Raw genomic sequence first — 115,343 nt, forward strand, 5'->3', positions numbered from 1 at the left:
ATTTTGTTCCCCAAAAGAAAGACAGATGCTTAATACAAACCGATTTCAACTATTTTATGAATTGTCCGTAGAGAAAGTTTCTTAATTCGAGAAAAAATGGTGTTCATAAAACTTCGCCTAACATAAAAAACACCAGCATTGTTAGTACAAAAAGTGCTGGTGTTTAGGTTAAAATATGATTCGTACGCATTGTATGGTCTATATAATTAATAGCATTAAATACCTAAATATAAACAAAATGATTTTATTTATCTTCATTATATTCTGAAGGTAGCATAATGGAACCTCATACTGTGTTATTTTTACTTGATGATGTTGCATAATAATTTAAAGCCTGGATTTCTTTTATAACGATTGCACCACAAATGTATGTAGACAAGCCGATTATTCTAGGCCAGGTGTGTTGATTAACCATTTTTATACATTCGAAGAGGCTGATTTCCGCTACGGGCTATTTTAACGTTCGATGGAGCAACATAATAAGTCATATGCCTCCTTCCAAAGAAGTGAATATTTTTGCATCAACAGATATTTAACCTTTGCTATATTTCAGCTGATACTTTTCCATTACTCGACTAAAGAACGAGGCTAGAATTTGCTGAAAAAGCATGCCAAACACGACGGGCATGACCGTTTTTGCTGGAAAGTATGTAGTCGCTATAACTACCCCTACCGCAATATTGCGCATGCCTCCTGTAAAAACGAACATCGTAATAATACTTATATCCTTCCAAAGAAAATGACCTAGCACTAAACATAGTGCATACCCTGATACCGCAAGTGCAAATACAACCAAAATAACACTAACTAGTTCCCAGTTAATATTTTTAATGTACGGGGCAATTGCACTACTATTAATCATTACAATGCTAAACAAGCTAAGCTTTGAAAAGGGGGCTAATTTCCTTCCTAATGTCACCGTAATTTTGCCTTTAGTAAACTCGTTCAACGCTACGCCTATAAGAGAAGGCACAACAATCATCCATAGTAAATCTACTATCAGACTAACCGTATCAATTTCGATTGTTTGCCCCACAACAATATGTAATAAAGCAGGAATAACAACAGGAGATATGAGTGTATCGATTAAAATGATCGCAAGACATAACGCAAGATGTCCCCTACAAATACTCACCCAAATAAAGCTCGTTACCCCTGTTGGCAAAGCGACCGCTAAGACAAAGCCAATTGTTAGTAAATGATCCTGAAAGATAACGGTTGATACAAAATAAGCCCAAATTGGCATTAGTACATGTAAAAATGCAATGACTATAAAGATAACTGTTGGGTATTTTTTTAAACTTTTTATCCCTTCAACATTCATACTTAAACTACCCGCAAACGTCATAAAGGCAAACAGCCACGGTACTAAAAATAAAAGCTGATGCCCTACATTCTCTAACAGCACACCTATCACTAAGCTAAGCGGTGTCAAAATAGGCATCCATTTTTGGAGGTATTTATTTAAACTATTCAACATTGTTTGCTCCCTCTTTCATAAAAGCATCACCTATCTTTAACAATTTTTGCAATCGCCCTTTCTAGTAAAACATACTAGAAAAATTTGCAGTTTTTAACCATATCCTGCAAACTATTAACATAACTAGCTAGAAAGGATGACTAGATTAATGAAAAAATTAGTGTCCACTTTATTGCTTTCCATACTTGTTATGGCAAGTGGGTACACGGTACAAGCTGCTGGCTTTAAAGATGTGCCAGCAGATCACTATGCCTATGAAGCCATCATGTGGGCTGAGGAATATGATATCGTTAATGGCTATGCTGATGGTACATTTAAGCCCAATGCAACCATTACAGAGCAGCAATTCGCAAAATTGCTTGCTAATTTTTTTGAGCTTGAATCACCGTATGATGAGTTAAAAAAACAGACCACTGCTGCAAACTGGTCTGATGAATATTACAACCGACTTGCAAGCTATGGTGTACCATTAAACGGATATTTTGATAACAATATTCGAGCAGCTACCGTGAAGCGTGGTGTTGTGGCACAGGCAATTTCACATTTAGTTAATGGTAAAAGTGGATTAGACCAATCCATTCAGTTCTTAATTGATTATTACATTTCTACAGGACAAAACCCACAGTATGAAAATCGCAATTTGCAAAAGTTTTTTGGCGTTACAAACAGTATGACACGTGCTCAAGTCGTTACGATGCTCCACCGTATGGATGAAAGAAATTTTTATGAAATTTCAGAGGATGCACAAGCAATTCATGAAAATACTAGCAATGCATCTTTAAATACACGAGCGAAAAATGGCCAAAATCAGCTAGATAAAACAATGCAGCTCACAACACCTACTAACAGTGTTTGGGAAGGTACCTATTCGTACTATTATAAATGGGGTAAAGGCGCCACTGATTTTAATCGCCGTGATGCCATCATTTCCAATGCAACAAGTAAAAGCTTTAATATTTTCATTACTGCCAATGATGGAACAGCAGCAGGGAGTGTCGATGGGACAGCAACGATTACTTCCAGCAATAAGGCAGTGATGAACAAATCTTCAAACGGCAATCGCTGTGTACTAGAATTTGAACGCCTTAATAATGCACTAAAAATTACCGAGGTTGATTGTAGTGCAGAGCATGATGAAGGAACCAATTTTTCTGGAACTTTAAAGAAACAATAAGTTTTACACGGGTCCGACTGAAAATCTCCAAACTTATAAAGGGGCATCAAGGTGTTTGAGTTATTGCACCGTTACGATACTTTTATAAGTCACCATAATCCCCTTCCTTAGGGAAAATGGCTAAAAAGTGCGAAATGGATTAAAATATTCATTCGCACTTTTTTATATTTCGTCAACTCTTGGTAGACTTCTATTACTGTAATCGTATCCTTAATAGTGATCAAGCTAGCTTTTTAGCGGTGCTGCCGATTTCAATGGCCAGCACCTTTTTTCTAGTCATTCGTCAGTTAGGCGATCTTAAAACTTCTTATACCACTCCATGGCAATCTCAATAAAATCAGCGAGATACGGAGATAGATGTTTATTTTTATGCCAAGCAATATCCGTAAAAATATCTGCTACATTCATTGATGTAGTCAGTTCTTTTAAACGATGGTTTTCTAACTCCTTCTCCACCACCATTTTCGGTAAGAATGAGATCCCTAAGCCTGCCATCACACATTGCTTAATGGCTTCAATACTAGCAAATTCAATCATTTGTAATGGATGGACACCTTCCTGTTGTAGCTCTATTTCCAATTGATTACGGTAGGAGCAACCACTTTCCGTTAAAAGCATCGTTTCTTTGGATAGTTCCTGTAAAGAAAATATATTTTCTCCCTCGTTCCCCTCTGTTAGTGCACTAATAAATACCAATTGCTCTTGAATAAGTCGCTCTCGATGTAACATAGGTGTCTCCTTATAAGCATCCGTAATAAATGCTATATCGAGATTGCCTGACTGTAATAATTCTTTGGCGATTTCTGTTGTGTGTACAGGCTTAAAAATAATTTTTACTTGGGGATGAGATTTTTGAAATTGTTGTAAAATAATTGGAAGACGATACACACATTGACTTTCCTGTGCACCTATTTTTAATACCGCTGGTGCCTGTTCGTTTAACACTGCTTTTTTCATTTCCATATCTAAATCGAGCATTTTTTGGGCATACTGTTGTAATCGCTTGCCCTCTTCTGTAAGAGTAATGCGTTTTCCAAGCCTCTCAAAAAGAATTACTCCTAGTTCTTCTTCAAGCGATTTAATTTGTGCTGTAATACTTGACTGTGCATAACCTAATAACTGTGCTGTTTGCGTAAAACTTAACATTTCTGAAGCTGTTAAAAACGTTTGTAACTGTTTTATATCCATATTCTCACCTCTAAATCGTTTTTTTCGATACATCCCATCGAAACATTCATCTTTATCGATAATAAAAACAAGTTTACACTAGTTATAACCTGAAAGATAGAGGAGGATTCCTATGAAAATCACCGCTTTTATCGGTAGCTCTAGAGCCGATAGTAATAGTGAACAATTAGCTGACTTTGTATTAGAAGGGATGAATCATAAAAAAATAGATCTAAAAAATTTAACGATTGAGCCCATTCATGATTTGCGTCATGATGACAAAGGTTTTCAGTTTGTAGATGATGATTATGATCAAATTATTCATGCATTTTTAACAAGTGATATCGTTATTTTTGCCACACCGATTTATTGGTACAGCATGTCAGGAATTATGAAAAACATGGTCGATCGACTAAGCCACGCTATTCGTGATGAGCGCTTTCCACAGCTAAAAGAAAAATTACAGACAACAGAAGCAATTGTTCTTGCTGTCGGTGGTGATGCCCCCTATATAAAGGGCCTACCAATGATTCAACAATTCCAATATATCTTTGACTTCTTAAAGATGCCGTTCTCCTCGTATATTATTGGAGAAGCAAACAAGCCTGGTGAAATCAGTCAAGATGAACAGGCATTAGCACAGGCATCCATATTAAATAAGCAGTTAAAAGCACGCATCAATATCAAATAAGAAAACGACCTGAAAGCGGTTATGCTTTTAGGTCGTTTTTCAATGTTAGACTTCTGCCTCTATCGGAATATGTTTGAATGTTGTCACATCAAATAACCATGTATCTTTAACTTTAAGGTAGGAATAACAGTTAAATTTCAAAACAGAAAAATTATCCATTTTAATGAAAACTAATATATCCTATTCAATAAACAATTTTTGCGTAAATTTATTTTAAATCAAGCTTTGAAAGCGGCTCAATTATAAAGTTATATCTCTAATATAGTTTGTCGTTCTCAACAGTTTCCATTGTCCCTATTTTTCCTCAAAAATTTTTTAAGATAGATAGCTAATAATGGTTGGCTATCTTTTTTCATTTTAATACTGACACAATTTGGACTATTTGGTATAGTTTATTCGATAGAAAACAAACTTCAAAGGAGGTATTTTAGCTATGTCAAAAGTATTTGAATTTAAATCAAATGGCAAATTTATAGTAACAGTAGATGACTATAATGTAAAAATTCAACCAAAAGGTTTTTCAAACTTTATTAACAAGGGCGGTTCAAAAGGTGAGAAATCAATACCTATTAAATCTATAACTGCAATCCAATTCAAAGAACCTGGACTTACTACTGGATATGTTCAATTTGCTTACTCAGGTTCTAGTGAAACAAAGGGCGGTACAATGGCAGCCGTTAAAGATGAAAATACAATTACATTTGTAAAAAAAGAATTGAAACAAGCACGTGAAATGGTAGACTTGATTGAATCTAAACGTCAAACTGAATCAACTCCTTCTAAAAATTCATCAGTTAGCGCTGCAGATGAGATTTTAAAGATGAAAGAACTATTAGATGCAGGTATCTTAACTCAAGACGAATTTGACACTAAGAAAAAGCAATTGTTAGGAATCTAAGTCACTTAAAATGTAATGAACCCGATAAGTTAGACTTTAACCAGAATGGATTTCTCCATTCTGGTTTTTCTTTTATGCGTCCAATCTTTCACAATAGCTGACTGGACTACATCCAAATTTCTCTTTATTCGCTTGAAATTGTAGTAGAAATATACTTTTCAGTCGCTTGTGTTATTTCTTCAAAACTAGTATTGATAATTACGAGATGCATTTCTTGTTTCAGTAGGCGAAGAAGTTTCCATTAAGCTAATTGTTTAAGCGGTTTCCTTTTCGAGACATGCATTGTAGCAGGATTTTCATGACCTAGTAGGTGTTGTAAATCTGCAAGTTCAATTCCAACATTCATTGCCAGTGTTGCGAATGGATGACGCATCACGTGTGATTATTGCGAAGGTATTACAAGCGAAATATGAGGCGCACTTCGTCTTAAAGGATGGACGAAAATTTTAAATGACAGATAACTAATTTGGTTGTCTGTCTTTTTCATATGTACTTTTAACAATTATTTCCCTACAATGGAAATACAGAGGAGGAATTTGATAAGAAAATTATTTTATGTTAGAGCCCTTTAGCATTTTCACTTGCTACATGCGGTTGGGAAAAAAATTTTTCCTAAAGAAGAGCCTGTAGCAAAAAAATAGCCCCTGAATTTTTAACATCAATCATGAGAACAGTAAGTTATAGTAACCATTGATACACAATGTTGTTAAAGGTTCAATTATACATAAATTAGTAAGGAGTATCTAATAAATGGATATACGGAAGAGTATGTTGTTTTTTATATCACCACTATTATTTTTAGTTTCTTGTAGTAGTGATGATCAAGCTGTTAAAAGTGATGAGAAAACGTATATATCACCAATTCAAGAAAAGGAAATATATGAAATTAAACAACCCGCAAAGGTTAATGTTTCAAGAGGATTAATACTGAGTAATATGAACAATTCGTTAAATATAAATGAAATTGAGAAAGGGTTAATGAATTTATCAGTAAATCACTTTTCTACAAAGAAGTTTTATATGCAAGAAGGTCAATATTTAGATAATAAGATTATTAGTCAATGGTTAGATCGAAAATCAAAAGAAGGTTTTGGTTTAAACCCGCCTATAAAAAAGAGTACTGGAGATGTTTTAGAGGATGAAAAAAATAATCCTAAGATATTATCTCATATATTAGAACAAAATTTTATTAACAAAGAAAATGGAGAAATAGAAGGAATGTCTTTAGCCATATCCTTAAATGAATTTTATGACATTAAAGTAGCTGATGATAAAGGTTTAATTTATACTGGTCAAGTTAAAGTAGATTCTAACGATGATAATGTTAACGATGTAGAAAAATATGGTAAGGAAATAACTGAGATAATAATAAAAGATATTAGAAATAATAAAAAAATACCCAATGTTCCTATTTATGTAACTTTGTATCAAGAATCAAATAAAAATGATATAATTCCAGGAATATTTTTAGCTGAAACATTTATTCCTGAAGGAGAGTATAAAATAGATGAATGGACTGATATAAATATAAAAAATTATACATTCCCTTCAGATTCATTATACAGTTTAGACAAAGATACTTATGAAAAATTATTAATTTTTAAAGAAGATATTCAAGAAGGTTTTAAACATTTAAATCCTAAAATAATTGGTAAAATTAGATATAAAGATGGGAAATTAATCGATTTAAAAATAGACGTTAATGCGCCTTTAATAAATGATAACGAATTGATTGCTCTTTTACAGTTGGTTGGCACTAGAATAAATACTATTTTATTTGATTATGTCCCTGTTACTGTTCGTATTATAGATCAAAAACAAGATGTTGGGATTGTCATATGGGATCCAACAGAAAAACAGATTTATGCAACTCCAATATAATTTCTCAAACTTCGCAGCGAGATAAACCAGCCCAAAACAGATGCTTGGATTTATCCTTCTTGACACTATTTTTAGGTATTTAAAAAGCACCTCATTCTTTGGTATAGTGAGATTGACTAGAAAACATTACTAAGCAGAAGAGGTGCTTCCATTATGATAGAACAGAATGACCAAAATAATCAACTACCAAAAAAAATTTATCACGTCTTTCGTGAATTTGAAACATATCGATCACAAAATTCAAAAACTCATCAAAAGTCAACTTCAGCAATGGATTACCAGCCTTCCTAGTTAAATCAAGGCTCATTTACCGATTTCATTGTGCGAAGTTTGAGTTAATAAATAATGTAGCCCAATGTATAGTTTCTAATATTATCGAAAAAACGACCATATCTTAATGGTCGTTTTTAAATTCGAGCTCTTTAGGTGGTTCCCCTTTTCTATTCATCAAGCGCATACGAATTGGCTCGATTTTTAGCGTAATCATTTCATCTTGATTACCAACAAAAATACTTGTGAAAAACTCAGCTAACCTATTTTTTAATCCTTCCTCTTGAATTTCTGTTAACTTCCCTTCAATTTCAACATACGAATCACCAAAGCCTCCATTTTCGTATCCATATAAAATATGTGTATACGGGTTTTTGCGAAGCTCTTCCATTTTTTCAGAATGTTTATTTGTCACGGTGTATAATACAAAGTCTTCATTTTGGAACGTCATGTATCTCGAATAAGGTTTTCCGTTCTCAACTGTTGCCATCGTTCCTATTTTTTCTCGATTTAATACTTCTAATATTTCATCGCGTACAGAGCTCATATTATTCCATCCTTTCTTTTATCATTATATTTTGTCCTTATTTAGCAAATCTAACCGCCATTTTTTGAAAAATACGAAATGTCAATCTTCAAGGAATATCCTCAATCTATTGTTATAATAACTTTTTAGACACACGAATTTTTAGAATGAGGGTTTTAATGATGAAGCAAGCTTTTTTCACAAGATGTCTATTCTTCCTTTCAGGCATTTTGGTTTTATCTTTCGGTATAACGTTAACTATTAAAGGGCAAATTTTTGGTGTTGGTTCGTGGGATGTTTTGCATATTGGACTAACTAAAACGTTCGGGTTAACGATTGGTACTTGGTCAATTTTAATTGGTCTAGCCATTTTAGCTGTTGATATGGTAGTAACGAAGAAGTTTCCACTGCCAGGCACATTTATAGATATGTTTTTAGCAGGTATTTTTATTGATATTTTCAACTATTTACTTCCGGATATAGATGGCTTTTGGATGCAACTACTAGCTTATGTATGTGGTTTAGTATTACTTGGTTGGGGCTGTGGTATGTATATGGTGGCGAATTTAGGCATTGGTCCTCGTGATTCATTAATGCTTCTTATGGTCCATAAGTTTGGCTGGAGTGTTACACGCGCTCGTACAACGATGGAAGTATCAGTAGCTATAGTTGGTTTTTTACTTGGCGGACCTATTGGGGTTGGAACAGCTCTAATGGCCTTTGGGCTTGGGCCAATTGTACAATTTGCTTTAACATACAACGAGAAATTATTTACAAAATGGACAGGCGTGAAGAGCGCTGTTATATAAAGTGAAAGTTTAATCACCAATGGGGCTTTTACAAGATAGTAACTGGCCAAAACCTAAAAAGCGCGAGAAATCAATTTAGAAACGTTGATTTTTCGCGTTTTTTGATGTTAAATTGAATGTTGCATGAAGATAGATGTCGATATTTTTCAAAAGTTGGTTGATAAACTAAAAAAGTTGGTTGATCAATCGATAAAGTTGGTCGATAAACAATCAAAAGTTCTCGACAAATCTCAAAACTGCAGCTCATTAAAGATTTCTGTCGCTGCCGTTGCGCCCCTCTCCAATTTCGCTGCAGAAAAATGAGATTTTGTCCCAGCTTCTTTTTTGCCTTTTATTCGAAACACCCTTTGCCTTAATGCGTTTTATTATCCCATGGCTATTTATTGCAACAAGTATTATTTATGCTATAACTTATATTCGCTTTCGCAAAGCAATTCAGGATCTCATTCAATAGTGAATGCTAAAAAGGAACCATTTTACAGATGTAAATTGGCTCCTTTTTTTACTTTTGCTCTAATGTGTGAGCAATCGAATCGTTTTTGTACGACTAATCGGTACAGCTGAATCGTGCTCGACGACAACAACTGTTGAAAATTTATTATAATAATGGTCATCGTGAGCCTTAGGAGATAAAATAATGAGCTTTCGTTGTAATTCGTTTACATACAAATCAAACACTTTTTCTTTACGTTCCTCATCCAATGCACTATCAAACTCATCTAGGACGATGAAGCTTGGTGAAGTATTTAAATTTTGTAGCAAGGCAAGTGCAAATAATAGTGAGCTTAATGACTCTTCTCCGCCTGACACACCTTTTCCAAGCTTACCATGTCTGGCCTTTGTGCCCACATCTTCTAAACGCCCACTATGTCCGATTTTTCGTGCTTTAATATACAACTTAAAAATTGTACGACCTTTTTTATCTTCAAAACGTTCATATTCAATTTTTCCTTCAAATTGGAATTCATCCATATATTTTGAAAATAAATTATTAATTTTAAGAACATTCATATTGATGGTCGTTTCAAGACGATTCTCATTTTCTAATGCTCGATTTCTGTGAATTTCTAAGTATTCCTGTGTTTGATCTACTGTCTCTTTTTTTAGGTTAAAATCATCTTTTACTGCAATATAATTACGCTCTGCCTCCGGATTCACCTTTTCTGCTCGTGCATTCTCAAAGTTGATACGGGCTGTGGTATTATCACTCTTTAACTTTGGAATAGTGCTATTTAATGATAGAGGTACTTCTTGCACTTCAGCAAAAATATCTGGAATAATTGTTGCCAGTTCCTCCAAACAAAGCTGTTCTTGCAAAATAGAGGCCTCCGCCACCTCAAATTCTTCTTGATATTTGAGAAGTAGTTTCTTCGTACCATATACATCATTTTCTGCATCTCTTAAATCACTCTTAAGTAACCTTATATCGCTTTCCTTCTGTCTACAAACATCATGAAGTTTGTAGCTCTCATCCTTTAATTGATTAAGTGTGCTATTCGACTCATCAATAATAGCATTCAATTCTATTAACTTTAATTTCGTTTCTGTAAGCTGTTCTTGAACTTTCTTTAAAGCTCCAAGCTGTTCATAAATGTCTAACTCGGTTTTTAGCTTTTCTAATTCAAATTGGTTGGCTATTTTTTTCTCTTGCTCGTTTTGTAGTGCTGTTGTTAGCTGGATTTCTTGTTTCTGAAGCGCTGTAAATTGTTCGTCTAGTTTTGTTTTGTACTGTACCTTATGATGCTTAAATTCAGCATCTACAACACTTGCTTCTGCCTTCTGTACATCCTTTATAATACTATTTAGCTTTTGCAAATTAATTTGGTCTTCTTTAAATTGTGTTGTCGCCGCTAATAGCTGTGATTCGAGCTGAGCTCTTAATTGGCGCATTGTGTGTAACTGCTCTGTCAGCATTTTATCATTTAAAATAACTGTATTTTTTTCTTGTGTACCTCGATAGCCGTGCTCGTCGACTAATAATTCACCTTGGATCTTTGGCGCTTGAATCTCAAAAAATTGCTGTGCCCACCATAATGCTTTTACGGCAAAATTCTGTTCTTTTTCCGATAATCCTTGTCGAATAACTAATTTTTGCACTGGTAAACTAGTTGTCAAACGTTCTGGTACAATTGAACGTAATGATACATGATATAAATCATTAAACGCTATTCTCTCTTTTGCATCGTAAAAAATGGTGTATTTAATTGAATTCAAACGATTTTCATGCTCTATTGTGGCACCTTCAGCTAACGTAACTAAATCTCGGAATGTATAAGCCGAGATGTCTCGTTGCTTGAATTGTTGTAAGCCCGCTAATTGACGAGCTGAATATATTTGATTGTTTTCACGTTGTGTAATTTCAATTGTTGTATTTTCAAGTTTCTGCTCTAAGGAAACTTTTTTCTTATAATAATCTTGAATTTGCTCTTCAAGATGTGTAATTTTTTGTTGTACTTGGTGGGCACTCGTATGCTCCGCAAGAAGTGCGATTGCTTCCTGTTCCTCTTTTTCTATTTTCTCTAGTTCCCATTTAAGGGTTAATCGATTTTCATTCAGCTCATCCTTTTGCATAACCAAATTTGTAAATTGCTGCTGTAATTGTTTATATTGCTGTTCAATTATAGCTATTTTTTTCTGTGCATCATTGAATTTTACTTTTGTTATATCTTCTGTAAAACGAAGCTGTTTACGCTGTTCTTCTGTCTGAATGAGTTGAACCTTTAATTCTTGCTCAGTCAAAATTAAGGTCTTTCGTTTCTTGGAAAACTGTTCAAGCAATGTTGATTTTGATCGCTTTTCCTCATCCATTTGCAGCTGCTTTTTATTCAGGTCTTGTAATAAAAGTTTTGCTTTTTCGATTTGTTTCTTTATTTGCCCAATTTTTCCTTCTGTATCTTGATGAATGTCTGTTTGCTTTTTTTGTTTTTCTACAAGTTCTAGCTTTTGATTATTGTATAATTGCATAAGTGACATGGTATTAAGGATATGCGCTTTTCCTGCTTCATATAAACGAGCCTTGTTATTTTTCAAACGATCAAATTCTTCTTTTGCTATTTTCAGATTAAATTCAGCTTGCTTAACAACAGTCTTTGCAGCTACAAGTTCTTGTTCTAGCTCTTTAACACCTTCAATTGCCGTTTCCCACGATTGCTGGATTTCAGTTATATTATGCATTTCACTAAATCGCCGAAAACGCTCTTCAGGCGCCATCACAGCAAATTGATTCACTTCTTGCTGATACCAAATTAAATAAAATAAATCTGAATCAATTTTATATTTAAACTGTAAATCTTCTTTATATGTTGTAAAATTACGTTGGTTCGCATCACCTGAACGATAAATATCGCTGACAGTCAATTCGTCCTCTGTTTCTCCAGTTAGGACATGATATTCCCGCTGTAATACGCCTCGATTTGCATCCTGCTCAATCATTAATCGAAATGACACAAAAGGTGCTGCGTCAATTCGTGATGGCCCTTCATTTTTAAAGGTCAGCTCCACCATCGCTCTCCATTTTTGATGGCTTGGTAAATTATTTGAACGCAAGCCCTCTAAATCGATTTTTGACGAATATAGTACCGCTCCCATACAAAATGATATCGTTGATTTTCCTGTACCATTTGGACCCGTGATTAGGATATGATCATTAGCTTGACCAAATAAAATGCGCGTTGGTTTATAGTCACGTATACCACTAAACTGCAGACGATAGGGAATCATAGTGCATCCTCCCGAATATACAGATTATAACGTTTGAAAAATTTCAATACTTCTTCTTTATTTAACTGAGTAGATTGTGCAAATTCTGCAGTTCTTCGTAAAAATGAATCTGAAAACATATGAACACCAATCGCTGTTAACGAGTAAGCTTTTTCATTTTTTGAAATTTCATTTTCTTCTACTGCACCGATTTTTTTCAGTTGGTCGATATTTTTCAGTAATTTAGCACTCGCATTTAACAGTTCATGGCCGAAATCTGTTAATATTTGCTGTAATAGTGTATATTCATGGTTTAGTACTTCCTGCTGATAAAACATATACAGTAAAATGGCAAGTGCCTCTTTGCTTAATGTCGACTTTGCATCCTTGGCGGAAACTCGCATCATAACGATCACGCGCGTTCTTTTTTCATCATAAATTACACGAAAGTAGCGATGCACCGCTGCATTTACACGTTCAATAAAAGAATAGAAAGCCTTGTCATCATTTTTTATGTTAAGTAGCTTTTCTAAATCCTTACGACGCAAACCGTAGTTGCTTCCTAGTACACTTGCAGAGGATGAAAATAATAGCTGCATGAATGCTAGCTCTTCCTCCGTCGATAAGTAGGCGCGTAAATTACTCATTGTCGCGAGTTGTGCGTTTATATCGTTGTAATGTAAATCGTCTGTCGTCATCTTCTACCCACTCCCATCGTTTATCGAATTGTTTTGTATCTGATACTTCTTTCATATTCACCTTTTGTTTACTCGTTAAAGCTGATACAGCTAAAAGGGAGCGAATTGAGTCTGCCCATTCAGCAGAGCTTGATTCAATCATCACTTCTTCTAGTTCACTTTCACCATGTACATCCAAGTAATGTTCGATTACATCTGTATTAATAACCGCCTTCGTCATTTGCCAAGCTGCATCATCAAACAATTGTTGAACTGATTCACCTTCAACAACTGTTTCTTCAAAGTCGATTTCCTCTTCAGCCTCAATTGGATCGTTCACTTTTGGCTCGTAGGTTTCTAAATAGTGAATAGTTTCATCAATATCTTGTCCACCTATTGGAGCTGCAAATTTAATAGGTAACCAAATACCGTCCAGTTCCTCATCCTTATACTGTGCCTGCTCCATAAAACTAAATAAATCATACGCATTTGGGATATTCGAATCGATTGGTGGGTTGTACATATTTACGATAAATGTGCGTACCTTTTCAGGTGAAATCGAATCGGAGAGAGGCGTATCCTGCATCGTGACAAAACGAATATATTTCGTAAGCATTCCTAGACTAAGAGCTGTTCCCTTTGATAAAACGGCTGTCCCACGTTGTACTAATTCACTCATCACTAAGCTCTCTTCTACCGTTTGGAACTGGCTAAGTCGCTCTTGCATTTTTATTTCAAGTTCCTGCATTAGCTGATGGATAATTTCAAGCTGTGGTAAAGCATTTCGATCCGCAAAAAATTCCAATTGACGAAGTTCCAGTTTTTGAATGGCATCTTCAACATTGTGAATCATAGATGCAATTTTATTGCCTCCTGAGATTCCATTATCATCATAGGCTGCACTGAGCTCCGCATCTCGTCGCGCTTGGAAAAGCGAACGCCCAATATCATCCTGTAAATAATAGGCTAATGAATCGTTCGCAAGACGAATAAGTGCATCCATCATCCGTTTACCACGGTCTAATAATTTTATTTGACGCGTTTGCTTAGTAAGCCAGCTATTACGCGCCAAAATGTAAATTAAGTGATCAAGTTGCTTGATGGTTGGTGGTGCATCATCGATATATGTATTACGATAACGATAATACAGCATTTCTGTATCCTCAATCACATCTGTTAAGCCTAAAGATTCTTCATATAAAAGCTGAATCGTATTTAGAAACCGCAAAATTTCAAGCGGTGACTCATAAATTTGCTGGCTCCCAAGCTCGTTTAAAACTCCCGCTAATGAGGCAATATCGCGCATTGATGTTTTAAGCTCAGCTGTGTTCGATTCAACATTAAAAATAGAGATTGGCGCTCGCTTTACTGTATCCATTTCATCCATTGTTCTATATCTCCTAATTGCTGCTCTTGTTCGTGTTCAGCTATTTCAAGTTCGCCAAGTAGCCACTTTTTATAGGCTTCGATATCAGAAAAAGTCTGATTATCCCTAGCAATGATTTTATATGGTGTATGAATCATTTGTACTGCATGCATAGCTATTATTAAGCCTGCAACATCAAAATCTGTCCAAACAATCACTGTTTGCGTGGTGACAAGCTGACGAATCAACGTTTTATGCGCAGACCTTATTTGACCATCTAAGCATAAAATAAAGGAATTAGTCTGCTGTAAAAAGCTCGTTTCCTTTGCCATTCGTGTAAGGATTGCTCTATTTTCGACAAGCCAAATAATGCTCGCATCTGTTTTATATGTATCCTTTAAAATGGCATCATCTGTTAATGCATGGATAACACCTTGTTGATAATGGCTAAATGTCCCCGTTAACTCACCAGAAAAAAAGACTGGTGTAATTTTCCCTAAACTAATTAATCCGCAATCGCTTGACTGTACAGAGAAGACTCGTTCTAGCTCCTCGATAAATTCTTTTTGCTCACGGTCGAAAACTTTTGAGCCTCCAATCTTATCAAAAAGCGTAGCACCTATTTCTTTAAAATCAAATAGTACTCCTTCATTTGCCAATTGGAAAAAGCCGATTGAAAAATGCAAAAAACGTAATCGCTTTTCAATCGACCAATGGGACAATAATTTTGTCGTATGTGCTAATTTTTCGATCGGCATTGCTACAAAATCATTTAATTGTTGGACAGCTTGTTGAAGTTCTTTTATAGGTTGTATGTCAGCACTTTTTTGCAACTGCAATGCATAATCTTCTAACCTTTGCGTCTGCTGCTCTTTCTGCGCATCAATATAGTACTTTAAACTTGGTCCAATTCGGTAATGAATTGCTTTTGCGGTATGCCCATCTTGTGCAAAAACAATCTCTTCTATAATCCACCCTTCCTTAATCCAACTTTGAATTGTAGAATAATCTTCTGTTAGCTTTCGCTTTGCATTTTTTGTGAATTTATAATTTAATAGCCCTTGTGGTGGCACTGTTTTTATTAGTTGACCAACCTTTAAAAACGATACAATTCGGTAAGTTCGTGCAGTTTGTTTTGCTACCGTATACTGCTTAATTGTATCTGAAATATATTTTGGAGGTACTTCAAGGTGTTCACCATTTTTGACAAAATACGAAGTCAAAAATTGTTCTATCATACTATCAGACCCTTTCTCTCTTCATTATACAAAACTAGAGTATTGAATGCAGTATACCTAGTTTACTTCACTAGCGTCGCATTAAAATAATTCAATGCATTTACAAAAACTGAATTTTCTGTAATATGATCTATGCATAAAAAAATCCTTTATAATGGTTGGGCGGTAGTAAACCATCCAAATCCAAAATAAAGGACATACGCAATGGATAAGTTTACACGAAAAACATCATTTGAACAATGGTTTTCACCTATTTCTTCTACACAAATGGAGGAATTAGTTGAAACTCATCAATTAAATTACTATACAAAGAAGCTTCACATCGCTTCATTTTTAAGATTATTACTGTTTGCGCAGCTGAATGAGACGGAAAGCCTACGTGCTATCAGTGACACGTTATTTTCAGACGACTTACAAAAAGCAACGAATTTAGCATCCATCAGCTTTTCACAGCTAGGACGTCGGTTAAACCAAGTGCCAACTGAGTTTTTTCAACAGATTTTTCTAAACTTAGTCGAACAAATTCATACAAAATCAAATTTTGATCAACGCAGAAATACAACGACACCACTGAAAATAATTGATTCTAGCACATTACCACTGAATCTAAATAATCATCGGTGGGCTGAATTCCGCAAAACAAAATCTGGTGTGAAGCTGCATTTACGCCTTGTTTACTTAGAAAACGGCTATTCTTACCCCGACAAAGCTGCACTGACAAATGCGAAAGAACATGATCGTGGCCAGCTAGAAGTCCTGGTCGATGACAAAGAATGCATGTACGTCTTTGACCGTGGTTACTTGGATTATGAGCGCTTCGATCGTATGACAGATGATGGATTCTTCTTTGTCTCACGTCTGCGTAAAAATGCGGTAATACGTGTGCGTGAGCCATTTGAGCTACCTACAGATTCTAAAGTGTTATCCGATGAAATGATTGTGATTGGCACGACGCAAAATCGTGCTGAAAATCTGTTCCGTCTTATTAAAGTATTGGATACGAAAGGTAATGAGTTACATCTCATTACCAATCGTTTTGATATAAGCGCTGACGAAATTGCGGAGCTGTATAAATCGCGCTGGGCAATTGAGTTATTTTTCAAATGGATGAAGCAGCACTTGAACATCAAGAAATTTTACGGGCAAAGCGAGCAAGCCGTGCATAACCAAGTGTACATCGCCATGATTGTCTACTGCTTAAATGTGATAGCTCAGCTGGATACGAGTAGTACACGAACGTATTTACAAATTAGTCGGTGGTTAAAAGCCGCCCCATGGAAACCCGCACATATTTGGATTCGAAAAATCGAAGGAAAAGCGATTCCATAAAGGTTTTCACACTTCTGTCGCCCTCGCCAAAGGATATAGTAAAAAAATGAATGTTTACTACCCTCTGCTTAAGTATCTTCGTTTTTATTCTAAAAAGATAAAAACAAAAAACAGAAAATTCAGTTAATTTTTTGCGACGGTAGTGAGTTTACTTATATAAATTAAGTCCAAAAAATTTGATAAACCTATCAAAAAAACTACATCATCCATTAGGCGAATCTGATGGATGATGTAGCTTTTTTCTTTTTAAGCTTCTTCTGTATTTTTTCCAGTAGCTTCGATGACTTCAGGGACTGCATCCACTGTATCTTCCTGAACATTTTCAGCAGCAGGTGGTGTGATCGTCACTAATGTATAGTCATCTTCCTGTAAAATTTCAAAGGAAAACTTTTGACGAATATCTCCTACATACAGTGATGTCCCGATTGCTACATCAGTGACATCAACCTCTATTGTTTCAGGAATTTTTGTTGGATTTACTTTTATTCGAACTTCACGATTAGGCTGTAAGAGAAATCCACCATCTGCAACTCCAATGGCATGACCGGTAACCGTTACTGGAATATCGACCTCTAGTTCCTCTGACATATTAATGGACTTGAAGTCTACATGCTTAACATTGCCCTTTAGTGCACAGCGTTGTACTTCTGTTAATACTGCGTTTATTCTTTGACCGTCAACATCTAATTGAAAGACACTTTTATTTCCGAATGCCGCTAATATTTTTGCAAATATTCTCGCATCAAGCGATATCGCTGTTGGCTCCATTTGATAACCATAAACAACTCCTGGAATTGCACCATTCTGTCTGAGTTGAGTTAATGATGATTGACGCCCTTTTTCGCGTTTCATTGCAGTTAAAACAGTACTCATCGTCATTTTCCCCTTTCATGGAAACTAGTCTCATAAAAGGTTTTGCCCGTTCTATAGATTTTTATACATTTTATCAATTTCTACAAGCAAAATGCGAAGCTTCCGAAATATTTCGGCGGCTGTCTCTTCATTTAAAAGGAAACTCCAGTAACATATTTTAGGAAAATAAAAAGCCGAGACGTATTTATGCTCGGCTAATTTTAAACTATTATAATCTTCCAGCAGCGCTCAATGACACCGCTAGCATTTTGGCAAACTCTCCGCGTGTAATATATTGATTTGGTGATAGATTTGCATTGTAGTCTAGAGCGCCAATTGCATACAATGTCTCCGTATGACGCAAAGTTTCCCCTTGAAGATAGTAAGTATCTTGGTAAGGTAAAGCGGCATATTCTTCTTGTACAAAATCAACAGCATCTAATGTTCGACCAAGCATTAAAATTGCCTGCTGGCGTGTTATTTTTCCATTTGAATCAAATATTTCTGGCGATTTCCCTTTAATAATCCCTAGAGAATGTAAGGCACCAACATATCCACCATACCAAGATTTTTTGGCATCAATGTCTTTGAATTGTGTTGTTTGTACTTGCTGAAAGCTGAATGCACGTGCTAGTAATGCACTAAACTGAGCGCGTGTTAAGGAATCATTAGTGCCAAAATGATCAGCTGTTCTTCCTTGAATAATCCCCCGCTGCGCTAAAGTACTAATATACGTACTGTATGCTGAATTACCTGTATCACGAAAATAATTTGGCTGTGGATTTACGAATTTTAAATCTGCATTATGATGAAGCGTTGCAACTACTCTGTCCCCTAAATCTCGATAAGCAACTGGCTCCATTACGCCTTTTTTAGCAACTTGTTTTAAAACTCCATCCTGACCATTTTTAAAAATTTCCACTTCAAGAGGCTGTCGGTTATCGACAATACTAGCTTTAACGCTAAATATATCTCCTTTTTCAGATGCATTAATTGTAGCACCATATGCAGAGTAAACCGTCATATTCGGTGTTTTCATATGTACATAATTCGTTGGCTCTTGATAGGCATATGCTTGTATGGGGGTAGCGAGTGATAAACCTAACATTCCTATTAACACTACCTTTGAAAATTTCCCCTTCATATTGCTCCTCCTTCTTTTCATCTAAAACTATCATACTAGATTTCGCTATGTAAAAATATAGTATTATTTGCACATACTCGAACACTTTAGTTCTACAAAAAACTACACTTTCAATTGTTCAGACTTACGAACAAATGAAAGTGCAGCTCAAACATGCACCTACAGAATTGTTATTTTATTATCTAATAATACATGTAACTCATGAAGCTTTTTAATTTCAAAATGCGGTTGAATATCGCTTGTATTTTCAATACTACGTATATTAAACCAGCATGTATCTATTCCGGCCTGTAATCCGCCTTTAACATCTGAAGTTAAAGAATCCCCAATAATTAGAGTTTTATCTTTATTTATATCATCGATACGTTCAAAAACATAATCGAAGAAAGCTGGCATTGGTTTTTGATAGCCTGTTTGTTCCGAGATAAAAATGCCTTTGAAAAATTGTGCTAAATTTGCATCCTCTAGTCGTTTATTTTGGGTAATTGTTTTCCCATTTGAAACAACATATAAATTATAGTTATCTGCAAGCTGTTCGATTACTTCGTAAGCACCGTCTACATAATGATGGGCCTCTTTCAAATATTTTTGAAAGATTGCTTCAAAGTACTCCCCATCTACATCTATGCCGAATTCCTTTAAAGCAATAGAAAATCTAGTGTTATGTAGTGTATTTTTAGACACCTCTCCACGTTCAAAAGCACGCCACATCGATTCATTAATCTCTTTATAACGAGCAATCATCGCTGGGGTTGCTGCAATATTTTCCTGCTTAAATAAACGATCAAGTGCTGCGTTTTCAGCTAAGTCAAAATCTAATAATGTGTCATCCACGTCAAATAATAATGTTTCATATTTAGTCATGTCATTTCCTACTTTCTTTGGTGCATTGTTACCATCTTGTTACTTCTATCATAACTCTTTTTTTAAAAAATAACAGTAAATGTACCCATCCACCTCTTTTTTAAGAAATGTCTTTTCGAAGAAAGTCGTTAAAAATATTCCTTAATTGCGTAAAAAATATGATCATCTTACCTAAAAATAGCCCTTTCGACAATTTCGTATTTGAAATTTTTAGCGAATATGAGACAATAGAATGCTAGAAAGGAAGATGTACGAATTATGACGACCCTACAAAAAATTACGCCTGTCTTTGATCCATGGGAAGCGTACTTAGATGTTGAACAACATGGGCATATGACCTTATCTAATATTGAATTCACAACGACAAATCTTTGTAATATGCGCTGTGCACACTGCGCAGTGGGTTATACATTGCAAACTAAAGACCCTGAAGCATTACCAATCGACTTGTTAACGAAGCGTTTGGATGAAATTCCACACCTTAAAACGATCTCAATTACTGGTGGAGAACCGATGATGTCTAAGAAATCCGTTCAAAACTATGTATTGCCTTTATTGAAATATGCACATGAACGAGGCGTGCGAACACAAATCAACTCTAACCTAACTATAGAGCCGGAACGTTATTTACTGATTGCACCGTATTTAGATGTGCTACACATTTCACATAATTGGGGCACGGTTGATGAATTTGTGGAAACTGGCTTTGCGATGATGGAGCGAAAGCCAACGTATGAGCAGCGTGCTGCTTTATTCCAACGCATGATTGATAACTCAAAAATGCTAGCAGAACACGGTGTAATGGTATCGGCAGAAACGATGTTAAACAAAAAAACTTTACCATACTTAGAACATATCCATAACCAAATCATTAACGAAATGAAATGTGCACGCCATGAAGTGCATCCGATGTACCCTTCAGACTTCGCAAGTTCCCTTACGTCTTTATCACTTGAGGAAACTCGTGAAGCTATTCATCATCTACTTGATGTTCGAGATGAAAACACTTGGATGCTGTTTGGCACGCTTCCTTTCTATCCATGTAGCTTGAATGCAGAAGATCAAAAGCTTTTAAAACGATTAAGAGAAGCAAAAAACGTTACGATGCGTAATGATCCAGATGGGCGATCTCGCTTGAATATCAATATCTTTACAGGTGATGTCATTGTGACAGACTTTGGCGATACACCAGCACTTGGAAATATCGTGAACGATGAACTACCTGCCATTTTTGATAAATGGATGGCAACAGATTTAGCAAAATCACTAAACTGTCATTGTCCAGCTGTAAAATGCTTAGGTCCAAACGTTCTTGTTAAAAATATGTATTATAAAGATGCACAGTTTGTTAGTGGCTCTGCTACTGTGTAAAAATGAAAAATGTCCAATGCAATAATCTATATGCATTGGACATTTTTCATACTATATTATTGTTAAATAATTATTTCGGTTGCATTGAAAATTAAAAAGCATCATGTAGCTTCAAATTTTATAAAAAAGTGAATAAATACAAGATTTATCCATATTTTATATGTGTTTATCTTGAGGTAAATCTAAACTTTTTATTTTTTCAATTTCTTCTCTCGATAAGCCTAATAAATCCATTATTTCTTCAACCGTTTGATGACGTTTCAGCAATTTTTTCACTATCTCTATTTGCTCTTGTTTACGCCCTTGCTCTATTCCTTGCTCTATTCCTTGCTCTAGTCCTTCTTTTATTCCCTCTGTTTTTCCTTGTTCCCTTCCCTTATTGATTCCATCAATGTAGCGAGCTTCTTCATCTAGGATATACTTTAAACGAGATTGATAAGCAAGAATTGTTTCAGGGGATTGACTGATTTCTTCCCATGTATCAAATGCTGCACGTAAGTTTTCATCCTCCATCGCTAACTCCTCCAATTCACGATATATCTCTGCATATACTTTCTTATTACGACCATCGACCATACCAAGTAATAACAACCATCGAATTAATATATCATCGAGAGCATTCAACTTTTCTTCACACCAAAGCGAAATAAACTTGTTTATCTCTATAAAGTGAATTTCCATCACATCTTCTTCTGGCGTTAGTCTTGATAATGTTGTGTCTTCATGTAGATAATAAGTACTATGATATGCTTTTTTATCTTTAAACATCGTAAAATAAAAACCTTTTCCATCTATGCTATATGTTTTAAGCGGTGTAAACCTTTTATAATAATCATACATAAAAATAGTATTGGCGATGGCTACATCTAATCTCGTCCATTTCTTAACATAAAAAACTACCTAACGTCCGAGCATCAGGTAGCATCAATTTTATGAAAAAAACGATAGATAAGAAATTTACTTTCACCATATTTATACTTACTAATTTTCTTTTAATGGTTTTAAATGCTTATTCTAGAGGTAAATTTAGACTTTTTATTCTCTCAATTTCTTCTCTCGATAAGCCTAATAAATCCATTATTTCTTCAACCGTTTCATGTCGTTTCAACAATTTTTTCACTAATTCTATTTGCTCTTGTTTACGCCCTTGTTCTAGTCCTTGCTCTAATCCTTGTTCTAGTCCTTGCTCTAGTCCTTCTTTCATTCCCTCTGCTTTCCCTTGCTCTCTTCCCTTGTTTATTCCATCAATATAACGGGCTTCTTCATCTAGGATATACTTTAAGCGAGATTGATAAGCAAGAATTGTTTCAGGGGATTGACTAATTTCTTCCCATGTATCAAATGCTGCGCGTAAGTTTTCATCCTCCATCGCTAACTCCTCCAATTCACGATATATCTCTGCATATACTTTCTTATTACGACCATCGACCATACCAAGTAATAACAACCATCGAATTAATAGGTCCTCAAGAGCATTCAACTTTCCTTCATACCAAAGCGAAATAAACTTGTTTATCTCTATAAAGTGAATTTCCATCACATCTTCTTCTGGCATTAGTCTTGATAATGTTGTGTCTTCATATAGATGAAAAGTATTGTGATAATTTTTGTTGTCTTTAAACATTGTGAAATTGCAAATATTGATTGTGATTGTTGGGCGTAACTCACTATAGCCCATCCCTCTAACTAGTTGCGACTCATACATTTTTGCCCAATAATATAGCGTTCTCTTTGTCATATCATGCTGATTAGATAGTTGAATTTCCACATTGATGAAGTCACCATTTTGTGTTTTCACAAGAATATCTAGTCGGGATTGTTTATCGTCCTGATATTCACCGCCCAATTCATGCGGAATAAATGTTACTTCTTTAATAGTATTTCGTCCAGTAAGCTTTAAAACCGCATTCAAAAAGACAATTGTAATTTTCTTATTCTTCTCACTACCGAACAATTGCTTGAAAGCAAAATCAACCTTCAAATCAAAAAACTTTTCTAACGGAATTCTTCGTATTGCTTTTCGATTCATCAGGTATCACCCCTTTTTTATTACTATCATTATAGCATGGGCTTACTATTAAACCTCTATAAAACATCAAAAACAAATTATGTTACTCACAAAACCTTATTATGTGTAAAGAACTATTAATCTCAGAGCCATCGAAGAAGAAAATATAGTTTCATACAAAAAAGGAGCCATGTTCGTTTTACTGTAAACATAGCTCTTTTTTCGTTATTTTCCATAACACTCCTTATATTTCTGCTACTACCAAAGGAACGGATTGTAGTATCCTTATCTATTACTGCCGCCAAACTTATGATTCTATATTTTGAAATGTAAGGTTTAATATATATACCTACATTTGTAACTACATTATAATAATTCCTTTGCAAGTAGCTTATAGGAATTCATGCGACTTTTTAGTGCATATTGATTGCAGTTTAGCATCACTTCATCAAATCCATACTGCTCTTGCTCTGCTACTAAAAATGCAGCGATTTCCTTAGGAGTTCCGACAAGATTGGCTTTACGATTTTCGGCAATTGTCATTTTATCCAACTCCGTAAGTGGATAATCCTGTGCTTCTTCCGGTGACATCACTTGAATGATTTGTCCCTTCATAAGCTGAAGACGAGTAATATCAATAGGCCTAGCCAAATATTCCGCTTCCTCTAATGTATCTGCAACTGTCGCCGCGTAAGTAACGATAATTTCCGATCTTTCCATATAATAGGAAGGAGTAAAGTAAGTTCGATACGTATCAAATATATCCTTTGACATATTTCCAGTGAAAAACTGCGCATATGAGTAACCCACACCTAATCGTCCCGCCTGCATAGCACTTTGACCACTGGATCCAAGCAACCAAGCCTCGGGTAATTGAATATTTACTGGTGCCGCTATCACTTGATCATAGACGTGCTCACCGGTTTTTTGGTTATTCATCAGTTTTAAAATGATTTCAAGCTTATCATATTGCTCTGTAAATCGTTCTCTTCTACCTTCTGCTAATGCATAAATAGAGGCATGGTCGCCACCAGGGGCTCTGCCAACACCAAAATCTATACGGTTCGGTGCTAAGCCACTTAATGTTTTAAAAACCTCTGCCAGCTTGTATGGTGAATAATGCATCATCATCACGCCACCGGTACCAATGCGAAGACGCTTTGTTTTCGCTGCTAAAAAAGCTGCTGTAACCTCAGGGGATGAACTTGCCAGCGAATGACTATTATGATGCTCTGCCAGCCACATACGATGATAGCCAAGTTCTTCACCTAATAGCGCTATTTGTTCTGTCCGCTGAAAAGATTCCTCAGCAGTATGACCTTTTAGTACAGGCATTTGATCTAAAATACTTAATCTCATCAAACACACCCCTTTATCTCTATGACCTCCTCTTCACTCTAATATAGTAAGGCTTTTTTACAAAGCAAAAGACCTTACTCATAGGCAAGCTGCTTCAAATGCCATGTTTCATAAACCATGCCAATAAGCAATCGATTTTGTTCCGCACTCAATACTACATCATTAAATTTCGTTGCATAAACAGTAAATTGCTGAGTTTGTTCATCTACTACAAACTGTAAAATTGCATGCCCCTTTTCACCATGAAATGCAATATCACCTGATAATTCGACAACATGCTCGCCTGTTTTAGCCTTATAATATCGCCAATATGGTTCAAAAAATGCATAATTAAATGCATTTCGAACAGATACATCTGAAAAATTTTCCAAATATCCTTCTTTTACTATATCGATATACTCATGATCTGTTATATCTTTTTTAGCATTATAAACATACCCGACAAGCAACCCCATAAACACAACACAAATAAATACTCTTATATGATTTCCTAAACTCAAATGTCATCACGTCCCCTTCACGTAAAAAACACCTTTTCATACATAATACATTAAAAACATCACTTGAAATAGAATATTTTTGTTTTTTGTAGAAACCAAAGAGATTGAAAAGAGTTTTTAATACTACACTATCTAAAAAATTTATAGAGAAATACTATTAAAGCTATTTACAGCCATTTTTCATTTCGCTAATATCAAATTATTATTATAGAAAAGAGATGACCTACTGTGCCTTTCGATTTAGATGTAAACATTTTTCTCATTCTTATCTTTTTTGGTTTTCTAGCCGCATTTATCGATTCTGTTGTAGGTGGCGGCGGGCTTATTTCATTACCAGCACTCATGTTTGTTGGTCTACCACCATCTACGGCCGTGGCTACCAATAAATTAGCGGGTACAATGGGGTCACTAACAAGCACTTTGACTTTTTATCGCTCTGGAAAATTGGATATTAAATCCGTTTATAAATTGTTCCCGTTTGCTTTTATAGGTTCAATGATTGGTGCATGGATTGTCCATCTGATGGATCCTAGCGTTCTAAAACCACTAATGCTTGTCATGCTAGCCGCCGTAGCTATTTACACTATTTTCAAAAAAGACTGGGGTAGCATTTCTACTCATAAAAAATTGACACCTAAACGTTACGCAATTTTTGTGGCGACCATTACCTTAATTGGGTTCTATGATGGCTTTTTAGGTCCAGGGGCAGGCTCATTTCTACTGTTTACTTTTTTAATAGTTGGCTTTGACTTTTTAAAATCAGCAGGCAATGCCAAATTTTTAAATTTCGCAAGTAATATCGCCGCCCTTCTTATGTTTATATACTTAGGGCAAATAAATTATGCCTATGGTTTACCGATGGGACTTGCACAAATTGCTGGAGCAATTGTTGGTTCTAAATTTGCCATTAAACGTGGTAGCGGGTATGTACGCAAATTATTTATCGTAGTGACAATTCTATTACTCTTGAAAAATACATATGATTATTTTTCATAATTAATTCGTTCTATCTATACAGTGAAACTTGAATCAGTGGAGGGTTCTTCATCCCTCACTGATTATTCGTCTTCACCAATTGGAATGATACGGGCGGGAGTTTTACTGCCCGTTTTTGCGGGATACAACTTATCTAATACTTGAGGTAAGTTTTTTATTGTTATCAACTTTTTCTCCCCTTTGGCACGTCTAGTAGTTGTATACAAATTGAAAATGTTAAAAAGGAGCTTCTTTGGACATGAAAAAACGAAATGCATTTCAACATGAAGAAATATTTGTCCAGTTTATTCGCGAACAGAAAGAACGTTTTTATTTGCTCGCGTATAACTATACGAAAAATGAACAGGACGCACTTGATGTTGTACAAGATAGTATTCAAAAAGCAATGCTTTCACTTGATCGACTAGAAAATGTCGAGTATATGAAAAGCTGGTTTTATAAAATCGTCGTACGTACAGCTATTGATTTTTTACGTAAGCATAAACGCTTACAGGTGACAGACGATGATACATTGCAATATTTAACACCTGCACAAGAGGATGTCTACGAAAACGTTGATTTAGAGCATGCGTTAGAGGAGTTACCTCAAATGTATCGTGAAGTTGTCATTTTACACTATTTTGAAGATTTAAAGCTCGCTGATGTAGCTAATATCCTTAACATTAAGCTAAGTACAGCAAAGTCTCGCCTTTATAAAGCGTTAAAACTCTTAAAAATCCAAATGCAAGATGTGAAGGGAGAAACAGCACATGGATGAAAAATTACAACAATTAGAAAAACAATATAATGAAATACCTATTCCAAAAGAACTTGATTTTGTCGTTGAAAAAGCACTTAAGCAAGGCAAAAAGAAGAGAAAAAACCGAGCACCACAATGGTTACTTGGATCTGCAGCAGCTGCAATGCTTTTTACAGTTAGTTTAAATGTCAGTCCCGCAATGGCACGAACACTTTCAGAAATTCCTGTAGTTGGTAGCATCGTAAAAGTATTAACATGGACTGAATATGAAGTAAAAGAAGAAACTTATGATGCTGACATTAAAGTACCTGCTATTGAAAACTTAGAAAATAAAGATCTTGCAAATACTTTAAATGAAAAATACCGTTCAGAAGGTAAGGCTCTATATGATGCTTTTGTTTCAGACGTTCAATATGTAAAGGGACAAGGAGGTGGACATGTAGGGATAGATAGCGGTTATGAAATCAAAACAGATAATGACCAGATCTTATCGATTGGCCGTTATACCGTCAATACAGTTGGATCGTCTTCTACAACTATGCAATACGATACAATTGATAAAAAAGAAGAAATATTAATTACATTGCCGATGCTATTTAAAGATGATAATTATATTAAATCTATCAGTGAAAACATTAAGGAACAAATGCGTGAACAAGTTGCATCCGACCCGGATAAAGTGTTCTGGGTAAAAGGAGGAGGCATTCCTGACGAAGAACTTTTTGACGACTTTAAAGCTATTAAAGCTGACCAGCAGTTCTACATTTCCGATAAAGGCAAGCTTGTTATTTCTTTCGATAAATACGAAGTAGCACCAGGAGCAATGGGCCTATTGGAATTCGAAATCCCAACTGACGTCCTAAAAAATGATCTTGTAAGTTCTAAATATATTCATTAATCATTTTGCTAAAAATATAGTACCAAAACACGAGGTATTTGACGATAAATTGTCAAATACCTTGCTTTTTTATGTATCAATCACTCTTTAAATTCGCCTTTTAAGAGGAGACTGCCATGCTTATAATCCTCTCACTTTTTGTCTAAGCTAAAATGTATCAATTAACGTTAGAGGGTTTTCATATGAAAGGCTTAGGATCAATTAGTATTTTACACGTTGTCTTCTTATCCATGACTGTCATTGGCTTAAAAAATCACGTGACAATTATTCCCCCGCTACTTGATGCTGCTGGAAGGGATGGATGGATATCTGTACTAATGGCCGCAGCTATACTATTCTTTTGGCTATTTGTTTTAGTTTATATTCAAAAAAAGACAAATCAGGAACCTATCAGGGACTGGTTAGATGGAAAAATTGGAAAAATCGGCTCCACAATCATCATTTATAGTATAGCAATATTTTTACTCATCCTCTCTGCTTTTACGATGGTTGAAACATTGCAATGGGTGAACACAACATTTTTACCTCAAACTCCAGTCATAATACTATTAATCATTTATACAGTTCTTTGTCTTTTACTCGTTACAACAAGTTTACAAACCATTGCTATTTTAAATGTCTTTGTATTATTCGGTGTAGTAGTCTTTGGATTTTTTGTCGCATTTACAAATTTACAAGTAAAAGAATACGGGTTATTACGTCCGTTTTTCGAGCATGGATTCAATCCTATTATGAAAGGGATGATTTATCCGGCTTCAGGATATATTGAACTATTTATGCTTTTATTTTTACAACATCAATTTAAAGAGCGTATTCGTTGGTATCAATTTGGCATCATGCTTTTCATTTTAATGGGGCTGACTTTAGGACCGCTTATCGGTGCAATTACAGAATTTGGTCCAACCGAAGCTGCAAAGCAAAGATATCCGGCTTACGAGGAATGGGGTCTAGTATCGATTGGTCGCTATATTGAGCATCTTGACTTTTTCTCTATTTACCAATGGCTTACTGGAACATTTATACGAGTTGGCTTCCTTTTATATATTACAGCGGATTTATTGAAAATGACTGGGGACCCGAAACGAATATGGAAAATGCTGGCTCCCCCTTTCTTTCTACTTTGTCTACCGTTAATTATTTTAAATGAAAACATACTTTTCAAGGTGAAAGGGAACTATATATTAACAGTTACTTTTATTTTCTTTTTTCTATTATCAATTTTTTTCGTACTAGTAGCTTTCTTTTCAAATAAGTCTTCAAAAAAGGGGAAGCCTGACAAACAAGAAATGGAAAGTGGTGAATCATAATGCCTCAGCAGGAGAAGGCTATAGATCTAAACACCTTAAAAAAACTATTTCAAAAATCAGCAGATATTCAATTTCAGGAATATACATTTAATCAACAAAAGGTTCAATTCATAACCTGTGATGCGATGATAGACCAACACCTGCTCAACGAAGTCATTATTCGGCGTATCCAATTTCTTTATGATCATTTAGCTGATACATCCTTTGAAGAAAATGTTACCAATCAACTTCATATTCCGACTCTTCAAAAAGTCAAAGATAAAGAAGAAGCCATTACCTTTGTATATACTGGTTTTTTATTGCTTTATTTTGAAGAAGAAGGACTTTTATATGCTAGTAATATTGCTAAAAAGCCTAACCGAAATCCAGAAGAAACGAGAATGGAGGTTCTCGTTAAGGGTCCAAGGGATAATTTTATTGAAGATATTCGCATCAACATTGCACTGTTGCGCAAACGTTTACCTACGAATTCATTTTGTGTAGAAAAAGTGGAAGTAGGAAAACGTTCAAAAACAACCGTGGCCATTCTTTATTTTGATGATATTGTCGATATGGATATTTTACACGGAATAAAAAAGCAACTGGCATCTGTAGATACAGATATTGTCTTTAGTGGAGATATATTAATGGAGCGAATTAATAAAAACTCCAAACTGTTCCCAAAATTCGATTATACAGGGCGGCCTGATTATGCTATTCAGGCTCTAATTAGAGGTCGTTTTCTCATTCTCGTCGATGGTGTAGCATATGCCGTCGTCACACCTGTAAATTTATTTTTATTACTAAAATCTGCAGAAGATAATGAATATCCTGTTATTTTCAGTTCTATCGAACGACTTTTGAGGATTTTGGGGATTTTAATTGGTTTACTGTTGCCTGCATTTTGGCTCTCTTTAACGACTTATCACCAAAATCAACTGCCATTTCAGCTTTTAGCAACAGTTGTACAAGCCAAAACAGGTCTACCCCTCCCCTCCTCTCTCGAAATGCTACTAATGCTATTAATGTTTGAATTGTTTCGTGAAGCCGGTTTACGTCTGCCTTCCGTTATTGGAGGTACGATAAGCGTTGTTGGTGGTTTAATTATTGGTGATGCAGCCATTCGCGCAGGTGTGACAAGTCCAGAAATGATTGTAGTTATTGCTATCTCTACCATTGCATCATTTACTCTCGTTAACCAATCTCTTGTCACAACTATCAGTATTTTGCGTATTGCTTTCATTCTTGCCAGTGCATTTTTGGGTTTATTTGGATTTTTTATATCCCTTTACCTCACACTTCTTTATTTATGTAATATCCGAATCTATGGTTACTCTTACATGAATCTTGCAACAGATTTAAATTGGTCAACTATAAAAAAATCGCTCTTCCGCTTATCAGCAAAAAGCTACACTGAGCGTAATAAAGCACTTGCACCTCAAGATTCCACTCGTACCTCTAAAACAGTGAGAAGCAATGAAGGAAAAAACAGACAATAAGAAATATCCCCTCAAATGAGCGTTTCAATTTGAGAGGATATTTCAATTTAAGTGATGCCATTTTTAGTTCAATTCAACATATTTCTCCACGGATGGTTCTTCTTGTCCTTTACGAAACTGAATATGATGGAGCTTAGCGAAAATTCCATTTTGTGCAACAAGTTCATCATAAGTACCATCTTCTTCAATTCCATTTGGTGTGACGACTAAGACTCGATCAGCATTGCGGATGGTTGCCAGCCGATGGGCAATAACTAAAGTTGTTCGATTTTCAGCAAGCTCTGTTAATGACTGTTGAATAATCATCTCTGTTTCTGTATCCAAAGCAGATGTTGCTTCGTCTAAAATTAAAATAGGTGGATTTTTTAAAAACATTCGAGCAATGGCAATTCGTTGCTTTTGTCCACCGGAAAGCTTTAAGCCACGCTCCCCGATTTGTGTCTCGTAACCATTGGGAAGCTCTGCTATAAATGCCTCTAAATGTGCCTTTTTAGCCGCCTCACGAATTTCTTCGTCACTAGCACCTAATTTCCCATAGGCAATATTTTCTCGAATAGTACCTGTAAATAAAAAGACATCCTGCTGTACAATACCAATTTGAGAACGTAAAGAAGACTGTGTCATATTTCGTACATCAATCCCATCAATCGTAATGGCCCCACTACTTACTTCATAGAACCTCGGAATTAAAGAACAAATCGTTGTTTTACCCGCTCCGGATTGTCCAACAAATGCAATCGTTTGTCCAGCATGTACGTCAAAGGAAATATCCGTTAACACAGTTTGTGATGTATCATAATTGAAATGAACATTGTTAAATGAAATATCTCCATAAAGATGTGTAACAGACTTTGCTCCTTCACGATCTTGAATTTCTGGTTCCTGTTCTATTAACTCACGGAAGCGTTTAAAGCCAGCCATCCCCTTTGGATAAAGCTCTAGCAATGCACTAATTTTATCGATTGGTTTAATGAGGACATTTGTATACAAAACAAAGCTTACTAGCTCACCATAAGATAATTTTCCATTAAAGCTCAGCCATGCCCCAACAACAAGCACTACTAACGTTAACAAACGTGTCATCATATAAATACTAGAGTGTGTTCCTGCCATAATTTTATAAGCATACAATTTGGCAGAGCGGAAAAAGCCGTTTTGCTCCTTAAAGCGTTCAATTTCAAAAGCTTCATTTGTAAAGGATTTGACGACGCGTACACCAGATACACTATCCTCTACACGGCCATTCACATCAGCGATTTTCCCATACATTGTTTTCCATGCATTGTTCATTTTGATATTACTAAATGTAACAAGCCATGTTAAAAACGGCACCATAATTGTGGCAATTAATGCTAGTGTTGGATTAACATTAAACATAATAGTAAAGGCCCCAACAAACGTCATAATCGCGATAAATAAATCCTCAGGCCCATGATGTGCAAACTCCCCGATATCAAATAAATCATTCGTAATACGGCTCATAATATGACCTGTTTTCGTATTATCAAAAAACCGGAATGATTGACGCTGAACATGGGTAAATAACTCCTGTCGCATATCTGTCTCGATATTAATACCTAGTTTATGTCCTAAGTAGTTGACGATAAAGTTAAGGACTGTACTAAGTACATAAACAAGTAATAATAACACACTTACTTTGACAATCATGCCCCAGTCACCTGTAGGTAATAGTTCGTCTATAAACCACTGAACAGCTAGAGGAAATGCGAGTTCTAGAATTGCCACAATAATTGCGCTCGAAAAATCGATCACAAATAATCGCTTATGTGGTTTGTAATATGAAAAAAACTTTCTATACATGTATGTCTCCTCTCTATGCTGCTAAACATTTCAACTTATCTCCAATAGTACCACTTGTTCAAATTATTCGGTAAAGTATTTTTTCACCATAACTTCACATTTTTATTTGCAATAAATTAGAAACATGATATAATCCATGTATAAAGAATTGAATAGCTTTTGACAATTATGTCAAGGGGGAGTAGCTAGCAGATGTAAACAAAGCATCTGATTTCACATTCGTCATTACATGGTCCTGTACCATCGGGTGTGAAGGCATATCTTAAATTATAAGATATTTTCTGTGTAATAAACAGTTAATTGCTTAGCAAGACCTTTGCCTATTTTTTAGGCAGGGGTCTTTTTCTTTGCCTAAAAATGCAAACAATACGTTAAAAGCAGTACATTCATTTCTGTTCTAACTACTAAGGAGGAAACAAATTTGGAGGCAATTTTATTAGAATACGCATGGGTACTCATCGTATTAATCGTACTAGAAGGTTTATTAGCCGCTGATAACGCAGTCGTTATGGCCGTTATGGTTAAACATTTACCAAAGGAACAACAGCAAAAAGCTCTATTATATGGTTTAGTGGGAGCATTTATTTTCCGCTTCGCTGCACTATTCCTTATTACAACGCTCGTTAATTTCTGGCAAATTCAAGCAATTGGTGCTGCCTACTTATTATTCATGTCTGGTAAGCATATTTATGATTCACGGAAGGCTGCACAAAACCCCGAAGAAACCCAAGAGCCTAAAAAACAATCTGGCTTCTGGATGACTGTTATGAAAGTTGAACTTGCCGACATCGCCTTTGCGGTAGATTCAATTTTAGCAGCTGTCGCAATTGCAGTAACACTACCACATATCGGAAATTTTGATATCGGCGGTATTAATGCGGGTCAATTCGCCGTGATGTTCCTAGGTGGGATTATCGGTGTGATCATGATGCGTTTTGCGGCTCGTTGGTTCGTGTCAGTTCTTGAAAGATTCCCATCACTAGAAACAGCTGCCTTCCTAATCGTAGGCTGGGTTGGTGTAAAGCTGGCTGTTCTAGCATTAGCACACGAAAAACTAGGTATAATTCCACATGATTTCCCACACTCAACAACGTGGACAGTTATTTTCTGGACTGTATTAATTGGTATTGCCCTTGGTGGATATTTAGTTGGAGTGAAAAACCAAAAGAAAGATGCACAATGATTAGTAGAAAAATCGCCTAGACATACCATCTTGGCGATTTTTTTTGGTTCCATACTATTTCTCAGAGCATCCAAACCATTTAAAGATGGAGGAAAATGCCCCAAACTCCTGCCGAAATACTGGCTAGTCCAGATCCTCAATGGTTTGTATCACAATTCGAAGAAGCTTGGCAGTCAATCGTCAGAAAGGAAGGGGGCATTTTGTGAAAACTTCACATTGTCCCTTACACTTACATTTAATAAAGAACCAACTTTTGGCTCATCACCAAAAGTTGTGGATGACATTTTTAAAAATATATGCACTGTATATTGGTTGGTTGGAGTGAAAGCTGGGCAACTCCTAGGAGATTAGCGTCACAGATTAGACCCTGGAGCAAGCAACGCGAGTAAAGCGGCTCATTCGGACGCCCCCTGGAAGCTTTGCTCTGTGCGAAAGCGTAGCGACAGCAACAACAATTGTTTTATCTGTGCGAAAGCGTAGCGACAGCAACAATTGTTTTATCTGTGCGAAAGCGTAGCGACAGCAACAATTGTTTTATCTGTGCGAAAGCGTAGCGACAGCAACAATTGTTTTATCTGTGCGAAAGCGAAGCGGCAGCAACAATTGTTTTATCTGTGCGAAAGCGAAGCGGCAGCAACAATTGTTTTATCTGTGCGAAAGCGAAGCGGCAGCAACAATTGTTTTATCTGTGCGAAAGCGAAGCGGCAGCAACAATTGTTTTATCTGTGCGAAAGCGAAGCGGCAGCAACAACAATTGTTTTATCTGTGCGAAAGCGAAGCGGCAGCAACAACAATTGTTTTATCTGTGCGAAAGCGAGCGGCAGCAACAACAATTGTTTTATCTGTGCGAAAGCGAAGCGGCAGCAACAACAATTGTTTTATCTGTGCGAAAGCGAAGGCAGCAACAACAATTGTTTTATCTGTGCGAAAGCGAAGCGGCAGCAACAACAATTGTTTTATCTGTGCGAAAGCGAAGCGGCAACAACAACGTGTTTTTATCTGTGCGAGCGAAGCGGCAGCAACAACAATTGTTTTATCTGTGCGAAAGCGAAGCGGCAGCAACAACAATTGTTTTATCTGTGCGAAAGCGAAGCGGCAGCAACAACAATTGTTTTATCTGTGCGAAAGCGAAGCGGCAGCAACAACAATTGTTTTATCTGTGCGAAAGCGAAGCGGCAGCAACAAAGCGCCCAGTCGGAACGGAAATCAACCACACGTTATGGTGATGAACCCAAATTTTTAAAAGTACGAAACTTTTTAGAAATTGATTCGTATAGTTAATATTATTAAAAAAAGAAAGGATTCTTTATTATGACTTATGCAAACCGCAATCATAACTTGAACAAAATTTTGAAACACTTCGCCTTTATGTGGGTGCTGACAGTAGTCGGTATGTACATTGCTACATTATTACCTCCTGCTATTATCATGCCGCTATCCATTATTACAATTGTGCTTCTTATCATCGCCTGCTTTGTGCGAAGTCTGAAACTCGCTAATTCCATTATGTATACGATCCCCTTTTTAATGGGAATTTTACTATTTTGGACAACACAATTTTTCATTGCAGAGCTAGGACAACAGCTTGTGTTAATTGTTTTCGTAGCGACCGTAGCCATCTTCATTGTGCTAGCACTGATTGGTATGATGATGAATAAAGACATTTCCAATTGGGGAAGCTATTTATTCACTGTATTAATCGTCGTACTCGTATTTTCGCTAATATTTATGTTTATCCCTGTTAGCAATATGGTAGGTTTGATTATAGCTGGAATTACCGTGCTATTATTTAGCCTGTATACTGTGTATGATTTTAATCAAATTAAACATAATCACGTTTCAGATGCTGAAGTCGTTGGTATGGCCTTAAATCTTTACTTAGATTTTATTAATTTATTTACTAATCTGCTAGAAGTAATTTGGCGATTAAAAAATGAGTTTGAATAAAATGAAACTTTAATCAGTGGGGGTTTCTTCATCCCCCACTGATTTTTAGTCTTTACCAATCGGGCTTTTTCGGGCAGTTATTCACCCACCTCCCATCTTCACTTTCGGTACAGATAAATTTTTTCTAATTGAGAACTAATATCATTTGTATTACGGTCTATCTTCGTTGTATACTAAAAGACATCATCAGGTATTTACTACTAAGGGAGGAAAACTTTTATGTTATCTGAAAAACTACACACAGCACTAAACGAACAAATGAATTTTGAATTTTACTCAGCACATGCCTATATGGCGATGGCGGCATATTGCACAGATCAAGATTACGATGGCTTTGCCAACTTCTTTTTAGTACAAGCTGAAGAAGAACGCTTCCATGCCATGAAATTTTATAATTTCCTAAGTGATATGGGCTACCGCGCAACAATCCATGGCTATGATAGCCCAGAAAATCATTTTGATTCGATTTTAAATGCCTTTAAATCTGCTCTTTCACATGAAAAAGAAGTGACTCGCCGCATTTATAATTTATCCGATATCGCTTTAGATGAACGCGAGCACGCAACAATGGCTTTCTTAAAATGGTTCATAGACGAGCAAGTAGAAGAAGAATCAACGTTTGACACATTAATCCGTAAATTTGAACGCATCGAAAATGACTCCAACGCAATCTTTATGCTTGACGCTGAGTTAGCGAGTCGTACATTTACACCTGATGCTGAAGCATAGAATTAACTAGCTGATATTAAAGAAAAAAGAGAAATCGATGCTGTTCGATTTCTCTTTTTTCTTTGTTTGATCTTTAATGAGCTACAGTTTTGAGATTTATCGAGAACTTTTGATTGTTTATCGACTAACTTTTTCGATTTATCGACCAACTTTATAGATTTATCACCCAACTTTCGAAAAATATCGACATCTCCCCCTTTTCATCCAATAGACGTATATCATCAAATCCTAAAATACGCATTTCATTATTTGGGTCAAGCGCAATTGTAATACCTGTACGAAGTGGTGAAATGGAAACGGACTTGACGATGATATGCTGTTCTTCAAAACTCATTTCTTCATTCAATTCATAGGTTTTCGTTTTCGCTATTGGCTTTTTAAGTGAAAATGGGATTGTAAGCTCTGTTTGTTTTTCATCTGCAAATTGTAAATATAATTTAAATTCGGCATTGTCGTAATTAATAGGACTCTTAAATGTAGCCTCAAATTTTCCTTCAATCAAAAATGTTTCCTTTTTGTCAAACCAGCTGTAACTCATTCCAGGAAGTAATACCTTACCATTGAGAAATAGGAATGAGTTTAGATTCTTTTGTAGCAAAACAATATACGGATATCTTAATATCAAAAATCCTTGAAAGCTTAAATAAAGAAAAAAAACCTAATAATATGGTCGCTCTTAGGAGCGGCCATTTATTTTGAAATAAGGAGGAATATTCAATATATAACAAAAGCACTTTATACATTTATGTACAAATTTTACTGTTTTTTCGCTACAATAGTATCAATAACCACTTGTGTATGTGAATGGTAATTTTGCTCGTTTCAATTGTATGTAAAGTACAATGAGAGAATTTGATGGCTTAATAGTACTCGAAAAATACACGATTGGCTGAACTTTAAAATAGGTCTTGCTTTGGTGAATGAGCGTAAGAAGAAGTTTCTGAATTAATGGTTATTTAAGGCTATTCCCTCTCTAACCTTTTGGACGTGTAGTTTTGTAAAAAAGATTGGTTGTTTATAAAAAAGATAGATAATTTGAAATGAAAGGAACTTAAATAAAAATTCAAAGGAGACGATTATAGGGGGGCTTTGATGTCAAAAGACAAAAAATATATACAAAAAAAGGTGCAGGGTAAATATAGGAGAGTAAAAAAACAAAACAGCGTTAATAAAGATTTCGATAAAAAAGAGTTTATTATTCTAGCTATAATAGTTTTGATAATTTACTTTTTGAATGCTTTTATCCCAGAATTTTAGAAAAGTGTATTTTCCGAGCAGGGAAGATTATTATCCAAAAATAATTATTGAAAAAAAGAGTAGTGCAAGTACGAACTACTCTTTAGTTTTTAATTTTTAATCATAAAAGGCCATAACTATTAATGATATCTGTCATTTCAAAACGTTCGTGATTCGATACAGTGTCACCGATTTCTATGTCCTCCTGTAAATCTAGACACATACGTTTTTCCCGCATATCATGACAAATATTGAGTAAAATTCGGACAAGCCACGTACCAAAATAAGCTGATTCTTTTACGGTATGTATCTTTTTTAAGCTTCGATAAGTAGCTTCTTGCACCGCCTCAACGGCATCATGCTCATTTTTTAAATAGGCGAATGCCATACGGTACATTGTCTCTTCATATTGACTAAGTAGCTGTAAAAATGCTCGTTCATCTCCAGCCATCGCACGCCTTATTAACGATTGTTCATCCATCAGATTCACTCCCTTCTATTTATTAGACAGTCGAGCTGACATTTTCGTTCGATTTATTTTCATTTTAAAAATACGATGTTCTTCCCTATTAGTATTCAAAAAGAAAACATATCCAAAAAAATCATGGATATGTTTCATCAGAAGTTATTTATTCATTTCCTTCAGAGTTTACTTTCGTCGCTCATATGGCTTAGCTGCTTCGCTAGCTTTAAAATTATAGACGGGTGTAATCACTTTTAATATCTCAGCAGTTTCCTCGATAACAGATGTAATTTCTGACATCGGCTTATATGCCATCGGAGCTTCATCCAATGTTTCTTCATTTACGGATGTTGTCCAAATACCTTGCATCGTTTCTTTAAAATCTTCCATGTTTAATGCTTCTTTTGCAGCACGTCGAGAGTACATACGCCCTGCTCCATGTGGTGCAGAGTAATTCCAATCTGCATTCCCTTTCCCCATACAAATAAGGGAGCCATCTCGCATATTCATAGGAATTACGAGCTTTTCTCCTTTATTTGCTCGAACAGCTCCTTTTCTTAACGTCATCGTATCCGTATCAATATAGTTATGGATCGTATCAAACGTTTCGTTAAAGTGCCAGTTCATATGCTTAGCAATCGTTTCGGCAATTGTCCAGCGATTCATCCGAGCATATTGCTGAGCAATTTTCATATCCTGAATATAATCATGAAAATACTCGCCCTCTAAATAGGCCAAATCTTTTGGTACAATAGGATTTTGTTCTTTATAAGCTTTAATCATCGCTTGAATTTCTTTTTCTCGCCCCTGATTTTTCAGTTCGGCTATTTTTTCTTTTAAATCTTCTCGCTGCAATGTTTCATAGGCTCTTTTTTGATGCCAATTCGCTACCTTAGCTCCGACATAACGCGAGCCAGTATGGATAAGTAAATAATGTGTACCTGCTTCGTCTTTTGCAAGCTCAATAAAATGATTGCCTCCCCCAAGTGTACCAAGCGATAAATTCGTGTAGTCATCCTTTAAACCGCTCGCTACAAACTGTCTCCCGTCGAATTCAACAAAATGTCGTGCAGGCGATACTTCCTCATGGATATTCTGCCCGCTTGGTATATGTGCTCGAATTGTAGCATCAAGTTTAGAAAAATCTATATCCGTCTCTTTTAACTCAGCTACAAATACACCGCAACCTACATCAATACCTACAAGGTTGGGCACTACACGATTCTGAAGCTGAATCGTTGTGCCAATAACACAGCCCTTTCCTGCATGATAATCTGGCATAATCCGTACTTTTGTTCCTGCCATAAAAGCCTGATTTGCCAATTCTTTAATTTGATCGATAGCTGATTGTAATGCTGTATTAGAATAGATTTTTGCTTCGGTAAAACGTCCGTTAATCTGAATCATTTTAATCCCTCCTTCTATCTATACGAAAAAATCCTATATTACGTTTCAATTATTTGGCATTTAATCCCAATCGATGGAAAAGTACAGTTACAAAAAAATGTCCTAAAAGTTTAAATTACTTTTAGGACATTTTTTTTTAGTCTATTCTGCATATTGAATTTCTAATTTTTTTGGAATTTCTGGTATATCGTTTGATTTTACATCTGCTTCAGCTAGAGCTAACGTATGTAATGGATATTTTTGCTGAGCATCAAAAGGAATCGCTGTACTTTCCATTTTATTGTTCATCTGACTACGTGCAAGCAAACCATTATTTGATAAGTCAATGCTCAAAATACTGTTTATTGTTTCTTTGAGCATTTCAATATCTTTTGCTTTAAGAGGCATTTGCTCGTCCATTAAAAATGGTTGAATCTTTTCTTTAATAAAGCCCTGTGCCTCAATCAAACAAGAAAATTCATTTAATTTATTAGCGTATAATTGTAATTGACGCTTTTCTTTTGAACGTTGTTGATTAAGCTCTTGCACTTTTTGCTCAATACGTGCCAAACGTTTTTTCGATAAATCCATAAGATGACTTTGTACTGATTGAATGGACTGAAGCATCAATGTCTCCGCTTCCTGCACTTTTTCCAAATGTTCAATACACAGTACTTGCTGCCCATTTAACTTGTTGACACGATCCTTGAAAAATTCGTTTTGTGTATCTTGACCAAAAATTGCTTTCATTAGCCCTTTACCATGAATTTTTTTATGTTGTGCGTCCAATCGTTCATATTCACGTATATATTCTCTATGCATATTACGATATTCACGTAACATTTGCTGATAGCTGATTGCATTTTCTGTAAAACTTTCTACTACTTCATCTTGTAAATAGTCATTTTGCGAAATTGTTTGCAATAATTGATACAGCGTTTGAACTTTTGTAAATACATTGGCCACCACTTCATACTCTTGCTCATATTCAGTTACAATAGCTAAATCCCTTTGATAGCGCGAAAACTCATATTGTGTGTCGACAGCATACTTTTCAATATTCTCAACAGCAGATTGGAAAGGATCTCTTTGTGGAATAACGGTTAGTTCGAAGCGGAATCGTTCAAGCCATTGTAAGAAGCGAATTAAAATGGCATACGTTTTCTTATCACTATTTTCTGCAACTCGCTGAATCTCCATAATTAAATGGTCGTACTGGCTTTTTTGCCAAAGCTCATCACTGTTAGTCTGTTTAGCCTCAAGCGCTTCTATTGCAGAGATAGCAACAAAATTACTGATTAAATGGCCAAATCGTTCTCTCTCTGTATTGATAAACGTCTCCGTATTTTCATTAGAATCAATACCATTGATGACACAAAGAGGTTCAACACCTTTATTTTTTAACGTTTCCATCAATAATATTTCTGGATAAATAGCCATTGAACCTGAGCGTAATACCCAAAAGATTTCGTCAACCCGGTTCATTAAAGATTCTGGGAAATAGGCCATTTCTCCTCCCCCTGCCTCCAATGAAACAGAATCAATAATTGTCACTGATTTTAATAAATCATTTTTCAAATATACTTCAAGGTAATCTAAATGTTCGCGTAGTATTTGAGATGCAAAAGTATCACCAGTTGTCAATAATTCTAGTTTACTCATATCGAATATCGCTACAACGCCATCTAAAAAATACGCCTTTATTTCTTCAGTTTCACCGTATCGCAAAAATGTATTTACACCTGTTGGATGTTGATCACTAACAGGCAATACTTGACGCCCTAGCAATCCATTCACAAGTGTTGTTTTTCCAACACGCTCTTTCCCAACAATAAGAATCATCGTTTCATTGTTAGCATCTTGAATGATACGGTTTAAGTGTTTAGCTGTATCTTTCACATATGTATTTTGTCCAATAATGCCATGCAATTGTCGTAAATGATCAACAAGCTGTGGCAAAATATTATTCGCTGAGGCTGTATACTCGATTGGTACATTATCTATAGTTGTCATCCCCAAAACCTCTTTTCGTATGTATATATATTCATTATAAATGAAACTATCCCCTCTCTAATACATAGTACTTAGAATTAACGATAAAAAAGGACAATTTACTTACTTTCAGTTGTCACAAATAGGAAATCATTCTTATACTATAAAACCTACAATCACAGATATTAATTCCCACTCAGACTAAAAGAAATATTATATATAAATAGTTATTATAAAAATTGATAGGAGAGTTAGGTTTCCAGCACCTTCTCTCCTACTCTATCTTATTAAAGTGACTTTTTTACTATTAGCACACCGTCATTATACTTTACTCTTCTCCAGCCATACGTGCGTAAACCGCTCCAAGTGTTGGCATGCCACTTTGTGCACCTAATTTCTCTACAGATAAAGAAGCTGCAATATTAGCGAAATACACAGCCTGATCCAAAGACTGTCCTTCTACTAATGCATAAGCAAGTGCACCGTTAAACGTATCGCCTGCACCTGTTGTATCTACTGCTCTTGTCATATAACCTGGAACATGAATAGGATACTCACCATCAAAATAGCGTGCTCCATCACTACCTAACGTAATAATCATTTTATTAGGATATTTTTCTAATACTTGATCAAAATTATCTCCAAAAATTTCTGTACACTCTGTTTCATTTGGTGTGATATAGGTGATATCCTCCATCCATTGCACATCAAAATTTGCCGCTGGTGCTGGATTTAATAAAACAGGTACATTGGCTTCTTTACACAGTTTAATTGCATAAGCAGTCGTTTCCTTTGGAATTTCTAACTGCATTATCACCATCTGACTTTTTTGAATGATTTCTTTCGCTGCCTCTATATGCGCAGGCATTAATTCATAATTAGCTCCTGGCACTACAATGATACGGTTATCGTTATTGTAGATTAGAATATTAGCAATCCCAGTAGGAACTGATGTGCTTGTAATCGCTTCTGTTTGGATGTGCTCTTGCTGCAAACCTTTACGTAATGACTCACCAAAACTATCTGATCCTACACAGCCAATCATTGTAACTTCACTTCCAAGGCGTGCAGCAGCAACTGCCTGATTCGCCCCTTTTCCACCTGGGATTGTTTGAAATTCTTTACCAAGAATTGTTTCACCCTGCTTTGGAAAAGCCTCCATTTGCACAACTAAATCCATATTTAAGCTACCTATAACTGTAATCATCTTTTGACCTGCCTTCCTTCTTATTTTTCCATTCTAACTGAGAAAACAGTAGAAAGACAGGATCATTTACATTTGATTATTACGTTTGAAGTATTAGCATCTCACCTGATTTTCGCTACGGGCTACAATCAGTTGAAAATAGGTATATATTAGCAAAACGGCAACAAAAAAATCCTTTTATCGCTCAATAATAAACCTATTTTTTCCTAATCAACACGCCTGAAAGTATAGTTAATTATTTTCAATATGCCTATTTTCGATTTATAGTTTTCCTAATAAGCCCTTCCTTGACTCCAATTCAATTTTTCTATCACAATCTTCACAAGAAAATTTCCCTTGCATATTTTGTTTATACAGTCTATATTTCTTTGACCCTTCAACAACTTCAAATGTATTCTTACAAAAAATACAACTAAGCGAATAACTAATCATAATGTTTCCTCCTTTAAATCTATGTGGATTTTTTTGGAATATAGCACAAAACATAATGAAACCGAACATAAAATACTTGTAATACCTAAAATAATGGCAGTCATTTGAAGCGTATATAATTCTGCAAACAGACCTAATAAAAACGTAAAGGTAATTTGTAAAATACTTTGAAAAATATTCGAAATACTGCCGAATCTCCCCATCATTTCAGGCGGTACATTTTGCTGATAAAATGTTTCATAGCCTGTATTACTAAACGCCATAAAAAAGCCTAGAAAAACAAAACTTACACATGCCAATATACTTGATGTCGAAGCATAAAAGGCTGTATAAAATAGCATTGTCAAGAACAAGCCAAAAGCCATATATGAACGAGTGGACCATTTTTTTGCAAAGCTTGCAGCAACCATTCCACCTAAAATTGCTCCTGCTCCTGCAACACTCACAAAAGCTCCATATATGCTATCGGATAAAGCTAAATCTTGTTTTATAAATGTTGCTTCTTGGGAGTCAAGCGCAAAAGCAATCATTAACGCACTTTGGAACAATAAATAAATCGTAATAAATAATGGATTTTGTCGGATGAAAGCCACTACAGTTACATAATCACTTTTTAATATTTGCCAAGTAATACGTTGCCTCGAAGTTTCCTGCACATCATCGACATTAGGTAATAAATAAATGATTATTGCACATACAAAAAATGTAAAGCTGTTGAACCATATTGTAACTGTTGTATTAAAAAGCATAATGAGGAGACCCGCTAGTGCTGGACCTACTAAAAACGAACCTGAATTGAACGTACCAAGTATTGCGTTGAATCGTTGTCTATCTTCTGAGGGAATAAATTTTGTAATATAATATGTACTACTAGGTCCAAAGAAACTACTTGCTATATTCGCTAAAAATAACAATGCATAAATTAGCCAAATAGATTCCATAAACGGCATACAAAAAACGATAACACCTCGTATCATATCAGTTGTAATCATCAACTTGCGTTTATTCATACGATCAATAAAAGAGCCTGCTACCAAGTTGGTTAAAACTCTGGCGATAGGACCGACAATAAAGATCCCAGCCATCGCTGCAGGTGATTGTGTTAAATGCCATACAAATAAATTAAGTGCAACGAGGTAAATCCAGTTTCCTAAATTGGAAAAACCTAAGCCTCCAATTAACAAACTGTATTTACGAATGATAGTCATGATGGTTCCCCTCCTTATTTTTCACTTTTGATAAAAATTTCCAATAAATGTTTAATTAAACTAGCACATCACCAAAACATGCGGTTGATTTTCCGTTCCAACTGGGCGCTTTCCCAGTGAAGTCCGATGAGCCACTTTGCTGCGTCCCAAGGCTCCTCTATGACGCTAATCCCCAAGGAATCGCCCTGTCTCCACTCAACTTATATACATGACATACGTTTTATCAAATGTTATCTCTACCTTTTAGTGATGAGACAATAAACTGGATAACATTCCATTTATTTACCATAACTCCATTTACATATTATCAAAATATTGCTTCAATTCGTAATGCTTTTTTTTACAAATAAACAACAAATTAAAATAACTAATGCTGTATTTTTATTATGTAAAGTTATAAGGACTAGTCATTTACTTATCAATGAGTTTTTTTCATTACCTGACAGTTCTGAGGTTAGTTCTTTCTGCTACCTGATCACTTTTTACTCTAACCCGAGCAGTTCTTTCTGCTACCTGATCACCTTCCACTCTAACCCGAGCAGTTCTTTCTGCTACCCGATCATTTTCCACTCTAACCCGAGCAGTTCTTTCTGCTACCCTATCATTTTCCACTCTAACCCGAGCAGTTTTTCCTTCTACCTGAGCATTTTCACTCCAACCCGAGCAATCCCTTCTTTAAGCAAGAAAAAAACTGAAGACAACTAGTATGTCTTCAGTCTAAAGGTAATCGCTTCATCTATTAATAGGCGATACGTTTTGCTTCGTACGCAGCGATTTGTTCCTCATATTTAAATGTTAGGGCAATTTCATCCCAACCATTTAGTAATGTTTCTTTATAATAAGGATCGATGCTAAAATGATACACTTTCCCGTCTTCACCTGTTACCGTTTGTGCTTCAAGACTAACTTCCAACGGGTATGGTTTTGCTAAGCCTTTAGCTAAAATTTCATCACACTCTGCTTCAGTTAGTTTGATTGGTAAAATGCCATTTTTGAAACAGTTATTATGGAAAATATCTGCAAAAGATGGCGCAATCACTACATTGAAGCCATAATCTAAAATTGCCCACGGTGCGTGTTCACGAGAAGAACCACAGCCGAAGTTATCTTGTGCTACTAAAATTTTGGAGTTTTTAAATTCAGGTTTGTTTAATACAAAATCCTTAATTTCATTGCCCTCTGCATCGAAGCGCCAATGATAGAATAAAAACTGACCAAAACCTGTACGCTCAATACGTTTTAAAAACTCTTTCGAAATAATTTGGTCTGTATCGACATTTTTACGATCAAGTGGTGTTATCACACTATTTACGATATTAATTGGTTCCATTTTCAATCATCCCTTCCGTGTAATGAAGATAAAAAATTACACAGTTTCCTTTACGAATTCACGAACATCTACAAAGTGACCAGCAATTGCTGCTGCCGCTGCCATTGGCGGTGATACTAAGTGTGTACGAGATCCAGCTCCTTGGCGTCCTTCAAAGTTACGGTTTGATGTTGATGCACAGCGTTCACCAGCCGGTACTACATCATCATTCATCGCCAGACACATTGAGCAACCTGTCTCACGCCATTCAAAGCCAGCATCTGTAAAGATTTTATCTAATCCTTCTGCTTCTGCTTGTATTTTCGTCGAATATGAGCCTGGTACAACGATAGCTGTTACATTTCCATGCACCTTACGTCCTTTGATGATATTTGCTGCTGCACGTAAATCACTGATGCGTGAATTTGTACATGAACCGATAAATACGTGTTGGATATCGATTGAAGTTAATGGTTGACCTTCTTCTAAGCCCATGTAGGCAAGTGCTTTACGAAGAGCGGCTTTATCTGACTCATCCTCATAATCTGCCTGTGTTGGAACATTACTTGAAACACCTGAACCCATGGACGGATTCGTTCCCCAAGTGATGATTGGCTCAATTTCTTCTGCTTGAATGATTCGAACTGTATCATATGTTGCATCTTCATCGGACACTAAACTTAACCAATAATCTGCTGCTTCCTCAAACTTTTCTCCTTGTGGTGCATGTTTACGTCCACGGATATAGTCAACAGTCGTTTGGTCAGGAGATATTAGCCCTGCCTTCGCACCAGCCTCGATCGACATGTTACAAATTGTCATCCGTTCTTCCATAGAAAGCTTGTGGATAGCCTCTCCAGTGAATTCCACAATATGTCCTGTGCCGACACTGATACCGAATTTAGAAATAATCGCTAAAATAATATCTTTTGCAGCTACACCTACAGGAAGCTCACCTTCTACACGAATTTCCATTGTTTTTGGCTTGTTTTGCCATAGCGTTTGTGTTGACATTACATGTTCTACCTCAGATGTACCAATACCGAAGGCAATCGCTCCGAACGCACCATGTGTAGATGTATGGGAGTCACCACAGACAATCGTTTTACCAGGCTGAGTTAATCCTAACTCAGGTCCAATTACGTGAACAATCCCTTGGTCCGGATGCCCCATTCCTGCAAGCTCAACGCCAAATTCTTCAGCATTTTTAGCTAACGTCTCAATTTGGTTACGTGCAATTGGATCATGAATCGTCGGTAGATTTTTTGTAGGCACGTTATGATCCATTGTCGCAAAGCTTAAATCTGGACGACGTACTTGACGTCCGTTCAAACGTAGACCTTCAAAAGCTTGCGGAGAAGTTACTTCATGAATTAAATGGAGATCAATATATAACAGGTCCGGTTTGCCCTCTTCCTGATAAACAACGTGTTTATCCCAAATCTTTTCAATTATATTTTTACCCATTATCTTCACTCATTTCTTAAATGTATGTTGTCATAATGCTTTCTGAAACAAAGCTTGTATCAATCTCGTTAATTACTTTATCTGTCCATTCATTCGTCGATAGTATTCGACCGCCATCACGTGCAAGATCTGCTGTGAAATAACCATCATCAAAAACTGCACCTACAGCACGTTCAATTTCAGCAGCCTCTTCTTTTAAGCCAAATGAATATTGTAGCATCATGGCAACTGAAAGAATTGTTGCAGCTGGATTTGCTACACCTTGACCAGCAATTTCCGGTGCTGAGCCATGTACTGGTTCATATAGACCAAAATTATCTCCGCGAATGGATGCAGATGGTAGTACACCTAAAGAGCCTGTAATAACAGATGCTTCATCACTTAAAATATCTCCAAACATATTTTCAGTAACTACCACATCATAATGACTAGGATTTGTAATTAATTTCATAGCAACAGAATCTACTAAATTGTGCTCCACATACACATCTGGATAATCTTTTTTCTTCGCTTCTACAACTTCACGCCATAAGCGACTTGTTTCAAGTACATTTGCCTTATCAACAGAGCATAATTTACCTCCACGTAAACGTGCTAATTCAAAGGCATTTTCAACGATACGCTCAACTTCTGCAGTTGAGTAAACAGTTGTATCAATCGCGCCATTCTCAGTACGCATACGTGGTTCCCCGAAGTATACGCCGCCTGTTAGTTCACGTACAATCATTAAATCGACGTTTTCGGCTACTTCACGCTTTAATGGTGAAGCATCTAGTAAACTCGGGAACGCCTTTACTGGACGTAGATTTGCGAATAAGTCAAAGTGCTTGCGAATACGTAATAACCCTTTTTCTGGACGTAATTCTGGTGGGTTACGATCCCATTTCGGACCACCAACGGCTCCTAGTAAAATAGCGTCACTATTTTCGCACATCTCAATCGTTTCATCTGGTAGTGGATTATTGTGTTGGTCGATGGCAGCGCCTCCGATTGTTGCATAGCCTAAATGGAATTTATGGTTAAATCGCTTTCCAATCACCTGTAATACACGTACAGCAGAAGCAACAACCTCTGGCCCAATTCCGTCACCAGGAAGTACTGTAATTTTTTTCTCCATCGTCAAAACACCTTTCTTTTTATAGCGTTGAAATACGCCATTTTAGTAAGACTCTCACCTATAGTAATAGGTGAGGGTCATCAATTACGACCACGCGTAATTGGCATAATTCATTTGGATGTGAATGAAGCTCTTACAATTCACTACCACTAAAAACTGTGACACTCACGAGAAGCTTGATGATCGATTAGCTTACAGGCTGTGCACGAAGGCTTACTTGAATTAAATGACGGTTTATAGCATTTAAATAAGCCTTTGCCGATGCTTCTAAAACATCCTGTGATGAGTTGCGTCCAGTTGTCGATACATCATCATAGCGGATATTAATCACGGCTTCACCGAGTGCATCTCGCCCTTTACCGACAGACGTAACTCGGTAATCAATCACATGAATATCTCCTTGTACAAGTTGCTCAAGCGTATTGAAAATAGCTTCCACCGAGCCTGAACCTGTTGCAACAACTGTTTTCTCTAGACCTTCTGGTGTTAAAACAATCGCTGTTGCTGTTGGTATATTTTCTGTACCATATTGCACCTGTACCATCTTCAGTTCGAAGAGTGGCACATCTTCTACTTGAATTTGTTGTTCTGTAAGAAGAGTTAGTAAATCTTCTTCTGTAATTTCTTTTTTACGATCAGCCAATTTTTTAAATTCAGTGAATGCTTTATTGATTTTTTCATCCGAAAGATTAAAGCCCATTGTTTCTGCTCGATCACGGAATGCTGCGCGACCTGAGTGTTTGCCAAGAACGAGCGGTACTTCACCTTCACCGATAAGAGCAGGTGAAATAATCTCATACGTTTCTGGATTTTTTAACACACCGTCTTGGTGAATACCTGATTCGTGTGCAAATGCGTTTTTACCAACAATAGCTTTATTCGGCTGAATAACTACATTCGTCAATTTACTGACTAATTGAGATGTACGTTTAATTTCTTGTAAATGAATTCCTGTCTCTACACGGTAAATATCTTGGCGAATATGAAGTGCAACTGCAATTTCTTCAAGCGCAACATTTCCAGCGCGCTCGCCAATACCGTTAATCGTACCCTCTACTTGCGAGGCACCATTTTCAATGGCTGCAATCGTATTAGCAGTTGCCATACCTAGGTCATCGTGGCAATGTGCAGAGAATTTTACCTTTTCAGCACCTTTTACGTTTTCAAGCAGGAATTTAAATAATGCACCATATTCTTGTGGTGATGCATATCCTACTGTGTCAGGTACATTTATGGTTGTCGCACCAGCCGCAACAATTTCATTCATAATACGCACTAAAAATTCTCGGTCTGAACGGAATGCATCTTCTGCTGACCATTGCACAAGCGGAAAGAATTTTTTCGCATATTTTACAGCTTCAATCGCTTGTTCTACCACTTGATCGGGTGTTTTTTTTAGCTTGTATTCCATATGAATTGGGGAAGTTGCTAAGAAAATATGAATATGTGGCTGCTCCGCTACTTTAATCGCTTCCCAAGTTGTGTCGATATCCTTTTGTACACAGCGAGCTAAACCTGTAACGATGGAGTTTTTCACTGTACCTGCAATGCGATTGACCGCATCAAAGTCGCCAGGTGACGAAGCAGGAAAACCTGCTTCAATAATTGTCACTCCTAGGCGCTCCAGTTGCTTGGCGATTTCAATTTTCTCTGCTGTGTTTAAGTTAATACCAGCAGATTGTTCGCCGTCGCGAAGTGTTGTGTCGAAAATATCAATTTTTCGCACTTGTAGCCACTTCTCTCACAACTTTTTCTTTACCTTCGTTGATGAATGGCATCATAGCACGTAATTTAGCACCAACTTCTTCGATTTGGTGATTTGCACCAGCTTCTTTGAATTTTGTATATTCTGGACGACCATTTTCGTTTTCTTGAATCCAACGGCGAGCGAATGTACCATCTTGGATATCTGTTAAAACATCTTTCATACGAGCTTTTACAGAGTCGTCGATAATACGTGGTCCTGCAACATAGTCACCCCACTCAGCTGTATCTGATACTGAGTAACGCATTGTTGCCATACCACCTTCAAACATTAGATCAACGATTAATTTTAATTCGTGAAGTGTTTCAAAGTATGCTAACTCTGGTTGGTACCCTGCTTCTACTAATGTTTCGAAACCAGCTCTAACTAATTGTGTAGCACCACCACAAAGTACTGCTTGCTCACCGAATAAATCAGTCTCAGTTTCTTCTTTGAATGTCGTTTCAAGTAATCCACCACGAGCTGCACCGATTCCTTTACCGTAAGCAAGAGCTATATCTTTCGCTTGACCAGTTGCATCTTGGTGAATTGCGAATAAGCCTGGTACACCAGCACCTTCTTGGAACTGACGACGAACTAAGTGTCCTGGACCTTTCGGCGCAACTAAGAATACGTCAACATCTGCTGGTGGTGTAATTTGACCGAAGTGAATGTTGAAGCCGTGTGCAAACATAAGTGCTTTACCTGCTTCAAGATGTGGAGCGATTTCAGCTTCATATACAGCTTTTTGACGCTCATCAGGAAGTAAAATTTGGATCACATCTGCTTCTTGTGCTGCTTCAGCAACAGTTTTTACATCTAATCCATCAGCTTTGGCTGCATCGAAAGATCCGCCTGGACGAACTCCTACTACTACATCGAATCCTGATTCTTTAAGGTTTAATGCATGTGCGTGACCTTGTGAGCCATAACCGATGATTGCGATTTTTTTTCCTTTTAATACTTCCTCGTTGATGTTTTGATCATAGTACATTGTAGCCATTGTTTGTTTCCTCCTAAATTTGGGTTTATTTTTTTACTTCGGATGCGAATAACCCGACTAAGGGTCATAAATCCAAAGCTTTCAATTTTATATGCAAACTATTTTAAAATAGAGAGCTGCGTATTTGAGATTTTTTGTGTTTCACGGACAGATGCAGTAGCCCCTGTACGCGTTAATTCTTTAATACCATAAGGTCGAATTAGTTCAATAAAGGCATCAATCTTCTCTGGATGTCCTACTACTTGATATGTGACAACGTTTTTCGCTGTATCAATAATTTGTGGACGGAATGGTTCGATAATTGAATTCATTTCCAGTCGTAAGTTTGGTGGTGAAATTACTTTCACAAGTGCTAACTCGCGTAATACGATCGATTTATCTGTAATGTCATTGACCTTTAGCACATCAATTTGCTTTGATAATTGCTTCACTAGCTGTTCAATTTTACGCTCATCCTCTACGTTTACAACAAAAGTCATTTTCGAAAAGTTTGGCTGTTCAGTATGACCAACTGTGATTGATTCAATATTGAATTGACGCTTCATAAGTAAACCTGTTACACGGTTTAACACACCGCTCTGGTTAATCACTGTTACTGTAATTACTCGTTTCAATTCTTTTTCACCCCAATCATTTCATGTAAGCCTTTGCCTGGTGCTACCATTGGGTACACACATTCAAGCTGTTTAACGCGACAATCGATTAACACTGGCTCATCAGAAAGTAGTGCCTCACGGAAAATACATTCCGCTTCGTCGATTGTGTCAATTCGATAGCCTTTAATGCCATATGCATCGGCTAATTTAACAAAATCTGGTTGGATCGGCATAAGTGAAGATGAATAACGCTCTTCATAAAATGTTTCTTGCCATTGGCGTACCATTCCTAAACAGCTGTTATTTAAAATCACGATTTTTACCGGTAAGTTGAATTCTTGTAGGATAGAAAGCTCTTGTGCAGTCATTTGGAATCCTGCATCTCCTACAATAGCTACAACTTTTTTGTCTGGCTTCGCAAACTGGGCGCCAATTGCAGCTGGGAAGCCGAAGCCCATCGTACCAAGTCCACCAGACGTTACCCAACCATGATCATTGTTTAAGCGATAATATTGCGCAGCCCACATTTGATGCTGACCAACATCTGTAGTAACAACTGCGTCACCTTCTGTAATTTTATGCACAAGCTCCAATGCTTCTTGCGGTAAAATTACTTTGTCCCCAGGCACCTTGTTGTACCATAATGGATATTCGTTTGCATGATTATTTAAGAATGCTAGCCATTCTGTTGTCTCTGGACCTTTGAAGTCTTTTTTCAATAACGCTTTTAATGCTTCTTTGGCATCTGCAACAATTGGAATATCAGTCGGGACATTTTTCCCAATTTCCGCTGGATCAATATCAATGTGTACGATCGTTGCATTCGGAGCAAATGTTGCTAAATCACCAGTTAAACGGTCATCAAAACGAGCACCAATATTCAATAATAAATCTGCTTTTGTAATAGCTGTATTCGCAGTTACAGTTCCATGCATACCAGCCATACCGAGGAATAATTCATGTTCTCCATGGATTGAACCAAGCCCTAATAAAGTGTTCGTTACAGGGATACGATATTTCTCAGCGAATGCAGTTAGTTCTTCTTTGGCATCTGCAAAGAGTACACCAGCTCCAGCTAAAATTAATGGACTTTTGGCCAATGAAATTGCCTGAATGGCCTTTTGAATTTGTAAATAGTTCGGTTTGTATGTTGGCTGATAACCTGGTAAATAAATTTCTTCAGGTGCTTGTGGTGGGTTCTCTATATCAAATAACATTTGAGAAACGTTTTTCGGGAAATCTACTACAACAGGGCCCTTTCGACCAGTGCTTGCAATATGGAAAGCCTCTTTAACGATGCGCGGGATATCATTGACATCCTGCACCTGATAATTGTGCTTTGTGATTGGTGTTGTAATGCCCATAATGTCCGCTTCTTGGAAAGCATCTGTACCAATTACAGACGTTGCAACTTGACCAGTGAAAACAACTAATGGAATGGAATCAATCATCGCATCAGCAATACCTGTTACTAGGTTTGTTGCCCCTGGACCACTCGTTGCAATGACAACACCAGGTTTATTGGAAACACGTGCATAACCTTCCGCTGCATGGATTGCACCTTGTTCATGTCTAGTTAATATATGACGAATCGGATTTTTATACATTGCATCGTAGATTGGTAGTACCGCTCCACCAGGGTAACCAAAAACAATTTCAACACCTTGTTCATGCAATGCTTGCACTAATACGTCAGCACCATCTTTCGCTTGATAGGTTTGTTCAGCTTTTGCTGTTGTTGTTAATTCTTCTTTTTCATTGATAGAAACATTCGCACTCATCAAATATGCCTCCTTCTTATCATTCAATTTCACATTAGTAATGCGCATCAGTGAAGTGATATAAGCTGGATGTCTCCTTATAAAGAGACTCCTGCTAACATTGTCAAAAAAATAAAAAGCCTTTTTCTCCACACGCAAAGAACTACCTTACGTAGGGATGAAAAAGACTTTCCATGGTACCACCCTTTTTTATAGCAAATAATTGCTACCTCGTGAATAAATGTAAGCATTTATGCACCAATGCGAGAAAATCCGCATCCAATAAGGTGTCATAAATCATTTATTCATTAATAACGAGCACTTTCGATTATGCCCGGAGCTATCTAATGGCGAATGCGCGTTTAATAGCTCGCTCCGAGGGGATGTCGGATCTAGTTGTATCGCCGGCTTCCAGCACGACCGGCTCTCTGGTAGATACAAGGCTCTAGAACCTTTTACCTCATCAACGCTTTAACTTATTAAATTTTCATGACGCCACCTGTAGAGGCGCTTGTTACTAATTTTGAATATCTTGCCAACCATCCGCGTTTAATTTTCGGTTCAAATACCGGTAGTTTTGCACGACGTTCAGCTAATACTTCATCTGAAACTTCTAAATTGATCGTACGATTTGGTAGATCAATTGTGATCATGTCACCGTTCTCTACTAAAGCGATTGGACCGCCTTCTGCTGCCTCTGGTGAAATATGTCCGATTGAAATACCGCGAGATGCACCTGAGAAACGTCCATCTGTAATTAACGCAACCTTTGTACCAAGACCACGACCTTGAATCGCAGACGTTGGTGCAAGCATTTCAGGCATCCCTGGGCCACCTTTTGGTCCTTCGTAACGAATGACGACTACATGACCCTCTTTAACTGTCCCATTATCAATGTTTTCCTGTGCAGCTTCTTGTGATTCAAAGACGATTGCTTCGCCCTTGAATACTTTAATAGAAGGGTCTACAGCACCTACTTTAATAACAGAGCCATCTGGAGCGATATTGCCAAATAACACCGATAAACCACCAACTGGGCTATAAGGATTGTCTTTCGTACGAATAACTTGATCATTTGTAATATGATAATCCTTTACAAGCTCACCCATTGTCACTCCTGCAACAGTTGGACGATCTGGATGAATAGCACCTGGAATAGATGTCAATTCATTAATAATGGCACTAACGCCACCTGCTTTATTAATATCATCCATTGAAATATCTGAAGCAGGCATAATTTTCGCTAGATATGGAACACGCTCTGCAACTTTATTAATATCTTCAATGTTATAATCGATTTCAGCTTCATTGGCGATTGCTAATGTATGGAGGACTGTGTTTGTCGAACCACCCATCGCCATATCAAGTGCAAATGCATCATCTATTGCTTCTTTTGTAATAATGTCACGAGGCTTAATATCCTCTTTAATCATACGGACTAATTGTTTAGCAGCTTCTTTAATAAGCTTATGGCGCTCTTCAGAAGTAGCTACGATTGTTCCATTACCAGGTAAAGCTACTCCTAGCATTTCCATTAAGCAGTTCATAGAGTTTGCAGTAAACATTCCTGAACATGAACCACATGTTGGGCATGCATTATTTTCAATATCTAACAGCTCTTCAGATGACATTTTGCCTGATTTAAGAGCCCCTACACCTTCAAAAACTGAAGTTAATGAAAGCTGCTTACCAGTAGCAGAAGTACCTGCCTCCATTGGACCACCAGATACGAAAATTGATGGTACGTTCGTACGAACTGCTGCCATTAACATCCCCGGTGTAATTTTGTCACAGTTAGGAATATAGAATACGCCATCAAACCAGTGTGCATTTATAACTGTTTCAGCAGAGTCTGCGATAATTTCACGGCTTGGTAACGAGTAACGCATACCAATGTGCCCCATTGCAATACCATCATCTACACCGATTGTGTTAAATTCGAATGGAATACCACCCGCTTCAATAATGGCCTCTTTGACAACATCAGCAAATGTACGTAAATGAACGTGACCTGGAATAATGTCGATATATGAATTACAAACCCCGATAAATGGCTTGCCTAGATCTTTTGCTTTTACTTTGCCAGTTGCATATAAAAGACTTCGATGTGGCGCACGATCTACGCCTACTTTAATCATGTCACTTCTCATTTTAAACGCCCCTCATTTATTGCTATGTTCGTTGCTTTATACAAAATGTTCTGTCTATTTCATTTTTGTGTATATGTTAATTGCCTTGAAGACAACTAACTACTGTAACGAACGTGTTAAATTGTTGTTATCATAGTACGAAAAAAAGGTCTCGTCAACACTATTTTTTGAATTGTTTAAACAATTTAAATAATCTAGCAAATTTTGAAATCGTTTTCATGCTGATTAAGCATCACTTTTATCTCGTTTTGATAAATATTTTGACATTTCGTTCAAATTTAAATTTTTTTAATAATCTTTCAAAAAATGTTTCAAATCCTTTAAAGGAGATTGAATAGCTATATAATGAAATAACGCTTACAATGTGAATAATTTTCTTAAGTAGCCTGTAAAAAACACATGATCAGGATCATATTGATGACGAATCGCTAAAAATTTTTCGATATCTGGATATAGCTCATACACATAGTTAGCCGTTAAATGATTTTGTTTGCCCCAATGTGGTCGTCCTTTATATTTTTTCATCATCGTATGAACCCATTCAAAATAAGGCTCTTCCGGCATCCCTTTATACATGTGAAAGGCAATAAATGCTGATTCTTGTCCTTGGGTAGGACTTAAATAACCTGCTTCTCCTGCCGTTGTCCGACATTCTAACGGAAAATGTACATTAAAAATTCCTTTTTTAAAGGTTTCGTGTATCTCTTCCATACACGCCTCAAATTGCGCTAATGGAATAGCATATTCACTTTCTTGGAACTTTACACTACGTGGAGACGGATAAATTTCATAACTGATCCCCGTTTTCTCCCCTTCAACAACATTGGCTGCTGCTAATTTACTCATCGCACCACTTAACGAAGGCCTCCATTTACAAAGCTCTGAAATAGCATAAAAAGCACCATTCTCTACTATTTGAAGTTTCAAGGCTTCCATTCTCTTACTCCAATCACTCTGATAAACAGGTGCTACAGCATTCATGCGCTTCACTTGAATGGTTTCGCTACCAGGAAAATAAAACCACTCAACATGTCGATGCTGTCGAATATCTTCAGCAAATATCGCCAGCCCATTTTCTAAAGTATCTCTTGTGCCCACATAATGTAAGCTGTACAGCGGTATCACCTTGATTGTTACTTGCACAAGCACTCCAAGCAAGCCGAGTGAAACATGTAAAGCTTCCGATAAATCATCCATTCCTCTAATATGCTCTCTATACGTACCTGTACCATCTACAAAACCCCATTTTGTTACAGTTGAAGATAACGAACCAAGTGTTACACCTGTTCCATGGGTACCTGTTGACACCGCTCCAGCAATCGTTTGCTCCTGAATATCTCCCATATTCATAAGGGCAAAGCCATACTTTGCAAGTAATGGTCCTATTTCATATAAATACGTGCCAGCCGAAAATGTCGCTTCTTGCCTATCTTCATTCATAGCTATTAGCCCACGCATATTATGTAAAGAGAGTGCTATATGCTCAGGCATTGCAACAGCGCTAAAGGAGTGAGCCGCACCTGTTACACGAATCGTTTTTCCTAATTCACGTGCATGCTTCACGATATTTGTAACCTCTTCAATAGATTGAGGTAAGTACATCTCAGACGGATAAGAGATTACATTACCAGCCCAGTTCGTCCACTTCTCCCCATTACCCCACTTATCTATAGAAAACATTGTCCATTCCCCCTATAGGTTGTATAAGTTCCTATAAACTTGTCCCCTCTAATTCCATGTAACACTTGGAATCTTTCGCACAACTCACCAGCCTTAGCATGTCGAAAATATAGCGTGTCTCCCACATTGACTTTTTTACGCCTTACCTGAATCGGTGTCTGAACTTCTCCTGCTCCTTCTAAATTAAAATACGAAAAAAAGGTTGGTTCATAGAATACCGGTAATCGATCAGCACCGATTGCTCCTGACGCTGTATAACCTCCACCATGACAAACAACAATATTTTTTTCTGGTTTTCTTGTTACCCTTAAAGCAAATCCAGCTGCCTTTTCAAGCTGTAAATGCGTAAATTGGTCAAACAAAGCTGGTGCATAAAACGCAGAGCCAACCGTAATTTCTGTTACCTCTTTCTGTTGTGCGGTGTAGGCCATACTTCCTGAGCCTCCACCATTTACAAAACGCAGAGTTGGAAAATACGCTTTTATATGAGCAATAGCCAATCTACGAAACTGGGTAACTTGCTTTTTGGCTTGCAATTGCATTACGTCTATAATTCTCCCTTTAACAGCATTTGCTGGACGATTACCGACTCCTGCAATTTGAGCTTCGTAGCCCATAGCTCCAACTACTTCAATAAATGATTGATTTTTAATATATTCAAGAAATGGTGTGAGTGACTCGAGTGAATGAAGTGAAGAGCGTTTTGTACCAAAATAAAGAACTTTAAAATCATTGGAAACATTAATATCAATGCATACCCTCACAAGAACGCCTAGCTCTTGCCCTAGCTCAGCCAAAAATTTTATATGTTCCTGCTTATCCACCATAAAAGTGACCGTTTTCCCCGCCTTTACAAAATGTAATAACTGTCGAACAGTAGCTTCTTCCATCACTGGGTACCCTAGTAGCAAATCATCAAAATGCTGTTGAAGTAAAAAAATTGTTTCTGCCGCTGTAAACGTCATAAATCCAGTCACATTTGGGAGGTTTTTTTGTAAATAACGTAACATTTCCACAGAACGAACTGATTTCGTCGCAATACGAATATTTTTCTCTCCACAAGAGTTGTGTACAGTTGTAATATTGTTATCCAGTGCATCAAAGTCCAACCAAGCAAATGGTCGCTCTAGTTCACGGAACGCTCGATCAAATCTAGTTGTCATTCTATCACCCCTCTATTTGTACTATATGTCCTCTATGCAAATTCCCTCAAGACAATCGAGTAGGAGGGAGTGATTAACTCCCGACCTCTCCAACCACCGTACGTACGGATCCGTATACGGCGGTTCAATTAAGATGAATAACGCAAGATTTCATAACGAGCTTGCAGACTTTTGAGCCCTTGGTTACTCCAATAAGAGTTATCAAGGGTTCTGTGTAATATTGGACTTTTCGAGATACGCCAGTAACTCTTGCGAGTATTGCCCCATTCGTAAGCCTTCCAGTCTGGAACTCCTAAACGAATGAGGTTGCACACTTTCGTACGAGGCTTTTTCCAATTCTTCCATAAACACATGCGAAGTCTTCTTCTAATCCATCCATCCAGTGATTCAAATATTGATTTCGTATCCGCTAATGCAAAGTAGCCACACCACCCAATTAAATATTGATTCAATTGTTGAATTCGGTACTCCATTGGAAATGGCTTCTTTCTAGCTGTTAATTCCCGAATTTTGTTCTTCATTCGCTTTATGCTCTCTTTCGCAATTCGAACTTGTGGTTCTTTGCGGGAGGTAAAGCTAAATCCTAGGAATTTACGTTGCCAAGGACGAGCCACTGCGGATTTCTTCTCATTTATTTTCAATCGTAGCGTCTTCTCAATAAAGGTTTTGATACTTGCCATCACTCGTTCTCCTGCTCGTTTTGTTTTCACATAAATATTGCAGTCATCGGCGTAACGGACAAATTTATGACCACGTTTCTCTAATTCTTTGTCTAATTCATCCAGCACAATATTTGAGAGAAGTGGACTCAGTGGGCCCCCTTGGGGTGTTCCTTCATCTGTATCATAAACGACACCATTTATCATGACACCCGATTGTAAGTATCTACGAATCAGCTTGAGTAGAGGTTTATCAGAAATTTTCTTCGCTAATGTACTCATTAGACGGTCATGGTTTACTTTGTCGAAGAATTTCTCTAAGTCCATATCTACTACCCAGCGGTATCCTTCTTTTATATGACCTTTGGCTTCTCGGATTGCATCGTGAGCACTTCGTTTTGGTCGAAATCCGTAACTATGATTCGAGAAGTTCGGGTCATATAGGTTGGATAGCACTTGGGCAATCGCCTGTTGAATGAGTCGGTCTGTCACGGTTGGGATTCCTAATAGTCGCACACCGCCGTCAGGTTTCGGGATTTCGATTCTGCGAACTGGTTGTGGTTGGTAGGTTCCCTCAAGAATTTGCTTCTTAATCGTTAGCCAGTTTTCGACTACATGCTGTCGTAGGAATTTTACGGGCATTTTGTCTACTCCATGACTCCCTTTGTTTCGTTCCACCCGTTTGAGTGCGAGAAGCAGATTCTCCCGTGATAATATTTGATTCATTAGCATCTCGTTCGACTCCTCCGTGAATAGCTTGTCTTCTTATAACAGTTTCTACTGCACCCGCTCAATGTCCCTCATGGGATTCACCATTACCTCCATTAAGTCGGTCCTTCTGGATTTTCTGTGTTTACCATAGAAAACTGCATGCCAAGGGCTATTCTCTCCGAATTGTTCGGTCCTTCCCATTCATTCTAGAAGTGAATGGTACTATGACCTCTGCTGACTTCTGATGGTTCAGCTACCTATCGCTAAGTAGGTTACAAAGTGTACTTTGCGTTTCCATCAGACCTCCCCGGGTAAGCGCATGCACTTTCACACCATCTATCCGCCTCATTTACTCGATATGACCTTCGACAGAAAGGACTTTGTGTTGTTATGCACACTCATCCAATCATACCTAGCCTTATATGAGATTCGTGTTCCTCGGACCGGTGTTTTGCCTCCAGCTTCCTTCAGATTCCGCGTCGCCACGGACACCCTTGCTCTTGGCTAACCTCTACTTCTGTCTTCGGGGTTCGGGACTTGCACCCTATAGTTCATACGCATGCCGGGCGCACATAAAAAACAACCGTGGACACAATAACATTTGCCTTCACGGTTGTTTTAGAATTGGACTAGCATTTAACTCACCTTTCTATTTTATTTGAGAGATTAAGAGGCGAATAAAAATTCCGCCGCAAAGTTTAACATTACTAGAAGATGTAAGCCTGCAATAAGAAATCCTTGTCGATTTAAACGTTTCATAGCTGTCATATTCATATTGAACACTCTCCTTTTTTCACATTATACTCTCAGAAAAACCAATTTTCAAACTATTCTTAATATTAAATTTGAATCATTTTTCTGACAAACAGGCCCAAATATGGCATGATAAAAGCGAAATTATACCTATAAAGAGAGTGGAAACGTTGAAAAAGGCTCTATTAGTTGTAGATTATATGTATGATTTTGGAGCTACTGATGGAAAACTAAAATGGTGAGCCCGGTCAAGCATTATTAGATCAATTTCGCCTTGGCGTATTTGCGTCCGGAGGCTTTATCTTCATTCAATTGATATTTGGATATACACAAAAGCAACTGCATTCAACTCAAACCTCTAGAAATTGGAGACTCTGCTCGAATGAAATTTAAAAAATCTCATCCTTAATTTGAATATTTATTGCTAAGAACGAATTTGTTTTTTTTCGAATGACCTGCATGAGGAAGAGGATCCATTTCATCCTGAATCAAAGTTATTTCCACCTCATAAAGTTCGCGGCACTAAAGGACGCTGTTTTTGGTGAAATTTATAACAACAAAAAAGTTTTTTGGCTCGATAAAACTCGATATAGTGTATTTACTGAGAAAGAGGTATCAAAGAAATTCATTTAGTGGCGTTTGTACTGATTTTATATTTTACATACTGAAGTTGATGCCTATAATTTGAGCATTTCAACGGTTGTTTATGCAGATGGTGTTTCAAGTTTTGATGATGCAGGTCATGAATGGGCATGACGTCATTTTGAGCATACGTTAGGCGCAACAGTTGTTAAGTCATAAAAACCATTTCGCAAAATTGTAATGATTACCAAAGAAGCTAGACGCGTTTAATCTGTTCCTTTCAGGGCATAACTAAGCAATCGCCATTATATCTTAAGTTTAAGGAGATGAAAAAAATGATTAGCTTCATTTGGTATTTAATCATTGGCGGGCTTTTAGGTTGGTTAGCAGGCGTCATTTTAGGTAAAGATGTACCTGGCGGCGTCATCGGAAATATTGTTGCAGGGATTGTCGGTTCTTGGATTGGTAGTATGGTTCTTGGTAACTGGGGTTGGCGAGTTAGTAATTTTTACGTATTCCCAGCATTAATTGGTGCTATCGTGCTGATTTTCATTGTAAGCTTTATTTTAAAAAGTATGCACAAAGCAACCTAAATATGTAATAAAGAGCCATCTTTTTTGATGGCTCTTTATTTATTTTTGAAAATAATTGTAGCTCTTCGACAAAACGAAAGGTGATTCTGGAGCGTTCGATGAGCCGCTGATCCCCAAGGATTTTACGGGAGGCATGTCAAATCTAATTAATAGTGATACAACAATAAACTTTTCTGATGTAGAATTTTTTTTGTTCCAGCCTCTTTATTTTTCCGTATTTAAAAGGACGACTTCTTTCAGTTCATCATGATAATCATTATATAAATTGAAATAATATAACACCTTTTCAACATATTCATCACTGTGATTGTACTGAAAAACAGCTCCCTTCACATCACCATTTGCTGCACCATTTTTCGATAAATAATTCGCTGCACTAAATATAGCGTCCTCAATATCATAAGGATCTGCCAGACCATCTCCGTTAGCATCTACACCAAATCCACCATATTTTTTTATTGATACTGGATTCATTAATTCAGCCTTCGGTATATCCCCTTTTCCTAATCCTGAGCAGGAAGGATGTTGCCAACCTACAAATGTACAAGGCATAAATTGCAGATGTCCTTCTGCCCCGGCTGGTGATACAAGTGATTTCATTGAGGAGAAGCGTGTTTCAACTCGATGATGGGCGGCAAGTAATGTCCAAGGTACACCGTATTTCTCTTCTGCCGCTACATAAACAGGAATATATTGCTCAGGAATTTCCATATCGAAATTTTGTTGAATTTCTTCTATTGCCTTTTCTTGCTCTAGTTTTTCAAATATCGGTAATGTTTGTAGCTCCTTCCATGCAAAAAAAGCGAATACATAAACAATTATCGCTATTGGTATTAATAATGCTATCATGCCCAATTGGGCGGAAGGCGATAGCATCGGTTTTTTCTTCTTTTTTTTCGCCATATGTCACACCTAATCTTGTATTCTATTTCTATATTACCAAAATTTTCGTTTTATGTCGTAGCCTTTTTAGTATATGATTACCAATATTTTAATAGTTGAAATGAAAGGGAAAAATATAGTAAAATATAATTCGATTATTTTATAAGGATAAAAATAGGAGGAATTTATTTTGTGGAAAGACTTTAAAGAGTTTGCTATGAAAGGCAATATTGTCGATCTAGCAGTGGCAGTAGTAATTGGTGGTGCTTTCGGTAAAATTGTTACCTCCTTAGTTGAAAATATCATTATGCCATTAGTTGGTGTTTTAACTGGTGGTATTGATTTGACAGAGAGCTTTGTATATGGCTCAGGTACTGCTCAAGTAAAATTAGGTGTATTTTTACAGTCAATCATTGACTTTTTAATTATTGCCTTTGCAATTTTCATGGCATTAAGAATTATGACAAAGCTAACTCGTAAAAAAGAAGAAGCTGTTGTGGAAGAGCCGGCACCAAAATTAGATGCTAAAGAAGAGCTTCTAAAAGAAATTCGAGATTTATTAAAAAAAGAGCAAGCTTAAACTATACTGAAAAGAATCTGTCTAATTTCCCTTGGATAAACCGAGGAAATAGGCAGATTCTTTTTGTTTAATAGATTTATTTCTTTAAGGACGCAAATTCCATGGTTCAAACACACCCACATGTTTTTCTGGTATTTCTTGTTGTATTGCATCGATAATTCCTTGTGCAATTTCATTATTTGTTAGCCATCTTGAGGAGTTGTTGCTTTCTATAATAAATCCAAGTTTTACCTCTCGATAAATTATACTACAAGGTAAATAACTTTTTGTACGGTCATTATTTATGTAAGAGCTACTCCCTTTTATATGGTATAAAATCACATTTTTTGTGTTAGGAATTGCTTGGAAAAGTGACTCCCAAATTCTTTTATCAGAACCATGAATCCAAGCAATAATACAATCAAATGATCCATTAGTTTGCTGAGACTCTATTAATGCTAATTTAAAGCTATTGTAATTCGTATAATCAACTCTTAAAGGTGACAATTTCGAATCATTTTTAACATCATTTATCAAACTTTGCATTTTCTTTTGTTGTCTCCCAATAACGGTTACATGATTACCTTGCTGTAGAAGCCATAAAGAAACATCCTTTAGCATTCCTGTTCCTCCAATTACAAGCCAATTCCTCATTTAACTCTCCTCCTTTTTACATATCCTACTATTCCTAGGTGATTTCCCACAAATAATATCACCAATTTTCTGAAATCATCTTGTTCTTCTTTAGTATACATGTTAAATTGATAACAATTATTTAGAATATGGGAAATGTGGTCTAGTATTTCAGGATATTTTGCCTGCCCGATATTATAATGAAGAAAAGAGTGACGACATGACAAACAACAGAAGTATTGAAACAAAACTTGTACAACTGGGGAATTTAAGTGATCCGAGAACAGGCGCTGTTAGCCCACCAATTCATTTATCGACAGCTTACAAACACACTGGTATTGGTGAATCCACTGGTTTTGATTATGCACGTACCAAAAATCCAACTCGTGCCCTATTAGAAGCGGGAATTGCTGATTTAGAGGGTGGAGATATGGGCTTTGCCTGTAGCTCTGGCATGGCAGCCATTCAACTAGTTCTATCGTTGTTTAAGCCTGGTGATGAATTAGTTGTACCTGATGATTTATATGGAGGTACATATCGACTTTTTAATTTCTTCGAAGAGACATACAATATTAAGCCTGTTTACTCTAAATTTGAATCAGTTGAGCAGGTAGAAGCATTAATCAATGACAATACGCGTGCTCTTTTCATTGAAACGCCAACGAATCCGCTTATGCAGGAATTTGATTTGCAAGTGTATGCTGAATTAGCTCACAAGCACGGTGCGTGGTTAATTGTTGATAATACGTTCTATACACCATATTTCCAACGCCCCATCGAATTAGGTGCTGACATTGTCATTCATTCTGCTACTAAATATATAGGCGGACATAATGATGTGTTAGCTGGTTTAGTTGTCGCAAAAGGTGCTGAATTAGCAGAACGTATTGGCTTTATTCATAATGGTAGCGGGATGGTATTAGGTGCGATGGATTCCTGGTTGCTTATTCGTGGCTTAAAAACGATGCATCTTCGATTAAAGCAGCACGATGCGAACGGTAAAGCAATTGCTGCCTATTTAGAAGAAGAAGAACTTGTGACAGACGTGCTATACACAGGAAAAGGTGGCATGCTTTCATTCCGCTTGAAAAAGGCTGACTGGATTGACCCATTCCTTCGTAACTTGAAGTTAATTACCTTTGCTGAAAGCCTTGGTGGTGTTGAAAGCTTTATTACGTATCCTGCTACTCAAACACATGCAGATATGCCTTATGAAGAACGTATTGAACGTGGTGTTTGTGACCGATTATTGCGCTTCTCTGTTGGCGTTGAAGAGGCTGAAGATTTAATTGCGGATTTAAAACAAGTATTCGATATCCTTAGAAAAGAGGCTTAAAGATGAAGCAACATATTGAAACAAGCCTAATTCACGCAGGAGTTCGTGACGGCTATGAAAATAAAAAAGGTGCAGTCAATGTGCCTATGTATTTATCATCTACTTTCCATCAAGAGAGTATCGATGAATTTGGTGAATATGACTATGCTCGTTCTGGTAACCCTACACGTGATGCACTAGAAAAAGCAGTCGCAGAGCTTGAAAGCGGAGTACGTGCCCATGCATTTTCTTCTGGAATTGCAGCTGTATCTGCAGCATTAATGCTATTATCTCAGGGTGATCATATGGTCATTACGGAGGATGTTTATGGAGGAACATACCGCTTCGTCTCCAAAGTTTTACCACGCTTCGGTATTTCCCATACTTTCGTTGATTTCACAGATTTAGAGGCGGTTGAAGCAGCCATTACACCAGCTACAAAACTGCTCTATATGGAAACACCGTCAAATCCGACACTTGGCATCACAGATATTCGCGGAATTGTTGCTCTAGCCAAACAGCATCATTGCTTAACATTTTTAGACAATACTTTTATGACACCTTTACACCAACGTCCACTTGAGCTAGGTGTCGATGTTGTTATTCATTCTGCTACAAAATTTTTATCTGGGCACTCTGATATTATTGCAGGATTGACAGTAACTGCTGACGAAAAGCTTGGTCAGGATTTATACTTTATCCAAAATTCATTCGGCAATATATTAGGTGTGCAGGACTCCTTTACACTATTGCAAAATATTAAAACAACAGATGTGCGTTATGGTCGTTCTGCTGAGTCGGCACAAAAGATTGCGGAGTTTTTAGCTGCAAATCCACTTGTTGAGCAAGTATACTACCCAGGGCTTGCCTCACATCCTGGCTATGAGATTCATCATAATCAGTGCACGAGTGCAGGCGCAGTTCTTTCTTTCCGCCTACCAAGCTATAAAGAGGCAAAAGCACTTGTAGAAGCGATGAAAATTCCAGTTTTCGCTGTCTCTCTTGGTGGCGTTGAATCGATCTTATCCTACCCTGCTAAAATGAGTCATGCAGCAATGGAGCCTGAAGAGCGTGAAAAACGTGGAATTACGGATGGACTATTACGTTTTTCAGTTGGTCTTGAGCATGTTGACGATCTAATTGCAGATTTTGCTCAAGCATTAGAGGTTGCCGCAAAAGCTTAGAAAAATTGACAAAACAACCGCGTCTCTTATATTGAGAGACGCGGTTTTGTTCAATTAAATACAGCTTTTAAATAGATAACAATCAATTCTTCACACGAGCCAATACTCGATACAAATAATCTCCATGTCCTTGAGCTAATGTCACTTCATGCTCGTCTGAAATCCAGTAAAATGAAAACACAAAACCTGACTCGTTTTCACCTGTAGGACAATGCTGCCATGTATCTCGTTTTTCCTTCGTAGTTAAATGATAAAAATAACGTTTTTGTAGAACCCCTGAATGGTGATTAAAATAATCTTGGGCAATTAACCCGTTAACTGTTAAATCGAATAAACCTGTCTCTTCAAACATCTCTCGGGTTACAGCCTCTTGCGGTGTTTCCCCTGCTTCTACCGTGCCTTTAGGAATTTGAATTCCTACTCCTTCTGTATTTTGCTCAAATACTAGCACTTGTAACTGCCCCTCATGCTCCCTCGTAATATAGCCAAACGCTTTTTCAACAACTTGCATGAAGTCATCCCCCTTCGAGTTATTTAATGTTACAATAAATAGAAAAATTGGAATTGCAGGTAAAAAGTGTTGACATTAATTATACGACAGATGCAAGAGAATGACATCATTTTTGTACAAGAAATTGCCAAGAAAAGCTGGCACAAAACATACGAGGGAATCATTCCACGTAACATCCAAGATCGATTTTTACAAGCTGCTTATAGTTACGATCGATTGAAACTACGTCTAGATAGTAGTCCATTTTTAGTTGCTATATTTGAAGAGTCGGTAGTAGGCTTTGCAAATTTTTCTAATGTGGTTAATGGTGTGGCTGAACTATTCGCAATCTATTTACTACCTGAAACACAGGGCAAAGGTATTGGTACAGCACTCTTACAAGAGGGTATCAACATGTTTCCAGATTTAACGTCAGTTATCGTTTGTGTAGAGAAAGAAAATACAATTGGTATGAATTTTTATCAAGCAAAAGGCTTTTTGAAAATAGAGGAATTTGATGACGTTTTCGATGGGCATATATTAAAAACAGTTAAACTCGGCTTAACAATAGAATAACGGAGCTACAATCTACTCCGTTACTCTTGATGATTTAATTTATGTAATCTATGCAAGATTGATATGCTCGGATTGGATGACTAATGCTGTTAACCCTGTATGACTCCCAGATTCATGCGCCTCTCCTGTTTGCCAAAGTACACCGTCTCCAGTTTTTATACTTACTTTCTCTTTATCTTTACCACAAATCCATCCCTCACCCTGAATAACAATAAATAACTGTGGGACTGGCGCCTCGTGCATTCCAACAACACCACCTGGCTCTATATAGATGAAGCCAATATTAGTAGGTTCCACCGTTTTCATGATTTTCGTATAAAAAGAATTCATTGATTGATAATTATTAATTTGATTGGCCAACTCTTGTGTGAATTTATATATTTTCATGTAATTTGTATGCTCCTTTCTATTAAAACTCACAATTATTATTAGTGAGACTCATCACCATAACGTGTGGTTGATTTTCTGGAGTCGCCCAGTCGGAACGAAGATCAACTAATTTACAGGGCATATATGTCATCCACAATTTTTGGTGATGAGCTATTTACGAATCATTTTATACATTAGAACATCATCTATATAGTCATTGTCATGTAGCTTATTTTCAAAGCTTACGATTCTACAACAGATGCTCGACATCATCATAGGTTAGTCGGAATATTTTTGTATCAGGTGTAATACTCATAAAATACTCTTGTACGTTTTCTAATCCGAATTGCTGTTCAAGAGTTGACCATTCAGCAGGTGTTAGGAAAACAAAGCCTAATGTATCTGAACCTCTTGATTCCATCCACATGCGTATTTCATAATCAGGCTGTAAAATCTCGTTTAAGGCAATGATAGTTGGATCACAACTATCATCAGCATCCATCACTACAAGGGATTTTTTATCACCATAGATGATATAAAATTCAACACCTCTCTCATTGTCTACAACATACTCATACGTCAGCTTCCCTGTGTTTAAGCGTTTCTCGCTATAATGGACAATATCAGCATTGTCTTCACGCCAGTCAATCCAAAAAACATGTTCCGCTAATTTTTCATCATCAGTATTCGTTAAATAGTCTTGAATAAATGTACTATCTCGCATTCCATCACCCTCCTCCGTTAAAAGCACTGTAAAACAACCCATGCTTTATCAAATTGTTTATTTTTACAATCTTCCTCACGAATCCAGAAGTACAATCTGCCACTATCGCCCCACATAAACCCTAGATCATCTTCGGAATCAATTTGGAGTAATAATCGCCAATCAGTTGCTCCTGCCTCTAATTCCTTTCGTAATGGATCGCTATAACCTGTTGAGTCGCCACAATATAAGCCATTTGTTACCAGTTGACATTCCAAATACATGTCACCCTGAATCGCATCTGGATAACCGTCTATGCGATGAGTAGCCCTAGAATCATCTATCTCCATCCACTCGTATTCAAAATCACTATAGCTATCAGCCTCCTCTTCGCTTAAAATTTCTTGTAAATACATCGAGTATGGCGAGTCCCATGATGGAAGTGTCCATTCATTTTCAAATTGTAGCGCCGCGCTGTCGATGTTACCATGCTCGTGTAATGATGCGGGAATTTCCATTCTATTCAGGCTACTAGTCTCTTGAGAGAAATAGAAAACTTTAAAGCCATCATGATCTTTCGGGTCGTATCCCCAAGGTTGCTCGACAGCATCATAGAAAAAGGATAGCACACCTTCCGAAGGTAATAAGCTGTTTGTATCATTAGGCTTGATTTCTATTAGATTTAGTTGGCAAAGAAAATACAACGGTCTATTGTCGTTTGTATGTGGCCATGAGAAATCAGATGGTACATCCGGACAGCCACCCATTTTTGAGCTGCCAATCTGAATTTTTTCTTCAGGTAATTGGTTTACCATCATTCGAATGGATTCCTTTGCGAAAGGTAATAATTCCTCCGCTTTATGCGCTAAGCCAAATTCCTTTAATCCCTTTTTTAGTTTTTCTACGTTACTCATTTCGTTTCCCCTCCTAAAATCTCGTATTTTTTTCATATATATTCATTTTACCAAAACAAAAATAAAAACCCTATAATTTAACAATACACAAAAGAAAAACCCAGAATACGTTCTGGGCTTGATGACACTTACTTTTCTAGCATGATTAAAACTGTCGGGCTCTTGCTTCACTTCTCAAGAGACGGTTATGGAGTGTGATCTCCGTTTCACCGTTAACTTGAGATTTTGAGTGCTTAATCCTTGACCAGTTGCGGTGGATTTTTTGAGATTTTGGGTCTAAATGTTCAAACCTACTCATTCGCGCCATCCTCCTCATCAATATAGATTTCATAAGTGAAACCTTTTTTAGTATGACCTAGCAAGTAAAAATTATTCTCTTCCCCACACTTCTTGTAACGTGCTCCTAAATAATGCATCTAATTTTTGTGTAGGATCATCCACTTTGACATTTAAATTTTTACAGTAAGTCTCAATATGCTTTAATTCTTTATCTAAATACTCATTAATACTTTCAATACGCGGCTCCATATTTAGCTCTTCTCCAGCTATTTTTCTCTTTAAAAGTTGCTCAATGTCCGTTTTTAAAGGGCCGTCAGAGATTATTTCATTTAATAATTCTTGAAAATCAATTGGTGGTACCGTTTGTTTTTTTTCAATCCACTTACATGCCAATACCGGTCTTAGTACATAGAAATATTTTTTTATTTTAACTTCTGAACTTTGCAAATATTCCCGATAGTTGTTTTTAGCCATATTTAAATAATGGTATAAGCTTGCGTTTGGATAAAATACTTCTTTTTCCAATAATCGTACATTGTCAATAAATGAATATTGCTGCTCATAAACAATATTGCTTCGTAACCATTCTAAAAGCGGTGGATTACTTTTGCGAAAAAGCCTTAATGCTTTTGTTATTTCCCACCCACTAATATCTAATAAATCATTGATAGGCACTTCAATGACATCTCTCTTAGCACCTATTCCTTGTGGATCGATAGCAAGGTACCACTGTGGTTGATGAATATATATGAAACGAACATCATAATCACTGTCTTTAGAAGGAAATCCCCAAGCTCTACTACCTGATTCTACTGCATATAAAATTTTTATTTGATACTCTTTTTCAATTTCTTTTAATTTATTTAGTATAATTTCTTTCATTTAATACACCACTTTCCAAATTCCACTATTTAGATGAGATTTTTAAAACAGTTCGTATCAACATTTTAAAACCTTCAAAGCACCTACAACTATAATAAACCACCCGTATATCACCTGCAAATAGACAATAATTGGTATTCTTTTATTCATTAAAAATACCACAACCGAGTGATTGTGGCAGTGAGAATTTTAATAATTCATCGCGTTTATTGCAATAAAATTTGAAGAATTGTAATACATACAGCCGCAACTATGGGCACTATTTTTAAAGAGGTGTAGCCGATTGAAGATGTACATATTGGCTCTAACGGATCCTTCGTTGGTGAAGCTAAATATTGAAGAAAACGTTGCCAGCGACTTTTCTTGTATGTCATTAGCTGCTTAGGAATCTCCACTTTATCGCGATCTAAGCTGTCTTTTAACCATGGTTCCTTTTGAAATTCATCCTTAAGCATCGAAATCCTCCTTTAGCTCTTCCTTTAAAGTCCTTATCGCATTATGTAGCCTTGATTTAACTGTGCCAAGTGGAATGGACAAAATTTGTGCAATTTCCTCCTGTGGCAAATCATGATAGTAAACGAGCAAAATAACAGCTCGTTGCTTTTCGGGTAATTGAAGTATCGCTTCTTGTATCGTTAATTTCTCGTCAGCAGACATTCGATGACTGGTCGTCGGTACTAAAAACGGAAAGAGCGTGCGCCATTTTTTGCGCCGATTTAATTTATTAATCATTAAGCGATAAGCAATTTGAAATAAAAATGCTTTCACCGTTCCCTTTTGCTGATCAAAATCTTCTTTTATATATTGTAAACGCTCAAAGGTATCTTGCACAATATCAATGCTTAGCTGATCTTCCCGAGTATAACGAAACAAAAAGCAGTACAATGGCTCATACAAACGACTATAGAGCTGTTCAAAGCCCTCGACTTCGCCGTTTTTATAGGCCTCCATCCACTCCTCATTGCTCATCATCTAGCTCATCCCCCCAATGAGCCTTAATGGACTTTAATGTTATGGACACACGTGAAACTAAGTATCCAACTATTACAATGACCCATGCTGACGATTGATTTGCAAAAAACTGCATATATGGATTTTCGATTGTTTGAGAGGAAGTCAAAAGTATGAAAACTGCCTGCACACAAAGTATTGTATAAATGGCTAAAACGAGCGTTAACGTATCAAATACATTCCAACGTAAATAAATTGTTGTTTTTTTATAATTAATTTTTCCATTTTCGCGTACAACATATTTTTTATCCATCGGGATTGTAATTCCCAAAATAATAATACTCCAAATACCAACTACAATAAAAGATACGATAAATCCAATTCCCATAAAATCACCTACTTACTGGTATATATTTTTTTAGCGATGGCTGCTAACACCAAGCTAAGAATTGTTAAAATCATAAAATACTGATATTGTGGAAGCCAAGTTTCGCCTATTAAATTTAAAGACACTTGCAAGCTATCAAATAAATATAGCATCGGGTTCCAGATTAAGAAAATAAAATAATCCTGGGGGTTTTTTTTCGCTAATGTTAAAAACATCGTTGACATTTGTATTGAAAACATAAATATCAACATAATCGGTTGCAACATACTTGTGGCCACTCTTTCATTTTTAAATAGACCAGCCAATATAAAACTCAATGGATATAATGCCAATAACACAAAGTTACTCATTAAAATAATTAGCAAAAATGAAGATAATGAAATATCAATAATAAAAGAGTAGCCAACGAGTAGTAACACTAAGAATAGATTTAATAAAGTAAAAACACCGATTCCCATTCCTATAAAGTAAGTGTGTGGCTTAATGCCTGTACGCTGCACCCATTGGAGGGTTTTATTGGCTTTCATATCTGTTAAATAGATTGTAGCATTGGAAAAACAAAAGAAGAAGATTAACATTATTATAGAAATCGGTAAAAACTGACCTTTAATCAAAAAATTAAATGATTCATCAGTCATCGCGCTTTTAGCAAAAAATGATATACCCAAAAAGATATAAGCTGGTAACAAATTTCCAAAAGCCATCCCTAGACTACGAATATTTTCTAACATATACATGCGTGCAATTTGCTTTATCATCCTGCTCTTCCTCCTAAAATTTGGCCTGTCACTTCATAGTAGAGACCTTCGATTCCTGGCAACTTCGCCTCTGCGTATTTTCTATAAAGTTCATCCTGTGTGCTATTTTCAATGAGTTTTCCGTCTTTTAAAATCACTACATAATCAAATAACGATTCTAATCCTGCTACCTCATGGCTAATAATAATAATCATTTTGTTACGTTGACGAATTTCATGCTGTAAGTAAAACATCAATTGCTTTTTCTTCGTTAAATCTAAATCAGCAAACGGCTCATCTAAAATGATAATTGGTTTATTTAATAAAAAAGAAAGGAAAATCGATACTGCTTTTCGCTGACCGCCTGACGCATTTTTCAACAAGATGTGGTCATAAGTTGGTAACCCTAATATTTCATAAAGCTCTCCCAAATCAACCTGATTGTTGGTCAATGTAGAAAAAAGTGCCATCACTTCACGAATTTTAAGATGTTGATAACTCGAAAAAAATTGGTATTGCAACGCTACTTGCTCATGCACATGTAGCGACGAATCATTGAATAAAATGGAACCTCCATCAGGTTTTTCATCTCCAGCTATGCATTTTGATAACGTAGATTTCCCTGCTCCATTCTGACCCAACAATAAATAGCAATAACCCATTTTAAATGTGGCAGACACACCATCCAAAACGTTCACACCATTATAATTTTTCACAAGATCCTTCACAATAAGCTCCAAAACAAACCCTCCCTGTTTTATATGTTCACTGACTATACAAACGGGGATTGTAAAAGGTTCATTTTATTTTAAAAAAAATGAAATTAAATTATATGTTTCTATAAAATGATTTTTTATGTAAAATAAATAATAATTGGTAATTTAGGAAATGCAGAAATTTATCATCATAACGTGAAGTCATTTTCTGGGTATACATGGCAAACGTTTTAACAAATGTTCGATTAGAATTCACCCATTAATATCCTATTGACTATGGTATTTCGCAACGAACAAAACTAAAATTGGACCTATAATATTTTTATAGCACGAATAATAGAAAACTATTTTAAAGGGAGTTACATAAGTGAGCGATTTTAAAGAACTTAAGTATTTTTTGGGGCCACATTTTGGTCCAGGGATTGGCTGGGAGCTAATCGAGCACGCTGTTATTGATCATAGAAAACTAAGTAGAGAAGAACGTTCCAAATTTAAAGAAGAACTTCTTCATATAAAACAACTGTTAGAACAAAATCAGTACGATAAAATACAACAGATTATTGACAAGAATGATTTAGAAAATACAAAGCTTTATGATATAAAAAAAATACAAAGATTTATTGATGAAATCTTACCTATTATTGAGAAATATGAATATAAGGAAGATATCCCCTATGTACCTTTTAAAGCGTTAAACTATTTATTTGATACCGTTATTATCCCAACTAAAACATTGTTATCTTTTGACTTTATTGTTATAGATATAAAAAGAGAAGGCGATACATTTATTCATCATATTTTGCAGGATTTACAATATGTAAAAAAAGTCTTTATGGAGAAAGATGAAATTAAAATTCAAAAGTTACTCCAACTTGCAAGAGAAAGAGAAGTTTATATTTTAGACTCCCAATATCGAGATGAATTTATCCAAGTCGTAACGAACGAATTAAGTTAATGAACAAGAAAGTCCTTTGATTAGCTTGCCTTACATCATAAAAGACCTCTCATCAGAAAGGTCTTTTCTTGTTTAGGATTTAATTATTTTCCAAAATTCTGTTCCATAGCTTTTGTTACAAAATTCAACAGGTATTTGCGTTTTCGCAAAGTTGTCGCCTACGCCTATTTTATTAACTTGATTTTGTAACGGCGAGCCAAATGAAAACTCCAGTTGCAAATCAGTAAGGTTAAATAAAATTGAATGCACTGTTCCAAAGCCTTCTTTGTAATTATGAACGGCTAACCCTTTAGGAAACTCTGTTAAAAGTAGTTCTTGGATTTCATCTATAGATCTTTTTCCGTTTTCCTTACATTTTTTCTCTAAAATATCGTATCTTAGCTGAGAATGCTCGAGCTTGCCTGGCTCCTTCTCCTGTATTGTCGGAAACAGTCCATGGTTAGTTGCAATAAGATAATCTAATTCTGCACGCTTTATTTCTCTTACACCGTCGTATGTTCCAATCAAAGCTGCGTCGCCACTTGCATCAGCTATTAGTAAATTCATATTCGTTCCGATCGGCATATTGTTAACCGTATAAATAGCTTCTTCAACATTTTTACAATTTTCTAATAGAGTTCTGACGATAACCATAAACTGTAAGCCAGGTACTACTGGTGGTCTCATGCCAGGATAATTACCAATGGGCATACCACACGATGCAAATGCAACGCATAGCCCCTTGTCATTTAAACCTTCGCTCCGACCGAATGTGGAAACAGAAAATCCTGTATGAGTATATTTCCCTTCTACATTTGTTGTACATAAGCGCATATCTGAAATATTAGGTGATAGATCATAATTTCTTAAAACATATGTTTTACCATCAGCCATTTTCCCTGGTAAAATAGCCCCTAAACTACACCCTCCAGGAATTAACCACGCATTTTGATAAAAATTTAGTTGTTCAGGCGCATAACCAAAGCCTTCTGCAAATCCTTCCAATTCTTTATTTAAACCTGGGCAATACTGCTCTATTTGTGCTTTCATTTCAAAATAAGTGTTGTTCGAAATTAGTTTTTCCGTAAAGAATAACGATTTTGCAAAAGGGTTATTTTGAAACTCTCCCGCTTGTTGTTGTCCTATCTCGTATGAACTACCTTGAAGAAATGCAAACTGTCCTGTATTTGTTTTCATCGATATACCCCATTCTATATTTAAGTAGCAAGACATTTCTTATCTTGCTAAATACAGAATAAAGTCTCCATCTACTGGAGAGTTTAGCTAGTTTCTTATTTTCACAAATATTTTTGTCAAAAAATCATTTGGATGTAGCCCAATATTTGGTTTAATATTAATTGGATTTACTACTTCAGTTGGGATTAAGCCCTTTATATACTGCTCCATAAATGTCCCTTCTGCCTGAAGAGCTTGCTCAGTCAGCCATTCCTGCAAGCGACTATAACCATAATGTAGCTCTGAATACGGTCCCTTTACATTGATACAAGCATAGATGCCTTCTGGTATTACTTTAATATGCTCTGCAAGTTGAGTTGCTTTTAACGGCAACAGTAGTTCAACATCCGCTATATTTTGCTTCCTGTGCTGTTGATGAAAAATTGCAGTTAGCTCCCCTTCTATCTCTAATTGATACGCATATATTCGTTCAAATAATTTTTGAACTAGCCTATCCATGTCCATTACATTAATCTTTTCACGGATGGCAAGCACCTGAATTTTTGGTCGTTCTTCTATGTAACAACTTGATAATATTGGCTTTGGATTAAACATTTCAGTGTTCCTAATAGAATTTTTTACATGGACAATATTTTGAATTTGTTCAGCAATTATTTCTTGTTGATGCTCTAATTCCAGAACTTTTTTATGTAATCTTAGCTCTAAATCTTGCCAATCATTTTTTCCTTTCATAATCTGTTCAATCTCTTTTAATGAAAAATGACAATTTTTTAGTACCTGAATCGTATTCAGTTCTTTCATTTTATCGTAATCAAAATAACGATAGCCGGTCACTTCATCTATAAAAGATGGTTCGAGTAATCCTATATCACTATAGTAACGAATAGTTTTTACAGGAACATTACACAGGTTCGAAAATTTCCCAATGCTATACATAAAAACACCTTCTTTTTAAATAGTTACATGTGCTATGTCATTCATTTTAAATGAATTAAAATAAACCTCTCCTTGCTTAGTTATTGTACGATAAAGTAGTGGTAAATGTTTCACTATAATGAACTTATTAACATGGTATGCGTTTTAACAAATATCATCGACAACTTGCTCAAAAAACAAAAGAGTATGCTCATCATTTTTTGATTTGAGCATACTTCTTTTGGTTATATACTAATTTGTTTCGTACGGGTATTTGCCCTGCTTCCGCGGGTAAACTTATCCATAATATGATAGATTAGTTGAAGACTATCAGAATGGATGGCGCAGAGGGTGGAAAAATGGAAATTTATATCAAATTTTTCCAATGCGAAAACTTGGTTTTCAACAAGTAAAATTGCAAAGAAGCTTAGAATTGCAAGAGGAATTACATATTCCAATTTGATAAGATTGTATAAACCATAAATCCACCTACTATTAAGTTCCCAATAATTATAAATGGTAAGTTTCCTTGTAATTTAGTATTTTTCTTTTTCCCTACTCCACCTAACGCAGTAATCCCTATAAATAAAGACAATGCAGGATATATAAAGATAAAATACTTACTGCCGTTTAAATTGGGACCGGCTATGTTGAAGGTAATAGGAATCTCATCCGATATATTTTGTACACCAATAATTGAAAACGCCAAAAACAAGGCACAAAATATCCAAGGAATTATACGTACTGACTTTTTAGATGTATTCATGATAATCTCCATTCTCTCCCGTGTCCGCTTCACGATACAAACAGTAATGAAAGCGAGTGAGCGGAACACTCTATTTTTCGATTTTTCAATTAATTTAAGTCTTTATTTAGCTTACTTTTTTCAATAATATTTAATAATTTCATCTTCACACTACTCTTCCCAAATTAAATAGGCTCACCATTTATTGTTTTTGCATATAACATGCTAGTTACGATGCCCAAGCATAAAATAATAATAACATCATATATACCTACTATCGAACCTGACCATAGTACTCTTGGAACTGCTGCAATGAATACCAGAATCACTGCACCGAAAAACCCCAATACACTTGATATACTCCGCTTTACTACTTGGAGTTCTGATTGCCAACTATAATTGACAAATCTTAAATTAATAGCGACTCCGTATATTGCTGAAAATACTGCAAATGCACATGGAAGAAGTACTAATGTCATGGAATGAAATAATGTTGCTTCAAACACTCTTCCGATTATTATTCCGTTTATTATCGTAAGAGGTATTGTAAGCGTAAGATTAACAAGTATCTTACTCTTTACAACCAATTCTTTCGACAATGGAAAAGTTTTGATTATCCAAATATTTTTACCTTCAAGTGAAAAAGACACGCTACTTGTATTTGATAGGCATACCATCAATGACATTATATACGGTGTTACACCATACAGAGTCTCTACTGTATTAATAGTATTTATCGGCATATTTTCCATCACTTTTGTGATTGAAATCATTAAAGAAATCGTAAAAATAACCACCATGATCATTCCGAATGTTGTGTTTATTAAGTACGTTGTGGACGAAAATAGTCGTTTGATTTCTTTCACATATAATGCTTTTAATTTACTTGATCTTTTTAATGTGTTTATTTCATATTTTTTGTTACTACTCATTGATCGAATTTTAGTATTTAGTCCTTTGTATACATACGAGAGACCTATAATGAAAATCACTGTTAACACTATTGAAACTGCTATATATATAAGAAAATCTCCCACTTTTCCTGTTACCAGTATTTTATTAAACAAATAAAACATTGGATACACTTTGTTAGCCTGATTCAATATATTTGTTAAGATCAATTTCATATCGCTTGGGTCTAATTTATAACTACTCAATGTTGGTGCTAATACTAAAAATAAAATAATACACATATAGCTAAATGAAGAAACCGCACGAGAATATTTTGCTCTCGATGAAACTTCTAAAACTACTATACTAACAATTGATGCTATAATTGATGGCACTAATGCAACTGTAAGTATTCCAATCAGTATCTTTATCCAAAAAACGCCGCTTACTGTTCCTGTAAAGAAATATACTGCTCCCATTAGAAGCATGATTATTAAAGATACTACCGTATTCAAGAAATATATATATAAGAATCTACTTACTACTATTATCGATGTTTTAATAGGAAGTGACATTAATGTGTCATAATCCCTTTTTCCAAAAAACTCATCACTAGCACTAAAAAATGCTATAAACAATGATATTAGAGTACTCACTAAAAATGAATATGCAAGTATGTGTTCTCTCATATTATATTCATTCAGCAAATATCCAAGACTTGTAATATACGCTAGCCCGAAAGCAGACGCAATAAATATACCAACAATAGCCATTTTATCACCAAAGTTGGCTTTACCTTTTAGGGTATTAAGTCTCACTAGTGAAATAATCCTAATTTTCAGAAGAATCGATAAGTGTTTCATCTTTTAACTCCTTCATAAAGAACTCTTCCAATGTTTGATTTTGTATTATTTCATCCATCGTACCACTATAAACTAGCTTTCCACGATTAATCATAGCCACCTTATTACAAAGCTTTTCTGCAACATCTAAGACATGTGTTGAAAAAAATATTGCATTCCCTTTAGCAGTCATTTTCTTCATTATCTCTTTTAAAACAACTACTGCTTTTGGATCAAGACCTACAAATGGCTCGTCCAGAATCAAAAGCTTTGGTTCATGAATAATAGCTCCAGTTATTGCTAACTTTTGCTTCATTCCGTGAGAATAAGAGGATATTAGATTCCCTAGACTTTCTGTTATTCCAAACATTCCAGAATATTCTTTTATTCTCTTTACTCGAACATCTTCCGGAACTCCGAAAATATCTGCTACAAAATTTAAATACTGGATTCCTGTTAAATGTTCATATAATTCGGGACTATCAGGAATATAAGTAAATTTCGATTTGCATTCAAGAGGCTCTTTCTTAATAGAATGCCCATCAATGTATATGTCGCCTTCCTCAAAATCTAGGATTCCTACTACTGATTTGATCGTTGTACTTTTCCCTGCTCCATTATGACCTATAAATCCAAAAACATCGCCATTTTCAACACATAAACTAATGTTATCGACAGCTTTTTTTTCACCTTTATACACTTTTGAAAAATTTTTAATATCTAGGATTCCCATTCTTTCATCTCCTTATCTTATTATTACCGATCGATTACCTACACCCTCGCTAATGACCTTCGTAAAAGCTCTCATGGAAATCATCACAAGTGAATGAAAAGAAAGTGGATATCATCAAATGTTTGAAGTTTAAATCCACTTTCTGTATACATCCCTTATCCCTTCATATCTTTTATTGGTGCCTCTTTATCTTGTATACCGGTAATCGGGCATAGTATTATAGCCCGCTAATAAAAATGCATCTTTTCCTTGAGATAGAACTATCGTAAAGATTAGAAATGGACTCATAATGATAAAACAATGGCATTCACCATAGCTAGTCTCTATTTTCATTCATAATAAATTGCTGGATGGCTGGTAGCAGTTCTTTATGGAGTGGTAATGATGGGTCTGAGTACGTCGCAAAATTTTTCGCACGATCTGCTGGAGCATTTTTTAACACATGATTCATTCCGTCCATATATACAAGCTCGGCATCTGGTTTACCTTTCTTTAACGCTTCCGCATCAGTTGCTGTTACTTGTAGGTCATTCGTTCCTTGTACAAGTAGAACACGACTATTCACTTTTGCAAGCTCACTTGCTGGATTATACTTTAACCATGAAATCATATATGGTTGAACAGATGGACGGAATAATCCTTGTAAATCTTGAGAAACGTTCTTTACTAGCTCGCCTTTTTTCAAGGATGCAAGAGCATCTGTTGATTCCTTTAGAAGCTCTGGTGATAACTGACCTTTTAATTGCTCTAGCAGAACTTCATCTATTGATCTTCCAGTGCCTGCTATGGAAACAAAGGACTCCACATTTGTTTTTTGTGCTGCTAATAAACCGATTAGTGAGCCTTCGCTATGTCCAATAATATGAACGCTTGAATAAGCTTTATCAGCTAAAAGGGTATTAATCACTTGAACTGCGTCATCTACATACTGGTCAATTGTCATATCCTCTTCCTTTGTTGAAAGTGATTTATTGTCCCCAATTCCACGCTTATCGTATCGAACAGATGCTATACCTTCATTCGCTAAGCCTTCTGCTAGCATTTTCAAGCTATTATTTTTCCCAGCTAAAGCCGAATTACCGTCCTTATCAGTTGGGCCAGAGCCAGCTAATATAAGTACAACAGGAGATGGCTTTTTGTCAGCCTTTTGAAGTGCCACTGTTAAATCACCATTTTGTACGGGAATCTTTAAAGTTTCATACGTAACTGGTTGCTCTTTATATGGTTTTAAGACAAGTGGGAATTTTCCACCATTTTGTTGAAACGTTGCTTCAATTTGTCCGTCTTTTAATGTTCCATTGATAGCAACAGCCGAGCCATTTAAATTGATAGAAACGGTTACTTGATCGCCGTTATATTTAATGTTATTAAATGGATAATTGGATAAGCCTTGTGCTGGTACTGATAATGTTCCACTATCCTTTTGCAAATCCACAATAATTGGAAGTGCTCCGTTTGGGATCTCGATATTACCTTCCCATTTTCCTACTAGCTGTTCATTCATTTTATTGTCCCCCTTAGTCTCTTTTCCTTTTGCATTTTCTTCCTTCTGAGTGCATGCTGCTAATAAAAAGAGTGCGCAACATAAAATTAATAGTTTTTTCATACAATCTCCCTCTCTATTTAAAGATGGTCAATAATATTGGTAAAAATATGACGAATAAAATGACATAGCTCCATTTGTTTGCCAGATTCATGGTCCAACCAACACCGAATTTTTTTTGCACTAATAAGGAAGGGTCATTTTTATTAATGTATAAAACACCCCATTTCCAGTATCGATCATCAGCAGCTGCTGTTTCGTTTGTATGTAAATCGTCAAAGCGTTCATTACTTTTACTTAACTTCCAAATTAAGAGGGTAAGCCCGCCTAAAGAGACTACAATAAAACCGATAAAAAGCGGGAAAAAGTAAGGAATTGTTTGATCTTTTAATATCACTGTCGTGTAATGTAAAACTACAAAAAGAATGGTTAAACTATAATTAATTGCAGCGAAGTACCAGCTACCATATTTACGCTGTGTAAGCTCCCTATTGGCCGAAGCTTCTTTCGCCTGCGCGCTCAATTGTATTTTGGCACTTTTCATACCAAAACTCATGATAAATAAGCTAATTTGTGTCCCTAGTAAAATAAGTGGCATTATTATTACTGAGATCCATGTTTTTTCAGTCCAACCGTCAACCTCACCTGCTGCATTCCAATGGGTAGCAAAAACATCTGGGATGGCACTGTAATTCATATAAGTAAAGGTTATCAATGCTAATGTGACAATGATTGGTAATAAGAAAAATGTAGGTGAGAGTACTTCATCTTTATCACGTATAGATAGATCCGTCACATAAACAGTTTTAACATGCGCTTCCCAGTTTTCTTGTTTTTTTAGTTTTTTTATTTTTATATGATAAGACATATAAAGCCCAGCTGATACGAGAAGCATAACAAATAGCAAGATAAAAGATAATAAAACAAATTTCTCTTCTTGAATGGACAGAAATAATAGTGAAATTTGACCTAACAGAAAGGTAGCTGCTATACTCCCTACCAACATGCTGTAATGCTTTTTAAATGTTCGTAATTGCTGATGTTGCACATAGGGCTCTGGAATTGAAACACCAAACACTATTGATTTTCTAGTCAAATGTGGTGTTATTGTTTCCAATACTCCTACGAAGATAAAAATGCCTAATACAAAAAGCATAATTCCCCTACTTCCATTGTTTTAAAATTCGATGAAACAAACTCGTCATCTGATCTTTTTCAAGACCACGTGCAAATGCTTCAGCCATAATTGGCTTTAATGCATTTTCTACTTTTTCCACTTCTGTCTCTTCCAGTTCTCGTTTTTGCCCACCGATAATAATTGCTTTCGCTTTCGGCTTTAATTCGATTAACCCTTTTTCTTCAAGTTCATGATAACTTTTACTGACTGTACTGACATTAATCCCTAAATCTGCAGCCATAGAACGAACTGACGGTAATGTATCACCATTTTTCAACTCTCCCTTAGCAATTAACTCCACCAATTGATTCGTTAATTGTTTATAAAGCTGTAGTTCACTGCTTGGATCTAAATGAATATTCATTTTACCCCTCCAATCTGTATCGCTTATAAACAAACAGAAATCTGTCATACTTAGAATAATACAGATTTATATTTATTGTCAATTTTTTTACAATCTACTCAACATAAAAAGGACCCAGAATAATTCTGGATCCCACAAACACTTATTACTTCTATTTGATTTTATTTGTAATGGATTTTGCTTCATCTTAAGCTACAGCAAAACAGAATATCCTCTGCCTCACCAATGCTTTAAGTTATTAGAAGCTCACCTAATACAACTGTGGCGGACTTTCCTGAGATTCTTGGTCTTTGGGTATTTGACTACTCATTCTACATCCTCCTAATCATATTAGATTAATAAGTGTTTCCGCATATAATATGAGTCGTTTAACAAGTATTTATTCATGCTTTTATTATTTGTTTTGATTTGCAATATCTTCTTGTTCTTTAAAGACCTGTTGCGCAATGGTTAAAGCATTTTGCACACGCGGAAAACCAATGTATGGCACTAATTGTAATAATGCTTCCACAATTTCTGTCTGTGTTAAGCCTGCATGTAAACCACGTTTAATATGTGTTTTAGTTTGAGGAGCAGCACCTTGAGTTACTACTGCTGTAATAACAACAAGTGCACGGCTTTTTGCATCTAGCCCTGGTCGTGAATAAACATCACCATAGGCAAATTCAATAATCATTTTGCGTAAATCTGGTGCCACATCAGCCAGTGCGTCCGACTCAATCATTCGTGCTGCTTCATCCTCTGTGACATATTGTTTAATTGTTTCTAACCCCTTTGTAAAACGATCATTCATTTGTAAATCCCCCCCATTGTTTTTTTACACAAAAACCCCAATTCCGCGTCTCCAGAATTGGGGATTGTCCTTCACATATGTAAGGTTCTCTATTCCGTCTCACCCTCTGGCTCTGACGAAAAAGGATAAAGGTTTTCATAGTGCCTCACTGGACAGCTTTAATGAATATCTATGCAAAGTCACGAGGACATGCACGCTAAAGTAATTGTTAAGAAAGACAAGCACTCGCTTTTTCGATTTGGATTTTCACTTGATCAAATCCTGTGCCACCTAAAGAGTGACGACGACGAACTGCTGCTTCAGGTGCTAATACGTCGTAAATATCCCCTTCGATAAGCTCACTTTCTTTTTTCATGTCTTCAAGCGGTAAATCTAATAAATAGATGCCCTTTTGAATACATGTGAATACAAGTTTTCCTGTCACTTCATGTGCTTCACGGAAAGGCATACCTTTTGTTGCAAGATAATCTGCAAGCTCCGTAGCATTTGAGAAGTCAGAGTGTACTGCCTGGTGCAAACGCTCTGTATTGACAGTCATCGTGCGAATCATACCTTCAAAGATTTTTAGGGAACCAAGAATAGTATGGACTGTATCGAACATACCTTCTTTATCTTCCTGCATATCTTTGTTGTATGTTAACGGTGTTCCTTTTAAAACCGTTAATAAGCCCATTAAATTACCGTATACACGTCCTGTTTTTCCACGAATTAACTCGGCCATATCAGGGTTTTTCTTTTGTGGCATAATGGAGGAACCTGTTGAGAAGGCATCATCCAATTCGATAAATTTGAATTCATCTGTTGACCACAAAATAATTTCCTCTGCAAAACGAGATAAATGTGCCATTAATAATGATGAATTGCTTAAAAATTCAACGATAAAATCACGGTCACTTACCGCATCCATTGAATTAGCATAAACATCGCTGAAGCCTAGAAGCTCCGCTGATTTTAATCGGTCGATTGGGAAAGTTGTACCCGCCATAGCTCCTGCACCTAAAGGCAGAATATCAATACGCTTCATTGATTCCGTAAAGCGCTGTTTATCACGCTCTAACATCCAGAAATAGGCCATTAAGTGATGAGCAAACGAGATTGGCTGTGCACGTTGTAAATGTGTATAGCCTGGAGCAATTGTTTCCGCATGCTCTTCTGCCTTTTCAAGCAATGTTTTTTGGAATGTTTCAATTAAATCAATTGCTTCCTTCACACGCTTCTTTAAGAAAATATGCATATCCGTTGCCACTTGGTCATTTCGGCTACGACCTGTGTGTAGTTTACCACCAACAGGGCCAATTAAATCAATAAGCATTTTTTCCAAGTTTAAATGAATATCTTCATTGGCAACTGTAAATTCAAGCTCACCTGCAATTGCCTTTTCTTGTAATTGTGCAAGACCACTAAGAATAGCCTCTACGTCAGCTGCTGGTAAAATACCAGTTGCGCCAAGCATCGTAACATGCGCTACGCTACCTTCTAGATCTTCTAGAACAAGCTGTTGGTCAAAGCCAATCGATGCGCCGAACTCGTCCACCCATGCTTCTGCTGATTTTTGGAAACGTCCGCCCCAAAGTTTTGTCATAACAGCTCACCTTTTCCGTCATATTTTTTCAATTATCCAACAAATGTTTTATATTTGCTGAAAGAAGTTAAAAGGTGCAGCACAGCGCAATGCTACACTACACCTTACATGTCAAAATTATTTTTTATTTACTGAAGAATTCACCACTGTTGGCAGACCCCATAATTCGATGAAACCTACTGCTGAAGCATGATTGAATTGGTCTTCTTTTGAATATGTTGCTAATTTTTCATTGTATAGTGAATTTGGAGATTTACGTCCTTCCACAATTGCATGACCTTTATAAAGCTTCACGCGTACAGTTCCATTCACAAACTTTTGTGATTCAGCAAGGAATGCCTCTAGAGCATCACGTAATGGAGAGAACCATAAACCATCATAAATTAATTCAGATAGCTTTTTCTCAATGACTGGCTTGAAATGCGCTAACTCTTTTACAAGCGTTAAGTCTTCAAGCTCTTTATGCGCCGTTAATAGCACTTTTGCTCCTGGGATTTCATATACTTCACGAGATTTAATGCCGACTAAACGATTTTCAACGTGGTCGATACGGCCAACACCGTGTGCACCAGCTACTGCATTTAGTTCTTGGATTAAATCAGCAAGCTTCATTTCTTTTCCGTTTAAAGAAATTGGCTTACCAGCAACGAATTCAATTTCTACATATTCCGCTTCATTTGGAGCATTTTCCACAGAAACTGTTAAACCGTAAGCTTCTTCTGGTGGAGATACCCATGGATCTTCCATTATGCCCGCTTCATTTGCACGGCCCCATAAGTTTTGGTCGATTGAGAATGGAGAATCTAACGTTGCAGGAATCGGTACATTATGTTTCATTGCATATTCGATTTCCTCATCACGGCTCCAGCCCCACTCACGCACAGGTGCTAATACTTCTAAGTCCGGATTTAACGCTTTAATAGAAACTTCGAAACGAACTTGGTCATTCCCTTTCCCTGTACAACCATGAGCTACTGCGTCCGCACCTACTTGGTTTGCAATTTCTACTAATTTTTTAGAGATTAATGGACGAGAAAGTGCCGATACTAGCGGGTATTTTTGTTCATACCAAGTATGGGCCTGTAATGAAATTAATGCATATTCTTCTGCGAATTCATCCTTCGCATCTACCATATATGATTCAATTGCTCCTACTTGAAGAGCTTTGTTTTTTACGAATTCAAGATCCTTACCTTCACCTACGTCAAGACAAACTGCAATAACGTCCCAACCTTGTTCTTTTAACCATGGAATTGCTACCGAAGTATCAAGTCCGCCTGAGTATGCTAATACTACTTTTTTATTCGCCATAAAAAATGCGCCTCCAATTTGCTCTATAGGATATGTATTTTTATACATCCACTTAAAAGTTTATACACGAATAGTATCATGTTATAAAAATAAAAACAAGTGTATTTTTATAAATTTATAGACTTTTATGTTTATTGTAAAAAGTGTGTCATTCCAATACTTTAAGAGCTTGTACAAACTATGAATATTTTTACTCGGAAAAACGATTTTTTACTCGCTACATGAATGTATATAATATAAATTTCAGGAAAGTAAACGGTTCTTCGGCAAAACGAGGTATGGGTTTCCGTTTCGGATGTGCGCTTTCTTTGGGGCGTCAGGGCAACAAATGTTTTCTGTGCGAAAACGTAGCGGTAACTTAGCGGCAGCGGCAGGTTGTTTTTTGCGCGAAAGCGTAGCGGCAGCAGCAGGTTGTTTTTTGCGCGAAAGCGTAGCGGCAGCAGCAGGTTGTTTTTTGCGCGAAAGCGTAGCGGCAGCAGCAGGTTGTTTTTTTGCGCGAAAGCGTAGCGGCAGCAGCAGGTTGTTTTTTTGCGCGAAAGCGTAGCGGCAGCAGCAGGTTGTTTTTTGCGCGAAAGCGTAGCGGCAGCAGCAGGTTGTTTTTGCGCGAAAGCGTAGCGGCAGCAGCAGGTTGTTTTTTTGCGCGAAAGCGTAGCGGCAGCAGCAGGTTGTTTTTTTGCGCGAAAGCGTAGCGGCAGCAGCAGGTTGTTTTTTTGCGCGAAAGCGTAGCGGCAGCAGCAGGTTGTTTTTTTGCGCGAAAGCGTAGCGGCAGCAGCAGGTTGTTTTTTGCGCGAAAGCGTAGCGGCAGCAGCAGGTTGTTTTTGCGCGAAAGCGTAGCGGCAGCAGCAGGTTGTTTTTTGCGCGAAAGCGTAGCGGCAGCAGGTTGTTTTTTTGCGCGAGCGTAGCGGCAGCAGGTTGTTTTTGCGCGAAAGCGTAGCGGCAGCAGCAGGTTGTTTTTGCGCGAAAGCGTAGCGGCAGCAGCAGGTTGTTTTTTTGCGCGAATGGACACCCCTGCACTCTAGCTAGTGGTTCGCCTATCCTAACGCCCACAGTGAACTTTCATCACCTAGTTGACGGACTTGCTCGGCATACAAAAAGAGTTGTCTCAGCGCAAGAGACAACTCTTTTCTTAATATCGAAAAACAAAAGATTAAGGTAATCTTTGTGAACTGTTTTAGTGTCGAGCCCCAAAACAGAATCAAGCTAAAGCTCCTTTCGCTTTTATAGGAATACTTTGAAGATTTATCGAAACAAAATCGCTCTTTTATCGAAACTATTTGAGCTTTTATCGAAACAAAATCTCATTTTATCGAAACTTTTTGGGCTTTTATCGAAAAACAAGCTCTTTCTATCAAAGAAATCAATCACACGTTTTGGTGTAGAGCCATAAAAAAACTGTAGACACACTCCATTCTTACTTAAGTATGTTTACAGTTTAATTAAAATTATTTTATTGAGTTTTTCGTTACTTCTTATTGAAAAATGACTTACCTAAAAATTCAACAGTTGCAGGAGCTATTGCATATAGCTTGCTTGATAACCCCATGATTCTTGGTAAATTTACCTCTCGCACAGGGCGTTCAATCGTTTTTACAGTAGCCTGTGCCACTTCTTCAGCTGTTAATAAAAATCTTCCTAAAGAAGCTCGATAGCTACTGTCATCACTTGCCTTATCTAAAAATGGTGTATCGATTGGACCTGGATGTATTGCTGTGACTTTCACATTATACGGAGCCAGTTCCATGCGAAGCCCATTCGTAAAGCCAACAATCGCATGCTTTGTAGCTGCATAAACACTGGCCTTCGGTGTCGCTACCTTTCCTGCCTGTGAGCCAATGAAGATTAACTGACCTTGCTGGCGTTGCATCATAGGCGCTGCTAGACGCTTTGATAAATACATCGGCACACTAACATTTAGCTCAACCATTTGTGAAATAGCCTCATCTGACAATTCAGGTGCAATGCCAAATTTACCCACCCCGGCTGATAGAATTGCTACATCGAGAATTGGTAGCTGTTCACATACTGCATCTATTGTAGCTACATTTGTTAAATCCGCTTGGATAACGTTTGCTCCTAAGCGTTCTAATGCTTTCAACGCTACTGTATTGCGTCCTGTTGCATATACCGTATGACCTTGTGCTACTAATAATTCAGTAATTTTCAATCCTACACCACTTGTTGCACCTGTAACGAAGATAGTCTTTTTATTCATATCCATGTTTAAACCTACTTCCTTTGAAATAAATAGATACCTTCTTCTGTTTTCGTCGATGTAATATAATTATTTGCTTCTAAGTAATCTATGTGGCCGAGCGTTTTGGACAGCGTCAGACCAAATTGACGCTGAAAAATTGCTGGATATAAGCGTTTCGTTACTTGTACTACAGTTAATGGATCGTCCTCAAATAATTCGCAAACCTTCAGAGATTGCTGATGCTGGTGTTCGAGTCGTTTATCAATTATATGAGGAATATCCTCTAACTCTGCACCATGTCCTGTATACATCGTTTTTACTGGTAATCGACGCAAAATTTCAAGTGATTCATTATATTGTAGTAACGATTTAGTCCGTCCTAAAGAACGATCCAACGGTGGTTCAATTAATGGGTTTGGCGTTATTTTTTCAAGCAATAAATCGCCACCGATTACATGATGAGATTTTTCATCCCAGAAGATAAGGTGGCTTTGTGCGTGACCTAATGTTTCAATAGCCTTTAATCCAGGATGTCCTGGCACTTCATCACCATCATAAAGAATTTGTGTTAGTGGTCGTTCACCTACAAGCTCTATTTCACTACGTACATGTGCACTTGGTTGAATATATTGTTGAGGAACACCGTGTTCAAACAAGCACTCACTATAAAATTCCTCGTGATAGCGTAAAAAATCCTCATCATGGCGAAGCACCTTATCGTTATAGGCATGCCCTAAAATTTCTGCATGCGGAAAGGCATCCACCCAACCTGCATGATCTGGATGATGATGGGTTAATACAACTTGTTCAATATCTCTCATGTCATAGCCCGCTGCCCGTATACCCCATTTTAGTGCATCATAGGCATCCATTGTTTTTGGTCCAACATCAAATATTGTCAATGCATCGCCTTTCACAACAAATGCATTTACATCTCCTACTTGATAGGGTGTTGGTATTTCTATTTTATATATAGACAAAAGCTGTCTCCCCCTTTAGTGCAACTAGTGAATAATGATTCATTCTATTTTACAAGTTTTTCTTCCTTTCGTCACCCTCCTGTTGACAGGTTGACGTATTATCAATATAATTTTGAATAATCAAATTATATTGTGCGTTGATGAAGCCAAGTACGTATTTGGTGAAGGTGTATTAGAGAGTGTTACATTTGCTGAAAGTAACATCACCCGCTCCCATTACCGAACCTACTTCTGAGCAGTTATGAAAACATAACCGTTTCCCTTGCGATAAAAGGGCTGTGAGTTGTGCCAATTGGCAAACAAAGGTGGTACCGCGGAAACATTAGCGTTTTCGTCCTTCTATATAAGGACGAAAACGCTTTTTTATCTTCATTCAGCAATGTTTTCTGTAGCGAAAGCGAAGCGTCAGCTACAAATGTTTTCTGTAGCGAAAGCAACGCGGCAGCTACAATTACGCCAAGGCGAAATTGATTTTGAACTGGAGGTTTTATTCATGAAAAAAATACTATTTATTGGTGCAGGCTCTATGGCAGAGGCATTGATTCAGGGCTGGATTAAGCAAAAGGTATTTACAGCACAAGAAATTTACGTCACCAATCGCTCAGACAAAGAACGTTTACATTTTTTACACGACACATATGGTGTGAATTGCAATTTTAGTCATGATATTTATCAACAGGCTGATTTAATCATTTTAGCAATGAAACCTAAGGATGCCGTAGCAGCGATGCATATGTTAAAGCCCAAAATTACAGAGCAATCAGCCGTTCTTTCTATTTTAGCCGGGATTGCTATTACTACTATTACAGAACATTTAGGTACTCGTCCAGTCGCACGTGTTATGCCTAACACTTCTGCTACTATTGGGATGTCTGCAAGTGGGATTGCATTTAATGACAAAGTAACAGCAGCACAGCGCTCAATTTTCTTACAGCTTTTAGAGGCGGTTGGTTCAGTCATTGAAGTGGATGAGGATCAACTACATGCAGTAACGGCCCTTTCAGGTAGTGGTCCAGCTTATATTTATTATTTAATGGAGGCCTTTGAACGAGTCGGTACAAAGGTGGGGCTCCCAAAGGATACTGTACGACTATTAATGACACAAACACTTGCTGGCACTGCTGAAATGTTAAAGCAATCTGTTGACGAGCCTGATGTCTTGCGCCGAAAAGTAACAAGTCCAGGTGGCACAACGGAAGCTGGAATTAAGGCTCTTGAACAATATCATTTTAGTGAGGCCATTGAAGCATGTATTAAAGAAGCTGAAGCTCGATCACGTTCACTTGCAAATAGTAAGTAATGAGTGCAAAATAAAGTATATTACTGGGAATTAGGGGGCTTTATTTTGACTAAATTATTCGAACCTTATCAATTACAAACTATCTCATTAAAAAATCGTATTGTTATGGCACCGATGTGTATGTACTCGGCACAGGATGATGGCCTTGTTACACCATTTCACCAAGTACATTATGCAACACGAGCGGCTGGTCAAGTTGGTTTAATCATTGTCGAAGCTACTGGTGTCGTACCAGAGGGGCGTATATCTAGTAACGATCTTGGTATTTGGGATGACGCTCACATCGAAGGTTTAAGTCAATTAGTTCAAGGCATGAAGGCATACGGAGCCAAAACAGGTATACAACTTGCACACGCTGGCCGTAAAGCAACTGTAGAGGGAGAAATATTTGCACCCTCAGCCATTGCATTTAGCGATGCTTATAAAACACCAACTGAGATGACATTAGAAGACATTGAATATGTTATAGAAGCATTTAAGCTAGCAGCTGTTCGTGCATCTAAAGCAGGCTTTGATGTACTTGAAATACATGGCGCACATGGCTATTTAATTAGTGAATTTTTATCACCTGCAACGAATAAACGCAATGACCAATACGGTGGCTCACAGGAAAATCGTTATCGCTTATTACGTCAAGTTATCGATGCTATTCGCAGTGTTTGGGAAGGTCCTTTACTTGTGCGTGTTTCCGCTGAAGACTATGCAGAAGATGGTACAACAATGGATGACTTTATCATCTTCAGTCGCTGGATGAAATCACAGGGTGTCGATTTTGTGGATGTTTCTACAGGTGGTGTCGTGCAAGCACATATTAATGTTTTTCCAGGCTACCAAGTGCCTCATGCTGAAGCGATTAAGCACGGTGCTGATATCCCAACTGGTGCAGTCGGCCTTATTACGACAGCCATTCAAGCAGAGGAAATTTTACAAAATAATCGTGCTGACTTAATTTTCTTAGCACGCGTTCTCCTTCGCGAGCCCTATTGGCCACTACATGCTGCTAAGGAATTAGGAAAAGAAGTTCAACCTCCAGTGCAATACGTACGAGGTTGGTAAAAATAACGGTATAGTGACTATTCACTATAATGTAAAAAAACAGCTTGTTGATTTATGTTAACAAGCTGTTTTTATTCAATAAAGAGGATTTTGTGTAATTTCTTCATCAATTGCCTTCACTAACGTCTCTGCATCATCTGCAGTGACGACTTCTCCATTGACGATAGCGAAGATCCCTTGCTCACAAATTTCACAATGCGATGTACAGCCGGATTCTTCAATTTCAATATCAGATCTTTCAATTAATACATCATAGGCATCTGCTGCACCCAGGGATAAGTTTGTAATACAAAACTCCACTCTATTTTTCAATTGCTGTGGCTCTTTCTTTTTCTTAAAAAGAGAAAATACCATCTTTTGATTTCCCCTACTCTCTCAAACAACTATCAATTAAAATGAAATATATTCCATCCTAAACAAATTTTATACGTTTGATTTATTTAGTTCTGTAAAGCTGAATGCATTAGTTAAAAGCTTTAAGATTAAAACCTCTAACGTTTTAGCAAAAAAGCCTTGTCCTAGATGAAGTGAGACAATAAATATGCGAAATAATAAACCTATTTTTCCCCAATCAACACGCCTGTTAAAAAAACATATTTAAAGGTGGTCTTTTGAGTTATTCTTTACATTTGTTTTGCAAGTAAAAGTAAATACTAATAGTGCTAGAATAAGCTCTTAACTGATAAAATTATATAAACCATTCACCTTTTCTTCATGAATAACTTCCAACATATTAAACAATAACTTAACATTGTTACTTTTATTTCCATCAGTTAAAATAGTATAGATATAGTTATGCACTGGACAACAAAACGTTTCATCCTCAGAGACTACACAATAACCTCTATTTTCATTTTTCTCTATATGCCTCCATTTCCAACCGTATTTTTTTTCTACAATAAATCCATATAATGAACCAATTTCAAATGCTATCTCTTCCACTTCTTCGTCTATTAATTTATTATCTCTATAATGAGACAACGCTGATTTAATATTGTCGAGTGACATTAAATAATTATCAATATCTACTATTTCTAATTTTTCCTGACTCAAAACAGATAAACGTTTTATTTCATCCATTTCTTCACTTTTTAATGTGCGCACTTTAAGATCATCCTGACAAACTAACCAATTTTCTGGCATGATTCTTCCCCCTGGGAACTTCTTCAGATTTTTTTGTTTTAACTTTACTTGTAATTTTTCAAGTCTTTATAATTGTTTCCTAGTTTCCATTGAATCTACTTCCGTGCTATATATGTAATAAGGGCGCTGTACAGATTAAACCTCTACCTCCCGTAATTTCAACTAACCGATATACAAATACTTAATCAAATTTTCAACATACTCTTCTTTTTTCAAAATATTATTCAAAGAAGATTTTAACATTACAATAAAATCATCATAGAATTCAAAGGTTTCTTCGTCCATTATCTCTCCTTCAAATTTCTCATGCACTAATACTAATATCACCGAAAGAGAATCTAGAAAATCCGAAAAAGAATCTGCAACTGGAAATAAATCACTCGTTTCATAGCTTGCTAAAACAGGTGAACCTTCTTGGTTTGTAACAACTACAATTGGATCATCATCCTTGTCTGCTAATACAATCCAATTTGGATCCCAATTTGGATTTTCATTTTTCTCGGATCCAATCCATCGAAATCCTTCTTGCCTACGCTCCAAATTATCAGGTGAGTAAAGATAAAGGTCAATATCTCCAAAATCGATACCTATACCGTCTAAATGATATCCATCATCTCTAACATCACAAATTATTTCGCATTTTTTATAAAAATATTCCAATATTCTAATTCCGGAGAAAGCTGTATTTCTTTACTTATTTCTAAAGTTGAAAAATCTGATCTGTAATGAAATTCTCCTGTTTTTATAACAGGTGAACTTCTAGGAAATTTTTTAGTTGTTTGTATAAAACGTTTTAACGCTTGCTCTACGCTCGACATACTAACTCCCTTTCTTTTCATTAATTTCAAAGAACCCCTTGCTTAATTTTGAAAAACATCTATAAAATAAAATTACATCTAAAATAGGAGTAACAATAACATCCGGTTTCTAGGATTCATGCTACTCTTTTGATGTAAGTTTAAATTTCATTCTAGTATAGCCATCAGTATTAATTTCACATTAACATACTACTCACAATGATAAATACAACAGTTTTTCTTATTTTTTCAATTTCTGTTTCTGAATAATCGCTATAATGCTAAGGTTTATACACATCAGCTTCATTTGAAGGGACAAAGATAATGCCCTTTAATTTATGTTTTTCAGCTTCTTTTTTAAATTCTTCTGAACAAAATAATATACTTGAAAGGCTTGTATTATTTATTAGGAAAACATCTGGGAGAGTATTTGATTCTTTCAGCTGTAAATCCCATATTTTTTTTATACGTCCATCTTGCTTATAAAATTCAATATTTGATTTCTCCATATCTATTACATCTTCTAACCTCTCATAAAATCGCACATAATAATATTCCTTTGAAGTTAGGCTTTTTTTATGCCTGTTCACCATATGCAATTTAGTGTATTGAAAATTGGCAACTCCAAATTTTAGTAATAATTTTAGAAATTCTGAAGATAAGAAAAAACCGTCTCTATCCCATCTCAAATCAAAATCATATTTTATATCTTTTGAAACAAACCATAATTCTTCAGGCAGTTCTGTTTTAATATTTCTTGTGGTTCTCCATTCCCCTGCATCAGAGTCTCTCGCTTCAAAAGGATCTTTTTCAAAGAATTCTGTATGCATAAGCCCTTCTAGGTAAGTAGGACAAAATATACCTTCTTTTTTAAAAATCGCATATGTATTTCCCATATTAAAAATGCCATTCCCTTCATTTAAGATAATCTACTATTCAGTGTTTTCATTTTAGTTTTTTCAAAAATAATATTCTTTCATACCTTCTTTCAACTCAGAACTGCTAGCTGTTTTGGTCCCCTTGCCGTACAGATGAAGGAATAATCAATTAAAAAATTTATTCAATTCTCGCATATGTAAAATTACAATGATTGTTAAAGCATGTTGTTATTCATAGATCTTACCGACATAAAATACGGTAGCTAAGAAATTCCAATCAATGTTATTTGGTACGGGTAAACCACTATTTATATAATAACCCTCCATAGCCTCTATCCATGATTCAATTGCTTCAAGATAGTTATTAATAGATTTATTTTCCCATTCATCTACATTAAGTTTAAAATCCTTTGAAAGCATATTTAAAAACTCTAAAAATTCATCCTTTGTAGCCACTTGTTCGATTTTCTCATAAAATTCCATATATTATCACCTTTCCATTTTAGCTTTAGGGCCTGCGTACAATTTGAATTAAAAATAGCTCTTTACGTTACACAACGACAATATTTTTTCGCCATTTTTATCCTTTCACACTAATCTTGTTGGTAGTATTCAGGATCTTCGATAATCTTTAATAAAAATTCCTCAAGAGAGTTTGCAATCTTTTTTTCGTTATCATAGACAGCATTTTGTTCTTCATCAGTTAATCCGATTGAAAAAGGCACTGATTCCCATCCAGTAAAGAAAACTAATTTACTATCTTCATCGTAGTTTGGATAAGCATCAAAAAAACCTTGTCTTAATCGAAAATCCCTAATTGATGCGGGACTCAATACACAATTTTCGTCAAGATCTTCGTCGCCCACAAAAGACCCGTAGCCGATCTCCGTCAAAAATAGCTTTAGATCTTTTGGAAAAACAATACCTAGTTCATCTTCCACTCGTTCAACTTCATTACTTTTTATTTTGGAAAACTGTAGATTAGAGTTATCTTTAATAAATGAAAATTTCATTGAGCAGCCCTCCTTTCATTCTGCAAGTTAGACTTCCTTTCTTGTAACAACTTATTGATTTCATCTTTTTTGTGAGAGTAATGTCTTTTTTCAGGATGAAATGCAACCTCTCTTAGTGATGGAAACTCTAACAAAGGAGATAAATCTCCACTTTTACAATTCCAAAAATTTATTTTATGCAAATTTTTCATAGATTTCACAAATTCAAGAGAATCAACATCTGAAACCTGTAATTCTTTTATAGTACTATTCCCTGCCAAAAATGTTAGATCAGTGATTTTTTTACATTTTTCAATTTGGAGTCTTTCAAGTCCTTTTAGTTTATTTAGAGCGTGTGCATCTTCTAGATTATTTAGATACTGGAGCCAACACCATTTCAAGGAATCTAAATCCTCTATTCCTGTTAAAGATATTAGCTTAGTCGAGGTGTCAAGACGCAAAAATTCTAATGATTTTAGTGAACAAAACTCTTTACAATCTGGTTTAATATATTTAATTGCGTATAACCTTTTTAAATTTATTAGTTTGTCTAAATTTAGATAGTAATCTTTTTCAACAACAACCTTCTCTAATTTTTTAAAATAGTTCAAATCAAGCTTTATTGGCTGACCTAGTGTGACTTCTGTAAGATTACATAATGTAGATAATGCTTCAATATTTTGATACTTGGATAATTTAAAATTATCGCTAATCAGCAATTTATTGATAAATGTTTTGTTGTTGAAAGATGAAAAATCTAAGTGACATTTCAAATCTGTTGCCAGATTCAAATTACGGATTCGAATTGAATGGTGATTTTCTTTCTCAGCAATCTGTATTCCTTCCTCAAGGGAAAGTGGGTCTATCTCAAAATAGCCAATACTATCATTAAATGCATAGTTCATCATTATTCACACCCCTAATTATCTGGCTCACCTCTATAGAATTCTAAATATATCTCTGGTTTCAAAAAATGAAAATTACGCATGCTTCGCCCTATAAAACAATCTGAAAAAAACACCTTTAATCCAATTCTGCACGAGAAAATAAATCCGTAATTGTCGATTCATCTTCACATGTATTTTTAAATGAAATAGCAAACTTCTCTAATGCTTTTTTATCAAAGGAATAAGCACAAAACATGCTGGCTTCGGAATCAAACTTGACAATACCTTTTAGTTCGGGCATTTTTTCTTCAAGAAAGACAATCGCCAAGGATTCCCAATCATACCCTCCTCCTTCAAATCCCTCATCAGATCGTGTATCAAAAATCTCTTGCTTATATCCCCCAACATTTAAACATAACGACGCAGAACCCCTATCATGATCCACCCAAAAAAACGGAGCTATTTTCTCTTTATCATTAATTAAATTCATCTTAAACCTCCACCAAAAATTAAATTTTTAGACCGTTTGCTTTTGAAATAAGTAATAGCATTAATAACGTAAATTATTGCCGTATTTTTCTAATTCAGTAAAGAGTTCTTCAGCATTTGCTTTAATGCCCTCCCTATATTTAGATGGTATTTTTTTTTCGCATCTATTAAACCAATCGTTAAAGGTTTCTCTCCATTCTTTCGTCTGATATTGTTTAATCAAAACATTTGCATTCCCAGGAAATCTTTTTGCGAGCATTACTAAAATATCAATATGCGCTAACATTGCTTGATATGGTTTATCGCTATTCTTTAACCATTCATAGTTTTTATTTATTTCTTCAATTGGGATTAATGTATCGTGCATTTTCAAATTCCGCAGCTTCATTTTCTTCAGGCTTCGTTCCAAAAATTCTCAATTTTATCATCCCCCTATGAATTAAAATTTTTTAGGTTGACCTATTCTCTAAACCTTTTTAATGGATTAAAATCTATTTTTCTTTAATCCATCCCCTGTTTTCAATAGAATCCACTTCTATTTATTATCTTGCCTTAATGTGTTTGCAAAATTCCAAAAGTCATTATCAGTAAAAGGGATATGAAACAGAGAAAAGTTCTCGAAATCCTCGGAATAACCAACCCTTCTATCCTTTACTCTTTCTTTTAATGATGTGGAAAATGAATCCCTTGTAGCTCGTCTTGGCGGATATAACCTTTTGCCTGATTCAGATACAAATTGGCGGATGATTTTAAGACCACGGAATAGATTCCTATATATTTTTATATCCTGTGCTTGAATCCTATCTCTTATAACAACTAGGAATATTGCCAATATCCTACTATTGGATTCTTTATCGAATCCTCCGTCACGATTGCATACAAATACACAGCACCAAACCCAAATGGAAAACTAGTTCTTGAATCGAATAACCCATCTGGATAACCGTCCTCATCAATTTGACACAAGAAACTATATTTATCTTTTTCTAATTCTGTGTAATAATATTCTTCTTCTTGGATAAGGAAGGGGTTTCCTCCATATTTAATAAAAAAAGGTGTATCGAAAGCTTGTTCTTCACTCACAATAATACCTTCTGATATATAGTGTTTAACTATTCCAAATTCGGTATAAGTAGAAGCCATACTTTCTTCCGAAATCGGATGTTCGAACACGTACAATGAGCAGTTTGGATAAATATTTTTTGAAACACGATTTTCGTACTCTTTTGGTATAAAGATAGAAATCATGTTATTTTTATCTACCGGACTTACAAAACAAAGATAGAAGTGATATTCAAATTCAATTTCACTAAAAAGTTCGCTTTTATCGTCGAAATATGCTGGAGCATTTCCACCAACCCATCCATTACCAACATTCTGGTTCTTATCTAACTGAAATATAATACTTTCTTTTCGCTCAACTAAAATGTTATTTTTATTCTCCATATTATTTATCCAAATAACTTAATTCGGATTTTTCACTCCTTTATATTTAGTTTAATTCCCCATCTCCACATTTATTCTATTTTGAAATACCACGCTAAAAATACATGGGAAGTGCACCCCTATTTATGAAATCTAGGTAGCTTTCTTCTAGTAAAGTTGAGTTATTTTTATATTTTATTGAAGAAAACGCGGCAATTTCTGTTTCAAGGTCAATATCTTGTGCATAATAACAAGGTTTAACTGGAACTCCACCATTAAATTGTAAATAATGTTCTTTCAGCTGTTCTGGTAAATTAAATCCCAATTTAGTTTCTACATCGTTTAAATCGCTTATTGTTAGTTGAGTAGAACATTCTATAAACATCCTCTTCACTCCTCGGAGCTACTTACATGTCATTTTTTCTTGATTCATTAAGAATTCCCTATTTATAGCCATAAAGTGATTGGGCGCATGGCTAGACAATCTTTTACATCTAGCAAGACATAGTCCGTATTCAGCCTCCCAAACGCTTACGCCTATATTATTACTAATAATACTATAAATTACTTTGTTTGTAATTCCGGTGAAAGGAAGTCTCTGAATCAGAAACAAAAGTTTCAAGGCTTTTTACATTTCGGAAGCCGATGTAAAACAAAAAAAACATATGCAAAAGAAGGATTTAATACCTTCTCGCATATGCTTTGAAAAAAAGAGCTTCCCATAATGCTGGATAAAAAAATTAAGAATATATATAGTGAAAAATCGTCTTCAACTAACAAACCTAACCTTATAAACTTTTTAACAGCTAATATAGTAACCGAACTGTTCTTTGATTTCTACAAACTTCAAGTTTAAAGTTAGTTTCCCAAATTTCAATTTATACGCTAAACGACCGCTCCTCATCGATAGCTGCATTGTTGAAGGATAAACATTTAACGCACTCCATAATTTAGAAGAAACTATAGTTAATAATCGGTTCGATATTTTCTACCTTTTCTTCCCTTCTTTGAAGAATATACATAGGAATTATTTCGTTTCCGAGAGCACCTGACCAAGTACATAGCGAAAGATTAATTTTTTCACCAGCACCTTCCAATTGTATTTTAGGCCATTCTTTTTCTAAACATGCAGGCCATGTAAGCAATTCGTCGCCAGGAATAATCGATAACTCCTTTATCTCTTTTTTAATCTTATAGGTCCCACTGACTATGCATTCATCAAATATAATTGAATTATTCATCGCTTGAATATAATAATGCCAAGGTTTAATCCCCCAAGTAATAATCAGCATACCTTCTTCAAAACATTTATCAACTAAATCGGTTGTAGTAAATAAATCAACAAGATTATTTGGCCCATTACCAACTTCATTGCTTATAAATTCACTAAATAGCTTAAGATCGACCATAAAAAAACCTAGATTCCCCAAGCTTCCGTAAACAGAAGAATTAGCAAGCTTTTTGTTTCTATGAATTTCAATAGAGTTTCTAAATATCAGCACATAAACCGTAATTGTATCAATTTTTTGTTCATAATCTGTAAAATACTGAGGGGCTTCAGATGATAAAAAATCAGGCTGATGAATCCCTTGTCGAAAAACTTGAATCTTCATATCATATTTTCCGTTTAATTCTATACAATCCTTCAGATAAGAATTTTCCCCTTGTAATATCCCATCCCTTAGAGCTTGTTGAATAGTCTCACTTTCGTTATTATTAAGTAACTCGAATTCATTTTCATATGTATAGCGAATAAAATCTCTTTCCAAAAACGATACATTTTCATACATTATTTCTTTTATTTGTTCACCTAATGTAGTGGGGTCCAACAATAATTGGTTTTCATTTCTCACTTCTTCAACAATCAATTTAAACCTACAAATATCATATTCGCTAATAGCATCATTAAAAGGGATTTCTAGTGTTAAACCTTTAGTTTGCAATTGTGCATTTTTTAAATGACTGGAACAATAACCTTGTTCCAACCACAAAGCCGTATTTTTCATTAATTTCACCTCTGACATAGAATTAGATGCCTTTTTGAAAGTTTTCCAAAAGGTAAATAATCAATATTTTAGTTAAATGAAAAAGTAGCATTATAATCCAAATTCTTATGATTTATGCTTCTCTTTTTGGGCTCTACAAGTACACCTTCCAAATAATACCTTAGTAGTATCAAAAAATCAGTAGACCCGTTCAATACCGTTTTTACGAAGAAATAATATCAATATATTCTTTATATTCTAAAGGAATTGGTCTATCAAAAATCAAATCTTTTAAAGGATCTACATTTTTCCCAAACTTATAACAAAGATATAATCGTTCATTAAATTCTGCATAAATCCTGACATTGGTTAATTCATATTTATCTATGGTCTCGCTATCTATTACAGGAATTGAAGGCATAATTATTTTAGTTTTATAACTACCTGTAGACATATATTCTTCTATTAACCTCCCCCCACCTTGACCCAGTATCAATACTTTCCGCTCATTTGTCGTTCCTTCCCATACAGTAACATGTCTACTTCCCATACCTAAAGATTCTATTTTATATTTTGAAAGTTCGAAATTTGTAAGGGGTTTTATGCTTTGTTTATAAATATTACTATTCTTAATAAACTGTCTTGTTACAGTCGTACTAAATAAAATAGGAACTTCGTTTAAATTAACATCCCCCCAATTATTATCGTCACTGTATAAATCAAAAATCAGTAATTGAGCTTTATTAATCATTTGTGCTAAAACATAAATATTGTTCTTCCTATCTTCATCTTTGCACCTTGTTTCTATACTAATGACTTGATTCGCTTTCCAAATATTTTTCGTCATAATTTCTAAATCCTCTTTTCAACTTCTCTATTACATCTACATAACGATTATGTGTGGTTATATCTAGTTTTGAAGAATTAATATATTTAGTCAAAGTGTCAGTAATAATTTCTATTTTATCACTAGGAATTTCATTAATTTTCTTTTCAATTACAAATAAAAAATTGTCCATGGAATATACTTTAGGTGGAATCTTTGCAGTCGAAATAATATAATCCCATTTCCCTTCATATTTATCAAATTGAGGCATGGATATTATTCGTGATGCGACTACGAACTTTATCTCATTACTATTAGACTCGATATGTTTAGACAAAAAATCGTAGATCTCTGGGGTATTAACATTATATCTTTGAGAAATTCTCGTTATCGCCCTTAAAAACCAAACTAAAATTTTTTCATCGGAGTCATATTTGCATGCTATTTCCACTAATTTTTCAACAATGAACGTATCTGAAAAGAAGGAAATTGTCTCAACTCCCATCTCCACACATGTTTCTTTATTAATTTTCTTTATTAGTGGCAGAACTTCGCTTGGTGAAGTCACTTCTAATTCATCCAGTAATTTCAAAAATTCTTTGCCATATTCTAACTTGGACATTTAATCCCCCCATGCCAATGTAATGTTTTCCCCTTTTCCTTGGATCTTATCAATATCCGTCCAATTAATTTTGTTCTCACGCATAAAGCGGCTACAAAAGGTGTAGACAAAAGAGCATGCGTATGTTTATCTTTTGTCATGTTTCACGAGAACTGCCAATATCCAACAACAGAATTGATACTATGTCAAGAAAATGGACAGGGAAAATTGAGATTTTGCTTTAAATCTAAGCGCGCTATCGCTTGCTCGCCTCACAAATAATTTAAGGGGCGTAACCCTTAAATTATTTGTGAGGTTAAAAGGGTTTAATTATATGACCTTAGTTTTTTGTGAAGTTTTGAAATATTGCTTTTCGTATGCAATGGGCGACATATAATTTGTAAAAGAATGGATACGCTTGTAGTTATAAAAACTAACGATGTATTCAATGATACTTTTCTTGGCCTGATCTCTCGTTTTATACTTTTCATGAAAAACTAACTCTCTTTTGATGACGCTATGAAATGACTCGATACATGCATTATCGTAACAGTTTCCTTTTCTACTCATACTTGTAATCATTCTGTTAGTTCGTAACACTTGTTGGTATTCCTTCGACGCATACTGGCTCCCACGATCTGAATGATGAATGAGCCCAGGCGTTGGAGTCTGAGTTCTGATTGCTCGTTTTAAGGCGAGGATCACTAATTCCTTTGTCATTCTCTCATCCATTGCCCAACCGATGATTCGTCTTGAAAACAACTCCATAATCGTTGCTAGATAGAGCCAACCTTCACTGGTCCATATATACGTAATGTCAGCTACCCACGCTTGTCCAGGGCGTTCTACTTTAAATTGTTGGTCTAATAGATTTGGATATACTGGTAGATTATGTTTTGAATTCGTCGTCGCTTTGTATTTTTTCACTGTTTTTGAGCGAATGCCTTCTTCTTTCATAATTCGCGATACTGTTTTTTGCGATACAGAGACTCCTTCTGAATTCAATTGTTTTGTAATTTTCGGACTACCATAATTTCTTCTTGAGTCCAAATACACTCGTTTTATTTGGCTGGTTAACTTTTCTTTCCGTTCTTTTTGATTACTCTTTGGTCGGTTCAGCCACTCGTAGTAACCACTTCTTGAAACACCTAATACTTCGCACATCTTTGCCACACGGAATTCGTGTCGGTGCTGTTGAATAAAGTTGTAAATTACTTCCGGTCTTTCGCAAAGATGCCCATAGCCTTTTTTAAGATGGCATTTTCCTCTTCTAGGTCACGTATTCTTTTTTCTAATTCTTTATTTTCCTTATCCTCAGGCTTTAAATTCCCACTACCAACAAATGCAACTTCGCCATCTTTACTAAATTTCTTTACCCAATTGTGTAATGTCTGTTCTGCAAGATCCAGCTCACGTGCAACCTCAGCAACTCTCTTGCCACTTTCAACTAATTGTACTGCCTCTAATTTAAATTCTTTGTCATAACTTTTTCGTTTTGTCATCTTAGACACTCCTAGTAAATTGTTAAGATTATTATACTTTATAAACTCCCAATTCTCTGTGTCCATTATTTAGACTAACATCAGAATTTGTAACATTCTCTTCCGTAATTTGTGCATATATGTATATGGCACCATATGAAAATGGATAGTTCCCATGAATAAAATCATCTTCTTCTGGATACCCTTGTTCATCAATCTGAAATAAAAACTCAAACGAATCAGCTACTAAATCTTTAGTATAAAAGTTTTTATTTTGGATGTGTTCAGGAGTTCCGCCAAATTTCACTAAAAATATTTGATTATCAATTATGTCGTTATTTATTACTTCACAATCACCAATCGCATATTTCTTCATATTTGGATTAATGAACATATCTGTGCTACTTTCATAAGATACAGGGTGTTCGATTAGTAGAACTGCACAATTAGGATACTTGTTATTTTCTAAGTATTCATCATATTCTCTAGGGAAAAAAATTGTAAACATCATTGTTGGATTTAGCGGATTAACTAATGATAAGAAAAAGTAATAGTTAGAACCATATTTACTTTGAAAATCTTTCTGATCATCAAAGTACGCTGGGGCATTCCCACCAATCCAACTAGTATCACCATCAGTGAATTTTCTCCCCATAAAAATCAGCGCGTTTGATCTATCTCTCAATAAACTTTTAAAATTCCCCATCGACTGGCTTCTTCCCCTTTCCAAGCATTACAAAGAATGAGACGTTCATGAATCATGATTACTTTACATTCAAATCGTTCATCTCTTTTACCTGGAAGTGCTGCCTACTTCCTTAAACAAACGAAAATGTTCATATTGGTTTTGACATTTATAACTGTTGAGAAGTCCATCACTCACATGCCTAAATTATACCAATTCTCTAAGATAAATATCTATTTAGGCATTAACCAAACCTATCAAATTATTATGGTGTCAGTGTTGTTTATATTTCAATTCATTAAGAAGAGCAGCCAAATTTTATTGATCATTACATAAACAATTTTTGTAATTCCTCATATTCATCAAACCAAAATTTTAGTGCATCTTGATTTATACCGTCTCTCCCTTTCCACCAATCCACGGGATATAACCAATCTGAGCTATGTCTAGATCTTGGGGCCAAACCAAGATTTGTGAATTGATGTAAAAAACCTTTATGCTCTTCTGTTTCTAAAATACTACAAAAACCAAGAGTCTCCAGTAATGCTTTTCTTTGTTCTTTATTTGATTTAAATCCTTCAATTTTTCCAATCTTTTTTTGAACCTTAGATGGTGTATCATTGCTTTCAGCATTCCTAATGATCTCAATAATAGATTGAAAGATATCAAAATCTTTTATTATCGGCCTTACATGCGGAAGCTTATTATGCTGTTGAAGTATAAAAGCCAAATGATATATTCTTCCGCTAATAATTGCTCCTATATTAAACCGAATACTATTTATAAACGAAAAATCAACTAACTCGTTCGGTCTACTTGAACAAACAATACAATTTGCCCCATTAGACTCTTCGGAATGTTTTGGAAACACTTTCAAAATGTTATATGCTGATAACCCACTTCTCCAATCTAAACGACCTGAACTTAAACTTGATAGAAATAGATCTGTCATATTTTTCTTCTTACACTTATTTAACTCTTGAAAAGCAAATTCTATTGTTTCATCATGTGTTTGAGTAATACTGTCAAACATATAACCTGCATCCTTAGCAAATTGAAAGTCCTCCTCTGAAGTTTCATCTGGATGAAGTAAGTCGTATTCCGATAAAATTTTGAGAGCCTTTTTATTCAACTCCATTTAGGTTCCTACTTTCTATCCGTTTCTATTAAAATTTTATTCATCAAAAGGCATTTCACTTTCTGATTTGCACACTATCAAAGCGATATGCAGTCTCGTCTAGCTGTTTTGATTTCTCATATTATGATAAAAATAAATATTTCAAACACAAAAAACACATGTAAGGAAAAGGTTATGCGTTTTCTTTACATGTGTTTTTTATTTCAAGTATTTCATATACAATAATCCCTCCAAGCCCTATTGAAGAATCAAAATAAGAAATTTGATAACTACTCATCATAAAACTATTTAACTCTGGATATTCTTCCAATAAAAATTCAGGAATCATTTTTCCGTCAAACGTTGAAAATTCAAATATGACATTTTGCTGTTCAAAGGAAGTGAGTTTCCAAAAGATAGGGTTAACAAAAGTAATTACGTTACCAATATTATTCATAAGCGAAAGATATAATTCTAAACTATCTTTATTTTTCTTTATACAATAAATCTCTGCATCATGGAATTTTTCATTGGTAGACTCTCGCAATACATTCACCAACTTTCATCAAGAGCCATTTTTGCCTCAGAAGAGAATTACCAATCGTGGTGTTATTTACATTTATTCCATATGTATTCAATTCACTTAAAGATAAAGTCTTCAATAACATCCTAATCAGAAATTATTCCTCTCTCTTTCAAAAACAAAACCCAATCATCCTTTTCAGAATTCGGGATAACCTTACAATATCCAGATCCAAAAACATAGTTTCTTAAAAAGGAACCTTCTTTTAGGCAATCTAAAATTTTTTTAATAAATTATTATAGTTTTTTTTGCTTTTTAAAAATCTTTAAGTGAGATTTTGTATCCGGATTACCTTATGTTTGTAACTCTGTTTTGAATCAATTAACTTTTCGATTTTCTGGATCGACTACAAAATTATACTCATCGATACTCTTTGTAAAATCAAAGTGGAGTAGCTTTTCAGTAGCGTTAAAATTAAAAATATAGCCAAAGTCATTATTTGATTTCAAATTATTCCCACAGTAACCTGTTATTCTAACAGAGTAATTGTTCTTCGAAATCTGCACACTGTTACAATTGTCGTAACCCTCATCTTTTATATCTTCGTAGTTTAAGTAATAATTTTTATCCCAATCAATAATAGCAGAGATATCCGATATAATAAGATTTCCACTAGTAACTTGTAATGGAAAAGGGTTTGTCTTGAAGATATGATTTTTTTCAGGTATCACAGTATTATCCTGTTCAAGGTTAATTATTATTTGATAGTGATCATCGAGTTCTGGAATTTCGTATATCGGAATAATGCAGCCTTGAGAAATTACTTCCTGACCTATTTTTTCATTGTCACAAAAAAGTTTTAGCAAATCGCTTTCGACAATGTTATTTTTCTCTAAATAGTTATTTAAAGTTAAAGGATCAAACATTACTAGCCCAGGAGCATATAACATCAATTTTAATTTTTTCATCACCATTACCAACCCTTTTTTACAATTCTTTACAAATATTACCCACTAATTTTCCATCATCCATATTTTACAAGATCATAGTCTATTCTAATTGGGAACATTCATATAATAAATTATTTTTAAAGTCATCCGCAGATACTCTTATAACTTCTTCATCTTCTGGAACTTTGAATACAACTACATGCGTTCCGTCTTCACACAGATTAGGTAATATTTCATCTAAAAGTGTATCTATATGTATTTTTTTAGTTTTACAGTTTTCCCATTCATCTTCTATACATTTCATAGCATATTCTTCAAATAGCCAAATAGGCATAGAAAGATTTCCTTCTTTATCTGATGTAGTAACAAACCCTTCATTTAATATTAAAGTCCACGGCTCTTCCCAGTCTGCAATTCGTTTTACAGAATAAACATATCGATCTTTAGCCGATTTTTTATCATGGCTTTAAATTCTGGACTTGCTTCAAATTCATTTCCCATATAATCAATTAGTAGCCCTGAAAATATCCCTAGCTGCATAATCTTGAGTAAACTAACGGCTTTAATCCCATCTTTTCACGAAGCTACCCATTACATTTTCTGAGGTCAGCAACCCCGCTGAATAATTCTCGATCATTTCTGCTCGGTCATCATCAGAAATAGATATAAATATTGATATGTCATCTTTCTCATGACAAAACACACCCTCATTGTGTAATGTAAGCAATGTTTCAGTCATTGTTTTATAAAATCTCTCCTCAAACTCCCGAAATCTACTGTCTTCTATAGATTCCCTCTGCTCAGTCAAATAGTCTGAAACTAAAACTATCTCACTCTGCTCAAGATCGCTATCATCGTATTCCCATTCAGCAGGAACCCATTTTATAGTTTTGTAAAAAACTTCATCACTTAAATTCTTTGACCGATTCTTCTGAGTATACTTATGTTATTTACTTTCCATCTTTTCAAAAGTATTTATCGCTAAAAATACTGTCATAGCATCACTATCAGTTACTAAACAAATAGCATATATTCTTTCGTTTCCAATAATTTTTTGACAATCCTTTAAAGTCACTTCTAACTGCCATGACTAACCTTTCTCCAAGCTCATCAAAAAATTCTTTCATGGATTAAAATTCCCCTTGATATCAGTTTTATTACTGCTTTGAATACTAATAAAATGTTAATTCTCTTGTGTTCCAAATTGTAATTTCAGCATATTACTATACGTGACTCAAACTATTTTATAATCAATAAGAATTCCACTAGAAATTATCTCGATGTAATGATCATTATTTTGGATTACATAATGAAAGTACTTCTTTTTATCAAAATTTCTCCACTCAGCATCTTCCTCTTCTCTTAGTTTTATCAATGATTTTAGCCAAGTTGAATTAGGTACCATTAAGAAATAAGAACGAAAACTATGTTCCTTTTCATTAGGATAATAATTTAGCATTCTATTTCTCTGAAACCTAACCGCCCAAATTGATTCAAATTTTAAAACTCCTATTTTCTCCGAGTAGACCCCTGGAGAATCCCAAATTTTAAAGTAGCAATACATAATGTCCCGAATATATTCTATGTTCATATAATCATTTGGAGCCATCCATTCTTGTAACTCTACTGCGATTGCTTCATCATTTAACATATTTATTATCCTTTGCATTTACTACTGTTCATCTACAACAGGCTCACCACTAAAGTCTTGTCTATATTATTCCCATCAACCTATTTTTATTTTCCAAAGGGCTGTTTATATAAGTTTCTATTTTTTATGTAAACATTACCCTCTCACGTCCCATGCCTGCATATAATCAAAGATCATGGCCCAACCGTCCCTAGGGCTACCATATTCCCATAGAGGTCCCGTAATTTTATCCAATTGACAGAGCTTTTCCTGATATTGCGTCACCATGGCTTGACGCTCTTCTTGCGTATAGGCGTTCAAACGTTCGTCACTTACCTTAATTCGCATATTATGCAGGAAGTTGATCATGTCACAATAAAGTGAATCATCCTCAAACATAATGAAATCTGGGAAAATGGCAATGACTTCGTCAAAAGCATGCTTCAAATGCTGCAAGCCAAATTTCGCCAAAACTTCGGGAATATATGGCACAAGATGTGGCTGATATGCGATGATACCGTCCCAGCCATCACACTGCCAGTTACTGATCGTATTGATGGCGATATGAAGTTGAAATAACTCTGGCGACACCTTCTCTTGGATGGCATCCAGTTCGCCAATCTCCCATATTTTATCGGATAATTCCGCCAAACTCATTTCATCTGCAGGGATTTTTCCATCCCATATCTCATTCAATCCAATACTCATAGTTACACCTCTCCCGGAATTAGAATCCTGCTTGTTCTCGCTTCTCTATTTTGATAGTCCAAAATAACTTTTCCATGTACATCTTCAATCGTCTTAGTTTTACATGTTTAGTTCTGTTAAAATCTCCTTGCATATCTTTGCAATTTCTCGCATATCATCTTCCGGGCAATACTCCGCCAAATCATAACTTAAAGGGTGACGAATAAAATCTTCCAATACTCTCCTCAAAAAAGCCATTTCTTCTTTTTCCACTTTTAAAGAAATAACAGCATTTTTGTTCATGATGCTGCCAGCTAAATCCGTTAGATGAACCTTACCGTTTTTTTGACATTCCAGAATAATAGCCGTAATATCTATCAACAAATTGATCGCACAGCCTATATCTTGAAAAAATTCTTTTTCTATAATCAAGTAAATGTCTTTCGTTTGGCGTAAGTCTTTTATTTCCCGAGCATTATTCAGTTGAAAGTCTTGAAAAATATTTTTAACGTTTATTTCTGTTAGAATATCTGACTCAAATTCTCTGTCAACTAAATAGTCGATTAAAGTGCATGTATCATCGGTTCCGCCAATGTATTCTCCCCACCATCGCTCAATGTACATCATCGCTTTTCTGGCCTCCTCCAAAGTCTTATTTGTTCAGTAAATTTGGAAAATTAGTTGTCATATGTTTTGGATTCTCAATATCTATCTTTTTCATTTAATATCAGAACTCATATGAGTCGTCTTCAATTTCGTCATCCAAACATTCCTCAAGATCATTGATAAATTCCGTAAAACTATTTGCTAAAAACTCAATACATCTGTTAGTCACTTCTCCTAAATCTAAATAAATAAGGACCACTTGCTTTGAATCAAGGTCTGTACAAAAAATATTCCCACCTGCGTCATTTGCAAACGGTAGATACTTTTTTGGAATAATATCCCTACCCTTGAAATCCAAATATCCTTTTTCCAATGTGTACCCTATATTGTTATCAAATTTAATTGGAAGGAAAACATGCACCCTAGTTTCCAAACCTGAATCTTCTTCAAAAAAGCATGGTTTATTAGGTAAACCACCATTATATTGAAGGTAATGATTCTTCAACTCTTGGGGAAGTTGAAAGCCTAATAAGATTTCAACCTCTTCTAAATCTTTTCGTGTTAGCTGGAATGAACAATTATAAAACATTTATATAACCGCCTTGTAATATTTGTTTTTGGAGTATCCACCATTTTGCACCTAAGTAAAGTTTCGAATGTCATCATTACACCCTATATTGTGTTGTAAACATCACGAAAATCAATTATGTATTTTTTATAAACTGAATTTCAGATTTTAGGAGCTTTCTCTCCCACAATAGGATAACCAGGTAAAGCCTTATCAGATTTCGACAAACATACTTTTCTAAACACAGTGAATCAAAAAGGAAGTTAGGATGCCATACAAATTTTTCACCAATCTCGTTCTCTAAGAGCTTCTTCAATATCGATATCAATCTCAAAATATTGTAAAATTTCTTCTACTGTTAATCCGATTGAATCCCGTGCAAACGTTTCTATTTCACTGTCATTTTCATAAAATTCATTCTGTAGCTCATTGATCGCTATAGTCATTTCGTCTAACTTTTCCTGAATCTCTTCCACTGTATGAGTGCTCTCCTCAATAAAATGAACTACTTTAACAATATGCAATTTAAGTTTATCCACTAAAAACGTTGGAAAAAAAGTATCCTCGTACATATCTACTAAATATTTGAATTCAGAATCAAGTTTCTTCACAATATTTCCTCCTTTGATATAAAAAAATAAAAACTAAGCTAATTTTTTTCAAAAAATTTTCACCTATTCATACTTTGGAACCCCAGAATTCCACATTTCTTCTACTGTTTTTAACGGATAGTCATCTTTACCAAGCAATCGCTGTTCTTTTAATGGATCGATCCAACGGCTATTTTCAAAAGATAAAATTAAGCGACGTACAAATTCATAACCCGTGTTGTAGCCAACAATTTCATAATTATTTAAAATTTCCAAGTCTTTTCTATCGATATTATATTGGATAATTTCATTACCCATAAGACCCTTATCACCGACTGTGGGATCAATTCTCACCAAATTATATATAAGTTCATCATCACTAAATTCCGATCGATTTCCCCACTGTCCTCTGTCACTACTAATAAAAATCTCTGGCATAGGGATATTCAAATTAGGTTGGACATTTTTTACTTTCCCTACTGAACACTTTTTAAAAAACGCGTTTAAAACCATACATACCCCAAAAGGTTTTAAATCATTTAAGTCATGTGGCTTCTCATTAAAATTATTTCTTTCACTCGAGATATTAAAAAATGCAACATATGGAATTTCTAATAGTTGAGCAATGATATATAAATTATCTTTTAATTGAATTGAATGTATATCGTTTTTCTTCCAGCTAAACCTTTTTAACATACCTACACCCACTCTTTTAAAGTCAGACTATTCTTTTAACTCTGCGTATGTGTGTTATCAATTTCTTAAAATCTTATCTAAAATATGATTCAATCCATCCCAGCCACATTAAAGTTATATTTTCATCTTCGCATGGATTAAACTAGAGGCAGTTAAAATTCTATCCATCAATCAATTAAGATCCCCTTTTCTCCTAATGCAAGTCCAATCCAAAATGTTTTAGGTAAACGTAAAGTTATGAAATCGCCATATCTTAATTATCACTACACATACTATAATTACCATAAATTGTTCTATATTTCCACAAAAGTTATAACATTTTTCCAGCCTTTCGATCTAAACGTTTATAGCCAAGATGCAATAAGCTTCTTGGCTACTACTATTACAAATTCTTTTTTATGGACACTAAAAACTCAATCATGTCATTTTCTATTTTGGCTGTTGCACTTCCACCTAATTTTTCTGCTAGTAGCCTGACAATAGATAATCCTAGTCCAGTATTTTTACGTCTGGAATTGTCTGTTGTATAAAATCGATCAAAAAGCTGGTTAGGATTTAGTTGACTATTTTCGTCAATCGGATTCCTAAAACAGTTATAGGCATGCTCTTCATCTAACCACAGCTTGATAGTGACGTCACCTTGCGCATGCATGATGCTATTTCGTACTAAGTTTAGGACAATTCGCAAAAGCATTTCTTCATCAGAATTAATAATGAGCGGCTCAAAATCAGGCAAGTTGACGGCTATTCCTTTTTGTTCAAATTGTGCAAAGGCACCAGCAATCGTTTCAAATACGATATTTGATAAATTCATATGATCCTTTTTAGGCTGATCTTCATTACTCAGCAAATAGGAGTACTCAAAAAATGTTTCTACTAATTGCTCTAGCCTTCCAACATGTTTTTGTGCAACTTCAAGCTTTGTAAGCTGATTTTCTGTTAAAGATTCTTGTCAAAGCATTTGTTGATAGCCCTTTATCGCAGTTAGAGGTGTACGAAAATCATGAGAAATGTTTGAAATCATTTCCTTATAATATTTTTCTTCCCGTTTAATATACGACCTTGATTTTTGCACTTCGATTAATACGCGATTAATATTTGCCACGAGTCGATTTACTTCTTTGTTTAATAGCTCTACGCTAATTGGCTGTGTGTATTGCTCATAGAGACGTTGTGACAATTGTACGTTAATCTGTCGTAGTTGCCTTTGTATATAAAAAATATAAAATAGTAATCCTACTATGATTACAATTGCATTTACATCTTCATGATCTTCAACCAGTAAAATTTTCAATACAATCACGCCTTTTTAATATAATCTCTCATACTATATGAAACTTAATAGCTCATCACCATATCGTGTAGATGATTTTCGTCCTGACGAATATACAGGGAATTTATTTTTAAAAAAAGGCATCCACAACTTTTGGTGATAAGCCAACTTCATTACGTTTATATTTTTTTACAAATAATCCCTCGTATGGAATAAGTTCAATAACTCTTCTGGTACCTGTACTGACTCCTTATAAAAAAGGTAGACAGGAACACTAGGCAATGCTATTTCATCGAAAGGAACGATGTTAAACCGCCCTTCCATACGCTCCCTTCTCACAATCATCCGTGGCAAAAATGATATACCGAGCCCATCTTTTATTAAGCGCTTTACGACATAAGATTGAGATATAGAAACTTGCTTCGTAACTACATATTTTTCCTGTATTTTATGTAATAAATCCCCCCAAATAGTCGGATGATGGTGCGTAAATAAGGTGTAGGTTTGAAATAATTCCTCATAATCAATATAAGCACCTGTCTCATCATCAAAAGCATCCAGTGGAATAACCAATTCTAAAGGACTCTCTACAACTAGCTCTTGGCGCCAATGTCGATAACGAGTTGGCAATAAGGAAATACCAATATGTGCTTTGTCACGATTGATTAAATCCTCAATTTTTGCTGAATCCTCCACTAGAATCGATATTTCAATGGACGGGTGTTCATTGATAAACTGATAAATAACATGCGGCAATATCGTTTCCACCATTAATGGAGTGTCATGGCAATAATTAGCTTTTCCTCAATTCCTTTTGTTGCTAACTGAAAACGTTCAATACTTTTTTCCCATTGATGAATGATTTGCTGAGCTTCTATTAGAAAAATCTGCCCTGCCTCCGTTAATTGCACCCGATTTTTTTCACGTTTAAATAATTTTACTTTTAAAAATTGTTCTAGCTGATGAATATGAACTGTGATACTTGGCTGCGATAAATGAAGTTCTTCTGCAGCCATTCTAAAATTACAAGATTTAGCTGCTACTATAAAAGACTGTATCCATTTATAATCCAAAATCTCACCTCATTAATTAATATTTTTAATCAACTTCATTAACTATATTTAATTTACTAAATTATCCAATAATAATAAACTTAAAATTAGAAAGATTATTTTTTTATAAAGGGGAGAAATAAAATGTTAGCGAAATTAAGTCAACAATTCCGTACTTTTGCAAAAAATGAATGTGAAAACTCAAGTCCACTGTATGAGCATTTAGCAAATAAGATTGCTGATGATGAAGAAATATTAAAAATTGCCACATTTATACCCCAAGGACAACCTGTACCTAATTTATTATTAGCTGGGGTTCATTATTTACTGTCATCATCACAAGACGAGTTAGTTCATTTTTATCCATCCTTAACGACAACGCCAAAATCGATAAATGAAGTATATCCTGTTTTTAGAGCATTCGTTTTGTCGCATTCAGATGAATTAAAGGCTTTATTGCAAGAAAAACTTGTCCAGACTAATGAAATTCGTCGTTGTTCTTACCTTTATCCGATGATGACAGAAATCTATGAACGCCATCAAAAACCGTTAGCCTTAATAGAAATTGGTGCTAGTGCAGGGCTTCAGCTTGGCATGGATCAATACAATTACTGCTATAATCAACAGCTTCATGTAACGAATTCTGATAGTTCTTTCGTTTTGTCATCAGAAAATCGAGGAGAATCACTGCCTGCCTCTATTTCGATCTCTCCTGTCGTTTGTCAAAGGATTGGTATCGATTTAAATCCAATTGATATCCATAATAAAAAAGAGCTTCAATGGCTCCAAGCATTAATTTGGCCAGAGCATCAAGAACGAAGATTGCTATTAAATCAAGCACTCCCTATTTTAAAAGAGCTCGATTTACAGTTGATAAAAGGAGATGGCATTAAACTTCTAAAAGATATTAGTAGAGAAATTAATCAAGAGGCAATGTTAGTTGTTTATCATACACATGTGGCAAATCAAATCCCAATGGAATTACGTCTAGAATTAATCGAACAACTAAAAGAAATAAGCATGGCACGATCGCTCTACCATTGTTATAACAATATATTTGATTCACAACTGCACCAGGATTTTATTGATCAAGGAGAAATAGAATCGATACGTATAATGGAACGCCCTGATGGTCATGCGCGGTGGTTTATGTGGTCCAACCAAAAATAAAAAGCATGAAAAGACGCTACATAAGATTTCCTCTCATGTAGCGTCTAAATTTTATAGTAATCTCTAAAAATCATATTCCGCATCTTTTTTCGCACGAATTTCTGCAAACGCTTCAGCTACCATCACTGTATCCTCAGCTAAACGCTCAAGGCGGAATAAGACGTCATCATTCACAATTTCCTTCCGCAAAAAATCCTTCTCCTCTATAAATACATATGTTGGAACAATATGTGCTTTCATATAAGCGAGAATTGGCTTTAACTGCTGCTCAATCATTAGATAGTGTTTAGATGTGCCCGCTGTAACAACCATACTCACCACTTTATCGCGAAAGGCATTAACCGGTAGTAAGTCAAAAATATTTTTCAATGTTGCTGGGATTGACGCTTGAAATGTTGGCGTTCCAATAACTATTGCATCTGCAGCCATAATTGTTTCAGTCACATATTTCGTATCCCCATCATATTCAAAATAATTACGCCCATCACTGAATTGCATGTTGTATTCAGCAAGATCAAGTAACGTTACTTCATGCTCCGGATATT

At 35.8% G+C, this 115,343-nt stretch carries 117 protein-coding genes and 2 pseudogenes (1 of these 119 running past the window's edge); 26 read left to right on the forward strand and 93 right to left on the reverse strand.

What is annotated here, in order from left to right:
* Positions 1 to 532 precede the first annotated feature (532 nt).
* Positions 533 to 1,480 (reverse strand): bile acid:sodium symporter family protein, encoded by a 948-nt coding sequence (locus QUF91_RS16070; RefSeq protein ID WP_289418511.1) that lies wholly within the window; start codon positions 1,478 to 1,480, stop codon positions 533 to 535.
* A gap of 148 nt (positions 1,481 to 1,628) precedes the next feature.
* Here QUF91_RS16070 and QUF91_RS16075 point away from each other — a divergent pair, with 148 nt between their 5' ends.
* Complete coding sequence (locus tag QUF91_RS16075; protein ID WP_289418512.1) at positions 1,629 to 2,654, forward strand: S-layer homology domain-containing protein; 1,026 nt, start codon at positions 1,629 to 1,631, stop codon at positions 2,652 to 2,654.
* Positions 2,655 to 2,951: 297 nt separating this feature from the next.
* Here the strand turns inward: QUF91_RS16075 and QUF91_RS16080 are convergent, their stop codons facing one another.
* Complete coding sequence (locus QUF91_RS16080; RefSeq protein ID WP_289418514.1) at positions 2,952 to 3,842, reverse strand: LysR family transcriptional regulator; 891 nt, start codon at positions 3,840 to 3,842, stop codon at positions 2,952 to 2,954.
* A gap of 112 nt (positions 3,843 to 3,954) precedes the next feature.
* On the opposite strand from QUF91_RS16080, the gene QUF91_RS16085 reads away from it, so the two are divergent.
* The 3 genes from QUF91_RS16085 (at position 3,955) to QUF91_RS16095 (ending at position 7,291) form a co-directional block, all read left to right on the forward strand.
* A complete protein-coding gene (locus tag QUF91_RS16085) occupies positions 3,955 to 4,512 on the forward strand; it encodes a flavodoxin family protein (RefSeq protein WP_289418516.1) in 558 nt (185 codons plus the stop codon).
* 433 nt (positions 4,513 to 4,945) lie between these two features.
* Positions 4,946 to 5,410, forward strand: a complete 465-nt coding sequence (locus QUF91_RS16090) for a DUF4429 domain-containing protein (RefSeq protein WP_285396667.1) — start codon at positions 4,946 to 4,948, stop codon at positions 5,408 to 5,410.
* A gap of 750 nt (positions 5,411 to 6,160) precedes the next feature.
* Positions 6,161 to 7,291: a CamS family sex pheromone protein gene (locus QUF91_RS16095; protein ID WP_289418519.1), complete on the forward strand. Its 1,131-nt coding sequence runs from the start codon at positions 6,161 to 6,163 to the stop codon at positions 7,289 to 7,291.
* Between the two features lie 394 nt (positions 7,292 to 7,685).
* Here the strand turns inward: QUF91_RS16095 and QUF91_RS16100 are convergent, their stop codons facing one another.
* Positions 7,686 to 8,108 (reverse strand): pyridoxamine 5'-phosphate oxidase family protein, encoded by a 423-nt coding sequence (locus tag QUF91_RS16100; RefSeq protein ID WP_289418520.1) that lies wholly within the window; start codon positions 8,106 to 8,108, stop codon positions 7,686 to 7,688.
* Positions 8,109 to 8,269: 161 nt separating this feature from the next.
* On the opposite strand from QUF91_RS16100, the gene QUF91_RS16105 reads away from it, so the two are divergent.
* Entirely contained in the window at positions 8,270 to 8,896 is a 627-nt protein-coding gene (locus tag QUF91_RS16105; RefSeq protein ID WP_285396663.1) for a YczE/YyaS/YitT family protein, read from the forward strand.
* Positions 8,897 to 9,409: 513 nt separating this feature from the next.
* Here QUF91_RS16105 and QUF91_RS16110 read toward each other — a convergent pair.
* The 4 genes from QUF91_RS16110 to QUF91_RS16125 are packed head-to-tail and all read right to left on the reverse strand — an operon-like array spanning position 9,410 to position 15,876.
* Positions 9,410 to 12,616 carry an AAA family ATPase gene (locus tag QUF91_RS16110; RefSeq protein WP_289418521.1) on the reverse strand — a complete coding sequence of 1,069 codons (3,207 nt, stop codon included), beginning with the start codon at positions 12,614 to 12,616 and terminating at the stop codon, positions 9,410 to 9,412.
* Positions 12,613 to 13,293: a hypothetical protein gene (locus QUF91_RS16115; protein ID WP_289418522.1), complete on the reverse strand. Its 681-nt coding sequence runs from the start codon at positions 13,291 to 13,293 to the stop codon at positions 12,613 to 12,615. The genes QUF91_RS16110 and QUF91_RS16115 overlap by 4 nt, the downstream gene beginning before the upstream one ends.
* On the reverse strand, positions 13,235 to 14,659 hold the full coding sequence (locus QUF91_RS16120; protein ID WP_353957852.1) for a hypothetical protein: 1,425 nt from the start codon (positions 14,657 to 14,659) through the stop codon (positions 13,235 to 13,237). Before QUF91_RS16120 ends, QUF91_RS16115 begins: the two co-directional genes overlap by 59 nt.
* Positions 14,638 to 15,876 (reverse strand): DUF2399 domain-containing protein, encoded by a 1,239-nt coding sequence (locus QUF91_RS16125; protein ID WP_289418523.1) that lies wholly within the window; start codon positions 15,874 to 15,876, stop codon positions 14,638 to 14,640. The genes QUF91_RS16120 and QUF91_RS16125 overlap by 22 nt, the downstream gene beginning before the upstream one ends.
* Positions 15,877 to 16,080: 204 nt before the next feature.
* Between QUF91_RS16125 and QUF91_RS16130 the strand changes: the two genes are divergently transcribed.
* On the forward strand, positions 16,081 to 17,205 hold the full coding sequence (locus QUF91_RS16130; protein ID WP_289418524.1) for an IS4 family transposase: 1,125 nt from the start codon (positions 16,081 to 16,083) through the stop codon (positions 17,203 to 17,205).
* 246 nt (positions 17,206 to 17,451) lie between these two features.
* On the opposite strand, the gene QUF91_RS16135 is transcribed toward QUF91_RS16130, so the two are convergent.
* From QUF91_RS16135 to QUF91_RS16145, 3 genes are all read right to left on the reverse strand, one after another.
* Positions 17,452 to 18,078 (reverse strand): 50S ribosomal protein L25/general stress protein Ctc, encoded by a 627-nt coding sequence (locus QUF91_RS16135; RefSeq protein ID WP_289418525.1) that lies wholly within the window; start codon positions 18,076 to 18,078, stop codon positions 17,452 to 17,454.
* Positions 18,079 to 18,286: 208 nt separating this feature from the next.
* Positions 18,287 to 19,201, reverse strand: coding sequence for an S-layer homology domain-containing protein (locus tag QUF91_RS16140; protein WP_285396658.1), 915 nt, complete (start codon positions 19,199 to 19,201; stop codon positions 18,287 to 18,289).
* Positions 19,202 to 19,360: 159 nt separating this feature from the next.
* Positions 19,361 to 20,065 (reverse strand): YjjG family noncanonical pyrimidine nucleotidase, encoded by a 705-nt coding sequence (locus QUF91_RS16145; protein ID WP_285396657.1) that lies wholly within the window; start codon positions 20,063 to 20,065, stop codon positions 19,361 to 19,363.
* Between the two features lie 258 nt (positions 20,066 to 20,323).
* On the opposite strand from QUF91_RS16145, the gene yfkAB reads away from it, so the two are divergent.
* Positions 20,324 to 21,436 carry a radical SAM/CxCxxxxC motif protein YfkAB gene (gene yfkAB / locus QUF91_RS16150; RefSeq protein WP_285396656.1) on the forward strand — a complete coding sequence of 371 codons (1,113 nt, stop codon included), beginning with the start codon at positions 20,324 to 20,326 and terminating at the stop codon, positions 21,434 to 21,436.
* Between the two features lie 156 nt (positions 21,437 to 21,592).
* Here the strand turns inward: yfkAB and QUF91_RS16155 are convergent, their stop codons facing one another.
* The 4 genes from QUF91_RS16155 to QUF91_RS16170 form a co-directional block, all read right to left on the reverse strand.
* Positions 21,593 to 22,204, reverse strand: a complete 612-nt coding sequence (locus QUF91_RS16155; RefSeq protein ID WP_289418526.1) for a PD-(D/E)XK nuclease family transposase — start codon at positions 22,202 to 22,204, stop codon at positions 21,593 to 21,595.
* A 241-nt stretch (positions 22,205 to 22,445) separates the two neighbouring features.
* Entirely contained in the window at positions 22,446 to 23,465 is a 1,020-nt protein-coding gene (locus tag QUF91_RS16160; RefSeq protein ID WP_289418527.1) for an Rpn family recombination-promoting nuclease/putative transposase, read from the reverse strand.
* A 345-nt stretch (positions 23,466 to 23,810) separates the two neighbouring features.
* On the reverse strand, positions 23,811 to 24,803 hold the full coding sequence (locus QUF91_RS16165) for an LLM class flavin-dependent oxidoreductase (protein ID WP_289418529.1): 993 nt from the start codon (positions 24,801 to 24,803) through the stop codon (positions 23,811 to 23,813).
* 74 nt (positions 24,804 to 24,877) lie between these two features.
* The gene (locus QUF91_RS16170; protein WP_285394975.1) at positions 24,878 to 25,303 is read right to left on the reverse strand and encodes a hypothetical protein; all 426 of its coding nucleotides are present in this window, start codon (positions 25,301 to 25,303) and stop codon (positions 24,878 to 24,880) included.
* Between the two features lie 228 nt (positions 25,304 to 25,531).
* Here QUF91_RS16170 and QUF91_RS16175 point away from each other — a divergent pair, with 228 nt between their 5' ends.
* The 5 genes from QUF91_RS16175 (at position 25,532) to QUF91_RS16195 (ending at position 30,721) form a co-directional block, all read left to right on the forward strand.
* Positions 25,532 to 26,299 carry a TSUP family transporter gene (locus QUF91_RS16175; RefSeq protein WP_285394974.1) on the forward strand — a complete coding sequence of 256 codons (768 nt, stop codon included), beginning with the start codon at positions 25,532 to 25,534 and terminating at the stop codon, positions 26,297 to 26,299.
* 238 nt (positions 26,300 to 26,537) lie between these two features.
* On the forward strand, positions 26,538 to 27,056 hold the full coding sequence (locus QUF91_RS16180) for an RNA polymerase sigma factor SigV (RefSeq protein ID WP_289418530.1): 519 nt from the start codon (positions 26,538 to 26,540) through the stop codon (positions 27,054 to 27,056).
* The gene (rsiV, locus tag QUF91_RS16185; RefSeq protein ID WP_289418531.1) at positions 27,049 to 27,936 is read left to right on the forward strand and encodes an anti-sigma-V factor RsiV; all 888 of its coding nucleotides are present in this window, start codon (positions 27,049 to 27,051) and stop codon (positions 27,934 to 27,936) included. The genes QUF91_RS16180 and rsiV overlap by 8 nt, the downstream gene beginning before the upstream one ends.
* Before the next feature lie 182 nt (positions 27,937 to 28,118).
* On the forward strand, positions 28,119 to 29,243 hold the full coding sequence (locus QUF91_RS16190; protein ID WP_289418534.1) for an endospore germination permease: 1,125 nt from the start codon (positions 28,119 to 28,121) through the stop codon (positions 29,241 to 29,243).
* Positions 29,243 to 30,721, forward strand: a complete 1,479-nt coding sequence (locus QUF91_RS16195) for a spore germination protein (protein WP_285394969.1) — start codon at positions 29,243 to 29,245, stop codon at positions 30,719 to 30,721. Before QUF91_RS16190 ends, QUF91_RS16195 begins: the two co-directional genes overlap by 1 nt.
* 63 nt (positions 30,722 to 30,784) lie before the next feature.
* Here the strand turns inward: QUF91_RS16195 and QUF91_RS16200 are convergent, their stop codons facing one another.
* The gene (locus QUF91_RS16200) at positions 30,785 to 32,542 is read right to left on the reverse strand and encodes an ABC transporter ATP-binding protein (RefSeq protein ID WP_285394968.1); all 1,758 of its coding nucleotides are present in this window, start codon (positions 32,540 to 32,542) and stop codon (positions 30,785 to 30,787) included.
* 421 nt (positions 32,543 to 32,963) lie between these two features.
* Here QUF91_RS16200 and QUF91_RS16205 point away from each other — a divergent pair, with 421 nt between their 5' ends.
* The 4 genes from QUF91_RS16205 to QUF91_RS16220 all read left to right on the forward strand — a co-directional run bounded on the left by QUF91_RS16205 (position 32,964) and on the right by QUF91_RS16220 (position 36,401).
* Complete coding sequence (locus QUF91_RS16205; RefSeq protein ID WP_285394967.1) at positions 32,964 to 33,725, forward strand: TerC family protein; 762 nt, start codon at positions 32,964 to 32,966, stop codon at positions 33,723 to 33,725.
* 492 nt (positions 33,726 to 34,217) lie between these two features.
* Positions 34,218 to 35,006 (forward strand): hypothetical protein, encoded by a 789-nt coding sequence (locus QUF91_RS16210; RefSeq protein WP_289418537.1) that lies wholly within the window; start codon positions 34,218 to 34,220, stop codon positions 35,004 to 35,006.
* 30 nt (positions 35,007 to 35,036) lie between these two features.
* Positions 35,037 to 35,672, forward strand: coding sequence for a Bax inhibitor-1/YccA family protein (locus tag QUF91_RS16215; protein ID WP_289418539.1), 636 nt, complete (start codon positions 35,037 to 35,039; stop codon positions 35,670 to 35,672).
* A gap of 219 nt (positions 35,673 to 35,891) precedes the next feature.
* Positions 35,892 to 36,401 (forward strand): ferritin, encoded by a 510-nt coding sequence (locus QUF91_RS16220; protein WP_285394965.1) that lies wholly within the window; start codon positions 35,892 to 35,894, stop codon positions 36,399 to 36,401.
* A gap of 151 nt (positions 36,402 to 36,552) precedes the next feature.
* Here the strand turns inward: QUF91_RS16220 and QUF91_RS16225 are convergent, their stop codons facing one another.
* Positions 36,553 to 36,903, reverse strand: coding sequence for a DUF5643 domain-containing protein (locus tag QUF91_RS16225; RefSeq protein WP_289418542.1), 351 nt, complete (start codon positions 36,901 to 36,903; stop codon positions 36,553 to 36,555).
* Positions 36,904 to 37,493: 590 nt separating this feature from the next.
* On the opposite strand from QUF91_RS16225, the gene QUF91_RS16230 reads away from it, so the two are divergent.
* Complete coding sequence (locus QUF91_RS16230) at positions 37,494 to 37,658, forward strand: hypothetical protein (protein WP_285394962.1); 165 nt, start codon at positions 37,494 to 37,496, stop codon at positions 37,656 to 37,658.
* Positions 37,659 to 37,758: 100 nt separating this feature from the next.
* Here the strand turns inward: QUF91_RS16230 and QUF91_RS16235 are convergent, their stop codons facing one another.
* The 17 genes from QUF91_RS16235 to ltrA form a co-directional block, all read right to left on the reverse strand.
* Entirely contained in the window at positions 37,759 to 38,118 is a 360-nt protein-coding gene (locus QUF91_RS16235) for a sigma factor (protein ID WP_289418544.1), read from the reverse strand.
* Between the two features lie 168 nt (positions 38,119 to 38,286).
* The gene (locus QUF91_RS16240; RefSeq protein ID WP_289418545.1) at positions 38,287 to 39,507 is read right to left on the reverse strand and encodes an RtcB family protein; all 1,221 of its coding nucleotides are present in this window, start codon (positions 39,505 to 39,507) and stop codon (positions 38,287 to 38,289) included.
* Between the two features lie 141 nt (positions 39,508 to 39,648).
* Positions 39,649 to 41,499, reverse strand: coding sequence for a dynamin family protein (locus QUF91_RS16245; RefSeq protein ID WP_285394960.1), 1,851 nt, complete (start codon positions 41,497 to 41,499; stop codon positions 39,649 to 39,651).
* Positions 41,500 to 41,806: 307 nt separating this feature from the next.
* The gene (gene rbsK / locus QUF91_RS16250) at positions 41,807 to 42,685 is read right to left on the reverse strand and encodes a ribokinase (RefSeq protein WP_289418546.1); all 879 of its coding nucleotides are present in this window, start codon (positions 42,683 to 42,685) and stop codon (positions 41,807 to 41,809) included.
* A gap of 261 nt (positions 42,686 to 42,946) precedes the next feature.
* Positions 42,947 to 43,117 (reverse strand): hypothetical protein, encoded by a 171-nt coding sequence (locus QUF91_RS16255; protein ID WP_289418548.1) that lies wholly within the window; start codon positions 43,115 to 43,117, stop codon positions 42,947 to 42,949.
* Positions 43,114 to 44,325: an MFS transporter gene (locus tag QUF91_RS16260; RefSeq protein ID WP_289418550.1), complete on the reverse strand. Its 1,212-nt coding sequence runs from the start codon at positions 44,323 to 44,325 to the stop codon at positions 43,114 to 43,116. The genes QUF91_RS16255 and QUF91_RS16260 overlap by 4 nt, the downstream gene beginning before the upstream one ends.
* 739 nt (positions 44,326 to 45,064) lie before the next feature.
* Complete coding sequence (gene leuD, locus QUF91_RS16265) at positions 45,065 to 45,655, reverse strand: 3-isopropylmalate dehydratase small subunit (protein WP_289418551.1); 591 nt, start codon at positions 45,653 to 45,655, stop codon at positions 45,065 to 45,067.
* Positions 45,656 to 45,691: 36 nt separating this feature from the next.
* On the reverse strand, positions 45,692 to 47,101 hold the full coding sequence (leuC, locus tag QUF91_RS16270) for a 3-isopropylmalate dehydratase large subunit (RefSeq protein ID WP_289418552.1): 1,410 nt from the start codon (positions 47,099 to 47,101) through the stop codon (positions 45,692 to 45,694).
* A 16-nt stretch (positions 47,102 to 47,117) separates the two neighbouring features.
* Positions 47,118 to 48,218 (reverse strand): 3-isopropylmalate dehydrogenase, encoded by a 1,101-nt coding sequence (gene leuB, locus QUF91_RS16275; RefSeq protein WP_285394952.1) that lies wholly within the window; start codon positions 48,216 to 48,218, stop codon positions 47,118 to 47,120.
* A 187-nt stretch (positions 48,219 to 48,405) separates the two neighbouring features.
* On the reverse strand, positions 48,406 to 49,944 hold the full coding sequence (locus QUF91_RS16280; protein ID WP_289418553.1) for a 2-isopropylmalate synthase: 1,539 nt from the start codon (positions 49,942 to 49,944) through the stop codon (positions 48,406 to 48,408).
* The gene (gene ilvC / locus QUF91_RS16285) at positions 49,931 to 50,965 is read right to left on the reverse strand and encodes a ketol-acid reductoisomerase (protein WP_053483880.1); all 1,035 of its coding nucleotides are present in this window, start codon (positions 50,963 to 50,965) and stop codon (positions 49,931 to 49,933) included. The genes QUF91_RS16280 and ilvC overlap by 14 nt, the downstream gene beginning before the upstream one ends.
* A 98-nt stretch (positions 50,966 to 51,063) precedes the next feature.
* A complete protein-coding gene (gene ilvN, locus QUF91_RS16290; protein WP_285394949.1) occupies positions 51,064 to 51,579 on the reverse strand; it encodes an acetolactate synthase small subunit in 516 nt (171 codons plus the stop codon).
* Positions 51,576 to 53,342, reverse strand: a complete 1,767-nt coding sequence (gene ilvB / locus QUF91_RS16295; RefSeq protein ID WP_289418554.1) for a biosynthetic-type acetolactate synthase large subunit — start codon at positions 53,340 to 53,342, stop codon at positions 51,576 to 51,578. The genes ilvN and ilvB overlap by 4 nt, the downstream gene beginning before the upstream one ends.
* 458 nt (positions 53,343 to 53,800) lie before the next feature.
* The gene (gene ilvD, locus QUF91_RS16300) at positions 53,801 to 55,471 is read right to left on the reverse strand and encodes a dihydroxy-acid dehydratase (protein WP_285394945.1); all 1,671 of its coding nucleotides are present in this window, start codon (positions 55,469 to 55,471) and stop codon (positions 53,801 to 53,803) included.
* Between the two features lie 357 nt (positions 55,472 to 55,828).
* Positions 55,829 to 57,151: a D-arabinono-1,4-lactone oxidase gene (locus tag QUF91_RS16305; RefSeq protein ID WP_289418556.1), complete on the reverse strand. Its 1,323-nt coding sequence runs from the start codon at positions 57,149 to 57,151 to the stop codon at positions 55,829 to 55,831.
* On the reverse strand, positions 57,139 to 58,314 hold the full coding sequence (locus QUF91_RS16310) for an amino acid deaminase/aldolase (RefSeq protein WP_289418558.1): 1,176 nt from the start codon (positions 58,312 to 58,314) through the stop codon (positions 57,139 to 57,141). Before QUF91_RS16310 ends, QUF91_RS16305 begins: the two co-directional genes overlap by 13 nt.
* A gap of 128 nt (positions 58,315 to 58,442) precedes the next feature.
* Positions 58,443 to 59,705 carry a group II intron reverse transcriptase/maturase gene (ltrA, locus tag QUF91_RS16315; RefSeq protein WP_289416808.1) on the reverse strand — a complete coding sequence of 421 codons (1,263 nt, stop codon included), beginning with the start codon at positions 59,703 to 59,705 and terminating at the stop codon, positions 58,443 to 58,445.
* 1,649 nt (positions 59,706 to 61,354) lie between these two features.
* Here ltrA and QUF91_RS16320 point away from each other — a divergent pair.
* Entirely contained in the window at positions 61,355 to 61,612 is a 258-nt protein-coding gene (locus tag QUF91_RS16320) for a GlsB/YeaQ/YmgE family stress response membrane protein (RefSeq protein WP_285394942.1), read from the forward strand.
* Positions 61,613 to 61,816: 204 nt separating this feature from the next.
* Here QUF91_RS16320 and QUF91_RS16325 read toward each other — a convergent pair whose 3' ends face one another.
* Positions 61,817 to 62,515 (reverse strand): lytic transglycosylase domain-containing protein, encoded by a 699-nt coding sequence (locus QUF91_RS16325; RefSeq protein ID WP_285394940.1) that lies wholly within the window; start codon positions 62,513 to 62,515, stop codon positions 61,817 to 61,819.
* 169 nt (positions 62,516 to 62,684) lie between these two features.
* Between QUF91_RS16325 and mscL the strand changes: the two genes are divergently transcribed.
* Positions 62,685 to 63,074 carry a large conductance mechanosensitive channel protein MscL gene (mscL, locus tag QUF91_RS16330; protein WP_285394939.1) on the forward strand — a complete coding sequence of 130 codons (390 nt, stop codon included), beginning with the start codon at positions 62,685 to 62,687 and terminating at the stop codon, positions 63,072 to 63,074.
* 84 nt (positions 63,075 to 63,158) lie between these two features.
* Here mscL and QUF91_RS16335 read toward each other — a convergent pair whose 3' ends face one another.
* Positions 63,159 to 63,707, reverse strand: coding sequence for a Rossmann-fold NAD(P)-binding domain-containing protein (locus tag QUF91_RS16335; RefSeq protein ID WP_285394938.1), 549 nt, complete (start codon positions 63,705 to 63,707; stop codon positions 63,159 to 63,161).
* Between the two features lie 199 nt (positions 63,708 to 63,906).
* Between QUF91_RS16335 and QUF91_RS16340 the strand changes: the two genes are divergently transcribed.
* Positions 63,907 to 65,022 carry a methionine biosynthesis PLP-dependent protein gene (locus QUF91_RS16340; protein WP_285394937.1) on the forward strand — a complete coding sequence of 372 codons (1,116 nt, stop codon included), beginning with the start codon at positions 63,907 to 63,909 and terminating at the stop codon, positions 65,020 to 65,022.
* 2 nt (positions 65,023 to 65,024) lie between these two features.
* On the forward strand, positions 65,025 to 66,185 hold the full coding sequence (locus tag QUF91_RS16345) for an aminotransferase class I/II-fold pyridoxal phosphate-dependent enzyme (protein ID WP_285394936.1): 1,161 nt from the start codon (positions 65,025 to 65,027) through the stop codon (positions 66,183 to 66,185).
* 82 nt (positions 66,186 to 66,267) lie between these two features.
* On the opposite strand, the gene QUF91_RS16350 is transcribed toward QUF91_RS16345, so the two are convergent.
* Positions 66,268 to 66,696, reverse strand: coding sequence for an NUDIX hydrolase (locus QUF91_RS16350; protein WP_289418561.1), 429 nt, complete (start codon positions 66,694 to 66,696; stop codon positions 66,268 to 66,270).
* Positions 66,697 to 66,765: 69 nt separating this feature from the next.
* Here QUF91_RS16350 and QUF91_RS16355 point away from each other — a divergent pair, with 69 nt between their 5' ends.
* A complete protein-coding gene (locus QUF91_RS16355) occupies positions 66,766 to 67,251 on the forward strand; it encodes a GNAT family N-acetyltransferase (protein ID WP_289418563.1) in 486 nt (161 codons plus the stop codon).
* A gap of 48 nt (positions 67,252 to 67,299) precedes the next feature.
* Here QUF91_RS16355 and QUF91_RS16360 read toward each other — a convergent pair whose 3' ends face one another.
* From QUF91_RS16360 to QUF91_RS16405, 10 genes are all read right to left on the reverse strand, one after another.
* Positions 67,300 to 67,638 carry a cupin domain-containing protein gene (locus QUF91_RS16360; RefSeq protein ID WP_285394932.1) on the reverse strand — a complete coding sequence of 113 codons (339 nt, stop codon included), beginning with the start codon at positions 67,636 to 67,638 and terminating at the stop codon, positions 67,300 to 67,302.
* Positions 67,639 to 67,870: 232 nt separating this feature from the next.
* Positions 67,871 to 68,344, reverse strand: coding sequence for a hypothetical protein (locus QUF91_RS16365; RefSeq protein WP_285394931.1), 474 nt, complete (start codon positions 68,342 to 68,344; stop codon positions 67,871 to 67,873).
* Between the two features lie 17 nt (positions 68,345 to 68,361).
* The gene (locus QUF91_RS16370; RefSeq protein WP_289418564.1) at positions 68,362 to 69,237 is read right to left on the reverse strand and encodes a YwqG family protein; all 876 of its coding nucleotides are present in this window, start codon (positions 69,235 to 69,237) and stop codon (positions 68,362 to 68,364) included.
* Between the two features lie 145 nt (positions 69,238 to 69,382).
* Positions 69,383 to 69,568, reverse strand: coding sequence for a YpzG family protein (locus QUF91_RS16375; protein ID WP_483308090.1), 186 nt, complete (start codon positions 69,566 to 69,568; stop codon positions 69,383 to 69,385).
* Between the two features lie 38 nt (positions 69,569 to 69,606).
* Positions 69,607 to 70,398: a nucleotidyltransferase domain-containing protein gene (locus tag QUF91_RS16380; protein ID WP_289418565.1), complete on the reverse strand. Its 792-nt coding sequence runs from the start codon at positions 70,396 to 70,398 to the stop codon at positions 69,607 to 69,609.
* A gap of 206 nt (positions 70,399 to 70,604) precedes the next feature.
* Positions 70,605 to 70,853 (reverse strand): hypothetical protein, encoded by a 249-nt coding sequence (locus QUF91_RS16385; RefSeq protein ID WP_289418566.1) that lies wholly within the window; start codon positions 70,851 to 70,853, stop codon positions 70,605 to 70,607.
* Positions 70,846 to 71,349 (reverse strand): RNA polymerase sigma factor, encoded by a 504-nt coding sequence (locus QUF91_RS16390; protein WP_481817423.1) that lies wholly within the window; start codon positions 71,347 to 71,349, stop codon positions 70,846 to 70,848. Before QUF91_RS16390 ends, QUF91_RS16385 begins: the two co-directional genes overlap by 8 nt.
* Positions 71,350 to 71,356: 7 nt before the next feature.
* Complete coding sequence (locus tag QUF91_RS16395; protein WP_285394925.1) at positions 71,357 to 71,737, reverse strand: group-specific protein; 381 nt, start codon at positions 71,735 to 71,737, stop codon at positions 71,357 to 71,359.
* 8 nt (positions 71,738 to 71,745) lie between these two features.
* Positions 71,746 to 72,495, reverse strand: a complete 750-nt coding sequence (locus tag QUF91_RS16400; protein WP_289418567.1) for an ABC transporter permease — start codon at positions 72,493 to 72,495, stop codon at positions 71,746 to 71,748.
* Complete coding sequence (locus QUF91_RS16405; RefSeq protein ID WP_285394923.1) at positions 72,492 to 73,214, reverse strand: ATP-binding cassette domain-containing protein; 723 nt, start codon at positions 73,212 to 73,214, stop codon at positions 72,492 to 72,494. The genes QUF91_RS16400 and QUF91_RS16405 overlap by 4 nt, the downstream gene beginning before the upstream one ends.
* Positions 73,215 to 73,557: 343 nt before the next feature.
* On the opposite strand from QUF91_RS16405, the gene QUF91_RS16410 reads away from it, so the two are divergent.
* Positions 73,558 to 74,145 carry a hypothetical protein gene (locus QUF91_RS16410; protein WP_289418570.1) on the forward strand — a complete coding sequence of 196 codons (588 nt, stop codon included), beginning with the start codon at positions 73,558 to 73,560 and terminating at the stop codon, positions 74,143 to 74,145.
* 72 nt (positions 74,146 to 74,217) lie between these two features.
* On the opposite strand, the gene QUF91_RS16415 is transcribed toward QUF91_RS16410, so the two are convergent.
* From QUF91_RS16415 to QUF91_RS16480, 14 genes are all read right to left on the reverse strand, one after another.
* Positions 74,218 to 75,321: a C45 family autoproteolytic acyltransferase/hydrolase gene (locus QUF91_RS16415; RefSeq protein WP_289418571.1), complete on the reverse strand. Its 1,104-nt coding sequence runs from the start codon at positions 75,319 to 75,321 to the stop codon at positions 74,218 to 74,220.
* A gap of 87 nt (positions 75,322 to 75,408) precedes the next feature.
* Positions 75,409 to 76,257 (reverse strand): MerR family transcriptional regulator, encoded by an 849-nt coding sequence (locus QUF91_RS16420; protein WP_289418572.1) that lies wholly within the window; start codon positions 76,255 to 76,257, stop codon positions 75,409 to 75,411.
* Positions 76,258 to 76,681: 424 nt separating this feature from the next.
* Positions 76,682 to 77,002 (reverse strand): hypothetical protein, encoded by a 321-nt coding sequence (locus QUF91_RS16425; protein WP_285394919.1) that lies wholly within the window; start codon positions 77,000 to 77,002, stop codon positions 76,682 to 76,684.
* Positions 77,003 to 77,166: 164 nt separating this feature from the next.
* Entirely contained in the window at positions 77,167 to 78,735 is a 1,569-nt protein-coding gene (locus QUF91_RS16430; RefSeq protein WP_289418573.1) for a putative ABC transporter permease subunit, read from the reverse strand.
* Positions 78,704 to 79,441 carry an ABC transporter ATP-binding protein gene (locus QUF91_RS16435; protein WP_289420089.1) on the reverse strand — a complete coding sequence of 246 codons (738 nt, stop codon included), beginning with the start codon at positions 79,439 to 79,441 and terminating at the stop codon, positions 78,704 to 78,706. Before QUF91_RS16435 ends, QUF91_RS16430 begins: the two co-directional genes overlap by 32 nt.
* Positions 79,442 to 79,763: 322 nt before the next feature.
* The gene (locus tag QUF91_RS16440) at positions 79,764 to 81,053 is read right to left on the reverse strand and encodes an alpha/beta hydrolase (protein WP_289418574.1); all 1,290 of its coding nucleotides are present in this window, start codon (positions 81,051 to 81,053) and stop codon (positions 79,764 to 79,766) included.
* 13 nt (positions 81,054 to 81,066) lie between these two features.
* Positions 81,067 to 82,146, reverse strand: coding sequence for a DUF1648 domain-containing protein (locus QUF91_RS16445; protein WP_289418575.1), 1,080 nt, complete (start codon positions 82,144 to 82,146; stop codon positions 81,067 to 81,069).
* A gap of 7 nt (positions 82,147 to 82,153) precedes the next feature.
* Positions 82,154 to 82,531 (reverse strand): GntR family transcriptional regulator, encoded by a 378-nt coding sequence (locus tag QUF91_RS16450; RefSeq protein ID WP_285394914.1) that lies wholly within the window; start codon positions 82,529 to 82,531, stop codon positions 82,154 to 82,156.
* Between the two features lie 394 nt (positions 82,532 to 82,925).
* A complete protein-coding gene (locus QUF91_RS16455; RefSeq protein WP_285394912.1) occupies positions 82,926 to 83,324 on the reverse strand; it encodes a carboxymuconolactone decarboxylase family protein in 399 nt (132 codons plus the stop codon).
* Positions 83,325 to 83,532: 208 nt separating this feature from the next.
* On the reverse strand, positions 83,533 to 84,906 hold the full coding sequence (gene argH, locus QUF91_RS16460) for an argininosuccinate lyase (protein WP_289418577.1): 1,374 nt from the start codon (positions 84,904 to 84,906) through the stop codon (positions 83,533 to 83,535).
* A gap of 117 nt (positions 84,907 to 85,023) precedes the next feature.
* Positions 85,024 to 86,217, reverse strand: a complete 1,194-nt coding sequence (locus tag QUF91_RS16465) for an argininosuccinate synthase (protein ID WP_285394910.1) — start codon at positions 86,215 to 86,217, stop codon at positions 85,024 to 85,026.
* Between the two features lie 358 nt (positions 86,218 to 86,575).
* Positions 86,576 to 87,223 carry a hypothetical protein gene (locus QUF91_RS16470; RefSeq protein WP_289418578.1) on the reverse strand — a complete coding sequence of 216 codons (648 nt, stop codon included), beginning with the start codon at positions 87,221 to 87,223 and terminating at the stop codon, positions 86,576 to 86,578.
* A 456-nt stretch (positions 87,224 to 87,679) separates the two neighbouring features.
* Positions 87,680 to 88,435, reverse strand: coding sequence for an SDR family NAD(P)-dependent oxidoreductase (locus QUF91_RS16475; RefSeq protein ID WP_483308091.1), 756 nt, complete (start codon positions 88,433 to 88,435; stop codon positions 87,680 to 87,682).
* A gap of 8 nt (positions 88,436 to 88,443) precedes the next feature.
* On the reverse strand, positions 88,444 to 89,391 hold the full coding sequence (locus QUF91_RS16480; protein WP_285394909.1) for an MBL fold metallo-hydrolase: 948 nt from the start codon (positions 89,389 to 89,391) through the stop codon (positions 88,444 to 88,446).
* 493 nt (positions 89,392 to 89,884) lie between these two features.
* On the opposite strand from QUF91_RS16480, the gene proC reads away from it, so the two are divergent.
* Both proC and namA read left to right on the forward strand, forming a co-directional pair.
* The gene (gene proC / locus QUF91_RS16485) at positions 89,885 to 90,691 is read left to right on the forward strand and encodes a pyrroline-5-carboxylate reductase (protein WP_289420092.1); all 807 of its coding nucleotides are present in this window, start codon (positions 89,885 to 89,887) and stop codon (positions 90,689 to 90,691) included.
* Between the two features lie 45 nt (positions 90,692 to 90,736).
* Positions 90,737 to 91,747, forward strand: a complete 1,011-nt coding sequence (gene namA / locus QUF91_RS16490; RefSeq protein WP_289418579.1) for an NADPH dehydrogenase NamA — start codon at positions 90,737 to 90,739, stop codon at positions 91,745 to 91,747.
* Between the two features lie 75 nt (positions 91,748 to 91,822).
* Here namA and QUF91_RS16495 read toward each other — a convergent pair whose 3' ends face one another.
* From QUF91_RS16495 to QUF91_RS16650, 32 genes and pseudogenes are all read right to left on the reverse strand, one after another.
* Positions 91,823 to 92,101 (reverse strand): YuzB family protein, encoded by a 279-nt coding sequence (locus QUF91_RS16495; protein ID WP_285394905.1) that lies wholly within the window; start codon positions 92,099 to 92,101, stop codon positions 91,823 to 91,825.
* Between the two features lie 321 nt (positions 92,102 to 92,422).
* Positions 92,423 to 92,890: a hypothetical protein gene (locus tag QUF91_RS16500; protein WP_285394903.1), complete on the reverse strand. Its 468-nt coding sequence runs from the start codon at positions 92,888 to 92,890 to the stop codon at positions 92,423 to 92,425.
* Positions 92,891 to 93,052: 162 nt separating this feature from the next.
* Positions 93,053 to 93,550, reverse strand: a complete 498-nt coding sequence (locus QUF91_RS16505) for an SMI1/KNR4 family protein (RefSeq protein ID WP_289418581.1) — start codon at positions 93,548 to 93,550, stop codon at positions 93,053 to 93,055.
* On the reverse strand, positions 93,520 to 93,729 hold the full coding sequence (locus QUF91_RS16510) for a hypothetical protein (protein ID WP_289418583.1): 210 nt from the start codon (positions 93,727 to 93,729) through the stop codon (positions 93,520 to 93,522). Before QUF91_RS16510 ends, QUF91_RS16505 begins: the two co-directional genes overlap by 31 nt.
* Before the next feature lie 239 nt (positions 93,730 to 93,968).
* Complete coding sequence (locus QUF91_RS16515) at positions 93,969 to 94,583, reverse strand: Imm43 family immunity protein (RefSeq protein ID WP_289418585.1); 615 nt, start codon at positions 94,581 to 94,583, stop codon at positions 93,969 to 93,971.
* A 210-nt stretch (positions 94,584 to 94,793) separates the two neighbouring features.
* The gene (locus tag QUF91_RS16520; protein WP_285398330.1) at positions 94,794 to 95,048 is read right to left on the reverse strand and encodes a DUF7660 family protein; all 255 of its coding nucleotides are present in this window, start codon (positions 95,046 to 95,048) and stop codon (positions 94,794 to 94,796) included.
* 110 nt (positions 95,049 to 95,158) lie between these two features.
* Positions 95,159 to 95,578 (reverse strand): SMI1/KNR4 family protein, encoded by a 420-nt coding sequence (locus QUF91_RS16525; RefSeq protein ID WP_289418586.1) that lies wholly within the window; start codon positions 95,576 to 95,578, stop codon positions 95,159 to 95,161.
* A complete protein-coding gene (locus QUF91_RS16530; protein ID WP_289418588.1) occupies positions 95,575 to 96,465 on the reverse strand; it encodes a leucine-rich repeat domain-containing protein in 891 nt (296 codons plus the stop codon). The genes QUF91_RS16525 and QUF91_RS16530 overlap by 4 nt, the downstream gene beginning before the upstream one ends.
* 115 nt (positions 96,466 to 96,580) lie before the next feature.
* Positions 96,581 to 96,934: an immunity 51 family protein gene (locus QUF91_RS16535; RefSeq protein ID WP_285398333.1), complete on the reverse strand. Its 354-nt coding sequence runs from the start codon at positions 96,932 to 96,934 to the stop codon at positions 96,581 to 96,583.
* 60 nt (positions 96,935 to 96,994) lie between these two features.
* Positions 96,995 to 97,300, reverse strand: coding sequence for a hypothetical protein (locus QUF91_RS16540; RefSeq protein WP_289418590.1), 306 nt, complete (start codon positions 97,298 to 97,300; stop codon positions 96,995 to 96,997).
* Positions 97,301 to 97,749: 449 nt separating this feature from the next.
* Positions 97,750 to 98,379, reverse strand: coding sequence for a hypothetical protein (locus tag QUF91_RS16545; RefSeq protein WP_289418592.1), 630 nt, complete (start codon positions 98,377 to 98,379; stop codon positions 97,750 to 97,752).
* Between the two features lie 94 nt (positions 98,380 to 98,473).
* A complete protein-coding gene (locus QUF91_RS16550; RefSeq protein ID WP_285398336.1) occupies positions 98,474 to 98,743 on the reverse strand; it encodes an SMI1/KNR4 family protein in 270 nt (89 codons plus the stop codon).
* 565 nt (positions 98,744 to 99,308) lie between these two features.
* Positions 99,309 to 100,364 (reverse strand): hypothetical protein, encoded by a 1,056-nt coding sequence (locus tag QUF91_RS16555; protein ID WP_289418593.1) that lies wholly within the window; start codon positions 100,362 to 100,364, stop codon positions 99,309 to 99,311.
* 202 nt (positions 100,365 to 100,566) lie between these two features.
* Entirely contained in the window at positions 100,567 to 101,190 is a 624-nt protein-coding gene (locus tag QUF91_RS16560; RefSeq protein ID WP_289418595.1) for a hypothetical protein, read from the reverse strand.
* A complete protein-coding gene (locus tag QUF91_RS16565) occupies positions 101,153 to 101,791 on the reverse strand; it encodes a hypothetical protein (protein ID WP_289418597.1) in 639 nt (212 codons plus the stop codon). The genes QUF91_RS16560 and QUF91_RS16565 overlap by 38 nt, the downstream gene beginning before the upstream one ends.
* A gap of 309 nt (positions 101,792 to 102,100) precedes the next feature.
* Positions 102,101 to 103,272, reverse strand: a protein-coding gene (locus tag QUF91_RS16570) for an IS3 family transposase (protein ID WP_285397716.1) whose coding sequence is annotated in 2 segments (ribosomal slippage) — positions 102,101 to 103,011 and positions 103,011 to 103,272 — 1,173 coding nt in all. Because the reading frame shifts where the segments join, the coding sequence is not laid out codon by codon here.
* Between the two features lie 31 nt (positions 103,273 to 103,303).
* A complete protein-coding gene (locus QUF91_RS16575) occupies positions 103,304 to 103,957 on the reverse strand; it encodes a hypothetical protein (RefSeq protein WP_289418598.1) in 654 nt (217 codons plus the stop codon).
* Positions 103,958 to 104,264: 307 nt separating this feature from the next.
* Positions 104,265 to 105,074: a hypothetical protein gene (locus tag QUF91_RS16580; RefSeq protein ID WP_289418599.1), complete on the reverse strand. Its 810-nt coding sequence runs from the start codon at positions 105,072 to 105,074 to the stop codon at positions 104,265 to 104,267.
* A gap of 172 nt (positions 105,075 to 105,246) precedes the next feature.
* Positions 105,247 to 105,609 (reverse strand): hypothetical protein, encoded by a 363-nt coding sequence (locus tag QUF91_RS16585; protein ID WP_289418600.1) that lies wholly within the window; start codon positions 105,607 to 105,609, stop codon positions 105,247 to 105,249.
* A 344-nt stretch (positions 105,610 to 105,953) separates the two neighbouring features.
* On the reverse strand, positions 105,954 to 106,544 hold the full coding sequence (locus QUF91_RS16590; RefSeq protein WP_289418602.1) for a hypothetical protein: 591 nt from the start codon (positions 106,542 to 106,544) through the stop codon (positions 105,954 to 105,956).
* 82 nt (positions 106,545 to 106,626) lie between these two features.
* Positions 106,627 to 106,947: pseudogene (locus QUF91_RS16595) on the reverse strand (DUF2750 domain-containing protein); the annotation flags it as partial.
* 141 nt (positions 106,948 to 107,088) lie between these two features.
* A pseudogene (locus QUF91_RS16600) lies at positions 107,089 to 107,601 on the reverse strand (DUF4303 domain-containing protein).
* A gap of 159 nt (positions 107,602 to 107,760) precedes the next feature.
* Positions 107,761 to 108,177 (reverse strand): hypothetical protein, encoded by a 417-nt coding sequence (locus QUF91_RS16605; protein WP_289418604.1) that lies wholly within the window; start codon positions 108,175 to 108,177, stop codon positions 107,761 to 107,763.
* 135 nt (positions 108,178 to 108,312) lie between these two features.
* On the reverse strand, positions 108,313 to 108,864 hold the full coding sequence (locus QUF91_RS16610) for a hypothetical protein (protein ID WP_289418606.1): 552 nt from the start codon (positions 108,862 to 108,864) through the stop codon (positions 108,313 to 108,315).
* A 99-nt stretch (positions 108,865 to 108,963) separates the two neighbouring features.
* Positions 108,964 to 109,470, reverse strand: coding sequence for an imm68 putative immunity domain-containing protein (locus QUF91_RS16615; protein ID WP_289418607.1), 507 nt, complete (start codon positions 109,468 to 109,470; stop codon positions 108,964 to 108,966).
* 100 nt (positions 109,471 to 109,570) lie between these two features.
* Positions 109,571 to 110,038: an SMI1/KNR4 family protein gene (locus QUF91_RS16620; protein ID WP_289418608.1), complete on the reverse strand. Its 468-nt coding sequence runs from the start codon at positions 110,036 to 110,038 to the stop codon at positions 109,571 to 109,573.
* Positions 110,039 to 110,301: 263 nt separating this feature from the next.
* The gene (locus tag QUF91_RS16625) at positions 110,302 to 110,628 is read right to left on the reverse strand and encodes a DUF5713 family protein (protein WP_289418609.1); all 327 of its coding nucleotides are present in this window, start codon (positions 110,626 to 110,628) and stop codon (positions 110,302 to 110,304) included.
* Positions 110,629 to 110,691: 63 nt separating this feature from the next.
* Positions 110,692 to 111,303: a hypothetical protein gene (locus tag QUF91_RS16630; RefSeq protein WP_289418610.1), complete on the reverse strand. Its 612-nt coding sequence runs from the start codon at positions 111,301 to 111,303 to the stop codon at positions 110,692 to 110,694.
* A 382-nt stretch (positions 111,304 to 111,685) separates the two neighbouring features.
* Complete coding sequence (locus QUF91_RS16635; protein WP_289418612.1) at positions 111,686 to 112,153, reverse strand: sensor histidine kinase; 468 nt, start codon at positions 112,151 to 112,153, stop codon at positions 111,686 to 111,688.
* 102 nt (positions 112,154 to 112,255) lie between these two features.
* Positions 112,256 to 112,597, reverse strand: coding sequence for a histidine kinase dimerization/phospho-acceptor domain-containing protein (locus tag QUF91_RS16640; RefSeq protein WP_289418613.1), 342 nt, complete (start codon positions 112,595 to 112,597; stop codon positions 112,256 to 112,258).
* 168 nt (positions 112,598 to 112,765) lie between these two features.
* Entirely contained in the window at positions 112,766 to 113,332 is a 567-nt protein-coding gene (locus QUF91_RS16645; protein WP_289418615.1) for a LysR family transcriptional regulator substrate-binding protein, read from the reverse strand.
* A 14-nt stretch (positions 113,333 to 113,346) separates the two neighbouring features.
* Entirely contained in the window at positions 113,347 to 113,649 is a 303-nt protein-coding gene (locus QUF91_RS16650; protein ID WP_289418616.1) for a LysR family transcriptional regulator, read from the reverse strand.
* Positions 113,650 to 113,772: 123 nt separating this feature from the next.
* On the opposite strand from QUF91_RS16650, the gene QUF91_RS16655 reads away from it, so the two are divergent.
* Positions 113,773 to 114,798 carry a DUF2332 domain-containing protein gene (locus QUF91_RS16655; protein WP_289418617.1) on the forward strand — a complete coding sequence of 342 codons (1,026 nt, stop codon included), beginning with the start codon at positions 113,773 to 113,775 and terminating at the stop codon, positions 114,796 to 114,798.
* A gap of 63 nt (positions 114,799 to 114,861) precedes the next feature.
* Here QUF91_RS16655 and QUF91_RS16660 read toward each other — a convergent pair whose 3' ends face one another.
* On the reverse strand, positions 114,862 to 115,343 hold the 3' portion of the coding sequence (locus QUF91_RS16660) for an NADPH-dependent FMN reductase (RefSeq protein ID WP_285398351.1). 85 nt of this gene lie beyond the right edge of the window; only the last 482 of its 567 coding nucleotides appear in the window; its start codon lies beyond the right edge, outside the window; its stop codon occupies positions 114,862 to 114,864.

Origin of the sequence: Lysinibacillus sp. G4S2 (genome assembly GCF_030348505.1) — a bacterium.
Taxonomy (GTDB): Bacteria; Bacillota; Bacilli; order Bacillales_A; family Planococcaceae; genus Lysinibacillus.

What these genes read in the sequence shown, in the direction of transcription:
- QUF91_RS16075 (WP_289418512.1), top strand. Translation starts at nt 1,629, where the DNA reads ATGAAAAAATTAGTGTCCACTTTATTGCTTTCCATACTTGTTATGGCA.
- QUF91_RS16160 (WP_289418527.1), bottom strand. Translation starts at nt 23,465, where the DNA reads ATGAATCGAAAAGCAATACGAAGAATTCCGTTAGAAAAGTTTTTTGAT.
- leuD (WP_289418551.1), bottom strand. Translation starts at nt 45,655, where the DNA reads ATGGAACCAATTAATATCGTAAATAGTGTGATAACACCACTTGATCGT.
- QUF91_RS16180 (WP_289418530.1), top strand. Translation starts at nt 26,538, where the DNA reads ATGAAAAAACGAAATGCATTTCAACATGAAGAAATATTTGTCCAGTTT.
- argH (WP_289418577.1), bottom strand. Translation starts at nt 84,906, where the DNA reads ATGACAAAACTTTGGGGCGGACGTTTCCAAAAATCAGCAGAAGCATGG.
- QUF91_RS16255 (WP_289418548.1), bottom strand. Translation starts at nt 43,117, where the DNA reads ATGATTAGTTATTCGCTTAGTTGTATTTTTTGTAAGAATACATTTGAA.
- QUF91_RS16465 (WP_285394910.1), bottom strand. Translation starts at nt 86,217, where the DNA reads ATGGCGAATAAAAAAGTAGTATTAGCATACTCAGGCGGACTTGATACT.
- QUF91_RS16630 (WP_289418610.1), bottom strand. Translation starts at nt 111,303, where the DNA reads ATGTTAAAAAGGTTTAGCTGGAAGAAAAACGATATACATTCAATTCAA.
- QUF91_RS16100 (WP_289418520.1), bottom strand. Translation starts at nt 8,108, where the DNA reads ATGAGCTCTGTACGCGATGAAATATTAGAAGTATTAAATCGAGAAAAA.
- QUF91_RS16380 (WP_289418565.1), bottom strand. Translation starts at nt 70,398, where the DNA reads ATGAAAGAAATTATACTAAATAAATTAAAAGAAATTGAAAAAGAGTAT.
- QUF91_RS16165 (WP_289418529.1), bottom strand. Translation starts at nt 24,803, where the DNA reads ATGAGATTAAGTATTTTAGATCAAATGCCTGTACTAAAAGGTCATACT.
- QUF91_RS16130 (WP_289418524.1), top strand. Translation starts at nt 16,081, where the DNA reads ATGGATAAGTTTACACGAAAAACATCATTTGAACAATGGTTTTCACCT.
- QUF91_RS16475 (WP_483308091.1), bottom strand. Translation starts at nt 88,435, where the DNA reads ATGGATATGAATAAAAAGACTATCTTCGTTACAGGTGCAACAAGTGGT.
- QUF91_RS16515 (WP_289418585.1), bottom strand. Translation starts at nt 94,583, where the DNA reads ATGGGAAATACATATGCGATTTTTAAAAAAGAAGGTATATTTTGTCCT.
- QUF91_RS16590 (WP_289418602.1), bottom strand. Translation starts at nt 106,544, where the DNA reads ATGAAAAAATTAAAATTGATGTTATATGCTCCTGGGCTAGTAATGTTT.
- QUF91_RS16605 (WP_289418604.1), bottom strand. Translation starts at nt 108,177, where the DNA reads ATGTTAAATGATGAAGCAATCGCAGTAGAGTTACAAGAATGGATGGCT.
- QUF91_RS16495 (WP_285394905.1), bottom strand. Translation starts at nt 92,101, where the DNA reads ATGGTATTTTCTCTTTTTAAGAAAAAGAAAGAGCCACAGCAATTGAAA.
- QUF91_RS16450 (WP_285394914.1), bottom strand. Translation starts at nt 82,531, where the DNA reads ATGAATATTCATTTAGATCCAAGCAGTGAACTACAGCTTTATAAACAA.
- QUF91_RS16550 (WP_285398336.1), bottom strand. Translation starts at nt 98,743, where the DNA reads ATGTTTATAGAATGTTCTACTCAACTAACAATAAGCGATTTAAACGAT.
- QUF91_RS16365 (WP_285394931.1), bottom strand. Translation starts at nt 68,344, where the DNA reads ATGCGAGATAGTACATTTATTCAAGACTATTTAACGAATACTGATGAT.
- QUF91_RS16580 (WP_289418599.1), bottom strand. Translation starts at nt 105,074, where the DNA reads ATGGAGTTGAATAAAAAGGCTCTCAAAATTTTATCGGAATACGACTTA.
- QUF91_RS16535 (WP_285398333.1), bottom strand. Translation starts at nt 96,934, where the DNA reads ATGAATTTAATTAATGATAAAGAGAAAATAGCTCCGTTTTTTTGGGTG.
- QUF91_RS16390 (WP_481817423.1), bottom strand. Translation starts at nt 71,349, where the DNA reads ATGGAGGCCTATAAAAACGGCGAAGTCGAGGGCTTTGAACAGCTCTAT.
- QUF91_RS16140 (WP_285396658.1), bottom strand. Translation starts at nt 19,201, where the DNA reads ATGAAGGGGAAATTTTCAAAGGTAGTGTTAATAGGAATGTTAGGTTTA.
- QUF91_RS16215 (WP_289418539.1), top strand. Translation starts at nt 35,037, where the DNA reads ATGACTTATGCAAACCGCAATCATAACTTGAACAAAATTTTGAAACAC.
- QUF91_RS16375 (WP_483308090.1), bottom strand. Translation starts at nt 69,568, where the DNA reads ATGAAATCTATATTGATGAGGAGGATGGCGCGAATGAGTAGGTTTGAA.
- QUF91_RS16440 (WP_289418574.1), bottom strand. Translation starts at nt 81,053, where the DNA reads ATGAAAAAACTATTAATTTTATGTTGCGCACTCTTTTTATTAGCAGCA.
- QUF91_RS16125 (WP_289418523.1), bottom strand. Translation starts at nt 15,876, where the DNA reads ATGATAGAACAATTTTTGACTTCGTATTTTGTCAAAAATGGTGAACAC.
- QUF91_RS16350 (WP_289418561.1), bottom strand. Translation starts at nt 66,696, where the DNA reads ATGCAAGTTGTTGAAAAAGCGTTTGGCTATATTACGAGGGAGCATGAG.
- QUF91_RS16370 (WP_289418564.1), bottom strand. Translation starts at nt 69,237, where the DNA reads ATGAGTAACGTAGAAAAACTAAAAAAGGGATTAAAGGAATTTGGCTTA.
- QUF91_RS16565 (WP_289418597.1), bottom strand. Translation starts at nt 101,791, where the DNA reads ATGTCCAAGTTAGAATATGGCAAAGAATTTTTGAAATTACTGGATGAA.
- QUF91_RS16220 (WP_285394965.1), top strand. Translation starts at nt 35,892, where the DNA reads ATGTTATCTGAAAAACTACACACAGCACTAAACGAACAAATGAATTTT.
- ilvD (WP_285394945.1), bottom strand. Translation starts at nt 55,471, where the DNA reads ATGAGAAGTGACATGATTAAAGTAGGCGTAGATCGTGCGCCACATCGA.
- yfkAB (WP_285396656.1), top strand. Translation starts at nt 20,324, where the DNA reads ATGACGACCCTACAAAAAATTACGCCTGTCTTTGATCCATGGGAAGCG.
- QUF91_RS16135 (WP_289418525.1), bottom strand. Translation starts at nt 18,078, where the DNA reads ATGAGTACTGTTTTAACTGCAATGAAACGCGAAAAAGGGCGTCAATCA.
- QUF91_RS16545 (WP_289418592.1), bottom strand. Translation starts at nt 98,379, where the DNA reads ATGGAGAATAAAAATAACATTTTAGTTGAGCGAAAAGAAAGTATTATA.
- QUF91_RS16360 (WP_285394932.1), bottom strand. Translation starts at nt 67,638, where the DNA reads ATGAAAATATATAAATTCACACAAGAGTTGGCCAATCAAATTAATAAT.
- QUF91_RS16620 (WP_289418608.1), bottom strand. Translation starts at nt 110,038, where the DNA reads ATGTTTTATAATTGTTCATTCCAGCTAACACGAAAAGATTTAGAAGAG.
- QUF91_RS16105 (WP_285396663.1), top strand. Translation starts at nt 8,270, where the DNA reads ATGAAGCAAGCTTTTTTCACAAGATGTCTATTCTTCCTTTCAGGCATT.
- QUF91_RS16615 (WP_289418607.1), bottom strand. Translation starts at nt 109,470, where the DNA reads ATGATGTACATTGAGCGATGGTGGGGAGAATACATTGGCGGAACCGAT.
- QUF91_RS16320 (WP_285394942.1), top strand. Translation starts at nt 61,355, where the DNA reads ATGATTAGCTTCATTTGGTATTTAATCATTGGCGGGCTTTTAGGTTGG.
- QUF91_RS16110 (WP_289418521.1), bottom strand. Translation starts at nt 12,616, where the DNA reads ATGATTCCCTATCGTCTGCAGTTTAGTGGTATACGTGACTATAAACCA.
- QUF91_RS16400 (WP_289418567.1), bottom strand. Translation starts at nt 72,495, where the DNA reads ATGATAAAGCAAATTGCACGCATGTATATGTTAGAAAATATTCGTAGT.
- QUF91_RS16305 (WP_289418556.1), bottom strand. Translation starts at nt 57,151, where the DNA reads ATGTTTTCTATAGATAAGTGGGGTAATGGGGAGAAGTGGACGAACTGG.
- QUF91_RS16080 (WP_289418514.1), bottom strand. Translation starts at nt 3,842, where the DNA reads ATGGATATAAAACAGTTACAAACGTTTTTAACAGCTTCAGAAATGTTA.
- QUF91_RS16445 (WP_289418575.1), bottom strand. Translation starts at nt 82,146, where the DNA reads ATGCTTTTTGTATTAGGCATTTTTATCTTCGTAGGAGTATTGGAAACA.
- QUF91_RS16520 (WP_285398330.1), bottom strand. Translation starts at nt 95,048, where the DNA reads ATGGAATTTTATGAGAAAATCGAACAAGTGGCTACAAAGGATGAATTT.
- QUF91_RS16430 (WP_289418573.1), bottom strand. Translation starts at nt 78,735, where the DNA reads ATGAAACACTTATCGATTCTTCTGAAAATTAGGATTATTTCACTAGTG.
- QUF91_RS16325 (WP_285394940.1), bottom strand. Translation starts at nt 62,515, where the DNA reads ATGGCGAAAAAAAAGAAGAAAAAACCGATGCTATCGCCTTCCGCCCAA.
- QUF91_RS16070 (WP_289418511.1), bottom strand. Translation starts at nt 1,480, where the DNA reads ATGTTGAATAGTTTAAATAAATACCTCCAAAAATGGATGCCTATTTTG.
- QUF91_RS16455 (WP_285394912.1), bottom strand. Translation starts at nt 83,324, where the DNA reads ATGAATGATCGTTTTACAAAGGGGTTAGAAACAATTAAACAATATGTC.
- QUF91_RS16245 (WP_285394960.1), bottom strand. Translation starts at nt 41,499, where the DNA reads ATGACAACTATAGATAATGTACCAATCGAGTATACAGCCTCAGCGAAT.
- QUF91_RS16575 (WP_289418598.1), bottom strand. Translation starts at nt 103,957, where the DNA reads ATGGGGAATTTTAAAAGTTTATTGAGAGATAGATCAAACGCGCTGATT.
- QUF91_RS16260 (WP_289418550.1), bottom strand. Translation starts at nt 44,325, where the DNA reads ATGACTATCATTCGTAAATACAGTTTGTTAATTGGAGGCTTAGGTTTT.
- QUF91_RS16090 (WP_285396667.1), top strand. Translation starts at nt 4,946, where the DNA reads ATGTCAAAAGTATTTGAATTTAAATCAAATGGCAAATTTATAGTAACA.
- QUF91_RS16540 (WP_289418590.1), bottom strand. Translation starts at nt 97,300, where the DNA reads ATGCACGATACATTAATCCCAATTGAAGAAATAAATAAAAACTATGAA.
- QUF91_RS16195 (WP_285394969.1), top strand. Translation starts at nt 29,243, where the DNA reads ATGCCTCAGCAGGAGAAGGCTATAGATCTAAACACCTTAAAAAAACTA.
- QUF91_RS16420 (WP_289418572.1), bottom strand. Translation starts at nt 76,257, where the DNA reads ATGTATAGCATTGGGAAATTTTCGAACCTGTGTAATGTTCCTGTAAAA.
- QUF91_RS16340 (WP_285394937.1), top strand. Translation starts at nt 63,907, where the DNA reads ATGACAAACAACAGAAGTATTGAAACAAAACTTGTACAACTGGGGAAT.
- QUF91_RS16115 (WP_289418522.1), bottom strand. Translation starts at nt 13,293, where the DNA reads ATGACGACAGACGATTTACATTACAACGATATAAACGCACAACTCGCG.
- QUF91_RS16335 (WP_285394938.1), bottom strand. Translation starts at nt 63,707, where the DNA reads ATGAGGAATTGGCTTGTAATTGGAGGAACAGGAATGCTAAAGGATGTT.
- ilvC (WP_053483880.1), bottom strand. Translation starts at nt 50,965, where the DNA reads ATGGCTACAATGTACTATGATCAAAACATCAACGAGGAAGTATTAAAA.
- QUF91_RS16190 (WP_289418534.1), top strand. Translation starts at nt 28,119, where the DNA reads ATGAAAGGCTTAGGATCAATTAGTATTTTACACGTTGTCTTCTTATCC.
- QUF91_RS16230 (WP_285394962.1), top strand. Translation starts at nt 37,494, where the DNA reads ATGTCAAAAGACAAAAAATATATACAAAAAAAGGTGCAGGGTAAATAT.
- ilvB (WP_289418554.1), bottom strand. Translation starts at nt 53,342, where the DNA reads ATGAGTGCGAATGTTTCTATCAATGAAAAAGAAGAATTAACAACAACA.
- QUF91_RS16560 (WP_289418595.1), bottom strand. Translation starts at nt 101,190, where the DNA reads ATGACGAAAAATATTTGGAAAGCGAATCAAGTCATTAGTATAGAAACA.
- QUF91_RS16310 (WP_289418558.1), bottom strand. Translation starts at nt 58,314, where the DNA reads ATGACAACTAGATTTGATCGAGCGTTCCGTGAACTAGAGCGACCATTT.
- QUF91_RS16500 (WP_285394903.1), bottom strand. Translation starts at nt 92,890, where the DNA reads ATGCCAGAAAATTGGTTAGTTTGTCAGGATGATCTTAAAGTGCGCACA.
- QUF91_RS16095 (WP_289418519.1), top strand. Translation starts at nt 6,161, where the DNA reads ATGGATATACGGAAGAGTATGTTGTTTTTTATATCACCACTATTATTT.
- leuB (WP_285394952.1), bottom strand. Translation starts at nt 48,218, where the DNA reads ATGGAGAAAAAAATTACAGTACTTCCTGGTGACGGAATTGGGCCAGAG.
- QUF91_RS16525 (WP_289418586.1), bottom strand. Translation starts at nt 95,578, where the DNA reads ATGAAATTTTCATTTATTAAAGATAACTCTAATCTACAGTTTTCCAAA.
- QUF91_RS16415 (WP_289418571.1), bottom strand. Translation starts at nt 75,321, where the DNA reads ATGAAAACAAATACAGGACAGTTTGCATTTCTTCAAGGTAGTTCATAC.
- leuC (WP_289418552.1), bottom strand. Translation starts at nt 47,101, where the DNA reads ATGGGTAAAAATATAATTGAAAAGATTTGGGATAAACACGTTGTTTAT.
- QUF91_RS16120 (WP_353957852.1), bottom strand. Translation starts at nt 14,659, where the DNA reads ATGGATGAAATGGATACAGTAAAGCGAGCGCCAATCTCTATTTTTAAT.
- QUF91_RS16145 (WP_285396657.1), bottom strand. Translation starts at nt 20,065, where the DNA reads ATGACTAAATATGAAACATTATTATTTGACGTGGATGACACATTATTA.
- QUF91_RS16655 (WP_289418617.1), top strand. Translation starts at nt 113,773, where the DNA reads ATGTTAGCGAAATTAAGTCAACAATTCCGTACTTTTGCAAAAAATGAA.
- QUF91_RS16385 (WP_289418566.1), bottom strand. Translation starts at nt 70,853, where the DNA reads ATGCTTAAGGATGAATTTCAAAAGGAACCATGGTTAAAAGACAGCTTA.
- rsiV (WP_289418531.1), top strand. Translation starts at nt 27,049, where the DNA reads ATGGATGAAAAATTACAACAATTAGAAAAACAATATAATGAAATACCT.
- QUF91_RS16155 (WP_289418526.1), bottom strand. Translation starts at nt 22,204, where the DNA reads ATGTTTAAAGATAAAAAAGCATATCATAGTACTTATTATCTACATGAA.
- QUF91_RS16395 (WP_285394925.1), bottom strand. Translation starts at nt 71,737, where the DNA reads ATGGGAATTGGATTTATCGTATCTTTTATTGTAGTTGGTATTTGGAGT.
- QUF91_RS16240 (WP_289418545.1), bottom strand. Translation starts at nt 39,507, where the DNA reads ATGATTCAGATTAACGGACGTTTTACCGAAGCAAAAATCTATTCTAAT.
- proC (WP_289420092.1), top strand. Translation starts at nt 89,885, where the DNA reads ATGAAAAAAATACTATTTATTGGTGCAGGCTCTATGGCAGAGGCATTG.
- QUF91_RS16235 (WP_289418544.1), bottom strand. Translation starts at nt 38,118, where the DNA reads ATGGATGAACAATCGTTAATAAGGCGTGCGATGGCTGGAGATGAACGA.
- QUF91_RS16085 (WP_289418516.1), top strand. Translation starts at nt 3,955, where the DNA reads ATGAAAATCACCGCTTTTATCGGTAGCTCTAGAGCCGATAGTAATAGT.
- QUF91_RS16555 (WP_289418593.1), bottom strand. Translation starts at nt 100,364, where the DNA reads ATGAAAAATACGGCTTTGTGGTTGGAACAAGGTTATTGTTCCAGTCAT.
- QUF91_RS16530 (WP_289418588.1), bottom strand. Translation starts at nt 96,465, where the DNA reads ATGATGAACTATGCATTTAATGATAGTATTGGCTATTTTGAGATAGAC.
- QUF91_RS16510 (WP_289418583.1), bottom strand. Translation starts at nt 93,729, where the DNA reads ATGAAAAGAAAGGGAGTTAGTATGTCGAGCGTAGAGCAAGCGTTAAAA.
- QUF91_RS16345 (WP_285394936.1), top strand. Translation starts at nt 65,025, where the DNA reads ATGAAGCAACATATTGAAACAAGCCTAATTCACGCAGGAGTTCGTGAC.
- ltrA (WP_289416808.1), bottom strand. Translation starts at nt 59,705, where the DNA reads ATGCTAATGAATCAAATATTATCACGGGAGAATCTGCTTCTCGCACTC.
- QUF91_RS16610 (WP_289418606.1), bottom strand. Translation starts at nt 108,864, where the DNA reads ATGAGTATTGGATTGAATGAGATATGGGATGGAAAAATCCCTGCAGAT.
- rbsK (WP_289418546.1), bottom strand. Translation starts at nt 42,685, where the DNA reads ATGATTACAGTTATAGGTAGCTTAAATATGGATTTAGTTGTGCAAATG.
- QUF91_RS16425 (WP_285394919.1), bottom strand. Translation starts at nt 77,002, where the DNA reads ATGAATACATCTAAAAAGTCAGTACGTATAATTCCTTGGATATTTTGT.
- QUF91_RS16200 (WP_285394968.1), bottom strand. Translation starts at nt 32,542, where the DNA reads ATGTATAGAAAGTTTTTTTCATATTACAAACCACATAAGCGATTATTT.